At 62.0% G+C, this 115,343-nt stretch carries 96 protein-coding genes, 1 tRNA gene, 2 pseudogenes and 1 riboswitch (2 of these 100 running past the window's edge); of the genes and pseudogenes, 61 read left to right on the top strand and 38 right to left on the bottom strand.

The annotated features are described in order from the left end of the window. From AC3CBN_RS18070 to AC3CBN_RS18045, 6 genes and pseudogenes are all read left to right on the top strand, one after another. Positions 1–737: the 3' portion of a helix-turn-helix transcriptional regulator gene (locus tag AC3CBN_RS18070; RefSeq protein WP_488634371.1), read on the top strand. The gene continues 58 nt to the left of window position 1, outside the view; the window shows 737 of its 795 coding nt (coding positions 59–795); its start codon lies off the left edge, out of view; it ends in the stop codon at positions 735–737. Between the two features lie 233 nt (positions 738–970). Continuing rightward, positions 971–1,525: a DUF4386 domain-containing protein gene (locus AC3CBN_RS18065; protein WP_488634370.1), complete on the top strand. Its 555-nt coding sequence runs from the start codon at positions 971–973 to the stop codon at positions 1,523–1,525. Between the two features lie 77 nt (positions 1,526–1,602). After that, positions 1,603–1,876, top strand: a pseudogene (locus AC3CBN_RS18060) (transposase); the annotation flags it as partial. Positions 1,877–2,655: 779 nt separating this feature from the next. Beyond that, positions 2,656–3,921, top strand: coding sequence for a hypothetical protein (locus AC3CBN_RS18055; protein ID WP_488634369.1), 1,266 nt, complete (start codon positions 2,656–2,658; stop codon positions 3,919–3,921). Next, positions 3,918–5,414, top strand: coding sequence for a hypothetical protein (locus AC3CBN_RS18050; RefSeq protein ID WP_488634368.1), 1,497 nt, complete (start codon positions 3,918–3,920; stop codon positions 5,412–5,414). Before AC3CBN_RS18055 ends, AC3CBN_RS18050 begins: the two co-directional genes overlap by 4 nt. Before the next feature lie 51 nt (positions 5,415–5,465). Next, complete coding sequence (locus AC3CBN_RS18045; protein ID WP_488634367.1) at positions 5,466–6,377, top strand: hypothetical protein; 912 nt, start codon at positions 5,466–5,468, stop codon at positions 6,375–6,377. A 140-nt stretch (positions 6,378–6,517) separates the two neighbouring features. On the opposite strand, the gene AC3CBN_RS18040 is transcribed toward AC3CBN_RS18045, so the two are convergent. Together AC3CBN_RS18040 and AC3CBN_RS18035 are read right to left on the bottom strand one after the other, a co-directional pair. Further along, complete coding sequence (locus AC3CBN_RS18040; RefSeq protein WP_488634366.1) at positions 6,518–8,002, bottom strand: DUF1254 domain-containing protein; 1,485 nt, start codon at positions 8,000–8,002, stop codon at positions 6,518–6,520. Positions 8,003–8,211: 209 nt separating this feature from the next. Continuing rightward, the gene (locus AC3CBN_RS18035) at positions 8,212–9,393 is read right to left on the bottom strand and encodes a DUF1214 domain-containing protein (protein WP_488634365.1); all 1,182 of its coding nucleotides are present in this window, start codon (positions 9,391–9,393) and stop codon (positions 8,212–8,214) included. A gap of 169 nt (positions 9,394–9,562) precedes the next feature. Between AC3CBN_RS18035 and AC3CBN_RS18030 the strand changes: the two genes are divergently transcribed. After that, on the top strand, positions 9,563–9,766 hold the full coding sequence (locus AC3CBN_RS18030; RefSeq protein WP_488634364.1) for a hypothetical protein: 204 nt from the start codon (positions 9,563–9,565) through the stop codon (positions 9,764–9,766). Between the two features lie 206 nt (positions 9,767–9,972). Here the strand turns inward: AC3CBN_RS18030 and AC3CBN_RS18025 are convergent, their stop codons facing one another. Together AC3CBN_RS18025 and AC3CBN_RS18020 are read right to left on the bottom strand one after the other, a co-directional pair. After that, positions 9,973–10,341, bottom strand: coding sequence for a hypothetical protein (locus AC3CBN_RS18025; protein WP_488634363.1), 369 nt, complete (start codon positions 10,339–10,341; stop codon positions 9,973–9,975). 469 nt (positions 10,342–10,810) lie between these two features. Further along, the gene (locus AC3CBN_RS18020; protein WP_488634362.1) at positions 10,811–12,292 is read right to left on the bottom strand and encodes a DUF2252 domain-containing protein; all 1,482 of its coding nucleotides are present in this window, start codon (positions 12,290–12,292) and stop codon (positions 10,811–10,813) included. Between the two features lie 617 nt (positions 12,293–12,909). On the opposite strand from AC3CBN_RS18020, the gene AC3CBN_RS18015 reads away from it, so the two are divergent. The 5 genes from AC3CBN_RS18015 (at position 12,910) to AC3CBN_RS17995 (ending at position 17,552) form a co-directional block, all read left to right on the top strand. Further along, entirely contained in the window at positions 12,910–14,145 is a 1,236-nt protein-coding gene (locus AC3CBN_RS18015) for a cation:proton antiporter (protein ID WP_488634361.1), read from the top strand. Positions 14,146–14,239: 94 nt separating this feature from the next. After that, positions 14,240–15,454 (top strand): hypothetical protein, encoded by a 1,215-nt coding sequence (locus tag AC3CBN_RS18010; RefSeq protein ID WP_488634360.1) that lies wholly within the window; start codon positions 14,240–14,242, stop codon positions 15,452–15,454. Between the two features lie 368 nt (positions 15,455–15,822). Then, on the top strand, positions 15,823–16,185 hold the full coding sequence (locus tag AC3CBN_RS18005; RefSeq protein WP_488634359.1) for a PadR family transcriptional regulator: 363 nt from the start codon (positions 15,823–15,825) through the stop codon (positions 16,183–16,185). Then, entirely contained in the window at positions 16,185–17,102 is a 918-nt protein-coding gene (locus AC3CBN_RS18000) for a sensor domain-containing protein (RefSeq protein ID WP_488634358.1), read from the top strand. Before AC3CBN_RS18005 ends, AC3CBN_RS18000 begins: the two co-directional genes overlap by 1 nt. 3 nt (positions 17,103–17,105) lie before the next feature. Further along, positions 17,106–17,552 (top strand): DUF1579 family protein, encoded by a 447-nt coding sequence (locus tag AC3CBN_RS17995; protein ID WP_488634357.1) that lies wholly within the window; start codon positions 17,106–17,108, stop codon positions 17,550–17,552. Positions 17,553–17,606: 54 nt separating this feature from the next. Here AC3CBN_RS17995 and AC3CBN_RS17990 read toward each other — a convergent pair whose 3' ends face one another. From AC3CBN_RS17990 to AC3CBN_RS17980, 3 genes are all read right to left on the bottom strand, one after another. After that, positions 17,607–18,809 (bottom strand): DUF1501 domain-containing protein, encoded by a 1,203-nt coding sequence (locus AC3CBN_RS17990; RefSeq protein ID WP_488634356.1) that lies wholly within the window; start codon positions 18,807–18,809, stop codon positions 17,607–17,609. 9 nt (positions 18,810–18,818) lie between these two features. Next, positions 18,819–20,372 (bottom strand): DUF1800 domain-containing protein, encoded by a 1,554-nt coding sequence (locus AC3CBN_RS17985; RefSeq protein WP_488634355.1) that lies wholly within the window; start codon positions 20,370–20,372, stop codon positions 18,819–18,821. A gap of 299 nt (positions 20,373–20,671) precedes the next feature. Further along, positions 20,672–20,959, bottom strand: coding sequence for a hypothetical protein (locus tag AC3CBN_RS17980; RefSeq protein WP_488634354.1), 288 nt, complete (start codon positions 20,957–20,959; stop codon positions 20,672–20,674). A gap of 106 nt (positions 20,960–21,065) precedes the next feature. Between AC3CBN_RS17980 and AC3CBN_RS17975 the strand changes: the two genes are divergently transcribed. Continuing rightward, a complete protein-coding gene (locus AC3CBN_RS17975; RefSeq protein WP_488634353.1) occupies positions 21,066–21,674 on the top strand; it encodes a class I SAM-dependent DNA methyltransferase in 609 nt (202 codons plus the stop codon). A gap of 6 nt (positions 21,675–21,680) precedes the next feature. Here the strand turns inward: AC3CBN_RS17975 and AC3CBN_RS17970 are convergent, their stop codons facing one another. Together AC3CBN_RS17970 and typA are read right to left on the bottom strand one after the other, a co-directional pair. After that, positions 21,681–23,006 (bottom strand): carbohydrate porin, encoded by a 1,326-nt coding sequence (locus AC3CBN_RS17970; protein ID WP_488634352.1) that lies wholly within the window; start codon positions 23,004–23,006, stop codon positions 21,681–21,683. Between the two features lie 307 nt (positions 23,007–23,313). Beyond that, entirely contained in the window at positions 23,314–25,158 is a 1,845-nt protein-coding gene (typA, locus tag AC3CBN_RS17965) for a translational GTPase TypA (protein WP_488636766.1), read from the bottom strand. Positions 25,159–25,403: 245 nt separating this feature from the next. Here typA and AC3CBN_RS17960 point away from each other — a divergent pair, with 245 nt between their 5' ends. The 3 genes from AC3CBN_RS17960 (at position 25,404) to AC3CBN_RS17950 (ending at position 28,459) form a co-directional block, all read left to right on the top strand. Then, positions 25,404–27,275 (top strand): 3-hydroxybutyrate oligomer hydrolase family protein, encoded by a 1,872-nt coding sequence (locus tag AC3CBN_RS17960; protein WP_488634351.1) that lies wholly within the window; start codon positions 25,404–25,406, stop codon positions 27,273–27,275. Between the two features lie 87 nt (positions 27,276–27,362). Beyond that, positions 27,363–27,872, top strand: a complete 510-nt coding sequence (locus AC3CBN_RS17955; RefSeq protein WP_488634350.1) for a peptidylprolyl isomerase — start codon at positions 27,363–27,365, stop codon at positions 27,870–27,872. Between the two features lie 158 nt (positions 27,873–28,030). Next, positions 28,031–28,459, top strand: a complete 429-nt coding sequence (locus tag AC3CBN_RS17950) for a YidB family protein (protein WP_488634349.1) — start codon at positions 28,031–28,033, stop codon at positions 28,457–28,459. A 58-nt stretch (positions 28,460–28,517) separates the two neighbouring features. Here the strand turns inward: AC3CBN_RS17950 and AC3CBN_RS17945 are convergent, their stop codons facing one another. Further along, a complete protein-coding gene (locus AC3CBN_RS17945; protein ID WP_488634348.1) occupies positions 28,518–28,775 on the bottom strand; it encodes a GlsB/YeaQ/YmgE family stress response membrane protein in 258 nt (85 codons plus the stop codon). Between the two features lie 258 nt (positions 28,776–29,033). Here AC3CBN_RS17945 and AC3CBN_RS17940 point away from each other — a divergent pair, with 258 nt between their 5' ends. Both AC3CBN_RS17940 and AC3CBN_RS17935 read left to right on the top strand, forming a co-directional pair. Further along, positions 29,034–30,233 carry a pyridoxal phosphate-dependent aminotransferase gene (locus AC3CBN_RS17940; RefSeq protein ID WP_488634347.1) on the top strand — a complete coding sequence of 400 codons (1,200 nt, stop codon included), beginning with the start codon at positions 29,034–29,036 and terminating at the stop codon, positions 30,231–30,233. Positions 30,234–30,308: 75 nt separating this feature from the next. Further along, positions 30,309–31,295, top strand: a complete 987-nt coding sequence (locus AC3CBN_RS17935) for a malate dehydrogenase (RefSeq protein WP_488634346.1) — start codon at positions 30,309–30,311, stop codon at positions 31,293–31,295. A gap of 205 nt (positions 31,296–31,500) precedes the next feature. Here the strand turns inward: AC3CBN_RS17935 and AC3CBN_RS17930 are convergent, their stop codons facing one another. Then, entirely contained in the window at positions 31,501–32,031 is a 531-nt protein-coding gene (locus tag AC3CBN_RS17930) for a YybH family protein (RefSeq protein ID WP_488634345.1), read from the bottom strand. A gap of 51 nt (positions 32,032–32,082) precedes the next feature. Here AC3CBN_RS17930 and AC3CBN_RS17925 point away from each other — a divergent pair, with 51 nt between their 5' ends. The 9 genes from AC3CBN_RS17925 to AC3CBN_RS17885 all read left to right on the top strand — a co-directional run bounded on the left by AC3CBN_RS17925 (position 32,083) and on the right by AC3CBN_RS17885 (position 41,630). After that, entirely contained in the window at positions 32,083–32,424 is a 342-nt protein-coding gene (locus AC3CBN_RS17925; protein ID WP_488634344.1) for a hypothetical protein, read from the top strand. Positions 32,425–32,551: 127 nt separating this feature from the next. Further along, a complete protein-coding gene (gene prpE, locus AC3CBN_RS17920; RefSeq protein ID WP_488634343.1) occupies positions 32,552–34,447 on the top strand; it encodes a propionate--CoA ligase in 1,896 nt (631 codons plus the stop codon). A gap of 228 nt (positions 34,448–34,675) precedes the next feature. Further along, positions 34,676–35,563, top strand: coding sequence for a methylisocitrate lyase (gene prpB, locus AC3CBN_RS17915; protein WP_488634342.1), 888 nt, complete (start codon positions 34,676–34,678; stop codon positions 35,561–35,563). Between the two features lie 80 nt (positions 35,564–35,643). Continuing rightward, positions 35,644–36,789: a bifunctional 2-methylcitrate synthase/citrate synthase gene (gene prpC, locus AC3CBN_RS17910; RefSeq protein WP_488634341.1), complete on the top strand. Its 1,146-nt coding sequence runs from the start codon at positions 35,644–35,646 to the stop codon at positions 36,787–36,789. 447 nt (positions 36,790–37,236) lie between these two features. Further along, positions 37,237–38,205, top strand: coding sequence for a hypothetical protein (locus tag AC3CBN_RS17905; protein WP_488634340.1), 969 nt, complete (start codon positions 37,237–37,239; stop codon positions 38,203–38,205). Positions 38,206–38,341: 136 nt separating this feature from the next. Then, entirely contained in the window at positions 38,342–38,761 is a 420-nt protein-coding gene (locus tag AC3CBN_RS17900) for a hypothetical protein (protein WP_488634339.1), read from the top strand. After that, positions 38,758–39,444: a C39 family peptidase gene (locus AC3CBN_RS17895; protein ID WP_488634338.1), complete on the top strand. Its 687-nt coding sequence runs from the start codon at positions 38,758–38,760 to the stop codon at positions 39,442–39,444. Before AC3CBN_RS17900 ends, AC3CBN_RS17895 begins: the two co-directional genes overlap by 4 nt. 10 nt (positions 39,445–39,454) lie before the next feature. Then, entirely contained in the window at positions 39,455–40,042 is a 588-nt protein-coding gene (locus tag AC3CBN_RS17890; protein ID WP_488634337.1) for a hypothetical protein, read from the top strand. A gap of 106 nt (positions 40,043–40,148) precedes the next feature. Then, the gene (locus tag AC3CBN_RS17885) at positions 40,149–41,630 is read left to right on the top strand and encodes an acetate kinase (RefSeq protein ID WP_488634336.1); all 1,482 of its coding nucleotides are present in this window, start codon (positions 40,149–40,151) and stop codon (positions 41,628–41,630) included. Positions 41,631–41,669: 39 nt separating this feature from the next. On the opposite strand, the gene AC3CBN_RS17880 is transcribed toward AC3CBN_RS17885, so the two are convergent. The 3 genes from AC3CBN_RS17880 to acnD form a co-directional block, all read right to left on the bottom strand. Then, positions 41,670–42,356, bottom strand: coding sequence for a TerC family protein (locus AC3CBN_RS17880; protein WP_488634335.1), 687 nt, complete (start codon positions 42,354–42,356; stop codon positions 41,670–41,672). A gap of 405 nt (positions 42,357–42,761) precedes the next feature. Further along, positions 42,762–43,949, bottom strand: coding sequence for a 2-methylaconitate cis-trans isomerase PrpF (gene prpF / locus AC3CBN_RS17875; RefSeq protein WP_488634334.1), 1,188 nt, complete (start codon positions 43,947–43,949; stop codon positions 42,762–42,764). A gap of 167 nt (positions 43,950–44,116) precedes the next feature. Then, positions 44,117–46,711: a Fe/S-dependent 2-methylisocitrate dehydratase AcnD gene (gene acnD, locus AC3CBN_RS17870; protein ID WP_488634333.1), complete on the bottom strand. Its 2,595-nt coding sequence runs from the start codon at positions 46,709–46,711 to the stop codon at positions 44,117–44,119. A 665-nt stretch (positions 46,712–47,376) separates the two neighbouring features. Here acnD and AC3CBN_RS17865 point away from each other — a divergent pair. The 4 genes from AC3CBN_RS17865 to AC3CBN_RS17850 all read left to right on the top strand — a co-directional run bounded on the left by AC3CBN_RS17865 (position 47,377) and on the right by AC3CBN_RS17850 (position 52,582). After that, on the top strand, positions 47,377–48,828 hold the full coding sequence (locus AC3CBN_RS17865; protein WP_488634332.1) for a bifunctional 2-methylcitrate dehydratase/aconitate hydratase: 1,452 nt from the start codon (positions 47,377–47,379) through the stop codon (positions 48,826–48,828). Positions 48,829–49,038: 210 nt separating this feature from the next. Next, positions 49,039–50,163, top strand: coding sequence for an OmpA family protein (locus AC3CBN_RS17860; protein WP_488634331.1), 1,125 nt, complete (start codon positions 49,039–49,041; stop codon positions 50,161–50,163). Between the two features lie 350 nt (positions 50,164–50,513). Beyond that, positions 50,514–51,620: an OmpA family protein gene (locus AC3CBN_RS17855; protein WP_488634330.1), complete on the top strand. Its 1,107-nt coding sequence runs from the start codon at positions 50,514–50,516 to the stop codon at positions 51,618–51,620. A gap of 182 nt (positions 51,621–51,802) precedes the next feature. Beyond that, entirely contained in the window at positions 51,803–52,582 is a 780-nt protein-coding gene (locus AC3CBN_RS17850) for a pseudouridine synthase (RefSeq protein ID WP_488636765.1), read from the top strand. 142 nt (positions 52,583–52,724) lie between these two features. Here the strand turns inward: AC3CBN_RS17850 and kbl are convergent, their stop codons facing one another. The 3 genes from kbl to tdh form a co-directional block, all read right to left on the bottom strand. Further along, positions 52,725–53,918: a glycine C-acetyltransferase gene (gene kbl, locus AC3CBN_RS17845; RefSeq protein ID WP_488634329.1), complete on the bottom strand. Its 1,194-nt coding sequence runs from the start codon at positions 53,916–53,918 to the stop codon at positions 52,725–52,727. A gap of 217 nt (positions 53,919–54,135) precedes the next feature. Further along, positions 54,136–57,807: a DUF748 domain-containing protein gene (locus AC3CBN_RS17840; protein ID WP_488634328.1), complete on the bottom strand. Its 3,672-nt coding sequence runs from the start codon at positions 57,805–57,807 to the stop codon at positions 54,136–54,138. Positions 57,808–57,992: 185 nt separating this feature from the next. Continuing rightward, on the bottom strand, positions 57,993–59,027 hold the full coding sequence (gene tdh / locus AC3CBN_RS17835) for an L-threonine 3-dehydrogenase (protein ID WP_488634327.1): 1,035 nt from the start codon (positions 59,025–59,027) through the stop codon (positions 57,993–57,995). A gap of 140 nt (positions 59,028–59,167) precedes the next feature. Here tdh and AC3CBN_RS17830 point away from each other — a divergent pair, with 140 nt between their 5' ends. The 12 genes from AC3CBN_RS17830 (at position 59,168) to AC3CBN_RS17775 (ending at position 73,920) form a co-directional block, all read left to right on the top strand. Beyond that, positions 59,168–61,339: a S46 family peptidase gene (locus tag AC3CBN_RS17830; RefSeq protein WP_488634326.1), complete on the top strand. Its 2,172-nt coding sequence runs from the start codon at positions 59,168–59,170 to the stop codon at positions 61,337–61,339. Positions 61,340–61,507: 168 nt separating this feature from the next. Continuing rightward, positions 61,508–62,263: a carbonic anhydrase gene (locus AC3CBN_RS17825; protein WP_488634325.1), complete on the top strand. Its 756-nt coding sequence runs from the start codon at positions 61,508–61,510 to the stop codon at positions 62,261–62,263. A gap of 130 nt (positions 62,264–62,393) precedes the next feature. Further along, positions 62,394–63,350 carry a tRNA (adenosine(37)-N6)-dimethylallyltransferase MiaA gene (gene miaA, locus AC3CBN_RS17820; RefSeq protein ID WP_488634324.1) on the top strand — a complete coding sequence of 319 codons (957 nt, stop codon included), beginning with the start codon at positions 62,394–62,396 and terminating at the stop codon, positions 63,348–63,350. Between the two features lie 155 nt (positions 63,351–63,505). Beyond that, the gene (hfq, locus tag AC3CBN_RS17815; RefSeq protein ID WP_488634323.1) at positions 63,506–63,775 is read left to right on the top strand and encodes an RNA chaperone Hfq; all 270 of its coding nucleotides are present in this window, start codon (positions 63,506–63,508) and stop codon (positions 63,773–63,775) included. Positions 63,776–63,931: 156 nt separating this feature from the next. Continuing rightward, complete coding sequence (gene hflX / locus AC3CBN_RS17810) at positions 63,932–65,242, top strand: ribosome rescue GTPase HflX (protein ID WP_488634322.1); 1,311 nt, start codon at positions 63,932–63,934, stop codon at positions 65,240–65,242. 252 nt (positions 65,243–65,494) lie between these two features. Beyond that, the gene (hflK, locus tag AC3CBN_RS17805) at positions 65,495–66,640 is read left to right on the top strand and encodes an FtsH protease activity modulator HflK (RefSeq protein WP_488634321.1); all 1,146 of its coding nucleotides are present in this window, start codon (positions 65,495–65,497) and stop codon (positions 66,638–66,640) included. Next, the gene (gene hflC, locus AC3CBN_RS17800; RefSeq protein WP_488634320.1) at positions 66,637–67,506 is read left to right on the top strand and encodes a protease modulator HflC; all 870 of its coding nucleotides are present in this window, start codon (positions 66,637–66,639) and stop codon (positions 67,504–67,506) included. The genes hflK and hflC overlap by 4 nt, the downstream gene beginning before the upstream one ends. 13 nt (positions 67,507–67,519) lie before the next feature. Beyond that, positions 67,520–67,705, top strand: a complete 186-nt coding sequence (locus AC3CBN_RS17795; RefSeq protein ID WP_488634319.1) for a DUF2065 domain-containing protein — start codon at positions 67,520–67,522, stop codon at positions 67,703–67,705. A 240-nt stretch (positions 67,706–67,945) separates the two neighbouring features. After that, positions 67,946–69,238: an adenylosuccinate synthase gene (locus AC3CBN_RS17790; protein WP_488634318.1), complete on the top strand. Its 1,293-nt coding sequence runs from the start codon at positions 67,946–67,948 to the stop codon at positions 69,236–69,238. Positions 69,239–69,450: 212 nt separating this feature from the next. After that, on the top strand, positions 69,451–72,099 hold the full coding sequence (locus AC3CBN_RS17785) for a M1 family metallopeptidase (RefSeq protein WP_488634317.1): 2,649 nt from the start codon (positions 69,451–69,453) through the stop codon (positions 72,097–72,099). Positions 72,100–72,312: 213 nt separating this feature from the next. Next, on the top strand, positions 72,313–72,570 hold the full coding sequence (locus tag AC3CBN_RS17780; RefSeq protein WP_488634316.1) for a helix-turn-helix domain-containing protein: 258 nt from the start codon (positions 72,313–72,315) through the stop codon (positions 72,568–72,570). Positions 72,571–72,606: 36 nt separating this feature from the next. Then, positions 72,607–73,920: a type II toxin-antitoxin system HipA family toxin gene (locus AC3CBN_RS17775; RefSeq protein ID WP_488634315.1), complete on the top strand. Its 1,314-nt coding sequence runs from the start codon at positions 72,607–72,609 to the stop codon at positions 73,918–73,920. 134 nt (positions 73,921–74,054) lie between these two features. Here the strand turns inward: AC3CBN_RS17775 and AC3CBN_RS17770 are convergent, their stop codons facing one another. From AC3CBN_RS17770 to gcvP, 4 genes are all read right to left on the bottom strand, one after another. Next, positions 74,055–75,608, bottom strand: a complete 1,554-nt coding sequence (locus tag AC3CBN_RS17770; protein WP_488634314.1) for a carbohydrate-binding protein — start codon at positions 75,606–75,608, stop codon at positions 74,055–74,057. A 706-nt stretch (positions 75,609–76,314) separates the two neighbouring features. Next, entirely contained in the window at positions 76,315–77,346 is a 1,032-nt protein-coding gene (locus tag AC3CBN_RS17765) for a DUF2931 family protein (RefSeq protein WP_488634313.1), read from the bottom strand. Next, a complete protein-coding gene (locus AC3CBN_RS17760; protein ID WP_488634312.1) occupies positions 77,346–79,379 on the bottom strand; it encodes a type VI secretion system family protein in 2,034 nt (677 codons plus the stop codon). Before AC3CBN_RS17760 ends, AC3CBN_RS17765 begins: the two co-directional genes overlap by 1 nt. A 235-nt stretch (positions 79,380–79,614) precedes the next feature. Next, positions 79,615–82,506, bottom strand: coding sequence for an aminomethyl-transferring glycine dehydrogenase (gcvP, locus tag AC3CBN_RS17755; RefSeq protein WP_488634311.1), 2,892 nt, complete (start codon positions 82,504–82,506; stop codon positions 79,615–79,617). A 68-nt stretch (positions 82,507–82,574) separates the two neighbouring features. Then, positions 82,575–82,668: riboswitch (glycine riboswitch) on the bottom strand. A gap of 201 nt (positions 82,669–82,869) precedes the next feature. Here gcvP and AC3CBN_RS17750 point away from each other — a divergent pair. Then, positions 82,870–83,298 carry a VOC family protein gene (locus tag AC3CBN_RS17750; protein WP_488634310.1) on the top strand — a complete coding sequence of 143 codons (429 nt, stop codon included), beginning with the start codon at positions 82,870–82,872 and terminating at the stop codon, positions 83,296–83,298. Positions 83,299–83,510: 212 nt separating this feature from the next. On the opposite strand, the gene AC3CBN_RS17745 is transcribed toward AC3CBN_RS17750, so the two are convergent. The 5 genes from AC3CBN_RS17745 to napE form a co-directional block, all read right to left on the bottom strand. Then, positions 83,511–84,110, bottom strand: coding sequence for a cytochrome c3 family protein (locus AC3CBN_RS17745; protein ID WP_488634309.1), 600 nt, complete (start codon positions 84,108–84,110; stop codon positions 83,511–83,513). Positions 84,111–84,112: 2 nt separating this feature from the next. After that, positions 84,113–84,679, bottom strand: a complete 567-nt coding sequence (locus AC3CBN_RS17740; protein WP_488634308.1) for a nitrate reductase cytochrome c-type subunit — start codon at positions 84,677–84,679, stop codon at positions 84,113–84,115. An 11-nt stretch (positions 84,680–84,690) separates the two neighbouring features. Next, on the bottom strand, positions 84,691–87,186 hold the full coding sequence (gene napA / locus AC3CBN_RS17735) for a periplasmic nitrate reductase subunit alpha (protein ID WP_488634307.1): 2,496 nt from the start codon (positions 87,184–87,186) through the stop codon (positions 84,691–84,693). Further along, positions 87,183–87,479 carry a chaperone NapD gene (locus AC3CBN_RS17730; RefSeq protein ID WP_488634306.1) on the bottom strand — a complete coding sequence of 99 codons (297 nt, stop codon included), beginning with the start codon at positions 87,477–87,479 and terminating at the stop codon, positions 87,183–87,185. Before AC3CBN_RS17730 ends, napA begins: the two co-directional genes overlap by 4 nt. Positions 87,480–87,543: 64 nt before the next feature. Further along, positions 87,544–87,702, bottom strand: a complete 159-nt coding sequence (gene napE / locus AC3CBN_RS17725) for a periplasmic nitrate reductase, NapE protein (protein ID WP_488634305.1) — start codon at positions 87,700–87,702, stop codon at positions 87,544–87,546. A gap of 225 nt (positions 87,703–87,927) precedes the next feature. Here napE and AC3CBN_RS17720 point away from each other — a divergent pair, with 225 nt between their 5' ends. After that, on the top strand, positions 87,928–88,455 hold the full coding sequence (locus AC3CBN_RS17720) for a molybdopterin-dependent oxidoreductase (RefSeq protein WP_488634304.1): 528 nt from the start codon (positions 87,928–87,930) through the stop codon (positions 88,453–88,455). A gap of 14 nt (positions 88,456–88,469) precedes the next feature. Here AC3CBN_RS17720 and AC3CBN_RS17715 read toward each other — a convergent pair whose 3' ends face one another. The 6 genes from AC3CBN_RS17715 to AC3CBN_RS17690 are packed head-to-tail and all read right to left on the bottom strand — an operon-like array spanning position 88,470 to position 96,177. Beyond that, positions 88,470–88,700: a formate dehydrogenase subunit delta gene (locus AC3CBN_RS17715; RefSeq protein ID WP_488634303.1), complete on the bottom strand. Its 231-nt coding sequence runs from the start codon at positions 88,698–88,700 to the stop codon at positions 88,470–88,472. A gap of 9 nt (positions 88,701–88,709) precedes the next feature. Further along, on the bottom strand, positions 88,710–89,546 hold the full coding sequence (fdhD, locus tag AC3CBN_RS17710; RefSeq protein ID WP_488634302.1) for a formate dehydrogenase accessory sulfurtransferase FdhD: 837 nt from the start codon (positions 89,544–89,546) through the stop codon (positions 88,710–88,712). Continuing rightward, entirely contained in the window at positions 89,543–92,425 is a 2,883-nt protein-coding gene (fdhF, locus tag AC3CBN_RS17705) for a formate dehydrogenase subunit alpha (protein WP_488634301.1), read from the bottom strand. The genes fdhD and fdhF overlap by 4 nt, the downstream gene beginning before the upstream one ends. Positions 92,426–92,439: 14 nt before the next feature. Next, the gene (locus AC3CBN_RS17700; RefSeq protein ID WP_488634300.1) at positions 92,440–93,999 is read right to left on the bottom strand and encodes a formate dehydrogenase beta subunit; all 1,560 of its coding nucleotides are present in this window, start codon (positions 93,997–93,999) and stop codon (positions 92,440–92,442) included. Continuing rightward, positions 93,996–94,496, bottom strand: coding sequence for a formate dehydrogenase subunit gamma (locus tag AC3CBN_RS17695; RefSeq protein WP_488634299.1), 501 nt, complete (start codon positions 94,494–94,496; stop codon positions 93,996–93,998). The genes AC3CBN_RS17700 and AC3CBN_RS17695 overlap by 4 nt, the downstream gene beginning before the upstream one ends. A gap of 22 nt (positions 94,497–94,518) precedes the next feature. After that, positions 94,519–96,177, bottom strand: coding sequence for an OFA family MFS transporter (locus AC3CBN_RS17690; RefSeq protein ID WP_488634298.1), 1,659 nt, complete (start codon positions 96,175–96,177; stop codon positions 94,519–94,521). A gap of 277 nt (positions 96,178–96,454) precedes the next feature. Between AC3CBN_RS17690 and AC3CBN_RS17685 the strand changes: the two genes are divergently transcribed. From AC3CBN_RS17685 to AC3CBN_RS17630, 12 genes and pseudogenes are all read left to right on the top strand, one after another. After that, positions 96,455–97,714: a molybdopterin molybdotransferase MoeA gene (locus AC3CBN_RS17685; protein ID WP_488634297.1), complete on the top strand. Its 1,260-nt coding sequence runs from the start codon at positions 96,455–96,457 to the stop codon at positions 97,712–97,714. Beyond that, positions 97,711–98,055: a DUF7009 family protein gene (locus AC3CBN_RS17680; protein WP_488634296.1), complete on the top strand. Its 345-nt coding sequence runs from the start codon at positions 97,711–97,713 to the stop codon at positions 98,053–98,055. The genes AC3CBN_RS17685 and AC3CBN_RS17680 overlap by 4 nt, the downstream gene beginning before the upstream one ends. Before the next feature lie 75 nt (positions 98,056–98,130). Next, positions 98,131–98,907 carry a molybdate ABC transporter substrate-binding protein gene (gene modA / locus AC3CBN_RS17675; RefSeq protein WP_488634295.1) on the top strand — a complete coding sequence of 259 codons (777 nt, stop codon included), beginning with the start codon at positions 98,131–98,133 and terminating at the stop codon, positions 98,905–98,907. A gap of 5 nt (positions 98,908–98,912) precedes the next feature. After that, on the top strand, positions 98,913–99,596 hold the full coding sequence (gene modB, locus AC3CBN_RS17670) for a molybdate ABC transporter permease subunit (protein WP_488634294.1): 684 nt from the start codon (positions 98,913–98,915) through the stop codon (positions 99,594–99,596). Next, complete coding sequence (gene modC / locus AC3CBN_RS17665) at positions 99,589–100,677, top strand: molybdenum ABC transporter ATP-binding protein (protein ID WP_488634293.1); 1,089 nt, start codon at positions 99,589–99,591, stop codon at positions 100,675–100,677. Before modB ends, modC begins: the two co-directional genes overlap by 8 nt. Before the next feature lie 103 nt (positions 100,678–100,780). Beyond that, the gene (locus tag AC3CBN_RS17660; protein WP_488634292.1) at positions 100,781–101,983 is read left to right on the top strand and encodes a molybdopterin molybdotransferase MoeA; all 1,203 of its coding nucleotides are present in this window, start codon (positions 100,781–100,783) and stop codon (positions 101,981–101,983) included. Position 101,984: 1 nt separating this feature from the next. After that, the gene (gene moaA, locus AC3CBN_RS17655; RefSeq protein WP_488634291.1) at positions 101,985–103,034 is read left to right on the top strand and encodes a GTP 3',8-cyclase MoaA; all 1,050 of its coding nucleotides are present in this window, start codon (positions 101,985–101,987) and stop codon (positions 103,032–103,034) included. A gap of 179 nt (positions 103,035–103,213) precedes the next feature. Next, entirely contained in the window at positions 103,214–103,654 is a 441-nt protein-coding gene (gene moaC, locus AC3CBN_RS17650) for a cyclic pyranopterin monophosphate synthase MoaC (protein WP_488636764.1), read from the top strand. Beyond that, entirely contained in the window at positions 103,651–104,250 is a 600-nt protein-coding gene (locus AC3CBN_RS17645; protein WP_488634290.1) for an NTP transferase domain-containing protein, read from the top strand. Before moaC ends, AC3CBN_RS17645 begins: the two co-directional genes overlap by 4 nt. Beyond that, the gene (locus AC3CBN_RS17640; RefSeq protein ID WP_488634289.1) at positions 104,247–104,489 is read left to right on the top strand and encodes a MoaD/ThiS family protein; all 243 of its coding nucleotides are present in this window, start codon (positions 104,247–104,249) and stop codon (positions 104,487–104,489) included. The genes AC3CBN_RS17645 and AC3CBN_RS17640 overlap by 4 nt, the downstream gene beginning before the upstream one ends. Then, positions 104,489–104,890: pseudogene (locus AC3CBN_RS17635) on the top strand (molybdenum cofactor biosynthesis protein MoaE); the annotation flags it as partial. The gene AC3CBN_RS17640 and the pseudogene AC3CBN_RS17635, both read left to right, overlap by 1 nt. Beyond that, positions 104,888–106,039 carry a ThiF family adenylyltransferase gene (locus tag AC3CBN_RS17630; protein WP_488636763.1) on the top strand — a complete coding sequence of 384 codons (1,152 nt, stop codon included), beginning with the start codon at positions 104,888–104,890 and terminating at the stop codon, positions 106,037–106,039. The pseudogene AC3CBN_RS17635 and the gene AC3CBN_RS17630, both read left to right, overlap by 3 nt. An 82-nt stretch (positions 106,040–106,121) precedes the next feature. On the opposite strand, the gene AC3CBN_RS17625 is transcribed toward AC3CBN_RS17630, so the two are convergent. Beyond that, a tRNA-Leu gene (locus tag AC3CBN_RS17625) sits at positions 106,122–106,206 on the bottom strand. A 135-nt stretch (positions 106,207–106,341) separates the two neighbouring features. Between AC3CBN_RS17625 and rnr the strand changes: the two genes are divergently transcribed. From rnr to sugE, 4 genes are all read left to right on the top strand, one after another. After that, the gene (gene rnr, locus AC3CBN_RS17620) at positions 106,342–108,963 is read left to right on the top strand and encodes a ribonuclease R (protein WP_488634288.1); all 2,622 of its coding nucleotides are present in this window, start codon (positions 106,342–106,344) and stop codon (positions 108,961–108,963) included. Next, positions 108,960–109,706, top strand: coding sequence for a 23S rRNA (guanosine(2251)-2'-O)-methyltransferase RlmB (gene rlmB / locus AC3CBN_RS17615; RefSeq protein ID WP_488634287.1), 747 nt, complete (start codon positions 108,960–108,962; stop codon positions 109,704–109,706). Before rnr ends, rlmB begins: the two co-directional genes overlap by 4 nt. Next, complete coding sequence (locus tag AC3CBN_RS17610; protein WP_488634286.1) at positions 109,703–109,993, top strand: CBU_0592 family membrane protein; 291 nt, start codon at positions 109,703–109,705, stop codon at positions 109,991–109,993. The genes rlmB and AC3CBN_RS17610 overlap by 4 nt, the downstream gene beginning before the upstream one ends. 129 nt (positions 109,994–110,122) lie before the next feature. Beyond that, positions 110,123–110,446 carry a quaternary ammonium compound efflux SMR transporter SugE gene (gene sugE / locus AC3CBN_RS17605; protein WP_488634285.1) on the top strand — a complete coding sequence of 108 codons (324 nt, stop codon included), beginning with the start codon at positions 110,123–110,125 and terminating at the stop codon, positions 110,444–110,446. A gap of 220 nt (positions 110,447–110,666) precedes the next feature. On the opposite strand, the gene phoU is transcribed toward sugE, so the two are convergent. The 5 genes from phoU to pstS form a co-directional block, all read right to left on the bottom strand. Then, positions 110,667–111,401 (bottom strand): phosphate signaling complex protein PhoU, encoded by a 735-nt coding sequence (gene phoU, locus AC3CBN_RS17600; RefSeq protein ID WP_488634284.1) that lies wholly within the window; start codon positions 111,399–111,401, stop codon positions 110,667–110,669. A gap of 91 nt (positions 111,402–111,492) precedes the next feature. Further along, positions 111,493–112,308: a phosphate ABC transporter ATP-binding protein PstB gene (gene pstB / locus AC3CBN_RS17595; protein WP_488634283.1), complete on the bottom strand. Its 816-nt coding sequence runs from the start codon at positions 112,306–112,308 to the stop codon at positions 111,493–111,495. Next, entirely contained in the window at positions 112,301–113,179 is an 879-nt protein-coding gene (gene pstA / locus AC3CBN_RS17590; RefSeq protein ID WP_488634282.1) for a phosphate ABC transporter permease PstA, read from the bottom strand. Before pstA ends, pstB begins: the two co-directional genes overlap by 8 nt. Further along, a complete protein-coding gene (gene pstC / locus AC3CBN_RS17585) occupies positions 113,179–114,198 on the bottom strand; it encodes a phosphate ABC transporter permease subunit PstC (protein WP_488634281.1) in 1,020 nt (339 codons plus the stop codon). Before pstC ends, pstA begins: the two co-directional genes overlap by 1 nt. Positions 114,199–114,390: 192 nt before the next feature. Further along, positions 114,391–115,343: the 3' portion of a phosphate ABC transporter substrate-binding protein PstS gene (gene pstS / locus AC3CBN_RS17580; RefSeq protein ID WP_488636762.1), read on the bottom strand. It continues 61 nt past the right edge of the window; 953 of the gene's 1,014 nt are visible here — the last part of the coding sequence; the start codon falls outside the window, past its right edge — the gene reads right to left on this strand; its stop codon occupies positions 114,391–114,393.

Raw genomic sequence — 115,343 nt, 5'->3', positions numbered from 1 at the left:
TCCCGGCGAACCTGGACGCTGAACGCGAGGCCCTGTTCGCGATGCTTCGTCCCATCGTTGATGTCGTGGGCAGCTTCGTCGGTGAGAACGTGGAAATCGTGCTGCACGACCTCACACGTCCGGAGAGTTCGATCGTCAAGATCCTCAACGGCCACGTGTCCGGACGCTCGATCGGCGATTCAATCCTCAGTGGCCCGAATGGCGACAAGGGCTTCGTCGAACTGCTGCGTTCGCTGGAAGAAGGCTCGCCGGACGCGCATTCGGTGATCAGCGACTACCAGACTGTCACCCGCAGCGGCAAGAAACTGCATTCTTCCACGGTGATCTTTCGCGACAGCGGGGGCACCAACGTTGCAAGCCTTTGCGTTAACGCCGACATGTCGGTGGTGGTTCAGGCGCATGCATTACTGCAGAGCATGCTCGCGCGGCCAACGGAATCCACGCCGGCGCGCGACGCACCCGCTGGCATCGATGCCCTGATGACGGAGATCATTGCTGAGGCCGTGCAACGCTTCGGCAAGCCCGTGTCGGCTATGGACAAGGACGAAAAAATCCATGCCGTCGAGACCATGATGCAGCGCGGACTTTTCATCGTGAAAGGAGGCGTGGAGCGCGCAGCGACCGCACTCGGTGTTACCCGATTCAGTATCTACAACTACCTTGATGCACTTCGCCAACGAAGCGCGGATCCATCACTACTACCGGAGCGCGTCCAGCGGAAGGCCCCGCGCAGGTAGTGAAATCACTCCGGTGGTTGCCGAGTCGGTGGTGAGCCACGAATGGCGTCGTCAAGATCCACTGCAGGCAGTACATCCTGAGCTGCAGAAGCGATCAAGAATATGCCGAAAACTTGCTTCTTATCATGCGTCCGCTTTCGACCCGGAGCGGACATCCGAAGCGAGGGCTCAACGTCCGTAAAATAAGGAGTTGGGCGGTGCTCAGGCGGCACTCTAAGATTAAGGTGGCCGAAATGTCCGAACGGATCGCAGAAGCTTCTCCGCGGCTCAGAGCCAGGGTTACCGGCGTTGTTTATTTGCTTTACTTCCTTACTGCAATATCCGCCGAGGTCTTCGTTGGTCGGGGCCGGCTTGTTGCATATGATGCCGTCACCCTCCTGGCCTACGTGTTTTACATCGCCGTAACGCTGCTCTTCTACTACATGTTTAAGCCAGTGAACATGCGCCTCTCTTTGCTCGCGGCGTTTTTCAGCCTCGTGGGATGCGCCATTAGTGTTATGGACGTCTTTCATCTCGCTCCGTACGACGTTAGCTCCCTTGTATTTTTTGGGCCCTATTGCTTGCTGATCGGCTACCTCATTTTCAAGTCAACCTTCCTACCTCGAATTCTGGGCGTTCTGATGATGCTTGCCGGTTTGGGTTGGCTGATTCTTCTGTCACCGCTCGGAAGCAATCTGTCCACTTACCTCAAGGTCCTCGGCTTTCTCGCAGAGCTATCACTTTGCCTGTGGCTCATCGTGATCGGCGTAAATGTCCCTAAATGGCAAGAAAAGACAAACGTTTGGTGAGTTGACGACGCGTGGCAGCGTGGTACGCCCCCGATTCCGTAGACACCTGATAGTGTCTTTTGAGGATCGGAGGATCTATGACCAAGAAGCGATTTACGGATGAGTTCAAAGCCGAGGCGGTGAAGCAGGTCAGCGAGCGCGGCTACCCGAAGCCGAGGTTGCCGAGCGGCTCGGCGTTTCGTCGCACAGTCTCTATGCATGGCTTCGTGAGCGCGGCGTCAGCCGCGATGCGCGCAAGGCGCGGAAGGAAGTCGACCTGGTGCAGGAGAACGCTCGGCTTCGTGCCGAGCTGCGTCGTGCCGAAGAGGAGCTCGACATTTTAAAAAAGGCCGCCGCGTATTTTGCCGGGGCGACGTCCCCCCGCTTTCAGTAGCGACCGTCTTTGGCGGTGGTTCCAGGGTTTGATGGGCTGGTTGTTATAAAACCCCATTGTTCAATGGTGTACGGACTTTTTTGGCGCCATTGTTTGTACATGTCGCTGGACACCAATGTTTGTACAACAGGTACAAACATTGGTGTCCAGCGCACAGGCTAGGCCTGAAACCAAAGTATGTGCAGGTCTGATAAGCAAAGTCTGTGCGGCGGCGGCGCGTTATGTACGTACTTAGCTTGTTGCCAAACAGCAAAGCTTGTGTACCGAGCAATAAATCAGGCACTTGGCTAGCAGGGTTTACCGGCGATAAGCGCACTTTGACAAGCAAAGTGTGTGTACTGAGAGAGGCGTACCAGGGGGCGGCTCACGAGGAACACAGGAGCACGCACTTAGCTCTCAAGGGCCGCGATAGCCATACATCGAGTGCCCTAGCTACTAAGTCCAGTAGCGACGGAGCCTAAGCGGCGTACCGTGTGGGCCTTTGCTGCCCAGGGGATGGCTGCATGGAACGCAATAAGTTGCAGGCGCAGCCAACGCTATCGACGATCCTCTTGCCACCCGGTTCAGCGCGATCGCTGGAGCGCGCGATAGAGCGACGGCGATGTTGTGTCCTGGGCTCCAGCGGTGACCCTTTCGATCTTGGGTCTTTGCAGCCGCTACGTGAGACCCGTTGAGGCAGGCCCTGTCGCTCGCCCATAGCGTTTGGACGTCCGTTAACGCCCCACCTTCTACTCATCATCCCATCGGGAGCCGACCCATGTCATCGCTGCGAGAAACCCGCCCCATAAGTGAAGAACTCCGCAACCTCGCCGAGAACCTGCACCTGGATATCGAAAGACTGGAGCGGGGCGAGACCATCCAGACGCATGTCCTCATTGCGACGCCTCAAGACTTCAAGAAGCTCCTCGCCGTTCCCGTGCGAGAGGAAGCGTTTGACGTGATTCGCACGGCACTAGACCCCACGGGCCTACGTGACGATGCCTACCACAGAGGACTTAGGCATTTCGCGGCGAACGTCGCGGGCCTTACTGAGCTAGGTGTGCATGTTGGAAAGGAATTCTTTGATAAGCGGTTTCCGATGCGCGTCATGGTTGTTGCGGCTACCGAAGTGACCGTCACGGAGGACATCAGTTATAACCCGGAGAGCTCTCCGGTCTATATCGCGTGCGACGTGCTCACATTCGACGGAGGGAGCTACACCGTCATGAACACGTCCTTCACCCTATATGTCAACGACCAACTAAGGATCCTTCCGGCTAAGCCCGGGAGGCCCTACCACATCGCCATCCTGGGTGCGCCCGGAGGTGCCGGTGCAGCCGCCCCTAACGAGGAAGCCCAGGACAAGGCTCCCAATGGCAAGGATGCGCCTGTGCCCACCCCCGGTATTTGTACCGGCGCGGGTAGTGGAGGAGACGGAGTAGACGGCAAACAGGGTTACGACGGAACGCGGGGCAACGACGGAGAACCGGGCGTCGAAAGCTCGGTGGCCAGTCTCAATATCGCGCACTTTGCTGCAGGCCAGGGACCGTTGATTATTCACGGCATGTCGGGTGAGGGTGGAGATGGCGGAAAAGGAGGTAATGGGGGCCAGGGCCAAGACGGTGGCGATGGCGGGGATGGCTGCAGCACCGGATGCGAGGGAACGGACGGCGGCGATGGTGGCGACGGTGGTCGCGGCGGCAATGGCGGCAATGGCGGAGATGGTCAGCGTGGTGTTAACGGTTGGCCGATCTACCTCAACATCGATCCTACCCAGAAAGGCCCGAACTTCTTCGTGTATTCCGGGTTCAGCGCGTCAGGCGGGCATGGCGGTCGCCCTGGTGATCTCGGGCTACCTGGCACTGGCGGTGAGGGTGGTAAAGGGGGCCATGGAAGCGCCAGCGGCAAAGATGGCAATAGCGGCGGGAAGGGCTCACCTGGCGTCGCTGGGAGTGACAGCGTAGACGGCGCAGCACCGCCTCTGATTGAGGGGCGCTATGTGCCACCCGGTCGCATGAAGCTTCATGTGAGGATGGCCCCATGACGTCCGCCATCCATGCCGCCGAATGGCAGTACTCCCTCGACGGGGCCGGTTACATCCGGCTCAAGGTTTTCGTCGCGAAAAAGATCTCGCCGATGAACCTGAAGTCCAAACCGGTGTTCGTGATTCGCACAGAGTTGCGTGTCTCGATCTACAACACCAATGACTTCTACATCAGCCCTTCAGTCGTGACGGCCTACAAGAACTATCCCGCGCTCTTTCAGTTCTCAAAGTCAATTCAGTGCCTCGACGGGAATGAGGAAGGTAACTTCGGGCTGCTTTCCTACACACCGATCACAGTCAATTCCTCGATCAATACGTCGCGCAGTGACACAACTGATAATCAGCTCACCAACTCATCGCAGCAATCGGTGGGGTCCTCGTCGTCGCAAACGAATTCTTTCGGGGTCAGCGTCCAGGCCGGGGAAATGATGGAAATGCCCATGTGGTCCGTGGGCTTCAGTTACGAGCACGCTTTCACCGCCGCGGAAAGCAAGGAGCGTTCCACGGGCGCCTCCAATACGGCCGGCCAACAACTGAGCTATGGCGATTCGTACAGCATCAAAGACTGGGGCCTGTACGCCTTTGTCAACCGCGAGAACCTTCAAACGAGCTGGATCTGCGCGCAAGAATACCCATGGGACATCCTGCAGTTTCGCAGTGCAGAGGGTGATGGAACCATCGAGCTACCCAAGGCCATCATTGATCGGATGCTCGTTGGCGACTGTGTCTTGCCACCCTCGCAACTATCGCAGTTTGGAACGGAATTCACCTTCGCGGCCGAATGGCGCTTTACTCCCTCTCAGGAGAACGTCGACGTCGATACGGCGTTGCTGTCGGTCGACATCAATACCGCGTTCGTGCACGCCTCGCATGAACGAAAGCTACTGCCCACTGGGAAGTACACGTTGGCCGCCCGAATCGGCCCGGTCGTGTCCGATCCTCGGTCCATGCAACTCACCTGGTGGGACCTGGAATGCTTGGCGCTCAACCCTGTGGTGCCTGGGCGCAACGATGCGAGTCTGAATCTCGAAAAGCTTCCGTCGCGTCGCTTTCCAACGGACAGTACGACCCCTCTTACCGTCACATCCCCTACCAATACGCTGCTCTGCGTGGCCGCGGGATTCTCCGAGGGAATGATTGCGGACGTCGCCGCGGCGTCCGCAACGTTTTCCCTCGCCTTCAAAGTGACGTCCACGGTGGGCGAGATCAATCTCTATCTCAAGCACTGGAAAGTTGATGAAACCGGTATTGAGGTGTTGATCGAGGTCAACGACAGAAAGCTCCCCGTGCAACTCGTGGACGCCAAGCAAGGCGGCGGCGGCATGGGTAATCGGATGGACATCGCACTGAGAACGACGGATTACATGGCCGAGGACTTCTGCGACTACCTGGTAGTTGGCTTGAATGTCATCAAGGTGACCGTGTCCGCAGCTGATGCATCTTCACCCCCGGCCTCGGCGCGGTATTGCCTTGCGGCCATCGTGGTTTCCTAGCGCAGCCTGATCTGAATAAACGAATCGCATCACGTTAGGCAGAAGACCCTTATGCCGTCTCACACGCAAAAGAATCTCTCCGTCAAGCAGCCCATGGGTTCGATCACATTCACCCAGCAAGGAGCGCGGGTCAAGAATGTTGCCGGCGCACTTAGCATCAAGCTCAAGAAGAAGACCAAGGGCGAAGTGATCGAGAAGAAGCGAGTGCTAAAGTTTCACGATCCTACAAAACGCATCGATAAGCTGCCCTCAACACTCGCCTCCTACACGAAGAAAAAGCTCAAGGACTTCTATCGAGACATCTGGGCAGAACAGGACGAACTCGTCCGAACGTCACTCGTGGCGGATATCTTGCTGGAGTTGGCGAAGCACAACGTGCATCAGGTCGTACCTGATCGGCTCGCCGAAATCGTGCGTGCATTCTCAAGCATTCGCTTTCCAACGCGGTGGTCAGGCTTCAAGTTAAAGGATGGGTACAAGATTGCTGGCCAAGTCCAGATGCAGCATCCCACGGGCGCTTCGGGAGGCATGTGGATTCCTAAGCAAAATAAAGGCGACGGGACGCACGCCATTCACACGAAACTTGACGAAGCTCGGGCGGCGGTGGCCATCGAAGCTTTGGAGAAAGCGCTTGCCGATCCGAAAAACAAAACGGTGGAAGCCGTGGTGAAGGTAGTTCTGGTGAAAGCTGGCGCATTCACGATGAGCTACTTCACTGCGCCGGCACTTGCCAAAAACGTGGACGCGACAGCGTCGGACGCCGAAAAGACACGTCAGACGCTGGCGAGAGAATTCGTCAAGGATCAGCTGGTGAGCTTGGGCGCGACAAGGGCGAATGTGCCAGCGCTTAATCTGCAGAGTCTCAGCCGCGAATTTAGGCCAGACCTTCTCAATCCGGGAGAAATAAGTCCCCGCCGCGCGGCGCCGCTGCTCGCCGTCAACATGGAATCGAAGTGGCTTTGAACGCCGACATCCACGTCTGAGCTCGATGGCATTCCCCTTTGCTAACCAAAGTCTGTACGCATAGACGCGTATCGGTTTACGGTAAGTTCCGATTCCGACCCGATATAGGAATTCCATCCCGTTCTCAGTGAAGCGGACATTTAGCTCGCCGCCACTTTCTCCACATCTGGCAGCGTCCAAGCCTTATCGAAAAGCACCTTGGTCGGCCCGTAGAGGCGGAACATCAACTCAAACTCGCGTTTTGGGTCGGTTGGAATCCAATTTGATTCCCGGCCCTTGGGCGCCTTGGGTCCGAGAAAAATATCTACGGAGCCGTCGGCGTTCTTCATCAATTCGGGCACGTTGGAGGCGCGGCTGGCGTGGTCAACGCCTTTGATGAGCGCGTGGGTCTGGCGATCGTAGGCCGTGACAGACCAATATTGCTCGACCGGCACCTTTGGTGGCACATGCAGGCGATACGTCTTGCTGCCGTCGTAGCTCTTGCCGTCCTTGTCCTTGATGTTGATCAGGTAAAACTGGCCAACGCCCAGGCGTTTGATGCCGATGTAGGCATAGGTATAGGCAACGCCTCGGGCGTCTACTGCGTAGCTATCCGGATCGGCATAGTTGGTCGACTGCGCTTTAACTGCCTCTGGCAGAGACGGCATTGTCCAGTGTGTGCCAGCAAAGAACGGAGGAAAGCCCGCATCGTATTTGGCCTTAAGCCAAGCTTGAGCATCGGCGATACCCTGTTTGAGTGCTTTCTTGGTCGTGTCATCCGGATTGAACGGCTTGCCTTTCTCGATGCCGATTAACTGCAGTTGATCGATCATCGCGCGATCGCGATCGATCCATGGTTCACGCTGGACGACTTCATTGAGCAGGGTGAAGAAGCTGAGGTCGTATTTGATGGTCGAGTCGAACTCTGCGTCCTTAACGTCGGTGAAGACGGTAGCCGGCGGATTGACTAGCTGCGACAGTGGATAGAATTTCACCTTCTTGCCGTAAGCGAGCGACTTTTGGACATCCGCGTCGCTATGGCTCGTAAGGTTCGAGCGCACCAGGAAGTAACCAGTGAAGGTGTCGGATTGAAGCGGCTCAAAGCCTTTGGGCACATTGCCCTTGTAGCCGGGCGGAAGAATCACGAACTTCACTCCGGCACCCTTGTCGATGCCTAGCAGGCCGGCATCTTCGAGCGCCGCCTGCCATTCCGTGACAAAATTTCCATTGAGCGATCCGTCATCGCCTGCGGGAGGTATCTCGACAACCATTGGCCCGGCTGCCTTGGTGTCGTAGAAGCCCATGAAGTAGAGCGTGTCCGGATTGGGCGTCAACGTCTGGTTGTGCCAGTCGAGTGGGCGCCCCCAATAGACCATCTGGTTGACCTTGCCGCCGGCTTTGAGCATCTCCTCTCGCATCAATTCGGTGTTGACTGCGGGCATGCCCCAGATGGCCGCTTCGGTAGCGCGACTCTGGATGATTCGACTGCTCAAGGCGTTGATGCCGCCCGAATTGCTGGCTGGCATGGCGGCCCCGCGAGTAAGAGTCGCGGGCTTGACGGGGCTTGGCTTATCGGACTGGGCTAGAGCCTGGCAGCTAATAGCCGAGACGAGGGCGATCGCGAAAATGCTTGTCGCTGTGCGCATGACGGAGTCCCCGGAACCAACTATGGCAGTGACGAAAGCCTGTGCGCCCACCGTCCGGCTCACAAGCGTAAATCCACGCGGACTCACTAGGTAGAACTACCAGGCGCGTAAGCGACATCCGCTCACTGGACTTCAGGCCAGGGCGACGCGCCAGAAAACTGGAGTGTTGGCTTCCGATCCATAGCGAACATTTCGGAATCAAGGCTTACTCATTCCATCGCCTTGACCGCAGGCGGGCTCCATTGTCCGTTGAGGATCGACTCATCGGGCCAATAGGCGCGGATAAACAGCGAGAAGTCGGCTTGCTTCGGCGCTGGTAGCCAGTTCGCACGTTGATTCGGATCGGAAGGCGCCTCTGCCTGGACATAGATGGTCACCGATCCATCCGCATTGGACCGGAGGTCTTTGTTCTTGGTGCCAACAGAGAAGCGCTTGATCTCGTTAGGCACGAAGAAATGCTGTCCGTCGTACATAGTCAATGACCAGAAGCCTTTCACCGGGGGCTCGCCCTTGGGGAAGGTCACGGTGTACCGCTTCCTACCGTTAAGGCGCGCACCTGAGTCGTCGAGATCCTGGTAGAAGTAGGATGCTTCATTAGGCTTGTTGACGAAGATGTTGGAGCGGGCTACGGCCGTGCGACTGTAATAGTCCGTGCCGAACTGGGCGCCGTTCCTGACCATAGTCCAGTTGTGCGGTAGCGGCAGGCCGTAGTTACGGAACTCCAGCAGCGGCGCGATGACCTCTTTCTCAGTCCTGGCGGCTTCGTCGTCGATGGCCGCCTTGATCTTTGGGTCATCCTTAGCGGCTGCGACAAGCGCCTGAGCTTGTGCGTAAATCGCCTCTTCACCTGGCAGGGGCTTGGCATCTTTCAGTACGGCGGACAGTTCATCGAAGAACTTGCTTGGATCGACCTTCGGTGCCTCACCGCCACCGGGTGTCGGTGGTGGTGCCGGGAACGATGGTGTCTTGCTCCAATCGGTCCGTTTCATCGTGCCGTCGAACTGCGACAGCGGATAGACATCAATCTGGTTGACCAGCGCCTGGATCGCTGCGCGGTCTGCGTCGGTGTCGTCCATGAATACGCGCGGCACGATAAAACCAGTATTGGTCCCGGCGTGGAAGACCTTAGTAATTCCCTTCGGTACCTCGCCCTTCCAGTCGGGGCCGACCAGTAGGTAGAAGCCTGGCTTGGTGTCGTACATCTTACCGAGCCCGGCGAAACTGTCGGTCCTAAGATCGACAACCTGGTACACCCAGAAGCGATCACCGAAGTCAGGCACTTGGACCACCACGGGCTCGATGTCGAGCGCCAATGGGCCGCCCCCATAGACCACATCTTGATTTGGACAAGCCACATCGCGCTCGGTGGGCTCAATGTAGTTGGTCAGCATGCTCAGCCGATTCGGTGGCGCTGCCGGGAGTGCGCCACCTAGTCGCCCTGGTTCCTTTAAGTTGGTAAAGCCGAGCCGTCGGTTGTAGACGTTGACCATAGGCCAAGCCCAGAAGTAGACATTGCGGGCGACCTCCCGCGCATAAGCCTCGGTCAGGCGAGTTCCAGGCATGGGGCCTGGCACAGACATGGCGGTGGATTCGGGTAATGCGGACGTAGAAGCCGCGGCGAGCGGGGTCGCGTTGGCCGTCGTGGGTGGCGTGGGTGAGGTGGGCGATTTGTTGTCGCTGCATCCTGCGAGCGCGGCAACGATGGCTGCGATCAGCATCAAGGGCGCCGAGTGGGCTGCATGCATGGCGAAACTCCAAGGCTGAGGCTATCGCGGTGTCACGAGCCTGGGCCCCCTAAGCCCTCGCCACAACCGAAAATCCACTCAGTCCCTTTCAGTAGAACTACCGATCGGAATTGCGACATGCACTTATCGACGGCGATCTTCGCTTTTGGCTGCTAGCGGTCCCTAGCGAAGGAGCCCTGCTGATGCAGTTGCATGTCATCTACGCGAAGGAAGGCGTCTAACCGCCTACGAAAGCGGCGGCGTACCACAGCCGGCCCTGAAGTTCAGTACCAGTAGGGCCACGCGCCAAGTAATGAAGGCGTAGGAAAGGCACAGCATGAATTGGAACAGCAGATGGGCGCGGGACCGGCTGAGCCGCCACAAGCCATCAAGCAGGTTGAGCAGCAGTAGTGTCAGCCCGATGCCGGCGACGAGATAGCCGGCGAACGTGGGATGGACGAAGTCGCTGCCCGACGGGCCCACGCGAATCCCGCCAAGGCCTGCGGCTGTGATTAGCGACGCGATGCTCAAGTTGCGGGCATGCACAAAGATCCGTGTAACAACGCCTTGCTCGAACAGAACGACGGCGATTTTACGGAACATGTCGGGAAGCACGGCACTCGCTCCTGGTGGCACTCGTGGATGATCTTACGAGACGGTGGAAACATTGCAGTCGCGATGCGCGACGGGCTCTGACGACAATTTAGGCCGGCCCGTGATGGCCTGGCGGCGCTAAGGCGACTTTCCAGCTTGCCAGCCTGTAGCGAGAGTGAAGCCAGCTAATGATGAAGTTGTTGCATTCATCTTGGTCGGTAGGCAGACGCATCCCGGATCATTGGCCGTCTACAGACACAGAAGGACTGCCCGCATCAAGTGGCCAACGTGGCGCCAGCCTTCAAATGGATTCGCATCTCGCAACCTGCATTGTTGTTGACAGTCCCGCACACTCTAGAGTTTGCATCGATGCATTGAGGCCCCGCGACGGATGGGCTTGCCCTCATCTCACGCAGCTGAAGTTGCAACCCAAAGCAGACAGTTCAGTGGGGGAGAACATGGCCGCCCTCCAGCAACCTAATCGTCCGCCCTAGGGGCTCGACGCGGGAACGGCCTGCAGAGAACGCTTTCTTGATGACGGGGCCCGAAGGCGCTGTTTGATCGACATCGAATCGACGAGGCGTTCGTGGTCCTGAGTGGCTTGGTTCGCATAACTGATACTGAACTTTCCAATGGCATCATCCAGTGCCTCGCTGTTTCCACAGTATCCGGCGATCTTCGCCGGATGTCCCGACTTGGCATGGGCGAGGGCGAGCGCCCATCCGCAGAGGCGGCAGTAATCAGAAAAACCTGGCAATCCGCTCTTGTCATTTTCCCTGAACTCGATGCCGCCTTTCATGTCAGCCAGTTGGCGAACATAAAGGTCCTTGTTGTTCGCGTGACCCCATCCCAGAAAGATATCGGGCGACCCTTGGATCATGCGTTGTCCTACAACCACCCGCCGCCCTTCGTTCTTCATATCGTGTCGCAGATTCACATACGGCGACAGGACCGATGGCATCGCCTCTTTGACCTGGAGAAACAGCGGGTCATCCGTTTTTGCACCTTCCAGCATCAGGACCCAGCATGCTGTGCCGACGCTGCCCACGCCAACCACTTTGCGCGCGACATCCACGAGCCGATAGCGACACAGGATGCGCTGACGATCTTGCGACAACGAGCCGAAATAGGCCTGCAGCATGCTATCCACTATTTCCATCATAGGGGTGCCGTCATCCGAAGTGGTCTCTCGCACAATGAGCGGGGCATCTTCCACGATCCGGTGCTCTCCTGCCACGACCTCCGTGAGTCTATCCAGTGTGCGTTGATGGCCTTTGGCACGAGCCTTCAGCATCACGCGTTCGATGCGACTGCGCAGTCTCTTTGGTGCAGCGTCCAGAATCGCTTGTTCGCTGATCTGGTCGTACCAGACCTCGAGATAGCCCATACCGGCGTAGCGCCGAATGTTTCTTCGGTAGGCGAAGACCGCGGCGCGTGCAGCCTCTTCGCCGCAAACATCGTCGCCTCCCATGTAGCGAGCAGCGAGGGCGGCACTGGCCGCCAAGCGCTTCACGTCCCATTCCCAAGGCCCCGGGTGAACTTCATCGAAATCATTGATGGCAAAGATCAGGTTGCGCTCGGCCGACGCAAAGACCCCCATGTTGGCCACATGCATGTCGCCGCACGCGACCACGTTCAGCCCTGTAACTGGCGTATGCGTCAGATCGGATGCCATCACGGCGGCGGATCCACGGTAAAAGCTGAAGGCTGATGCACTCATGCGAGTCATGCGGACTGGAACGAGTTTCTGAACCCGGGTTCGGTTCTGCTCTTCGATGATCGAGATCGGATCGCGGCGATTTATTGGTGGCGCGTAGATCGCGTGTTCTTTGCGTGGCACCTGCTTACGCAGACTTCTTCCGATGGCAAGTTGCTCTTTGGGGTTAGGCCTGTACGCTGCGAAGGCCGCCAGTGAGCCCTGTTCGCCTTCCTGCGTGAGGTAGTTGTAGAAACTCCGCGTCTGACTAGTCATCGCCATTCTCCGTGCTACGCAAAGACATGGTTCAATGGTTACATCCAACCACCCATTCCGGTCCTCGTGAGACGTCGCCCGCGCCATCGAGTCGGTGAACATGACCTGGCTAGGTTGGAGGCCGTGGCGCGGGAGATGGATTCGACCGGCCGGAACGTTGCGGAGCCTTTCCGTGCTATCGCACATCCGGCGGCCCGTCGGGTGCCTGTCGATCCAGCTAGGCAGCGCTTCGGTCGCTTGGATACTCAAGCCTGCATCGCACGAGGTTAGCTCGCAGTGAACGCATCTCCCATCGTGCCCGGATGGGGTGGCGCCGCGTTCTTTGTCCAAAAAATGATTGGGTAATGCTGCAGTTTGGACATGCGTGATCGTTCCGCCCGTCAAGCGGATGTCGGCCCGCGCGCGCTCCGCTTGAGGGTTACAATCGGCGCCGTCCGCCTAAGCTTCCGCGGCATTCGAAGACCAAGGCCGCGCACTATTTGGGGTTCGTTTTCAGGTAATGCTCCAAGCCAGTGTCTGCTTATTGCAGTACAGGCTCTTCGATGCCTTACATGCCGCACGCTTGATTCCGAGATAGTGAAAAGCAAGCTCACGCTGCACAGACGGAGGCTTCACTGATGATCCTCGTCGCCGTGTTCATCGCGCTAGTCTTTCTCTATAGCTTGGTATCCCGAAAGCTGGAGCAGACAGTTTTCACGCCACCCATGCTGTTCACAGCAGCCGGCGCGCTCATGGCGCTCTCGCCGGCTGCACTGAACGAGCTGACGCTCGAACGACATGAGCTGCTAATGCTCGCCGAGCTAGGGCTGGTCATGACCCTCTTCACCGATGCCTCCCGTGTCAGTCCAAGCATGTTAAAAGGCCACGCGAACGTGCCGGTTCGCCTGCTGATCACGGGTATGCTGTTGACCATCGTGCTTGGAGCGCTTGGCGCCAAAGTCGTTCTAGGGACACTCACTTGGTGGGATGCCGGCATTCTTGCCGCAGTTCTGGCTCCGACGGACGCCGGGCTTGGACAGGTGATCGTAACCAGCTCTCGTGTGCCACTTCGCATTCGCGAGGCGTTGAATGTCGAGGCAGGGCTCAACGACGGGCTCTCAGTGCCTTTTCTGCTGTTCTTCATCGCCATGGCCGTGGCGATAGAGGAGCATGCAGGCTACGGAGTGCTCTTCCGCTTTCTCGGCGAGCAGCTTGGCTACGGAGCGCTGATCGGCGCCAGCGTCGGGCTTGCAGGCGGTTGGCTGTTGAGCCTTGCCCGACGCAACGGATGGATGGCTGAATCGCAGACGCAACTTGGTGTGGTGGTGATACCGCTGGCTTGTGTGCTCGCTTCGAAGGCCTCCAATGCAAGCATGTTCATTGCAGCATTCGTCGCTGGGCTATGTGCCCAATCAAGCTTCACCGATATCGGCAAACATAGCGTCGAATTCGCTGAGGAGTGGGGGCAGATTTTCAACTTTTTCGTTTTCTTCCTCTTTGGACTGCTCGCATTTCCGGTCTGTAAACAAATCAGCGTTGCCGTCTGGGCCTATGCCGCGCTGAGTTTGACCTTGATTCGCATGATTCCGGTCGCCATTGCATTGCGCGGTACAGGCCTCAGCCGGCAGACCGTGCTGTTCATGGGCTGGTTCGGTCCGAGGGGGCTAGCGTCCATCGTTCTCGGCCTCATGTATCTGGAGCACGAGGCAAGCCTACCGGGCGACTCCACGATCAAGCTCGCCGTCATGGCGACGGTATTGCTCAGCATTTTCTCCCACGGGCTTACCGCGCATCCCGGTATCGAGCGTTATGCAAGGGCGGTGGGACGAATGGACGTCACTGCACCGGAGCGTGAGTCAAGCGGCTCTGAGTGACTGCGCTATTTGCGATAGATGTTCCGGACGTCACCTTCGCACGGCCGTGGTCGGGAACGCTCTGAATGTTCGCTATGAAACGAGGAGACTCGCCATGTCGAAAGGCCTCACTCAAGACCAGGTCAACGCCGCGGCCGATGCGTGGGTGGCGAACGGTGACAACCCGGCGATTGAGAAGACTCGCGTGGCGCGCGGCACAGGCTTACCGAATAGTGGCCGATGGGACCTCGTCGGCCTGATCACCCAAAAGCTTCTCATATGGCTCGCGCTGTGTGTGCTGCTTTCTGGATGCACATCGCTCGGCCCCAAGACCATTGTTACCGATCGCTTCGACTACAGTGCGGCGATTGCCGATTCCTGGAAGCAGCAGACGCTGATGAACATCGTCAAGCTACGCTACCTTGATACGCCGGTTTTCGTGGACGTGGCGTCGGTGGTCAGCGGCTATTCGCTGCAAACCAGTGTGTCGGTGAACGGTACCCTCTCGTCGGAACATACGGTGGAGGCCAATTCTCTTGGGGCAGGGATCCAAGGCGTCTATACGGACCGGCCCACCATCACCTATACGCCGGCTACCGGGCAGAAATTCTTGCGCGGGTTGCTGCAGCCGATCGATCCAAAGAACATCTTCTACATGCTCCAGAGCGGCTACGCTGCGGACTTTCTGTTAGGCATGACGGTGGAGTCGCTCAATGGCGTGCGCAATCGCTCGACGGCCGCGGGGATAATGCGGGAGGCGGACCCGGAGTTCCTGCGGGCCGTCGCACTGCTGCGCGACGTGCAGGCCGCTGGCGCGCTTGCGATGCGCGTGGAGGATGACAAGGTCAAAGGTTCGACCGCCGTAGTGTTCTTCCGCCGTGAAGACATGCCTGCCGACGTCGTTGAGAAGGTCGCCGAGATCCGCCGCTTGCTCAAGCTGACGGCCGGGAGGCAGGAGTTCACCCTGAGGTATTCCCCGGCGCGCGGCGCGGATGACGAACTGACGGTGAACAGCCGCTCGATGCTGCAAATCATGCTCGCCTTTTCCAGCTATATCGACGTCCCTGAGGAACACCTGAGAGAACACAGCGCGCTTCCCGCCGTCGTTCAGACCGCAGCGGAGATGCAGCAGAACGCCATACGGATTCACAGTGGCAAGGAAAGGCCGAAGGAGCCATACGCCGCCGTGCACTACCGCGACTACTGGTTCTGGATTGATCAGGGCGACCTACGAACCAAGCGTGCTCTCAATGCAGTGATCCTCTTCTTCACGCTGGCTGATACCGGCAGCACGGAGCCGTTGCCGTTGATCACGATCCCGGCGCAATAGCCGGACGAGGCAAACCGGGCTCCCCCAGACTGAATGGACCAGGCTTCCCTAGACACTTGCGTGGCGACGGTTCCAAGGCCTTTGGGCAGGCCTCACCGTGAGGCGGGCGACTCTCTATCCCAGCGGCGGTCCAGCTCCTGCGGCGCAGCTCTCTGCAAGCTCTCTGCCGCGCAGGCCGGTAATCCATTCTTCGGGAATGTTGGTGGCACCGTAGCGTAAGCCGGCCATTGCACCGGTCAGTGGCATGGCGATGCGTAGTTCTGGTCGTGGCCCCATATCCACGTCACCGGCCATGACTTCAGGCCCATGTACTACTGTTAACTAAATACTATGGTGTACTCCATGGTAAGTAGCAGTGCGGGTGGGATGTGGACGACAACACGGGCCATCTGAAGAAATTCCAGAAGGAGCTGTCGGCGGGTACCGTATCGCTGGTGCTACTGGCGGTGCTTGGGCAGTCGCGGCAGCCGATGTACGGCTATCAGATCGCCAAGCGTCTGGAAGAGGTGGGGGAGGGTGTGCTGGCGGGCAAGCAGAGTGCGCTCTATCCCGTGCTGCGCAACCTCGAAGCGGCGGGGCTGCTCGCCAGTGAGGTCGAGCCGTCCATCAGTGGGCCGCCGCGACGCTATTACCGCATTACGAAACTGGGGCGCGAGGTGTTGCGTGATTGGGTGGAAGCCTGGAATGCCACACGCGACTCCGTGGATAACGTTTTGCAAGGAGGGGTGTAATGAACGCACCACGTACGATTGCCGAGTATCTGAAGCAACTGCGTGCCGCTTTGCGCGGCGCGGACCCGGCTTTGATCCAGGACGCACTTTACGACGCCGAAGAACACCTGCGAGCTGAGCTGGCCGAGAACCCGCAACGCAGCGAAGCGGAGATGCTCGCTCATGTGGTGAGTACCTACGGTGCGCCAGAGGAAGTGGCGGACATCTATCGCGATCAGGAGATCAAGATTCAACGCGCCTTGCGTCCGCCGCCGGTGCCCAAGCGCCGCTCGGCACTCGGCCGTTTCTTTGGCGTGGCGGCTGATTCACGCACCTGGGGCGCGATGTTCTACATGGTGCTGGCGCTCGCCACCGGCATTTTCTATTTCGTGTGGGCGGTAACCGGCATTTCGATGTCGATGGGCTTTTCCGTGTTGATCATCGGCATTCCGTTTGTCGTGCTGTTCCTCAGCACGGTGCGCGCGCTGTCGTTGCTCGAAGGGCGCATCGTGGAAACCATGCTGGGCGTTCGCATGCCGCGCAGGCCGCCTTATCCTTCGCGCGCAGGGCTCACGATCTGGCAGCGTATCGGCGCCATCTTTGCGGATGGTCGCACCTGGACCACGCTGTTCTACATGATCCTGATGCTGCCATTGGGCATCTTCTACTTCGTGATCACGGTAACGCTGCTGGCAGTCTCGCTCTCCTTCATTGGGTCGCCTGTCCTCAAGATACTCAGCGACGCGGATGTGGTGTATTGGAGCTGCGGCATTCCCGATTGGCTTTGCCCGCAGACGAGCTGGTGGGGCGTGGGTCTGCTGTGTGTAGTGGGCATCGTGTTGTTGTTCTCCACCTTGCATCTGGTGCGCGGCCTGGGCGGCATGCACGGCGCCATTGCCAAGGGCCTGCTGGTGCCTTCGGCGGAACGGAGCGCGTAGACCATGTCGGTAGCAATGCTTTCCCGTCTGGCAGGTGAGTGGAGTGGCGACGAAGAAATCGCCACCACTCGTTGGGGGCAGGGTGGTTCTGCGGTAGGGCACATCAAGGCGAGGCTCGAATTGGGTGGCCGTGCGTTGGTGCAGGACTATCGTGAGGAGCGCGACGGCAAGATCGCGTTGCAGGTGCACGCGGTTTTTGTGGCCGGGCCCGAGCATGACCAGTTCAACCTGTTCTGGTTCGACAGCTACGGTTTCGTACCCGGTTCGCCGGCGCCTGGCCTGTGGAACGGTGAATGTTTCAGCTTCGTGCGCAGTTCGCCGCGTGGACAGACGCGGCACGTCTACGCGCTTCAGGGCGATGACGGCTTCACCCTGAAGCTGGAGAGTTCGTTTGATGGCGGCGTGATTTGGGAAACGGTGATGACAGGAAGTTATAAGCGCATCGTCTGAGGCCAGATGAGCGCTTCGTGGCTCTTGGAGCGTGCCCAGCGCGCGACCGCAAATTCACACCAGTTGCAGATCCCGCGGGTGTGCCCCGGGAAAGACTGTCTGCAGCTGGCTTCCCGACAATCCCCACATTCGGCCCAGCAACCCACCCAACATGTCGCGGTAGTTGGTTAGAACAGGATAGTCGCGGTTCTGCAGCAGGCTCTGCGCGTTGACCGCGACCTGCGGCCCGGCGATGCGCTCACCGTTGACCTTGCCGCCCAGCACCCAATGCACCGTGCCGTGGCCGTGGTCGGTGCCTTTGTTGCCGTTCTCGCGGAAGGTGCGGCCGAACTCCGACATCACCACCACGACGGTGTTGTTCCACTCGTCGCCCAACGCATCGGCATAGGCGGCCAAGCCCTTGCCGAGATTGCTGAGGTTGTTGGCGAGTTGCCCGGCGGTGCTGCCCTGATTGACGTGCGTGTCCCAGCCGCCGATATCCACGAAACCGAGCCGATATTGGTCGCGCATCATGGTGGCCATGCGTTGCGTTTCGTCGGCAAAGTTCTTTGCGTTGGGCGCGCCGCGATTGGCCTTCATCATTTCGTCCTGCAACTCTTTGGAGACGGTCTGGCGAAGTTCCAGCCCATCCGCGGCGGCAGAGGCAAGCGAGGTGTCGCGGTACATGCCAGCAAGGATGCCCGCCTGTCGCTCGTCGAACACGGGCTTGGTATTGCCGCGCAGCGAAATGTTTGGAATATCGTGGCTGCCGCCCTGAAAGCTCAGTGGCAACGCCTCAGTGAATGCGATGGATGGCACGTTGGTCATCTGACTGGACAGGCGGGCCATGAAGCCGGAGCGATAGTCGTTGCGCTGGCTGCCCGCTTCGCCCGACTCGATATTGTCCTGCGTCTCGAAGTGGCTGCGCGAAAGATCGTCAGTACCGGCGAATGGTACGAAGGCAATCTGGCGCTTTTGCCACAGCGGATAGATCGAATCGCGCAGCACCGGATTGAGTCCCCATTCGCTGTTGAGGCCAATGGCGCTGCTGGTGTTGTATGGATCAGGCTTGGCGATGGAAAGCGTGGGGCGCGATTCGTAGTAGAAGTCACTGGCGTACGGCACCAAGAGGTTGTTGCAGTCGTAGCCGCCGCGCAGGAATACCAGCAGGAAACGTGGGCTATTGGCCGGCGCGGCGAAGAGCTTTCCGGAAAAGGAAAGAGCAGGGGCTGCGACGGCAGCGGTGGCGGCAGCAAGCAGGAATTCACGCCTATTCATGCATTGGCCTCAGCGATAGTTGAAGTCGGGCGAGGAGAGCAGGAAGGTGTTCCATTCCTGCTGCGAGGTGGCCTTGGCGAGTGCATCGCGCGTCGGCGTGCCCAGGTGCGGGTCGAAGGTGTCGTAGTAAAGCCGCGTGGTAAGCATGGGAAAGTCACCGCCGGTCTTTGGCAAGCCCTCGGGCGTCAGCAGACGGTTGTTGCCGGTGCCGATGGAGCCGGCGATCTCAAAGCGTTTGGCCATCTGTCCGGAGCTGGACCACCCTGCGGCATCCAGCGGCCAGCCGTCGGGCGTGAGACGGCCAAACACCGGTTCGCCGAGCTGGTTGAGCCAGTTGAGCAACGGCTTGGCATTGGCGATGGGTTTGCCGTCATAGGCCATGCGCACCGAAGAGACCACGAACTGCATCGGGTCCTTGAATTTCTTGCCGTAGTTGCTGGCCAGTTCATTCGACTCGAACATCGTGCGCAGTACTTCGGCGATATCGCCGTCTGAACGTTGGAAGGTTCTGGCCATCTTTGCCACCAGCGACGGCGGCGGTTGGTCGGCCACGAAGTATTCGGCGAGTTTTTTCGAGATGAATTCGGCACAGGCGGGCTGGCGGGTGATCAAGTCAACGGCCTGTGTGACCTCATCGAAACCGCTGCCTTTGATTTTCTGCCCCAGCAACATTTTGTCGCTGTAATCGTGGCGCATCGGGTTGAACTCGAACATGCCGTTGCGCAGGAACATGGCCGCAAAACGCGGATGCGCGCGCAGCACAGGCCGGTCGCGCAGCGGCGCCACGCCAGCGCCGGTGAGGATCAATGCCAACTGCTGCACGTCCTGTTGGGTGTAGCCCGAACCTACGCCGAGCGTGTGCAACTCCATCAGCTCGCGTGCGTAGTTTTCGTTGACGTGACCCTTCGCGTTTTGCGCGTTGTCGAGGAACTCCAACATCGCGGGACTTTCAAGCGTCGCCATGACCAGGTCGCGGAACTTGCCCAGCGCATGCGGACGGATGGTGTTCTGCGCGTAGTCGGCAGCCACCCAGCGCACGCGGCCCTTGGCACCGTAGACACTGAAATGATTGAGCCAGAACCACACCATCTGCTCCTTGAGCTGGTTCTGGCCGTAGACGGCATGCAGTAGCTCGATTTGCTGCGCCTGCTGCAACAGTTCGTTGGCGTGCTGTTGCTGGGCTTTCTTCGCCGCGGCCTTGTCGTCGCCCTCGGGCATATTCTTGATCTTCTCCTGCTCGTCGCGCAGGCCGATCAAAAGCTGCTCAGTGGGCGTGTGCGCCGCCTCGTAACTGTTGACCAGCGCGGCAATCTGCGGCGGCAGTGGGTCGCCGTTACGATCATCCAGTTGCTGATCGAGGAAACGCGAGCGGCCCAGGTCGCGGTAGCGAGCCAAGGTGGTGCTGTCCAGTTCGAAACTGTCGCGACGCAACCAGTCGATGTCTTGCTGCGATAAAGGGCGTTCCTTGGCCATAACGCCCATTGGGCCGGTTGCCAGGAACAGGCCGAGAGAGATCAGGATGGGGCGGATACCCGGCAAGCGGGCTTTCTGGGCAGGGCGCATGCGTCGAGGTTCCTGGTGGCAAGGGCAAACGACAGCGTCGGCAGTGTCAACGCGGTAGTTGTCGTTCCGCTTACCGATCCGCGTCACGGGGGCGCAGATTTGTTCGGCGCAGATTCATGCGATGAGCTTTGCTTCCTTCCCGCTGTGGGCGACCCCGGGATACTCCCTGTAGGAGAGGGGACTGAGGCGAGGGAAGGGTGGCGCTGGGGAGCCTCAATTGAAGCCGGCTGACGAACGGATTTGTCGCAAGATTCACCCTTCACCCCAGCCCTCTCCCCCGACGGTAGAGGGGGCAAGAGCTAGAACTCGTCGACAAACTCCACCACCGCGCCCAACATCGAAGCCTCGACTTCGGTGACGGCGCGCACGGCGCTTGCGTGGAGATTGTCGGCGGCTTGCACCTCGACTAGGAACAGTTCGCTGCCGTTGTCGTCGATCAGCTCACTGGAGCTGGAGTCGTCGCGAAGATACGCCGACTGGTCGTCGAGTTCCTCGACACGTTCAATGCCGTCGATGCCGTGCAAGGTCGAGAGCAGCGTCTCCGCGTCGTCGCGGCTGCCGGTTATGCGCATGCGGATCGTGGGCATCGTACGTTACTCCCAGGTCCCACCGGCTATATGCTGGGCCAAGGCATGTTCACGTCAGGTGATTACCTTCTCTGGGCTACCATTTACGTCTTGCTGGAGAGCCCTTGTGCCCAAGATCTACGACCGTGCTTACTTCGACAAATGGTATCGCCAGGCCGACCACGCGGTCGGTTCACCCGCCGAGCTGAAACGCAAAATAACGATGGCGCTGGCGCAGGCGGAGTATTACCTCGGACGTCCGGTGCGCAGCGTGCTGGACGTTGGCTGCGGCGAAGGTGTGTGGCGTGCACCGTTGCGCGCGCTGCGGCCGGGTATCCATTACCAGGGACTGGACGCCAGCGAATACGCAGTGGCGCGCTATGGACGCCGTCGTAACATTGGACTGGCTCGCTTCGGTCAGCTGGAACACCTGCGCTTCGATCATCGCTTCGATCTGATCGTGTGTACCGATGTGCTGCATTACCTCAAGCCCGCCGAGATTCGCGCGGGGCTTGGCGGCATCAGCGACATGCTCGAAGGCGTGGCCTTCCTGGAAGTGTTCACCAGCAAGGATGGCGTGGACGGCGACATGGATGGCTTCCATTCGCGTGCGCCGTCCTGGTATCTGCGCGCGTTCGGCGAGGCGGGCTTGTTGCCGTGCGGATCGCACTGCTATCTGGGGCCGCGCCTTGAGCGCCGGATCGCTGCGCTCGAGCGAGCGCAGCTGCCTAGCTGATCAGTCTCAGATTTCCAGATGCGCACGCAGACCTGCGAAGCGCGCGGGACCGCGGTCGCGGTTGTAACCTGGATTGCGCACGTACTGGAAATCGGGGCTTAGCGTGAGGTGCTTGATCGGCATGAAGCTGTAGTACGCCTCCAGTATCTGCTCGCGACCATAGCGAAGCGCGCCATCGCCCAATACAAAACCATCGCCACCCAGGGCGAGATAGTCGCGATGAGCGGACGATAGGCCGTCGATCGCCAAGGCCACCGAGAAATGGTCGTCCGGGCGTCCCCAATGTGCACCCGATAGCTGGAAGCCGCCGCTCAGTGCGCGGTCGACCTCGGTGAACGCGAAGGATTCGGTACGACCGTCGTTCCAACCGGCGCGCATGAACAGTCCGGTCTCGCCCTGGTCGGCCAGTGGCAACTCTCCATTCACGGCAAAACCATACTTGTGTCGGCCGGGGGCGTCGTCCGCGTGGATGTCCGGCTGCTCGCCGCTGGCTAGTGCGGCAGCGGTGGCGTCGCGGTAAATGCCCATGTGCGCATCGTTGCGGTATGCCAGCAAACGCAATGCCCAGCCATCGGCATACGGCTGCAACGTCAGTTCAATCTGTTGACCGTTGGAGTTGCCAAGCGACGACACCAGCTTCTGGCCATTGGCCTCGTAAGGCATGCGATAGATGCCATAGCGCAATGTCCAGGTGGGATTGACCCACGCGATCATCACGCCGTCGGTGTAGCCGCGCGTATCGGCCGCGAAGTCCCAGGCGGTGTTGTTGAACAACGACCAGTCCATGAACTGCGTACGCGTGCCGCCGGCGTAGCGGTTCTTGTCGAAGTCATCGCTCACGGCCATCTTGCCGATCTTCACGTCGAGGTGTTGCGCGGCTTCCTTGCCGGGCAGCTGATCCTGCCCACGTTCCACATCTTCTGTCTCACCTTCCAGCGGTAGTGACCAGCGCAGGTAGCGACGCGCGACATAGGGTTTCTTCGGCAGCCCCGCGCTGCCCGAGCGAATCACGTCACCGTTGGTGAGTCCGCCAAGACCCGTGGCGCCGGAGACGCCTTCGCCCTTGAACATCTCCACGTCGAAATAGAACTGCAGATGCAGCGGCAGGTTGACGCCAAAGTACGCGCCGAAGGTATGCGAGCGCTCGGTATCGCCCTGCGGATGCAGACTCAGGTCGCCGGCATAGGGCGAGTGCAGCGAATACTGGTGCTGGTCAACGAAGGTGTACTGCGCGCCCAGCCATTGGGGGATGAAGAGCTTCTCTTCATCGGCGCAGGCGAGGGCAGGGGCGAGCATCAGCCATGCGGCTGCAAGAATACGTGCGAATTTCATCGTTCATTCCGTGCAAAGGCGCGGAATGAGTTTCTCTAGAGATGACCTGACGGCCTTATCTCTGGATTCAACTCACGGCCGCGCCGTGATCGATGGGTTGATGTGCCGCGGCCCGCGCATGCGGGACATGCGGACACGACTGGCAGGGTCGCTGTCCATGGTGGTGATGTGGTCTCTGGAGGACCCCTGAGGCGGGGCGCGCGCATGGTGACTATGCGCCGTGGTCGTGTCAATGGTTTGTCAGTGATGCGTGCAAACAAGAAGGCCACCTTGCGGTGGCCTTCTTGGTATTACCGATACGAAGCAATTAGCCGCGCGAGGCGCGCTTGCGATCGTTCTCGGTGAGGCCCTTTTTGCGCATGCGGATTTCCTTCGGGGTGACTTCGACCAGTTCGTCGTCGTCGATGAAGTCCAGCGCCTGCTCCAGCGAGAACTTGGTCGCCGGAGTGAGCTGAATCGCATCGTCCTTGCCGGAGGCGCGCATATTGGTCAGCGGCTTCGGCTTGATGGCATTGACGGTAAGGTCGTTGTCCTTGGCGTGGATGCCGATCAGCTGGCCTTCGTACACCGAGTCACCCTCGGCGGCGAACAGCTTGCCGCGCTCCTGCAGCGGCCCAAGCGAGTACGCCGGGGTGGTGCCGCCCGCATTGGCGATCATGACGCCGTTGAGGCGCTTGGCGATCGCGCCGACTTCCATCGGGCCGTAATGGTCGAACACGTGGAACAGCAGGCCCGAACCCTGGGTCAGGGTCTTGAACTGGTTCTGGAAGCCGATAAGGCCACGCGCCGGAATCATGTACTCAAGGCGCACGCGGCCCTTGCCGTCCGGCTCCATGTTCTTGAGCTGGCCCTTGCGGATGCCCAGGCGCTCCATCACAGGACCCTGGTGGGTTTCCTCGAGGTCGACCACCAGCTGTTCGATCGGCTCCATCTTCTGGCCTTCGATTTCCTTGACGATCACTTCCGGACGCGACACGGCCAGCTCGTAGCCTTCGCGACGCATGTTTTCGATCAGCACCGACAGATGCAGTTCGCCACGGCCCGACACCAGGAACTTGTCGGCGTCGGAGCCGTCTTCCACGCGCAGGGCAACGTTGTGCACCGTCTCGCGCTCGAGGCGCTCGCGCAGCTGGCGGCTGGTGAGGAACTTGCCACCCGACAGATCTTTGTTGCCGACGAACGGCGAGTTGTTGACCTGGAAGGTCATGCTGATCATCGGCTCGTCAACGGTCAGCGGCGGCAGCGCTTCCGGAGTGTCAAGCGAGGTGATGGTGTCCGAAATGGTCAGCTCGGAGATGCCCGAGATAGCGATGATGTCGCCGGCTTCTGCGGTTTCCTGCTCGATACGCTCGAGGCCGAGGAAGCCGAGCACCTGAGCGACCTTGCCCTGGCGCTTCTTGCCGTGGCGGTCGATCACCGCGACCGGCATGCCCCTCTTCAACGTGCCGCGCTGGATGCGACCAATGCCGATGATGCCGACGAAATTGTTGTAGTCGAGCTGGCTGATGCGCATCTGGAACGGACCTTCCGGATCGACGTCCGGCTTCGGCGCGTGCTGCATGATCGCTTCGTACAGCGGGGTCATGTCGCCTTCGCGCACGTTCTCGTCGAGCCCGGCGTAGCCGTTGAGTGCCGAGGCGTAGACGATCGGGAAGTCCATCTGCTCGTCGGTGGCGCCGAGGCGCTCGAACAGATCCCATACCTGCTCAACGACCCACTCCGGGCGGGCGCCCGGGCGGTCGACCTTGTTGACCACGACCACCGGCTTGAAGCCCATCGCGAACGCTTTCTGCGTTACGAAGCGGGTCTGCGGCATCGGGCCGTCCATCGCGTCGACCAGGATCAGCACGGTGTCCACCATCGACAGCACGCGCTCGACCTCGCCGCCGAAGTCGGCATGGCCTGGGGTGTCGACGATGTTGATGCGGTTCTTCGCACCCGTCTTCTTGTCTTCCCAGGTGATGGCCGTGTTCTTGGCCAGGATCGTGATGCCACGCTCCTTTTCCTGGTCGTTGCTGTCCATCACGCGCTCGGCCAGAACGGTGCGCTCGGAGAGCGTGCCGGACTGCTTGAGCAGCTGGTCGACGAGCGTGGTCTTGCCGTGGTCGACGTGGGCGACGATGGCGATATTGCGCAGATTTTCGATGGACATGAGGTCGGCTCGGGCGGCGCTGAGGCCGTCACGTGAGGTTTCTGAAGGGCGAATCGGACGATTATACGGACTTATGTGACAGCTTGCTTGAAAGTTCTTAACAAATGCGTTCAGCCAGGCAAAGCGGCTCGCACAGTGACTTCCTATCGGGTTGAAGAGGCGCATGCCGTCACCTCGCGGCCACTGCCGCTGTGCTGGACTTTCTTGCGATGGTGAGCACGCTCCCGCTTTTTAAGGTGGACGGCATGACCAATCGCCTCCCCCGATGGATACTTCTGCTCGCGCCGGTGCTGGCGTCGTGCGCGGGCACGCCTACGCCCGAGACCAAGGAGGCTGGCATGCAGAGCCCTGATTTCGTGCGTGGCGAGGTGCGCGTCACCGAACATCGTGGAGGCGACGACCTGCTAAGCGCGGGGCTTGGCCTGTCCGGTCTTGCCGATTCGCCCCCAGTGTTTACGCACACGCTGAAGCCGACTGCCGCGGAATTGCGTCGACGTGCGATCCAGACCAGCTGGAAAGGCATCGCCGATCTCGGTCCGCTGGGTGGTTTCGGCAAGGTGTATGGCGCGGTGCCTAACGTGCCGGGGCGCGAGTATCAGGCATTCGCATGGATACCGGGCGCTCAGTCGCCGCATCGCGTGCTGCTGCAGGTGCCGGATGGCTTCGACCGTGCACGCCGTTGCCTGGTGGTGACGGCGTCCTCGGGTTCGCGCGGCATTTACGGTGCCATTGCGCTCGCCGGTGCGTGGGGGCTGCCACGCGGTTGCGCGGTCGCCTATACGGACAAAGGTGCCGGCCCCGGCTACTTCGACCCGGCCGATGACACCGGCGTGGCGTTGGACGGTGGTCGCGCCAAACGCGGCACCACGACGCTGGAGTTCGCGCCGTCCACCGGTGTGCGCCACACCCTTGTCGCGGTGAAGCATGCTCACTCGGGCGACAACCCTGAAGCCGATTGGGGTCGCCATGTGTTGCAGGCCGCGCAGTTTGGTCTGGCGATGCTGGACCGTGCCTTCCCCGACCAGGGGCCCTTCACTGCGCAGAACACCCGCATCATCGCCACTGGCCTTTCCAATGGCGGCGGTGCCGTGCTGCAGGCCGCCGGGCTGGATGACGGCCATTTGCTGGCGGGCGTGGTCGCGCTCGCGCCCAATGTGCGCGTGCCGGATGCCGGGCGTGCGTTGTTCGACTACGCCACCGAGGCATCGATCTGGCTGCCCTGCGCACTGGCCGATGAGCGCTTCGAAACAGCACCGCTGGCGCGAACGCCCAGGGGAGAAGTACCAACAGCTTCAGCGCAGCGCTGCCATCAACTGCACGAGCGCAATTTGATTAGCGGAACGCGCGTAAGCGCGCAGGCGGCCCAGGCCTATGAGCACCTGCGAGCGGCCGGCTGGACCGACGATGCGATGGCGACGGCTGCTTCCACCACATCCTTCGACTTGTGGCGCGCCATCACCGCTGCTTACGCCTCCGCTTATATGCGTCGTGGCCCGAGCGATATGCCATGCGGATTCAGCTATTCGGCCACGGGAGCGAAGGGTGCGGCGGGCGCCGCCGATCCCGCAGCGCGTGCCAGCTGGTGGGCCGATGCTTCGGGCATCCCCCCGGGCAATGGCGTGGGCCTGAATGGCGGCACCGATCACTCGCATGACCCCACCCTGCCTGGCGCACTGTGCTTGCGTGCGCTTTGGGAGGACACCGACGCCAGCACCCAGGCTCTCCGTGATGGCGTGGCCGCTACGGCGGTGAAGCCGCCACGGGCCAGCTTGCCGTTGTGGGTGGTGCATGGCGCTTCCGATGGTTTGCTGCCTACGGCGTTTACTTCCGAACCCTATGTTGCCTGGCTGCGCACCGAGGGCGGGCATCCGCTGTTCTGGAAAGTGCCTTATGCGCAGCATTTCGACGCCTTCCTCGCGTTGCCGGGTTTTGGCGACAAGCACGTGCCACTGCTGCCTTATGGCTATGCCGCGCTGGACCGGTTGTGGGCCCATCTCTACGACGGCGCCCCATGGCCGGTGGTGGTGCCGGCGCCCACACCGCGACCGCGTGGAAGTGAAGCGCTTTCTCCGGAAGCGCTCGGGATGCCGGCCGCGTGGACGCTGGGACCCAAATAAGACCTGCCGGCGACCTCAGCTGGGGTATCCTTACCGGTCCGCTGGGCGCGTGTGGTTGCGCCCTGTCTTTGAAAACAAGGATTTCCGATGACCATCAACGTCACCTTCAACACCAACCGCGGTCCGATCCACCTGCGCTTGCATGATGACAAGACCCCGGTGACCGTGGCCAGCTTCGTCAACCTGGCCCGCCGTGGCTACTACGATGGCCTGTCGTTCCACCGCGTGATTGCCGACTTCATGGTCCAGGGTGGTTGCCCGGAAGGCAGCGGCCGCGGCGGCCCGGGCTATCGTTTCGAGGACGAGTTCAACCCCTCGCTGCGCCATGACAAGCCGGGCGTACTGTCGATGGCCAACGCCGGCCCGCGTACCAATGGCAGCCAGTTTTTCATCACCCATGGCGCCACGCCGTGGCTGGATGGCAAGCACAGCGTGTTTGGCGAAGTCGTGGGTCCGGAAGACCAGGCTGTGGTCGATGCCATCAACCAGGGCGATGTCATTGAGAAGGTGATTGTCGAGGGCGACGTCGACGCGCTGCTGGCCGCCCAGGCCGACCGCGTGAAGGAATGGAACGCGGTGCTCGACCAGCACGGCTGAGCGCATTCGTTTTGTTCGTGTGAAAAAGCCGCCGTTCCCGCGAACGGCGGCTTTTTTCATGCGTGCGATTTCATGGCGATGTGCAGTTCAGAAGCCTAGAATCGAAAGGTTCCACATGGCACACGATGTGCGTCATCCCAACCCAAGGAGATGTAGTCATGTCATTTTTGAACGATCTGCTCGGTGGCGGCCAGGGCAATCAGGCCGGCGGTTCTTCGCTCGTTTCCATCGCGGGCGCGCTGATTGAAAAGGCAGGGGGAGTGCAGGGTTTGGTGGCCATGCTGCAGCAGCATGGTTTGGGCGACGCGGCACAATCCTGGGTTGGCACCGGTGCCAACCAGGCTGTGTCCGGTGATCAGCTGGGCCAGGTCTTGCAGAACGGCGGAATGGGTTCGCTGCTGCAGGATGCGGCGGGCAAGCTCGGCGTCGATCAGGGCCAGTTGCTGGGCCAGCTCTCGCAGGTGCTGCCGCATGCCGTGGACCACCTGACACCGGATGGTCAGATGCCGGCGCAATCGTCCGGCGGTTTCGACCTTGGTTCGCTGGCCTCGCTGGCTGGCAAGCTGTTTGGCAACAACGCAGCCTGAGTCTCCGTGGCTGCAGAAGCATCGGCGACGCGCAACGCGTCGCCGATGTGCTGGTGCTTCAAGTGGTGGAATTGCGCTTGAACACGAAGTGATAGATCGCCAGCAGTATCACTGCGCCGCCGATCGACCCCAGGAAATGCACCATGCCGGTTTCGCCCCACAGCCCGAGCTTCTCACCGAGGTAGGTGGAGATGAACGAGCCGCAGATACCCAGAATGGCGGTGATGATGAAACCGCCCGGGTCCCTGCCCGGTGTCAGCGCCTTGGCGATAAGACCCACAACCAGACCGACAATGAATACCCATAACCAATGCATATTCGGGTGTCCTTGGTGAGAGTTCGTAAGGTTTCCTGATGCTGTACGGCCAGGCCGCCTCCCGCGTGCCTGCTGCCTCTCGTCTTCCCCCGTAGGCCGGGCCACGACAGGCGTACGCATCATGCGCCCCTCTCGGCGGGCGCGCACCTCTTGGCTCATCGCTAGACCATCCGATCATGGCGGACCGGCGGATGGCGCGCCGCCGCATGCTAAAATCGCCGGGTTTGCTGTCTTCGTCCCCCCATACACGAGGAAGTCATGCCCCAACTCGCCCAGCGTGTCGGTCGCGCCAAGCCCAGTGCGATCATGCTCATCGCCGAAAAGGCCAAGCAGCTCAAGGCTGCCGGCCGCGACATCATCAGCTTCTCCATCGGCGTTCCAAATTTTCTTCCTGGCGAGCACGTGTATGCCGCCGCACGCGAAGCGCTTCAGCACGACTCCGGCCAATACGGCAGCAACCGCGGTGCAGACGCACTGCTCGATGCGTTCCTCGCGCATATCGAAAAGCTGGGTTTTACCGGTTACGGGCGTACCAACCTTTCCATCGGCATCGGTGCCAAGCAGGTGCTGTACAACCTGGGCGAGGCGCTGTTGAACGAAGGCGACGAAATCGTCTTTGCCGCGCCGTACTGGACCACCTACCGCGATATCGCGGACATCCTCGGTGCCAAGGCCAACGTGCTGCATTGCGGACCGGAGCAAAACTACAAGCTCACGCCCGCGCAGCTCGAAGCCGCGTTGGCGCGCAAGCCGAAGGTGTTCCTGTTCAACAACCCGTCCAACCCCACCGGCATGGTCTACACGCGCGACGAAATCGCTGCGCTGGCTGAGGTGCTAGTGAAGTATCCGGACACCTGGATCGTCACCGACGACATCTACAACTCGATGGTGTTCGACGGTATCGGCTATCACAACTTCGTGCACGCGAAGCCGGAGCTGAAGGATCGCCTGATCTTCGTTGACTCCATTTCCAAGACGTACGGCATGCCGGGCTGGCGCGTGGGCCTCATCGCGGGCCCCGAGAACGTGGCCAAGGCCATCACAACGCTCAACTCCAACCACATCACCAGCCTGCCCGAAGTGATCACTGCCGCTGCGGTGGCCGCGTTTGGCGGTCCGCAGGACGTGCCGCAGGCCAAGTGCGAGGAATTCGCGGGCAAGCGCGATGTGGTGGTGAATGCATTGCGCGCGATTCCCGGCGTGGTGTGCCCGCGTCCGCAGGGTGCGTTTTATGCCTTCCCCGATATTTCCGTGGCGTTCGGCAACAGCCACCATGGCATGCGCATCGACAGCGATGTCGATTTCTGCGCTGCGCTGCTCGAAGCCAAGGGTGTGGCCTGCGTGCCGGGCTCGGCCTTCGGCGAGCCGCGCGCCATGCGCATTTCCTACACCTGCCCCACGGCACAATTGCAGCCTGGGTTGGAACGCATCCAGGCGTTCTTTGCAGAACTGACCTGACGGTCTTGAGGCCCGCACCACTTTGTGCGGGCCCTGTCTTTTGTAAGTCCTAGCCAAGTTGAAGGAGTTTCCCCGATGAAAGCCCCCGTTCGTGTTGCCGTTACCGGCGCTGCCGGCCAGATCGGTTACGCCCTGCTGTTCCGTATCGCTGCGGGCGACATGCTGGGTCCGGACCAGCCGGTGATCCTGCACCTGCTCGAGATCACTCCGGCACTGCCCGCCCTGCAGGGCGTGGTGATGGAGCTCAACGATTGCGCGTTCCCGACGCTGGCCGGCGTGGTTGCCACCGACGACCTCAAACTTGCCTTCAAGGACGTCGACTACGCGCTGCTGGTTGGTGCTCGTCCGCGCGGCCCGGGCATGGAGCGCAAGGATCTGCTGGAAGCCAACGGCGCCATCTTCGGCCCGCAGGGCAAGGCGCTGAACGATCACGCCAAGCGTGACGTGCGCGTACTCGTCGTAGGCAACCCGGCCAACACTAATGCGCTGATCGCCCAGCAGAACGCTCCTGACCTGGATCCGAAGTGCTTCACCGCGATGGTCCGCCTCGACCACAACCGCGCGCTGTCGCAGCTGGCCGAGAAGACCGGCAAGCACAACACCGACATCAAAAAGATGACCATCTGGGGCAACCACAGCTCCACCCAGTATCCGGACCTGTACCACGCCACCGTGGGTGGCAAGCCGGCGCTGTCGCTGGTCGACCAGGCCTGGTACGAGAGCGACTTCATCCCGACCGTGCAGCAACGCGGCGCCGCTATCATCAAGGCTCGTGGTGCGTCGTCGGCCGCCTCGGCTGCGTCGGCCGCTGTTGACCACATGCGCACCTGGGCGCAGGGCACGGCGGAAGGCGACTGGGCCTCGATGGGTATCCCGTCCGACGGTTCGTACGGCATCGCCCCGGGCGTGATCTACGGCTACCCGGTGACCGTGAAGAACGGCAAGTACGAGATCGTGCAGGGCCTGGACGTGAACGCGTTCTCGCGCGCCCGCATGGACGCCACCGACAAGGAACTGCGCGAAGAGCGCGCCGGCGTCGAGCACCTGTTCGCCAAGAAGTAAGCTGCTTCGGTCCCACCAACAAAAAGGGCGGCTTTGGCCGCCCTTTTTGTTGGTGGGACCGCGCTAGCGAGCCATTGGCCTCATGCCGGCCGCAGCTCAGCACATGGTCGCCATGCTTCGTGCGGAACCCGTCAGTTTGGTGCTGACATCACGATCCGTTCCAGGCGAGGCGAAGGGTGCGCAGTCGAAGCCGCACTGCATTGGCTCAACTGCTGTGATCGAGGACGATCTTCCATCCGTCCGGGGTCCGTTCCCACAGCAGGGAATAGACACCATCATCCTTGCTCGCGTCCCCATGTGCAGTTCGGTCCAGGTGGAATCGGCCTGTCACCATGGCATATTGCGCCTGGCCCTCGGCACAGGGCAACAAACGGACGTCTATGTCCGAGTACGAAAGCGTGCCCATCTGTTCCTTGGACGCGTAATTCTTCTGGTAGTTTTCGAGAATGGGGCGATAGCCCTTGCGGATCTTCGATCCGATGAATGTCGTATCCGGCGCATCCTTGTAGGGCTGCATGAAGGCCACGATATCGCCGCGATTCCAGGCAGTTTGCTGGTCGGCCATGATCTTGCGGATCGTCGTCGCCTCGTTGGTCGCACCGCGTGCCATGGGCGCCAAGACTGCAAGCGCCACCACCATCATCAGCCACCTGGCCAACCGGGAAAGTCCCCTCTGACGCATGTTCTGCCCCTGCTTGAATGGAAACGTCGGCAACTTATCACGGACCTCTGCCATGCCTGCAGCGCTTCATGGTTAAATCAGCCGATCCTCGACTGGAATTTCGCTATGAAGCAACTCCTTGCGATCGCCACCTGCTGCGCCCTGCTCACCGCCTGTGGTGGCACTCACGGCTTGCACGACAGCACGCCCAAGCTAAGCAGCCGTACCAACAAGGACATTCCGACCTATCTCGAATGCGTGCGCGCGAAGTGGGCGGAGACGGCGGAAGTCAGTGCGTCGAACAAGAAAGAAGAGGGCACGCTCTCTGGTAATGACAAGACTGGTGCGCACGAGCTGATCAACGTGACGGCGGATGGCACCGGCGCGCAAGTGATGATGTACGAAAGCCAGAACGCCAAGAAGGAATACAATTCCGCGTATCGCGACGCGGCGGTGTCCTGTCTCTGATGCATCCGGATGGGTGATCGCCACGTGGCGATCACCCATCACAACGTCTCGAGCAAGGTCGCAAGGCCTGTTTTGCGCTGCTGATCCAGGCTAAGCCGAAGCGGCGGACTGAACCGAGGTGGGAGCAATGCGCTACGAGGATTTCTACCGCATGTCGGTCGAGCAGCCGGAGCTGTTCTGGACCGAGCAGGCGCGGTTGATTCATTGGGAAACGCCGCCGCAGAAAATCCTCGACCAGTCGAATCCGCCATTCCGCCGCTGGTTCGTCGGCGGCACCACCAATCTCTGCTACAACGCCATCGACCGACATCTGGCAGAGCGTGGCGGTCAACTGGCACTGGTGGCTATTTCCACGGAAACCGGCGTCACGCGCGAGCTCACCTATCGCGACCTGTACCGCGAGGTAAACACCTTCGCCGCCGTGCTTGTGTCGCTGGGCGTAGGGAAGGGTGATCGCGTAGTCATCTACATGCCCAATATCGCCGAGGCGGTGTTTGCCATGCTGGCGTGCGCGCGTATCGGTGCGATCCACTCCGTGGTGTTCGGTGGATTCGCGGCGCACAACCTGGCTCTGCGCATCGATGACGCGCAGCCGAAATTGCTGATTGCCGCGGATGCAGGTATGCGTGGCGGCAAAGTCATTCCGTACAAACCGCTGGTTGACGCGGCATTGGAAGAAGCGCAACACGGGTCAGCACAAGTGCTGATCGTCGATCGCGGCCTCGATCCGCAGATGACGCGCGTGGCCGGTCGCGATCTCGACTATGCGAGCCTGCGCGCCTCCTACGAAGGCGCTGAGGTGCCGGTGACGTGGCTGGAATCGAACGAACCCAGCTATCTGCTCTACACCTCGGGCACCACCGGCAAACCCAAGGGTATCCAGCGCGACGTGGGTGGATACGCCGTGGCGATGGCGCTGTCGATCACCACGGTGTTTGATATCGCACCGGGACAAGTGATGTTTTCAACGTCTGACGTGGGTTGGGCGGTGGGGCATTCGTACAACGTGTACGCTCCGCTGATCGGCGGCGCGACCTCGCTGCTGTACGACGGGCTACTGACCAACCCCGACCCGGGCATCTGGTGGCGGTTGTGCGAACGTTACGGCGTGCGCACCATGTTTTCATCTCCCACGGCCATCCGCATGTTGAAGAAACAGGATGCGAGTTGGCTGAGAAAATACGACCTGTCCAAACTGAAATGGCTGTTCCTTGCCGGCGAGCCGTTGGACGAACCCACCGCACACTGGATCACCAATGGCCTTGGCGTGCCGGTGATCGATAACTACTGGCAAACCGAAACCGGCTGGCCCGCCATCACCTTGATGCCCGGCCTTGATCTGAAACCCGTGAAGTTCGGCTCGCCGGGTTTGCCCAGCCCTGGCTATCGCATGAAGGTGATCGACGAGGGAACTGGCCAGGAGCTGCCGCCCCATCAGAAGGGCGTGCTGGTGTTCGAGCCGCCGTTGCCACCCGGTTGCCTCACTACCGTGTGGGGCGACGACGAGCGCTACATCAGTAGCTACTTCAGCCACTTCAACGAGTTGCTGTATAGCTCGCTGGACTGGGCTATCCGCGACGAGAACGGCTACACCACCATCCTTGGGCGCGTCGACGACGTGATCAACGTCGCCGGTCATCGCCTGGGTACGCGTGAGATCGAGGAATCGGTGTCGACACATCCTGCCTGCGCCGAAGTCGCCGTGGTGGGAATGCATGACGAACTGAAGGGGCAGGTTCCGGTCGTATTCGCCACGCTCAAGCAAGGCGTTACGGAACGTGCGGCGGATGTGGCGAAGGCGATGCAGCAGTGTGTCGTCGAGCAGCTTGGAGGCGTGGCCAGGCCAGCGCGCGTGTACTTGGTCAGCGCCTTGCCCAAGACACGGTCAGGCAAGCTGCTGCGACGTTCATTGCAGGCACTGGTGCAGCACACTGATCCGGGCGACCTGTCCACGCTGGACGATCCGAACGCGCTGGAAGAAGTACGACGGGCACTGGAACGCGGGCCAGACCAGGGCGGGTGAGTGACGATTCCCCCTCTCTTTGGGGGGGATCTTGCGGGCCTGTTGGAGCTGAACTGGTTCTTCTGCCCGTTATCGCGAGCAGCCACTTCAATCCTCTCCCGCAGGGAGAAGGGAGCGCACGCCAGGCGTCGCGATTGGTTGCACGCAGCATGCGAAATTTTTCATGCTGCCGCGCAACAGGTCATAAACACCCGCTGCGCTAAAATCCGGCCTTTACGCGGAGGTACCATGGCCCAGATCGCATCCCCCGGCGCGAAGTTCCGCGCTGCTCTCGCAGCCGAGCACCCCTTGCAGGTGATCGGCGCCATCAACGCGAACCATGCCTTGCTCGCCAAGCGTGCAGGGTATCGCGCGATCTATCTCTCGGGTGGCGGTGTCGCTGCTGGCTCGCTGGGCCTGCCTGATCTGGGCATCAACACGCTGGACGATGTGCTGACTGACGTCCGTCGCATCACCGACGTGTGCGATCTGCCGCTGATGGTGGACATCGACACTGGCTTCGGTCCAAGCGCCTTCAACATCGCGCGTACCGTCAAGAGCCTGATCAAGTTCGGCGCGGCCGCTTGCCATATCGAGGACCAGGTCGGTGCCAAGCGCTGCGGTCATCGTCCTGGCAAAGAGATCGTGCCGGTGAGCGAGATGGCCGATCGTGTGAAGGCGGCCGCTGATGCCAAGACCGACTCCGACTTCTTCCTGATCGCACGCACCGACGCCATCGCCGTTGACGGCGTGGATGCGGCGATCGAGCGCGCCATTGCCTGCGTCGAAGCGGGTGCCGACGGCATCTTCGCCGAGGCGGCCTATGACCTGCCGACCTACCGCCGTTTCGTCGATGCGGTGAAAGTGCCGGTGCTGGCCAACATCACCGAATTCGGCCAGACGCCGCTGTTCAGCGTGGAGGAGCTTGCCTCCGCCGGCGTAGGCATCGTGCTCTATCCGCTTTCCGCGTTCCGTGCCATGAACAAGGCTGCCGAGAACGTCTACACCGCGGTCCGTCGCGATGGCCACCAGCGCAATGTCATCGACACGATGCAGACCCGCGAGGAGCTCTACGACCGTATCGGCTATCACGACTTCGAGCGTCGACTGGACGAGCTCTTCGCCAGGAAGAGCTAACCGTCCGGCCACCGATTTCAGGCGGCAGCGCGACTGCCGCGCATATTTTGATGATGCAGCGTCTTCAGGAGATGTAGCGAATGACTGAGCAAACCCTTCCCAAGCCTAAGAAATCCGTCGCCCTGTCCGGCGTGGCCGCCGGCAACACCGCGCTTTGCACCGTGGGTCGCAGCGGCAACGACCTGCATTACCGCGGTTACGACATCCATGACCTGGCGGCCAAGGGTTGCTTCGAGGAAGTGGCGTACCTGCTGGTGCACGGTGTGCTGCCGAACTGGGCGGAACTGAATGCCTACCGCGCCAAGCTCAAGCGCTTGCGCGGCCTGCCGGCGCCTGTGAAGAGCGCGCTGGAACTGCTGCCGGCCGCCACCCATCCGATGGATGTGATGCGCACTGGCGCCTCGGTACTCGGCACCGTGCTGCCGGAGAAGGACGACCACAACGTCATCGGTGCGCGTGACATCGCCGACCGCCTGATGGCCAGTTTCGGCTCGATGCTGCTGTACTGGTTCCACTTCAGCCACAACGGCAAGCGCGTGGAGACGGAGACCGAGGACGAGTCGATCGCTGCGCACTTCCTGCATGTGCTGCACGGCAAGAAGCCGAGCGAGCTGCACGCGCATGCGCTGGACAAATCGCTGATCCTTTACGCCGAGCACGAGTTCAATGCCTCCACCTTCACCGCGCGCGTCATCGCCGGCACCGGGTCGGACATGTACTCGGCGATCACCGGCGCCATTGGTGCATTGCGTGGTCCCAAGCACGGCGGCGCCAACGAAGTGGCGATGGAGATCATCTCGCGCTATCGCAATGCGGCCGAAGCGGAAGCCGACATCCGCGCACGCGTCGAGCGCAAGGAAATCATCATCGGCTTCGGTCACCCGGTCTACACCGTGTCTGATCCGCGCAACGAGATCATCAAGGAAGTCTCTCGCAAGCTGTGCACGGAAGGCGGCAACCCGTCGCTGTTCGACGTGTCCGAGAAGATCGAAAAGCTGATGTGGGAGCAGAAGAAGATGTTCCCCAACCTCGACTGGTTCTCGGCCAGCGCGTATCACATGATGGGCGTGCCGACGGCCATGTTCACCCCTCTGTTCGTCATCGCCCGCACCTCCGGCTGGAGCGCGCATGTGATCGAGCAGCGCGAGGACGGCAAGATCATTCGCCCCAGTGCCAACTACATCGGTCCCGAAGATCAGGCGTACGTTCCGATCGAAAAACGCTGAAGCTGCTGCGCGTGAGTAAAAAAGAGGGAGCCTTCATGGCTCCCTCTTTTTTTCTTAACTTTCGTTACGGTTCAGGACCCTGTACGACATTGCTATCGTTTTGTGTGCACGGGTGTAAAGCAATTGATACAGCCGTTCCACAGCAAAACGTTTGGTGAGCAGTGCACGGCAACGCACTGATTCCCGGTCTCATGTCCGGGCGTTTATGAAGGGTTCTTCGCATTAGGTCGATGGGGTGTGTAACAGAGATGAATCACTTCGGACTTTGGCCTGCCTGACCAAAGCCAGACTCAGTGGTCATGAGTCTCCCCAAGCGGCTGATTTCGTAGAGATCGTGCTGGCGAACATACGGATCGGCGTCATGGCACGCATGTTGCGATCATTACGTGCTGGATCGGCAACACCAGCAACACGGGGGGTCACCGCATCGTTCCAGGAGTAATGACTATGCGTAAGACTCTGATAGCAACTGCGATTGTGCTGGGATTGGGATTGGCATTACCGGCATTCGCGGACGACAACGAATCTCATGGCAGCAGCACTCTCACTGACTCGAGGACTAACACCAACTCGAGCACTCACACCAAGACCGTAACCAAGACCTCAACCAAGACCTTCACGGACGCCTTCAACTCGGGCGACGCGAAGTCATGGGGAATGGGCACCGCGGCAGCCAATAATGGTGGCACGGCGACCTCGACGTTCTCAGATGCGTTCAACACCAACATCGCCGTAGCCAACAGCGAACTCAGCGGTGAAGTCTCCCATGTCCGTGTAAGCGACATCGGCAACGTCGCCAAGAACTACGGCGATGCCAATGGCGGTCGCGGTGGTAGCGGCGGCAAGGGCGAAGGCGGCAAGGCGATCGGCGGCAACGGTGGTCGCGGCGGGTCGGGCGGCGACGCCGACGCGCGTAGCGGCAAGGCCGGTGGCAGCGGTGCGTCCAGCGGTGATGCCGAGGGTTACGCCGGTGGTTGGGGTGGCAAGAGCAATGGCGACAACGAAGGCAATGCTCATGCCAAGGCTCGTGGCGCCGGTACCAACACCAGCACGGCGACGGGTGGTGCAGGCAGTTGGGCAGCTGGTGCTGGTACGGGTGGCACCAACACCAATACCAGTGGCGCAGCGACCTCAACCGGTGGCACGAGCGGCGCAGCTGATGCGACCGCAGGTACTGGCGGCGCTGGTGGCTCAGGCACTGGTGGCACCGGTGGCGCGGGCTCGGGCGGTGCAGGCGGTGCGGGCGGCGCAGGCGGCACGGCATATGCCGATGCTGGCACGTTCGACATGTCGAACCAGATGAACGGTTCAGCCATGGCGGCAGCAGGCGTGTCGATCCTCGCGCAGAACAGCGGCGCAGCTTCGCTGGTACAGCAGAGTGTGAATGTTCAGGCCAACCTGAACCTCGGTCACTAAGTAGTAGGGAACCCGGCACGATGGAGCGGATGCGCTCCATCGTGCTTGGTACTGCCAAAAGTTATCCGAGATGACGGCTGAAGTAGCAGTCCGCTCTGACCAGTAGGGGTGCTTGCGCACCCTGGGAGACAGTGCCGTGCAATCCTTCAAGTGGACGCTTGGTGTTACTGCTTTTTGCGTAGCAACCATACCTGCAATTCTTTGCGCGGAAGACGCGCATATTCCGTCCGCATATCTCGCCGACGGTACCGACTCACCCATTGCCGTCTATACCGCCGCAGCCAGGTTCGAAGGCGAAAGCTTGACGGGTGACATAGGGCAGGGTGTGGACAACTCCACGCTGGCCGGCATGAGCGGAGGCACCCTGGTCATACAGAACACTACGCTCACAGGCACCGTCACCAATGACAGTGCGGATCACGTGATTTCCGGCGACAACGTGATCATGGGCGGCTCATTCAGCGGCGCGACCGGTATTCCGACCGTGATCCAGAATTCCGGTAGCAACGTGCTCATCCAGAACGCTACCGTGCTCAACGTCCAGTTCAAGCCATGAACAAGCTGGCGGCGCTGCTTATTGTAATGGCGGCGCTGCCGCTGGAAAGCCATGCCTCGACACCGATGGGCGTGGTGGGTGGCCAGGGCGGCACGTATACGGTGCATCTTACGAGCCTCAAGGAGGCTCGCTACAAGAACACCATCCATCAGAAATACGATTTCAGCTGCGGCTCGGCCGCGGTGGCCACGTTGCTGACCTATCAGTATGGCTACCCCATGAACGAACAGGTGGCGTTCGAGCAGATGTACACACACGGGGATCAGGCCAAGATCAACAGGGAAGGCTTTTCCCTGCTGGATATCAAGCGATTCCTGGATGCGAACGGTTTCGACGCCGATGGCTTCAAGGTGCCGCTGGACAAGCTCGTAGAAGAACAGCTGCCTGCCATCGTACTGATCGATGAGAAGGGCTATCACCACTTCGTCGTCATCAAAGGCGTGCGCAACGACCGCGTGCTCATCGGAGACCCTGCGCGCGGCACGCGCGTGATCGCGGTCAACCGATTCATGACCATGTGGAAGAACGGACTTGTCTTCGTGATTCACAACCGCCGGAACCTGGCGGTATTCAACAGCCCAAACGACTGGAAAGTGGCGCCGCAGTCACCGCTCGGCACTGCCGTCGATCGCAACGGCCTCTACAACATGGTGATGCCCAAGAAAGGGCCGGGCGATATCTGAGGAGATGACGATGAAATCGGTCACGCACGTCGTTTGTCTTGGCACGATCCTGCTGGCGGGCGGGCCATGGACGGTGGGCGCGCAAGCGCAGGAAGCAGCGGCGTCGATGGCAATACCTGCCGGTACGCCAGCTCCAGTTCTTGCCGACGCGGCCGCCAGCAAGCTGATGACTGATGATCTGGCTGGCTGGGCGCCAGTCAGCCAGGAGACGCTGGATGAGACTCGCGGAGGCTATGACGTGGGCAACGGTCTGCTCGCGTCATTCGGTATCGACCGCGCGGTTTACGTCAACGGCAACCTTGTCACTTCCACCAGCTTCAATGTACCCGACATCGCACACATAACGGCCCCGCAGGCCCAGGCGATGGCGACGGCACTCAATTCAGTGTCCTTGACTCAGATCGGGCCCAACAACATCTTCGAGCCTTCGGCGCTTCCCCAGACGACGGCCGCGACGGTGATACAGAACACGCTCAACAATCAGAACGTCCAGAGCATTACCACGCTCAACACCACGGTCAATACGCTCAACGCATTCCGCCAGACGAATTTTCAGGATGCGATGCAGCAGGCACAGTTGCAGTCCCTGGGGCATTGAGATGGGACGAGCACCGCCACGAGTCGTTTTCCACCGCGAATGCGCCGCGGCCGATACCCGCGGCGCATTCGTCTGTACGACTTCGAACCATGAGTCATGAGGAAGCATGATGCGACACTCAGCGTGGCGATACCTTTGGTCGGCAGGATGTGCAGGGCTGGTGACGCTCGGCCTGCCTGTCGCGGCCCAACAAGCGCCGGTAGGGCAGGACGGAGCAGCGGCCACACAGCCTGCAGCGATACCTGCGAACACCACCAGTACGCCTGGTTCACCGGCGGCTCCTGCGGCGGTGGCGTCGGACGACATCCGCAAGAAGGTCTCTGAGCAAGGCGAGCGCATCGATGCGATGCGCAGCCAGATCAGCGCGCAGATCGAACAGCTCGATGCGATGAAGCGCGCGCTGGCGAAGCAGGAGAGCGACTACCAGCAGCTTCGACAAGCCGTGGGCATGGAGGTGCTAGACAAGCAACGCGCCGGCAACATCGCTGCCGGTGGAGCGGGAGCCTCGGCGTTGCCCATGCCGGCTGCGCAGGTGGTGGCGTCCAACGCGCCGTCGCCTGACCCGCAGCAGACGCAACCGGTCGGCGAGGCACCCAGGCCTGACACTCGACCACCGGAAGTGGCGCCGATCTTCCAGCAGCCCGGTGTGCTCACGCCCAAGGGCAGCATCATCCTCGAACCGGCATACCAGTATGGCTATTCATCGGTCGATCGCGTGGCACTGGTCGGCTATACGGTGATTCCCGCCATCCTCATTGGCCTGATTGATGCGCGTCAGGTCAAGACCACCACGCAGATCGGCTGGCTGACCGGTCGCTATGGCATCACCAATCGGCTGGAGGTGGAAATACGCGTGCCGTATGTCTACCAGCATACCGACACAGTCAGCCGCGAGATCTTCACCGGCTCAGCCACTGACAGGGCATTCGGTTCCAGCGGCAATGGCCTGGGTGACGTCGAGGCAACGGCTCGTTACCAGCTCAATGTTGGCGGTCCGGACAAGGCGTACTACGTAGGCTGGCTGCGCGTGAAGTCGAACACCGGCAAGGATCCGTTCGAAGTCACCACCGACTGCGTGCAGCGTTGCGTGGAGAGCGCGATCGACACAGCGACCCTTGAGGCCACCGGCACAGGTCTGCCGTTGCATCAGCCCAGCGGCACGGGCTTCTGGGCGATCCAGCCGGGCGTAACCTGGCTCTATCCCAGTGACCCGGTCGTGTTCTTCGGTAACTTCAGCTACCTCTACAACGTGCCGCGCGACAACGTGACCCGCCATCTCCTGGCGGGTGGTACGGAGGATCTGGGCAAGATCAAACCGGGCAATATCGTCGATGTCAGCGTGGGCATGGGTCTTTCGCTCAATGAAAAAGCATCGATCAGCATTGGCTACGACCAGAGCTTCATCGGTGCCACCAAACAGAACAACCACAACGTGGCCGGTTCGACCAAGACCGTACTCGGCACGCTCCTGATTGGTGGCTCATGGCGTTTCAACGAGAAGCGGACGCTCAACTTCACGTTGGGCGTAGGCGTTACCCGCGACACGCCTGACGCGACGGTGACCGTGCGTGTTCCGATGATGTACTAACGCATCGTCCGGTCGCTTTGGAAAAAGATGCCTTTGCGATCAGAGACCCTCGCGTAGTAGCAGCCGTCGGCGCTGCGCCAGCCAGCCGCCCATGCATACGCCGACCACCAGCAGCGCATCGAGGGCATAAGTCGCCCACGCATGTGCCTCGAACCACCGCACCAGCCAGAGGTCGTGCGCGATCATGCGTGCCGAGGTCCACGCGATGGCTGCTGCACCAATGTAGATAATGATCGGGAAGCGCTCGATCAGTCGCAGGAGCAGCGTCGAACCCCACACCACCAACGGCACGCTGATCGCCAGCCCAATGATTACCAGCAGCATGTGGCCTTTCGCAGCGCCTGCGACGGCAAGCACGTTGTCCAGCCCCATCAGAGCATCGGCCACAACGATGGTGCGCATGGCGGGCCAGAAGCCGCTGGCGGCATCGACGTCATGGGCGGGCTTGGATTCGGACTGCAGCAGTTTCCAGGCAATCGGCAGCAGCAGCAGGCCGCCAATCAGCATGAGGCCCGGCAGCTTGAGCAGATAGATCACGATGGCTGTCAGAAGGACTCGCACCGCGACGGCGCCCACGGTGCCCCACAGCACGGCTTTCTTCTGGATGCTACGGGGAAGGTTGCGCGCAGCCATGGCGATCACGATGGCGTTGTCGCCAGCGAGCACCAGGTCAAGCAGCACAATGGCCAGCAGGCCAGAAAGGAAATCGGTACCGGTAAATTCCATGCGGATGTCTCTGCGCGTTGGACAATTGCGGTAACGACGGACACGCGCGGCCCGCCATCACCGCAAAAGTCTCGTTCGCGGCAAGGCCGCTGCGGTGACCGGGGCAGAGTGCTGCCCGTGATGACGACCACCGCAAGGACACGAAAGAGTTCGTGCCCGGAACTACTCCCTTTTGGGATCAGTATTTATCTATTGTCGATGTCGGTACGCGCACCAGTCAAGCCGCGCCTCTTAAGCAAGTCGCGTATGTCATCGGCACCCAGATCCGTTGGCGGGACTTCAACGACACCTGGCTGGCCGCCGAGTGGTGTCGGGATGGTTTAATTCGGTCGTTTGGCGCAAACGATTGTCGAAGTTGCCTAACCATGTCGCTGTGGCGCAAGCGAGCCAGTCATCCTTGCGGGTTCACCCCGCAGGCACACGCACCCAGCCTTCCATCAGCACGCGCGCGCTTCGGCTCATGACTGCCTTGGTGACGGTCCACGTACCGTCAATCAGCACCGCTTCAGCTCCCACCCGCAACGTGCCCGACGGATGGCCAAAGCGTACCGCCAGGCGCTCACCACCGCCGGCCGCCATATTCACCAGCGTGCCTGGAATGGCCGCGGCGGTGCCGATGGCCACCGCCGCCGTACCCATCATGGCGTGATGCAGCTTGCCCATCGACATCGCGCGCACGAGCAGGTCGATGTCGCTCGCCTTCACCGGCTTGCCACTCGACGCGATGTAATCGGCCGGGCTGGCGACGAAGGCCACCTTGGGTGTGTGCTGGCGCGTGGTGATCTCCTCGAGCGAGCCGATCAGGCCCATGCGCAGCGCGCCGTGCGCGCGAATAGCCTCGAACATCGCCAGCGCCTTGGCATCGCTATTGATGGCGTCCTGCAGCTCCGTGCCGGTGTAATCGATCGCGGAGGCTTCGACGAAGATGGTGGGAATGCCGGCGTTGATCATGGTCGCCTTGAGCGTGCCGACGCCCGGCACCTCCAGGTCGTCGACGAGGTGCCCGGTGGGGAACATTGCGCCGCCCGAGCCATCTTCTTCCTCGGCGGCTGGGTCCATGAACTCCAGTCGTACTTCGGCGGCAGGGAAAGTCACGCCGTCCAGCTCGAAATCACCAGTTTCCTGCACCGCGCCGTCGGTCATCGGCACATGGGCAATGATCGTCTTGCCGATGTTGGCCTGCCAGATGCGCACGATGGCGATGCCGTCGCGCGGCAAGCGCGTGGGATCGACTAGGCCACCCGCGATGGCGAACGGGCCAACTGCCGCCGACAGGTTGCCGCAGTTGCCGCTCCAGTCGACGAAGGCCTTGTCGATGGCGACCTGGCCGAACAGGTAGTCCACGTCATGGTCTGGGCGGCTGCTCCTGGACACGATCACCGTCTTGCTGGTGCTGGAGGTGGCGCCGCCCATGCCGTCGATCTGCTTGCCGTAGGGATCGGGACTGCCGATCACGCGTTGCAGCAGCGCATCGCGCGCGGCCCCCGGCACCTGCGCCACTTCGGGCAGGTCCTCGAGGCGGAAGAACACGCCCTTGCTGGTGCCGCCGCGCAGGTAAGTGGCGGGAATGCGGATCTGGGGAAGCGATTCCATGGGTATGTTTTCCTGTGGTGACTGGTCCGCGCCTGCGCATATGCGCAGTGGAGTCACGAATGCGAGTTGATGCTACTCGGGTGCCTCACCTACTCGTCATTCCTGCTTTCGCAGGAATGACGGGCAAGAACGAAGGTCGCCAAGGCCTTTCATATCGCAGCCAGCGGTCAGGCCGCTTGCGAAGCCTCGAGGAAGTCCTGCGCGAAGCGCTGCAGCACGCCGCCAGCTTCGTAGATCGACACTTCCTCGGCGGTATCCAGGCGGCAGGTTACCGACACGTCGACGCGCTCGCCGTTTTTGCGGTGGATGACCAGCGTGAGGTCCGCACGCGGCGTGCGCTCGCCGGCCACATCGAAGGTCTCGGTGCCGTCGATGCCCAGCGTCGTGCGGTTGGTGCCTGGCTTGAACTCCAGCGGCAGCACGCCCATGCCGATCAGGTTGGTGCGGTGGATGCGCTCGAAGCCTTCAGCCGCGATCGCTTCAACGCCCGCCAGGCGAACGCCCTTTGCGGCCCAGTCACGCGACGAGCCCTGGCCATAGTCGGCACCGGCGATGATGATCAGCGGCTGCTTGCGCTCCATGTAGGTTTCGATTGCTTCCCACATGCGCATGACTTTGCCTTCCGGCTCCACGCGGGCAAGCGAACCCTTCTTCGCTTCGCCATCGACCACCGCCATCTCGTTGAGCAAGGTGGGGTTGGCGAAGGTGGCGCGCTGCGCGGTGAGGTGATCGCCGCGATGGGTCGCGTACGAATTGAAGTCCTCTTCCGGCAAGCCCATCTTGGCGAGGTACTCGCCCGCTGCGCTGTCGAGCATGATTGCGTTCGACGGCGACAAGTGGTCGGTGGTGATGTTGTCGCCGAGCACTGCCAACGGACGCATGCCCTTGAGCGTGCGCTCGCCTGCGAGGGCGCCCTCCCAGTATGGCGGACGACGGATATAGGTGCTCTGTGCACGCCAGTCGTACAGGGGCGCGGCGCTGGTGCCGACGTGGCCGGTACGAGCGAACATCGGCTCGTAGACTTTGCGGAACTGCTCGGGCTTCACGCTGGAGGAAACGATCGCGTCGATTTCCTCGTCGCTGGGCCAGATGTCCTTGAGCATCACCGCTTGACCGTTGGCGTCAACGCCAAGCACGTCCTGCTCGATGTCGAAGCGGATGGTGCCGGCGATGGCGTAAGCCACCACCAGCGGCGGCGAAGCCAGGAAGGCCTGCTTGGCATACGGGTGAATGCGACCGTCGAAGTTGCGATTGCCGGACAGCACGGCGGTGGCGTAAAGATCGCGCTCGATAATCTCCTGCTGGATCACCGGATCGAGCGCGCCAGACATGCCGTTGCAGGTGGTGCATGCGAACGCGACGATGCCGAAGCCGAGCTGCTCCAGTTCTGGCAGCAGGTTCGCCTCCTTCAGATACAGCTCCACCGCCTTGGACCCTGGCGCGAGCGAGCTCTTCACCCACGGCTTGCGCGTGAGGCCGCGCGCATTGGCGTTGCGCGCCAGCAGCGCCGCCGCGATCACGTTGCGTGGGTTGCTGGTGTTAGTGCAACTGGTGATGGCGGCGATGATCACCGCGCCATCGGGCATCTGGCCCGGCTTTTCTTCCCACTGGCCGGCGATGCCGCGCGCAGCGAGATCGGAGGTGGGCAGGCGCTTGTGCGGGTTGGACGGGCCAGCCATGTTGCGCACCACGGAGGACAGGTCGAACGTCAGCGTGCGCTCGTACTGCGCAGCGATGAGCGTGTCGGCCCACAGGCCCGCGGCCTTGGCGTAGGTCTCCACCAGCTTGACTTGTTCGTCGCTGCGGCCAGTGAGGCGCAGGTAGTCGATGGTCTGGCCGTCGATGAAGAACATCGCGGCGGTGGCACCGTATTCGGGTGCCATGTTGGAGATGGTGGCGCGATCGCCCAGCGTGAGGCTGGCCGCACCTTCGCCGCGGAACTCCAGGTACGCGCCGACCACCTTCTGCTTGCGCAGGAATTCGGTGAGCTCAAGCACGATGTCGGTGGCGGTGATGCCGGGCTGTCGCTTGCCGGTGAGCTCCACGCCGATGATGTCGGGCAGGCGCATCCACGAGGCACGGCCGAGCATCACGTTCTCTGCCTCCAGTCCGCCCACGCCGATGGCGATGACGCCGAGCGCATCCACGTGCGGCGTATGGCTGTCAGTGCCCACACAGGTATCGGGATAGGCCACACCGTTCTGCACCTGGATCACCGGCGACATCTTCTCCAGATTGATCTGGTGCATGATGCCGTTGCCCGGAGGGATCACGTCGACGTTCTCGAACGCCTTCTTGGTCCAGTTGATGAAGTGGAAACGGTCCTCGTTGCGGCGATCCTCGATGGCGCGGTTCTTCGCGAACGCATTCGGGTCGAAGCCACCGCACTCCACCGCCAGCGAGTGATCGACGATCAACTGCACCGGCACCACTGGGTTCACCTTGGCCGGGTCGCCACCACGCTCGGCGATTGCGTCGCGCAGGCCGGCAAGGTCGACCAATGCCGTCTGGCCGAGAATGTCATGGCATACCACGCGTGCAGGGAACCAGGGGAAATCGCGCTCGCGCTTGCGCTCGATGAGCTGCTTGAGCGACTCGGTGAGGATCGCCGGATCACAGCGGCGCACCAGATTCTCGGCGAGCACGCGCGAGGTATAGGGCAGCGCGTTATAGGCGCCTGGCTGGATCGCCTCCACGGCGGCACGTGCATCGAAATAATCCAGCGACGTGCCAGGGAGAGTTTGGCGGTAGACGGTATGCATAAATATCAAGAACCCCTAGAGATAAACGCCCGGCTGACCGCAGGCTGATACTCGGCGCGCGCCCGCCGCTGCTCGATCGGCACTTATGGCCAGTCTCGTGGACCATGGCCGCACACGCCCCCCCCGGATGGAAGTGGCACCCTGCGCGTGTCCCAACAGCTGAAGTGCCCGTGCCGGCGACCAAGGCGAAACCACACCCGTGACAAAGGCACGATCGAGAAATCGCACTATTAGCTCGTTATTGTAACGCACCCTCCCAGGCGCGACCCAACCAAGGCCTGCGTTCGCGCAGTGATTCGCGCATCTTCTCTGTTCCGTCGGTCGTCCTCAAAAGCTCGCTCAGGCCGTACCGCAGGAACATGGCGCCAAGCTCGCGGCGCGGCAATAGAACAGCGTGGCGGCGTGGTAACGGAACGGAACTGAGGCAAGGGGGCACTCATGTTTCGTCGGGTGACGTGGCCATCGAGTGGCTTAACCGCGTTGCGGAGGCGCAAGATGGCGCAAACGCCGTTGCGGCCGGCGCGCGTTCACCACTACCTGGCTGTCGCTAATTTCGTTGCAAAACCGGCAGTTGAGGAAAGCGACAGAGTTACGTGTTCCCGACAAGTGGGGTCACCTGTCCATACAATCTGGGCAGCATCTTCCCGTAGCCGCGAGATATCCCCATGAGTGCGCATGACATCCGCTCCGCCAAGCGTCCCGATCCCGACCAGCCGATGGTCGATATCGCCAACTATGTAGTCGACTACAAGATCGACTCCACCGAGGCGTACGACACTGCGCGCTACATGCTGCTCGACTCGCTGGGCACGGCCATGCTGGCGATGAAGTTCCCCGAGTGCGTCAAGCATCTGGGCCCGGTCGTGCCGGGCGCCAATCTGCCTGGCGGCGCGCGCGTGCCGGGCACCAGCCATGAGCTCGACCCGGTGCAGGCGGCGTTCGCCATCGGCACGCAGATCCGCTGGCTGGACTTCAACGACACCTGGCTGGCCGCCGAGTGGGGTCATCCGTCCGACAACCTTGGCAGCATTCTCGCCGTGGCCGACTACCTCAGCCGCAAGGCTGAGCGTGAGAGCGGCAAGCCGATGACAGTGCGCGATGTGCTCACCTATGCCATCAAGGCTCATGAAATTCAGGGCTGCTACGCGCTCAAGAACAGTTTCAATCGCGTCGGCCAGGACCACGTGATCCTGGTGCGCCTGGCCTCCACGGCGGTCGCCACGGCGATGCTGGGTGGCAACAAGGAACAGATCACCACCGCTGTCTCCCATAGCTGGATCGACAACGGTGCACTGCGCACCTATCGCCACGCGCCGAACACCGGTCCCCGCAAGAGCTGGGCCGCCGGTGATGCGTGTCGTCGCGCCGTCACCCATGCCATCAACGCGGTGTATCGCGGCGTGGTGGGCTACCCGTCGGCACTCAGCGCGAAGACCTGGGGCTATTACGACGTCGCCTTCAAGGGCAAAGCGTTCGAGTTTGAGCGTCCGTTTGGCAGCTACGTGATGGAGAACGTGCTGTTCAAGATCAGCTTCCCGGCCGAATTCCATGCCCAGACCGCGGTCGAGTGCGCCATGAAGCTGCACAGTCAGCTCGCCGGCAAGATCGACCAGATCGAGAAGGTGGTGATGGAGACCCAGGAAGCGGGCGTGCGCATCATCGACAAGACCGGTCCGTTGGCCAATTACGCCGACCGCGACCATTGCATCCAGTACATGGTGGCTGTGCCGCTGATCTTTGGCCGTCTCACCGCCGATGATTACAACGATGAGGTGGCCGCCGACCCGCGCATCGACGCGCTGCGCGACAAGATGGTGGTCAGCGAGAATCCGCAGTTCACCAAGGACTATTTCGATCCGGAAAAGCGTTACATCGGCAATTCGGTTCAGGTGTTCTTTAAGGACGGCACCAGTACCGAAAAGGTCTCCATCGACTACCCGATCGGCCACCGCAAGCGCCGCGCCGAGGGTATTCCGGTGCTGCTGAAGAAGTTCGAGGCGGCCATACGCGGCCACTTGCCAGCCCACCGGGTGAAGGCCATTCTGGGCGCCACGGCGGACCCAGCCAAGCTGGACGCCATGCCGGTTCAGGATTTCCTGGCTCTCTTCACGTTGTAAATACGGCGTGACGTGAAAATGAACGGGCGTTTGGGGTCGATTTGCAATTGTTTAACTTTTGCTAAACTACTCCGCGCCCGTTTCGGGTAAAAACAAGCTTCATAGGTTCGAAGTCAAGTTCGTGGATTCGATAGGAATTGAATTTCACGATTGATGCTTTTCCCGTCTGGGGTGAACGGACGCGTACACCAATAAACGAGGAGACACCTGATGAAACGTAAGGGCCTGTACCTACTGATTGCCCTCGCCCTGGGCGGCGCCGGCGCCGTTCACGCGCAGGACAACACTTCCAGTTCCGCTCCGACCACAACGCCAAGCTATGACGGCCGCTGGTATATCGCCCCGACCGTCGGTGGCTACTACAACGACACCGACCGCAACACCAACAGCCGCCAGTTCTACTACGGCCTTGGCGTTGGTCGGTTCTTCTCCCCCAACTTCTCGCTCGACCTGTTCTTCGATCGCACCAAACGCGACAGGGACGCTTTCCTGAATGGCACACGCGTCAACGGCGACAAGTGGGCTAATAACAACTGGGGCGTCGCTGCCCGTTATTACTTCCGCGACTGGACCGATTGGCGTCCGTACCTGCTCGGTGCCGTGATCGGCAGCTACCACCAGAACAGTGTCGACAATGGGTGGGATCCGGCCGCTGAACTTGGCGTCGGTGTGTCCAAGACCATCACCGACAGTTCTGATTTTCGCGTCGAAGGTGGCTACCGCTACGACTGGGACGACAAGACCCAGAACAAGAGTGGCTACGGCGACTGGTTCTTGGGCGTCAGCATCGTGTCTCGCTTCGGCGAACCCGCTGCTGCTCCGGTAGTTGCACCGCCGCCGCCGCCGCCGGATTGCTCGAAGCTCGACAGCGATGGCGATGGCGTCAACGATTGCGACGACAAGTGCCCGAACACGCCGGCCGGTACCATCGTCGGTCCGGATGGTTGCCCGCAGAAGGTCGTGATCGATCTGCGCGGTGTGAACTTCAAGTTCGACCGTCCGAAGAAGGGCGAGAAGGACATCGCCAAGGCGTTGGCAGAACCGAGCAAGGACTCGATCGCTGTTCTCGACCAGGCTGTCGACACTCTGCAGCGTTACCCGCAGGTGCACGTCACCGTGGCCGGCTACACCGACTCGGTGGGCAAGGATGCGTACAACCAGGATCTGTCCGAGCGTCGTGCGAAGATCGTGTACGACTACCTGGTCGGTCACGGTATCGACGCCAGCCGTCTGGAAGGCCCAACCGGCCACGGCAAGAACGATCCGATCGACAGCAACGACACGGATGCTGGCCGCGCCCGCAACCGCCGTACGGAGCTGCAAGTGCAGCAGTAATCGAACTTGTCATGCAGTACCGAAAAGCCCGGCGCAAGCCGGGCTTTTCTTTTCTCGGCCGCGTGCAAGTGAATAGCGTGCATCGCCTGCGTGGCATGTTGTCGCATCCAGCACGCTAGCGCACAACGCAAACAGTACTTGCCTGAACCTTGGCTCACCAACACCGTCTCGCTATGTGTGCGATGCACTTAACGGTTTTGCTACACTTCGCCGCCATTGCGATCTTGTGACACTTTGATCAGGCGCAATGCGAGGGACATTTACGTCCTTGGAAGTAGAAGTCAGTTTTGACGCGCGCTTCCGTCTGGGGTGGGAACGGACGCTAATACCAATAAACTAGGAGACACCTGATGAATCGTAAGGGCTTGTATTTCCTGATTGCCCTGGCCCTGGGCGGCGTAGGTGCCGTTCACGCGCAAGACAACACTGCCGGTGCGACCACGCCGAGCTATGACGGCCGTTGGTACATCGCTCCGACCGTGGGCGGCTACTACAACGATAGCGATCGCGACACCAACAGCCGCCAGGTCTATTACGGCCTCGGTGTGGGTCGCTTTATTGCCCCGAACACCTCGATTGATCTGTTCTTTGACCGCACCAAGCGTGACCGTGACAACGCCGCTGGCGGCGGTCGTTGGGCGAACAACAACGTCGGCGTTGCCGCTCGCTTCTACTACGGCGACTGGAACGCATGGCGTCCGTACGCTCTCGTGGGCGTGATGGGCAGCTACCACCAGAATAGTGTCGACAATGGCTGGGCACCGGCCGCCGAGATCGGCGCTGGCGTGTCCAAGACCATCACCGACAGCTCAGACATCCGCATCGAAGCCGGCTACCGCTACGACTGGGACGACAAGACCCAGCCGAGCAAGAACGGCTACGGCGATTGGTTCCTGGGCTTCAGCCTGGTTTCTCGCTTCGGCGAGCCGGCCGCTGCTCCGGTGGCTGCCACTCCGCCGCCGGCTGCTCCGGATTGCTCGAAGCTCGACAGCGATGGCGATGGCGTCAACGATTGCGACGACAAGTGCCCGAACACGCCGGCCGGTACCATCGTCGGTCCGGATGGTTGCCCGCAGAAGGTCGTGATCGACCTGCGTGGTGTGAACTTCAAGTTCGACCGTCCGAAGAAGGGCGAGAAGGACATCGCCAAGGCGCTGGCCGAGCCGACCGCTGACTCGATCGCTGTTCTGGATCAGGCTGTCGACACCCTGCAGCGTTACCCGCAGGTGCACGTCACCGTGGCCGGCTACTCCGACTCGGTGGGCAAGGACGCGTACAACCAGGATCTTTCCGAGCGTCGCGCGAAGATCGTGTACGACTACCTGACCGGCCATGGCATCGCTGCCAACCGTCTGGAAGGCCCGATCGGCCACGGCAAGAACGATCCGATCGACAGCAACGACACGGATTCCGGCCGCGCCCGTAACCGTCGTACGGAGCTGCAGGTCCAGCAGTAATCGGACTTGTCTTGTAGTACCGAAAAGCCCGGCGCAAGCCGGGCTTTTCTTTTTGCGCATGGCGCGACTCTGATCGATGAGAGTCGCCCGCCGGCCCCGCCCGCTTCACTTGAGCATCGATTGCACCGATCGCCTACCATGACGCTGGCGCCATTATCGATGTCTTCGCTCACCTCGTGCCTATGCGTCCTTTTCGATCGAACACAACTCCACGCTCGACGGCAACGCCACGCCACGGGCTGGCGCGCGTGCTCAGCAAGCTTGGCGTGTGCTCACGCAGTCAGGCGGAAAAGGCGGTGCGCGAAGGCAGGGTAAGCGTTGACGGCAAGGTGGTGCTCGATCCCGAGCGGCCGACTGATCCTGACCGTCAACGCCTCAGTCTCGATGGCGAACTGGTCGGTGCCGCGACTCGAATCTATTTGGCTCTCAACAAGCCGCGCGGCATTGTGGTGAGTGCGGCGGACGAACGTGGCCGCGACACCGTCTATGACCTGATGAAAGAAGCAGGCTTGCCATGGCTAGGCCCGGTCGGGCGACTGGACAAGGCCAGCGAGGGCTTGCTGCTTTTAAGCAATGACAGCGTGTGGGCAGCGAAGCTCACCGAGCCCAGGCATCACGTGGACAAGACCTATCACGTGCAGATCGACAGCATTCCCGATCAGGCATTGCTGGATCGACTGGTGGCGGGCGTGGTGGAGCAGGGCGAGCGTCTGACCGCCAAGCGTGCGGTATTGCTCCGCAGCGGGGAGAAGAATGCATGGCTGGAGATTGTGCTGGACGAAGGACGCAACCGGCATATTCGTCGGTTGTTGGCGGCGTATGACATCAGCGTGCTGCGGTTGATTCGCGTAGCGATCGGGCCGTTGGTGCTGGGCGAGCTGGCGAAAGGCCAGTGGCGTCATCTGGAACCCAGTGAAGTGCAGGCTCTGTCCGCTTCCTCTCCCCTCCGGGGAGAGGATTGAGGTGAGGGGCGGGTGCTCGCGGCAAGGCTCGCCGATAGAGCCCGCTCTGCTCGCGCGCTATCGCAAGATTGGCCCCTCACCCTAGCCCTCTCTCCCACAGGGACTACCTTCGGGTCGCCCGGAGGGGAGAGGGCATACGGGATCAGATCACGCCTAGCTTCTTGCCTACCTTGGTAAACGCTGCAATCGCCTGGTCGAGATGTTCACGCGTGTGTGCCGCGCTCATCTGCGTACGGATGCGTGCCTGGCCTTGCGGCACCACGGGATAGAAGAAGCCGGTGACGTAGATACCTTCTTCCAACAGTTCGGACGCCATCGCTTGTGCCTTCTTGGCGTCATACATCATCACCGGGACGATCGGGTGCACGCCCGGCTTGATGTCGAAGCCGGCGTTGATCATCTGCTCGCGGAAGTAACGCGTGTTTTCCTTCACCCGATCACGCAGATCGCCAGCGGCTGACATCATGTCGAACACCTTGATCCCCGCAGCCACCACATGCGGCGGCAGTGAGTTGGAGAACAGGTACGGGCGCGAACGCTGACGCAGCATCTCGATCACTTCGCGATGACCGGTGGTGAAGCCGCCCAGCGCGCCGCCGAGCGCCTTGCCCAGCGTGCCAGTGATGATGTCGATCTTGTTCAACACACCGCTGACTTCGGCCGAACCGCGGCCCGTGTCGCCGAGGAAGCCGGTGCAGTGGCACTCATCGATATGCACCAGCGCGTTGTATTTCTGCGCGAGTGCAGTGATCTGGTCGAGCGGAGCGATGAAGCCGTCCATCGAGAACGCGCCATCGGTGGTAATCAGCTTGGTGCGCGCCCCGGCGGCATCGGCGGCCTGCAGCTGCTTTTCCAGATCGGCCATGTCGCAGTTGGCGTAACGGAAGCGCTTTGCCTTGCACAAACGGATGCCGTCGATGATCGAGGCGTGGTTGAGCGCGTCGGAAATGATCGCGTCCTCTTCGCCCAGCAACGGTTCGAACAGACCGCCGTTGGCGTCGAAGCAAGCGGCGTAGAGGATGGTGTCCTCGGTGCCGAAGAACTCGGCGATCTTCTTTTCCAGCTGCTTGTGCAGATCCTGCGTGCCGCAGATGAAGCGCACCGAAGCCATGCCGAAGCCGTGGCTATCCAGCGCATCCTTCGCGGCCTGAATCACCTCGGGGTGATCGGCCAGGCCCAGATAATTGTTGGCGCAGAAGTTGAGCACTTCCTTGCCGCTGTCCAGGCGGATCTTCGCCGACTGCGGCGAGGTGATAATGCGCTCGGCCTTGAACAGGCCCTGCTCACGGATCGATTCGAGTTCGCTGACGAAGCGCGACTGGCCGGGGTAGCTCATGGGGGAAATTCCAACGGGACAAAGGTCTATTTTGATCCAGCAGGGCCGGGCTGTGAAGGAAAAGGGGAAAAGTTTGGCGTGAAGGTCTGCAGTCCGCGCCAGCTCAATGTGCACGCGACGGTTTGGCTTAGCGGTATCAGCCAGATGTTGCGGTCGCGCACAGGGCGCGCTCCTACCGGGGGCGTCGCGGGGCGGAGATGGCACTCATCTCCGCCCATTACTGATGGAGGCCGAACTCCACTCGCGTTGTCTTGCCGTTGTCGTCGATGCCCTTGGTATCCAGCACGGGTTCCTTCATCGAGACGCGCTTATCGTCGAGCTTGCCCTTTATCCACGCCTGTACCGAGGCAGCGCGCCGCTCGGCCAGGTCATGCATGGCCTTGGGGTCCACCGACACGTTGGTTTCCATCAGGCTGCGCATCTCGTCGGGTTCGAGTGACTTCTTCAGGCCGATGATGTTCTTCGGCTTGTTCGGGAAGTCGTCGTTCTTGTAGGCACGCTTGAGGTACTTCTCGTACTCGTCCGGAGTGACGTTGACGGCCGACAGCGCAGCATTGGACGTGTCGGCGTTCTTGCCCGACTGGTCTTCGACTTTCGCGCGGCGGACCAGGTAGTCCACCGTGAACTTGCGCAGCCCGTCCTGATCCTTGGACGGATCCACGCGGCCGATGATGTCCAGGTTCAGTGCCGTCTTCTGGTTGAGCATGGCCACGACTTTGCCGAGCCTTTCTTGCGCTTTGCTGTCCAGCACGTCCGAACCGGGGTCGAACTCCACATATCCCAGATCCTCGTGACTACCGCCAGCGAACGCCGCACCCAACAAACGGAATGGTGCGGTGACGGCCTTCGCGATGAGGTTGCCGATGGCGCGCCAAATCAGGCCGCCCATGCTGAACTGCGGGTCGTCCAGCGAGCCGGACACCGGCACATCCACGTCGATATTGCCGTTGAGATCCTTGAGCAGCGCTACGGCAAGCTTCACCGGCAGATGCTGGATGCCAGGGCTTTCGTCGCGATCTCCAAAGGTCAGCTGGGTGATGAAAATGTGGTTGTCGGCGTTGAGCTTGCGCTGGTCCAGCATGTAGTGGACATCCATCGTCAGCTTGCCGCCAGTGATCGGATATCCGGTGTATTTGGTGGAATAGGCGGTGAGTCTGGTCAACTCGACGTCGTTGGCCTTGCCCTTGATATCCAGGAAGGCCACCGGCTGCAGCGGGTTGATGGTGCCGTCGATGTCCACCGGCGAGTCGTCATCCAGCGCCGCTTGCACCGATAGCTCGGCGGGCGGTTCGCCAGGCGTGCTGCTGATGGCGCCGATCTTGCCCGTGAGTTTGGTGAGATTGGCGGTGTAGTTGGGCTTGATGAAGTTGTCGGTGTAGTTGAGCTGGCCATTGATCAGTGTGATGCCGCCGATGCGCATATCAGCCGCCGGTCCCGCTGGCGTCGAGGGCGCAGCGGTGGCAGCCGCAGTCGTCGCGGTGGCTGGCGCCTTTGCTGGTGGCGGCGTTGGTGTCTGTGATTTGGGTGCGGTGGCCGTCGTGCTCTCGGCTCGGGTAACCGACACCGGCGCCTCTTCAGGTTTAGCCACCACATCAGACAGGTTCAGCTTGCCGTTCGCGTTGATGATCATGCGGGCGTAGAACGAACTGAGCACCAGCCCGCCCATGTGCATGCGCGGGACGCCTTCACCGTAGACCACGTCGAGGTTGGAGGCGCTGAGCGTCCGCCATCGCAGAAAATCGTCGCCGGTGAGTTTGTCCTGGACGCGTACCTGCTCCAGCGCTGCGTTGCCGCGATAGGTGAACTTCGGTTCGGTGCCGCGACCGTCGTAGTGCAGCTTGCCGCTGCTGCTGATGCGTGCGCTGGAGATGGTGACGTTCAGCGGTACGCTGATGTAGGGCTCGAAGTTGGAGATGTCCAGCCGCTTTGTCTCTAGCTGGATATCGGCCAGCGTGGGTAGAGGCTGCAGCTTGCCGTTCGCAGTGAATGTGCCCTTGTCGATCGTGCCCGACAACTTCATCTCGCGCGGCTCGTCGAGCCGGTCGCTCAGGTTGTCCATGCCGCCGCTGACCGAGTCGATCTTGATCTTCACCGGCTTGTCGCCGGACGCCATGTCGGTCACGGCAATGGCAGCTTTATCGAAAGCGAGATGCGCTATGTTCCAGTGCCACGGCGGCCCGCTGGCCACCGGCTTTTTGGGTGCGTTCTTGGCGGCAAACAGATCCACCACGCTGATGTGCTTGTTGCTGTCGCGCTGCACGTCGAGGCTGAGGCCGCTGGCCTTGACCGTGCCCAGTTGGGCCTGTTGTGTGGCCAGGTCGACCTGGGTGATCTCCGCCTCCAGGGTGCTCCATGCCACCGGCGATGCATGGCCCTTGAACTGCGGCTCCATCGCAAAGTCGGTCGCCGTCGCGTGCGCGTCGGCAAGATGCACGTTGAACGGCGTGCCCCAGCCCACCTGCAGCTTGCCATTGGCGTCGAGCTTGCCCTTGGTCACGCGTGCGGCCACGCCCTGATAGGTAGCGGCCTGCATGGGCGCCATGTCGACCTGCTTGACGTTTAATGCGGCGGCCAGCTTGCTCTTGGCAAGATCCACCGTGCCCTTCAGCGAAACATCGCCGCCGAAAAACTGCGCCGTCACGTCCAGATTCGCCGCGGGGGCTGCCTGCATGCTCAGCCCATGCATGTTTCCTCGCAGGTTGCCCAGGTCGATCTTGCTTCCGGCGGCGTCGGTGTAATGGATGGCGCTGTTGGTGAGCGTCATCGAAGCGATGCGCAAATCTGTCGGCTCCGCTTTCTTGTCGGCATCTGGCTTGGCCGGGGCTGCCGTCAACGTATCGAAATTGCTGTGGCCTTCGGGGCCCGCAGAGTAATAGAGCTGTGCGTGATCCAGCGCTAGCGTGCCCAGCACGTAGCGCGACTGCAGCGGTTGCACATCGGAAAAGTCGACCGTGCCCTTGCCAAGGCTGAGGATGGCCTGGCCGTTGCTGCTGTTGAGTACGAATTCGTCCAGTTGCAGGCGGCCGGTGAGCTGCAGTTGCGTCGTAGGCTTGGCCTGTACGAAATGAAGATCCAGCTTGCCGCTGAGCAGACCTTTCGGGATGGCGATGGGCAACGGCGTCGGCACATAGCCGATGTATCGCGACAGGTCGAGCTTGTCGAGCTGGAAGTTGACAGTGGACTCGCGGTTGTCCGCGAACGGCTTGGCGTGGCCTTCGATATGCAGCGGGCTGCCGTCCACGTGCATGGCCAATAGCGGTTGCACGAACACGTCGGTATCGCTGGGCAGGTTGGCAATGAAGGGAATGCCGAGCTCCAGCTGCTCGACATGATGATCGGCCTTCAGCATCTGGTCGTCGAACGCAATGTCGCCGTTATGCACACTGATATTGGATAGCGCAAAGCGCGTGGGCGGCGCCTTGGGATCGGACGGCTGCGCGGCGAAGCGGTCGATGATGTCGCTGAAGTTGAAACGCTGGTCTGCCGTGCGCACGATGTGGAGTCGCGGATGTTGCAGGGCGAGTTCGTCCAGCACTGGCGCCATGCGGAATATGGAAGTCCACGAGGCATTGATCACCGTCTGGTCAATATCCACGAAGGCCGATTTACCGTCGCGGTCGGCGATGTGGAGTTGATCCAGTTGCACGCGTAGCGTGTACGGATTGAGATGGACGGCCCCTAGCGTTACCTGCCGTTGCAGCGCAGCGCTGGCGCGCTTTTCGATCTGGCCGCGGATGATGGATGGCGCGGCGAGGAAGCCGAGCAGCCCGAAGATCACCAGCACAATGGCCAGGATCAGCAGCGTCTTGCGCACGCGATGCGATCGATAGACGGTCAGGGCGCGGTCGCGTCCCGCTGCCAAACGGGGGTTGCTGAAGAGGTCAGCCATACCGACGATGCTCCCATGACATCGCGTGCCGACCGTGTGTGGCCTTCTGGCCCTACACCTTCACAATCCCGGCGATTCTGTCGGCCGCACTGACGGCCAGTGTACTAGGGCGATCCTGACCGAAGAACGTCTACTCCACCGGCAAACCGGTGGAGTAGGGCGTTATGTGATGGCTTCGTGGAAACTCAGTTCCAGGAACAGACGACCTTGCCGCATTTGCCGGCATCCATCAGGTCAAAGCCCTTCTGGAAGTCGTCGATGGCGATCTGGTGGGTGAGCACCTTCTGCAGCGGGAAGCCGGTGAGCACCATCTGGGTCATCTTGTACCAGGTCTCATACATGCGGCGGCCGTAGATGCCCTGCATGGTGAGGCCCTTGAAGATCACCTTGTCCCAGTCGATGCCCGCGCCCTTGGGCAGGATGCCGAGCAGGGCGATTTTGCCGCCGTGGTACATGCAGTCGAGCATGTCGTTGAAGGCGCGCGGGTTGCCGCTCATTTCCAGACCCACGTCGAAGCCTTCCATGTGAAGGTCCTTCATCACGTCCTTCAGCGACTGGTTGGCCACGTTCACCACGCGGGTGGCGCCCATGTCGGCCGCGAGCTTCAGGCGATAGTCGTTGATGTCGGTGACCACCACGTTGCGTGCGCCCACGTGCTTGGCGATGCCCGCGGCGATGATGCCGATCGGGCCGGCGCCGGTGATCAGCACGTCTTCGCCGATCAGGTCGAACTCCAGCGCGCAATGCGCGGCGTTGCCGTAGGGGTCGAAGAACGCGGCCAGCTCGGAGGGGATCTGGTCCGGGATCGGCCACAGGTTCGAGGCTGGCATGGTCATGTACTCGGCGAACGCGCCATTGCGGTTCACGCCGATACCCACGGTGTTGGGGCACAGGTGCTGGCGGCCGGCGCGGCAGTTGCGGCAATGGCCGCACACGATGTGGCCTTCGGCCGAAACGCGGTCGCCGATCTTGTAGCCGGTGACGCCGGGGCCGATCTCCACGACGCGGCCGACGAACTCATGGCCGATGGTGAGGCCGGGCTTGATGGTGCGCTGGGACCAGTCGTCCCACTTGTAGATGTGCAGGTCGGTGCCGCAGATCGCGGTCTTTTCCATCTTGATCAGCACCTCGTTGGGGCCGACCTCGGGAACGGGCACTTCTTCCATCCAGATGCCCTGCTCGGGCTTGCGCTTGACCAGGGCTTTCATCATCTGAGGCATGGGATTTCCGTGGGGGAAGGGCGGGAAAACCATCATTATAGAAGGCGGGGCGCGCGACCGCCTTCGTGCAGTGCAGCGTTGCCCCTGGGATCCTCAGGGGCTAGTGTCGTAATTTTTTGCGATTACCCGTTGGGGGATGGATGAAGCGACCGACGTTTCAGCTGCTGGGCGCAGCGATGGGGCTGGCCATGGCGACTGCCGCACAAGCCGACGAAGGCATGTGGATGCCCTCGCAACTGCCTTCCATCGGCAAGCAGTTGCGTGCTGCCGGCTATCAGGGCAACCCGGCCGACTTGGCCGACCTCACCAAGGCGCCATTGAATGCGGTGGTGAAGGTCGGCGGCGCCACCGGCTCCTTCGTCAGCAGCGACGGCCTGGTACTTACCAACCATCACGTGGCTTTCGGCGTTATCCAGTACAACAGCAACGCGCAGCGGGACCTGATCCAGAACGGTTTCGTATCTCACGGTCGCGCTGAAGAACTGCCAGCCAATCCAGACTTTCGCCTGCGCGTCACCACCGGATTCGACAAAGTCACCGATAGAGTGCTGGCGGGTGCCAGGGGCAAGACGGGGCGCGCCTATTTCGACGCGGTCGACGCCAGCAGCAAGGCGCTGGTGGCCGAGTGCGAGCGTGAGCCGGGCATGCGCTGCAGCGTCGTCAACATGTTCTACGGTCGCGACTTCTATCTGGTGAAGCAGTTGGAGCTGCGCGACGTGCGCCTGGTCTATGCGCCGCCGCGCGCCATTGGCAACTACGGCGACGAGGTGGACAACTTCGTGTGGCCACGTCATGCAGGCGATTTCACGGTGCTCCGCGCCTATGTCGGCCCGGATGGCAAGCCGGCCGACTACGCCAAGGAGAACGTGCCTTATCACCCGCCGGCGCATTTGCAGATTGCCAGGCAGGGCGTACGTGCAGGTGATTTCGTCATGCTTGCGGGATATCCCGGCATTACTTATCGCCATCGCACGGCAGCCGAGTTTGTCGACCAGGTGCAATGGCGTCTGCCGACCACGGTGGAGGTGATGCGACAGCTGCAGGAGGTAATCGAGGATACCGACCGCTCCGATCGCCAGGCCGCGATTCGCTACGCTTCCCAGCTGCAGTCGTTGAAGAACAACATCAAGCGCTTCAGTGGCGAGCTGGATGGCCTCAAGCGCAGCGACGCGGTGACGATCCGGCGTAAGGACGAGGATGCGATGCTGAGCTGGCTCGATCAGCAGCCCACCGCGAAAACGTTGCGTCCGCAGATCGATCAGGTGAATCAGCTGATTGCTGCAGGCAACGCCACCCGTGAACGGGAATTGCTGCTTGGCCTGATGCAGTCGCAGACGCAGCTGCTGCGTTCTGCCTTGATGCTGCAGCGCCTGGCGTATGAGCGTGGCAAGCCGGACACTCAACGCGAAGCCGGCTACCAGCAGCGCGACGAGGACCTGATCGCTGGCACGCTACGTCAGGTGCAGCGGCGTTTCGACCCCGCGGTGGAGAAGCGTCTGCTGGCCGCACTGCTTGGTCGCTATCAGAAGCTGCCCGATGCGCAGCGTCTGCCGGAATTCGATGAAGCCTTCGGACATTCGCCTGTCGAGTTGGCGGCCAAGCTGGACAAGCTCTATGCGACAACAACTCTTGGCGATGAAGCACAGCGACTGCGTTGGTTGAAGGCTGACCCAGGCGAGTTGGCCAAATCCAACGATGCGCTGCTCGTGCTTGCGGCCAAGCTGCTGCCAGCGCTGCTGCGCGGCGAAGACGAGCGCAAGATGCGCGAAGGCGACCTGTTGCGGCTGCGTCCGGCCTATATGGAAGCCTTGATTGCGTACCGCGAAAAGCAGGGGCGCGCAGTTTATCCGGATGCGAATGCCACCTTGCGTGTGAGCTACGGCAAAGTCACGCCGCTGCAGGTACGCGATGCGGTGACCTACGAGCCGCTCACCACCACAGCGGGTATCGTCGAAAAGAACACCGGCACCGAACCTTTCGACGCACCCAAGCCGCTGCTCGATGCCATCGCCAAGGGTGATTACGAAGGTTATTCGGATGCGAAGACCGGTGCCATGCCCGTGGACTTCCTCAGCAACCTCGATACCACGGGCGGCAACTCCGGTTCGCCGGTGCTCAATGCGAAGGGAGAGCTGGTCGGCCTCAACTTCGACAGCAACTGGGAGGCTGTGAGCGCGAGCTGGATGTTCGATCCGCGCTACAAGCGAGCCATCCATGTGGATCTGCGTTACATGCGCTGGTTGATGGACAAGGTGTACCCGGCGCCGCAGCTGCTGAAGGAGCTGGGCGTGCCCGGGCAGGCCACGCCGTAGGCACGTATCGCAGCAGCTCACCCACTGAGCGGCATGCCGGTATCACCGTTCCGCCGGCCTGTCGCGCACTGGGTGAACCACCGCAGAAAGCGCGGCCCTTTCTGCTTCACACGGGTTTCATTGCGGCAAGCGTGCAGTACGCCTCTTATTCCGAGATTTGGGGGCGTCATGAATCACTCTAACGAAGACTGCTGTGGCGCAGTAGACGATGCCGGACGCCGCACGGTATTGAAGTCTGCGCTGAGTCTGGCCGCTTTTGGCGCGCTAGGTGGGGCGTCGTGGATGCTGCCCGGTTTTGCGCAGGCTGCCGCCCTTACCAAGGCGCAGCGCGACGCCATGACGCCGGATGAAGTCATCGCCATGGCCAAGCAAGGCAACGAGCGCTTTCGTGCCGGCAAGATGGAGACGCACGACTATCTCGCGCAAAAGCGTGCCAGCGCCAGCGGTCAATACCCGGCCGCGGTGATCCTTAGTTGCATTGATTCGCGTGCACCCGCCGAGATCATCCTCGACGCAGGCATTGGCGACACCTTCAATGCGAGAGTTGCAGGGAACATCGTCAATGACGATCTGCTCGGCAGCCTTGAGTTCGCTTGTGCGCTGGCCGGCTCCAAGGTCGTGCTGGTGATGGGGCACACGGGCTGCGGGGCCATCAAGGGCGCTATCGACAACGCCAAGCTCGGCAACCTCACCGGATTGCTCGACAAGATCAGGCCGGCCGTCGATGCCACTCAGTTCAGCGGCGAACGTAGCAGCAAGAACGATGCATTTGTGGATGCCGTTGCGGCGACGAATGTGCGCCATACGATCGATGAGATCCGCCGTCGCAGCGAAGTGCTGGCAGGGCTGGAGAAAGACGGCAAGATCAAGATCGTCGGCTCGATGTATCACCTGGTGGGCGGCAAGGTCGAGTTTTACGAATAGGCAACTCCTGCTCTGGAAGAGTGCCCTGCGCGCGACAGGACGATGACCCGGTGATGCCGGGACTCTCCGGGCGCGCGCCCGGTTCGCCCATGCAAGGGGAAGCGAGCTTGCTTGCCTTTAGAATGGCGGGATGCCGATCGACCAGCGCCCGCTCGCCGTTTTCCTGATGGGCCCGACCGCATCGGGCAAGACGGCGCTTGCCTGCGCGCTGAGCGAACAATTTTCGGTGGAACTGATCAGCGTCGATTCGGCCCTGGTCTATCGTGGGATGGATATCGGTACGGCCAAGCCTGATGCCGCGATGTTGGCGCGTTACCCGCATCGGTTGATCGATATTCGCGATCCTGCTGAGCCTTACTCGGCGGCTGACTTTCGCGTTGATGCCGGAGCAGCGATGCAGGACATCACGGCGCGGGGTAGGGTGCCGCTGCTGGTGGGTGGTACGGGTCTTTATTTCCGCGCATTGCAGCAAGGTCTTTCGCAGCTGCCCGAGGCGGATGCGACGATCCGTGAACGCCTTGCAGCCGAGGCTGCCCGTGCGGGCTGGCCCGCGTTGCACGAGCGGCTGCGGCAACGCGACCCGATAGCAGCCACCCGTATCGGCCCCAACGATGCGCAGCGCATCCAGCGTGCGCTTGAGGTCATCGAACTTACCGGACGCCCGCTGTCCGAACAGCAGCAGGGAGGGAGTGGACAGCGCTTTCCCTGGCGCGTGTTGAAGCTTGCCCTGTTGCCGGCTGATCGTGCGCCGCTGCATGCCCGCATCGCCCAGCGCTTCGATGCCATGCTCGCGACTGGATTGCTCGACGAGGTGCGTGCGCTGCGCGATCGCAGCGACCTGCATGCCGATCTACCGGCGATACGTGCCGTGGGCTATCGCCAGGCCTGGGAGCACCTGGACGGCCAGATGGACGCCGCCGAGTTCCGCGATCGCGGCATTTTCGCTACCCGCCAGCTGGCCAAGCGGCAGATCACCTGGCTGCGTAGCGAGCTCGACGCGCGGGTGTTCGATCCTGATCGAGTTGGGGTGCAGGAACGTGCTGGGGACGCTTTGCAGCTCTTTCTGGGTGATCACGAGCGGGCCTGAAGACGTGGTTTCTAAACGTCTTCTTCACACATCTTCAAAGCGTGCATTTTCTCTTTCATCAATGATTTAAAAGTGGTTAATATTCCTCAATCTTGGGCCGGGCGCCGCGTGCGTCTTTTATCCGGCCCGTCCGTTTTGCGAGGGGAGAACAAGAAATGTCCAAAGGGCAATCATTGCAAGATCCGTTTTTGAACGCTTTGCGCCGGGAGCGCGTTCCGGTCGCCATCTATCTGGTCAACGGCATCAAATTGCAGGGCACGATCGAGTCCTTCGATCAGTTTGTCGTGTTGCTGCGCAATCAGGTCAGCCAGATGGTCTACAAGCACGCGATCTCCACCGTGGTGCCCAGCCGCAACGTGCGCGTCAGCAACGGTCCTGAAGGTCATGGTGACGCTTCCATCGCGGCGGGCGACGCCGAGGGTTGATTCGACGGGCCTGTCGACCCATCTGAGTAGGGAAGGAGCCTGACCGGGAAGAACGCCATGGTCGGGCCGGGTATCAACGTACACTTCCCTCTCCAGCCAAGCGCCGCGGGCCTGTTGCTCGCGGCGCGGCATCTCTATACAGGTCTTCCCACCCTAGTGTTTGATCGTCAAAAGAAAGGCGAGCGCGCCGTCCTTGTCCTCCCCCATTCACGTGGCGAGGGCGATGCGGCGCGGCGCACAGAAGAGTTCGCCGAGCTGGCCAAGTCGGCTGGTGCCGAGGTGCTCGGCAGCATTCCCGCCCGGATCGACGCACCCAATCCGCGTTACTACATCGGTACCGGCAAGGCCGACGAGGTCGCCGAGGCCGCGCGGGCGCTTGATGCGGACCTGGTGCTGATCGACCACATTCTCTCGCCGGTCCAGGAGCGCAACCTCGAAAAGCTGCTCAATATCCGTGTGGTTGATCGTGCAGGCTTGATCCTGGACATCTTCGCGCAGCGCGCTCGCTCGCACGAAGGCAAGCTCGAGGTGGAGCTGGCCCAGCTCAAGCATCTGGCCACGCGCCTGGTGCGCGGCTGGACCCATCTGGATACCCAGCGCGGCGGTGCCATCGGCAACCGCGGCCCGGGCGAAACCCAGCTGGAAACCGACCGCCGCCTGCTCGCCGAACGGGTGAAGATGCTTACCAAGCGGCTGGAAAAGGTGCAAACCCAGCGCGGGCAGCAGCGTCGTGCGCGCCTGCGCAATACAGTGCCGCGCGTGGCGCTGGTGGGCTACACCAACGTGGGCAAGTCCACCCTGTTCAATGTACTGACCGAAGGCGAGGTATTCGCCGCCGACCTTCTGTTCGCCACGCTCGACCCCACCGTGCGCAAGCTCGACGGACTGTCCTGCGGGCCAGCGGTGCTGGCTGACACGGTGGGCTTCATCCGCGAGTTGCCGCATGACCTGGTAGCCGCCTTCCGCGGCACCCTGGCCGAGGCACGCGACGCGGACCTGCTGCTGCACGTGAGCGATGCTGCCGACGATGAGCGCGAACGTCTGGCGCGGGTGGTCGACGTCGTGTTGGAGGAAATCGACGCGGGCGATCTGCCGCAGCTTCGCGTCATGAACAAGATTGACCTGGCCGGCATTGGGCCGCGCATCGATCGCGATGCCGACGGCCGTCCGACCACCGTGTGGCTATCGGCCGCCACCGGGCAAGGTTTGGAGCTGCTGCGACAGGCCTTGGGCGAACTGCTGGGTGGTGAGCGCGTGCAGTCGGAGCTGCGTCTGCCGCACTCCGCGGGCCGCCTGCATGCCCGCCTCAAAGCTGCTGGCGCTATTGCCGGTGAAGAGGTGGACGAGGATGGCTGGCGCCTGAGCATCGATGCCCCGCGGAGTGTCATCGCCCCCTTGAGTGGTGGCAGTGCCACCGAAGCGGCCTTGCTGCGTGAGCTGCTGGGCGCCGCAGAGGAACCCCTGTAGGGGCCAGCCAGTGCGCGAAAAGCCTACGGAGAGGGCACGTTGCGGTCACGCACTGGACGCGCTCCCGCAGCAGGCAGGCAGCACATGGGAGGAATCCCCGTCCGGCTCTGATAGAATCCGCAGTGTTTGTGCGGCCATCCGGGCCTGGGCGGCACACTTGCCACAACAAGCACCCAACACCATGTCCAAACCCGTTCAATGCGTTTTCCGGCCAATGTTGCCGGCCTCCCAGCGGCCTCAAGGAGACTGACCATGGCCTGGAACGAACCCGGTAACGGGCAGCGCGATCCTTGGGGCAAGAACCGCCCGTCCGGCAACAAGCCGGGGCTGGAGGACATCCTCAAGCAGGTGCGCGACCGCTTTGGCAAGTTGGGCGGCGGTGCCGGCGGCATCCTCGTCATCCTGCTGGCCTTCGTCATCGTCTGGGTGGCGATGAGCAGCTTTACCATCGTGGATGCGCGCCAGGCCGGCGTGGTGCTGCGCTTTGGCAAGTACTCGCGTACATTGCCGCCGGGCTTCCACCTCAAGCTTCCTGGCCCGATCGAGACGGTGACCAAGGTCGGCACGACCGAAATCCGTTCGGTCTCCGACAAGGTGCGCATGCTCACCAGCGACGAGAACATCATCTCAGTCGATTTCAACGTGCAGTACCAGGTGTCGGACGCCCGCAAGTACCTCTTCTCGCTTAGCGGCCCACCGGAAGACACGCTGCGCCAGGCCGCCGAGGCGGCCGTGCGCACCGTGGTCGGCGCCAATGTGATGGACAACATCCTCACCAGCCAGGGCAGCGACGCGACGGTTGCGCCGGCAGCGGCAAGCTCCACGGCCGCAGCTCCGGCCACGACAGTGGTCAACCCGCAGACGCGCGACACGCTGCAGCAGCAGACGCGTGAAATCCTGCAGGCCACATTGAACGAATACGATGCGGGCCTGATGGTTACCGATGTGAGCTTCCAGAACGTCGCGCCGCCGCAGGAAGTGAAGGACGCCTTCGACGACGTCAATGCGGCTCGCGAAGACAAGCAGGGCACCGAGAACAACGCGCGCGCCTACTCCAGCCAGGTGGTGCCGGTGGCCCGTGGCGATGCCTCGCGCATTGCTGCCGAAGCGCAGGGCTATGCCGCCCAGCGCGTGGCCATCGCCACTGGCGATGCTGCACGCTTCAACCTGATCCTCAAGGAATACAAGGCCGCGCCGGAAGTGACCCGCCGCCGCCTGTGGCTGGAAACGGTCGAGGATGTGATGTCCAACAATCCGAAGGTGTTGGACGGTTCTGGCGGCCGCAACATGATCTATCTGCCGCTTGACCGCGCAGCCAGCAAAGAAGTGCCGGGCGTAGGTGCGGTCATGCAGTCCGCTGGCAACGACAGCCTGGCCGGCAAGGAGAAGCAGCCATGAAGTTTCTTACCGGCATTGTCGTTGTGCTGCTTTTGCTTATCGGCTTCAACAGCCTGTTCGTTGTGCACGAGGGCCAAACCGCCCTGGTGCTGCAGTTTGGCCGCATCGTGCGTACCGGTGACACGCCGGGGCTGCATGCCAAGCTGCCACTCATTCAGCAGGTGATGACGTTCGACAACCGCATCCTCACCCTGGAAGCGCAGCCAGAGCGTTATTTCACTTCCGAGAAAAAGAGCGTCAACGTCGACTTCTATGTGAAGTGGCGCATCGCCGATAACGCGGCCTACTACCGTGCCACCGCCGGCGACGAGCTGCAGGCCGCGAATCGCCTGACGCCCATCGTCAAGGATGCGCTGCGCTTCGAGTTCAATGGCCGCACCTTGCAGGAACTGGTCGCCGCCGGTCGCAAGGACGTCACCGAGCGCGTGCGCAAGCAGACTGATATCGCTTCGCGCAAGAACCTCGGTGTTGCCGTGGTTGACGTGCGCATCAAACGCATCGACCTGCCGGACGAAGTAAGCGAATCGGTTTACAAGCGCATGCGAGCCGAGCGCACCCAGCTCGCCAACGAGCTGCGCTTCACCGGCCAGCAGGCTGGCGAAACGATCAAGGCAGATGCCGACCGCCAATCACAGGTGATCAAGGCCGAAGCCGAGCGTGACGCGGCCAAGGTACGCGGCGAAGGCGACGCCCAGGCGGCGGCGATCTATGCACAAGCTTATGGCCAGGATCCGGAATTCTTCGCGTTTTATCGAAGCCTGGCCGCGTACCGTAAGTCGTTCCAGGACGGCAAGGGCGTGCTCGTGCTCAGGCCGGATTCGGAGTTCCTGAAGTATTTCAGCGACGGCGCGTCGTCCAAACACTGAGCGGCGGTGGGCGATGTCTCGTGAACTGGTGGCTGCGTTGTGCCTCGTGCTGGTGATCGAAGGGCTGGTGCTGTTTGCCGCGCCGCGCAGCTGGCAAGCCACCATGCGCGAGGCGGTGAAACTGAGGCCGCGCACGCTGCGCCTGTTCGGTGCCGCGGCCATCGGCATCGGGTTGGTCGCGCTGCAGTTGATGCATTGAATTAATGCGGTGGATGGGCCGCTCAAAATCATCGGGACTACCAACAAAACCTGCCGTCATCCCTGCGAAAGCAGGACAAGCGCGAAGCGCGCAGAACGCCCGAAAGGGGCGAGCGTTAGCGAGTAACCCAGTGACTTGAATGGCGCTGGATTCCCGCTTCCGCGGGAATGACGAGAAAGTCTTCAACCTGTTTGTGGCCCCTTGGGGCACTTCATTCTTCAAATTAGCGAGAGCAACGTCATGGGCAAGTCAGTAGTCATCCTTGGTGCGCAGTGGGGCGACGAAGGCAAGGGCAAGATCGTCGACCTGCTGACCGAACGGGTCAAAGCCGTGGCGCGTTTCCAGGGCGGCCACAACGCCGGCCACACGCTGGTGATCAAGGGCAAGAAGACCGTGCTGCACCTGATCCCCTCGGGCATCCTGCGCGATGACGCGCTGTGCCTGATCGGCAATGGCGTGGTGCTGTCGCCGCAGGCGCTCAAGCAGGAAATCGAAGAGCTGGAAGCGCAGGGCGTGGAAGTGCGTTCGCGCCTGAAGATCAGCCCGGCTACGCCGCTGATCATGCCGTACCACATTGCCGTGGATAAGGCGCGCGAAATCGCCGCCGGCAAGTCGGCCATCGGCACCACCGGTCGCGGCATTGGCCCGGCGTATGAAGACAAGGTCGCCCGTCGCAGCGTGCGCGTTGCCGATCTGATGTACCCGCATGAGCTGCCGGAGAAGGTCAAGGCTGCCGTCGAGTACCACAACTTCATCCTCACCCAGTGGCTGAAGGCCGAACCGGTCGACTTCCAGACCGTGCTGGACGATGCACTGGCCTATGGCGAGTTCATCCGTCCGATGGTCGACGACGTCGCCACCATCCTGCACGACGTGCGCAAGGAAGGCGGTCACATCCTGTATGAAGGCGCGCAGGGCGCGCTGCTCGACATCGACCACGGCACCTATCCGTACGTCACCTCGTCCAACACCACGGTCGGCGGTGCGCTTGCCGGTACCGGCGTGGGCGCTGGCGACATCGACTACGTGCTTGGCATCTGCAAGGCGTACGCCACGCGCGTCGGCGGCGGTCCTTTCCCGACCGAACTTAACGACGAGATGGGTGAACGCCTGCGCAAGGTTGGCAACGAGTTCGGTGCCAGCACCGGCCGTCCGCGTCGTTGCGGCTGGATCGACCTCGTCGCACTCAAGCGTGCCGTGCAGATCAACGGTATCAATGGTCTGGCCATCACCAAGCTCGACGTGCTCGACGGCCTGCCGAGCATCAAGGTCTGTATCGCCTACGAATACCGCGGCAAGCGCCGTGAACTGGCTCCGCTCGATGCGGACGGCTGGGACGAGTGCAAGCCGGTGTACCTGGAGTTCCCGGGCTGGGACGAATCCACCGCCGGCATCCGCGAGTGGGACAAGCTGCCGGCAGCGGCTCGCGCTTACCTGCGTGCCGTCGAAGAGCTCTCTGGCTGCAAGCTCTCGCTTGTGGCCACGGGTGCAGACCGCGATGACACCATCGTGCTGGACGATCCGTTCGCCTGATTGGGCGTTGGTACATCCAGGCGCAAGAGAGCCCCGCATAGCGGGGCTTTTTTGTGCTCGGTCGGACATGCTTCCGACCGCGTTTCCAGCGACTTTCCCCCATCCACCCATGACTTCCGGCCATATCGGCCGCCGCACCCATACCCCACCATCGATCCGTTTTGCGTCAATTCGGGGCCGTGCCTTTGGCCCTACCAAAGAGGGGATACAACATGCGTACTCATCTGGTTTCCGCCATAGCGCTGGCCCTGGCTGGCGTGGTTTTCACCGGAACCGCACTGGCTGCCGACACTGCAGCGACAGCGCAGACCACCACCCAGCTTCCGCGCGCGGTACGGCCCTCGCACTACTCCGTATCGATCACGCCGCATGCGTCGACGCTGACTTTCGACGGCAAGGTGACGATTGACGTGGAGGTGCTTGCGCCCACCAACAGCATCACGCTCAACGCCATCGACATGGGCTTCAGCAACGTCCAGCTGACGGGCGGGAAGGTCGCACCGGCACTGCTGCCGAAGGTCAGCGTGGACAACGACGCGCAGACGGCCACTTTCACCTTCGACAAGCCCATCGGCAAAGGCAAATACCAGCTGTCGATGAACTACACCGGCAAGATCGGCACGCAGGCCAATGGCCTGTTCGCCATCGATTACGACACCAAGGCTGGCAAGAAGCGCGCGCTGTATACGCAATTCGAGAACTCCGATGCACGCCGCTTCATTCCCTCGTGGGATGAACCGGCCTACAAGGCCACATTCGATCTCGACGTGACCATTCCCGCGGGCGACATGGCAGTGAGCAACATGCCGGTGGCCTCGAAGACCGACGCTGGCAACGGCCTCTCGCACATCACGTTCAAGACCTCGCCGAAGATGTCGACGTACCTGCTGTTCTTCGGCACGGGTGAATTCGATCGCATCACCACGAACTCCGAAGGCGTGGAGATCGGCGTGGTCACGCAGAAGGGCCTGACCTCGCAGGCTGCGTTCACGCTTGAATCGGGCAAGGCGGTGCTGAAGGAATACAACGACTACTTCGGCGTGCCGTATCCGTTGCCCAAGCTCGACAACGTCGCGTCGCCCGGCAGCAGTCAGTTCTTCTCCGCGATGGAGAACTGGGGCGCCATTTACACCTTCGAATACGCGCTACTGCTCGATCCATCCATTTCCACGCAGTCGGATAAGCAGGAAGTGTTCAACACCGCCGCGCATGAGATGGCACACCAGTGGTTCGGCGATCTGGTGACCATGCGCTGGTGGGACGACCTGTGGCTCAACGAAGGCTTCGCCTCGTGGATGGCCTCGCGCACCACAGATCGCCTGCATCCGGAATGGAACACCAAGCTCGATGCCGTCGGCATTCGCGAAGGCGCCATGTCGCGCGACGCCGTTGTCACCACGCACCCGATCGTGCAGCACATCGACACGGTGGAGCAGGCGAGCCAGGCGTTCGACTCGATCACCTATTCCAAGGGCGAGTCGGTGATCCGCATGCTGGAAGGCTATGTGGGCGCCGATAACTGGCGCACCGGCGTGCGCAGCTACATCAAGGCGCACGCTTACGGCAACACTGTGTCCGACGACCTGTGGCATGCCATGGACGCCGTGGCATCGGGCACGCAGGTGACCACCATCGCGCATGACTTCACGCTGCAGCCCGGCATCCCGCTGATCCGCGTGGAAGCGGGCGAATGCGCCAACAACACCGTGACGCTCAAGCTCACCCAGGGCGAATTCACCAAGGACCGCCCGGAGAAGAAGCCGCTGCGCTGGCACGTTCCGGTGATCGCGCAGAGCATCGGCGGCACGTCCGTGCGCACGCTGGTCGATGGCGAAGCCACGCTGGCAGTGCCCGGTTGCGGCCCGGTGCTGGTCAACGCGGGGCAGGGCGGGTACTACCGCACGCTCTACGCAACCTCGCAGGTCGCGGCCATCAGGAGCAGCTTCACTAGGCTGGAACCGATCGACCAGCTTGGCGTGATGAGCGATACATGGGCACTCGGCATGGCGGGCCTGCAGCCAGTGTCGGATTTCATGGACCTCGCCAAGGCCACGCCGGTCGATGCCGATCCGCAGATATGGGACGAAGTCGCTGGCAGCTTCGCCTCGCTCAACGACTACTACCGTGGCGATGCCAAGCGACAGTCAACGTTCCGTGCGTTCGCCATCAAACGCCTGTCGCCGGTGTTTGCGCGCGTAGGCTGGGAAGCCAAGCCGAACGAAAGCGTGCCGACCACCATCCTGCGCAGTCACCTGATCAGCGTGCTATCAAACCTTGGCGACACCACCGTGATCGCCGAGGCGCGTCGCCGCTATGCGGCGCAGACGACTGACCCCAAGGCCGTGCCCGCCGAGCTGCGCAAGACCATTCTCGCGGTCGTGGCCAGCCACGCTGATGCCGCTACCTGGGATCAGATGCACACCGCCGCCAAGGCCGAGAAGACTCCGTTGGTGAAGGATCGTCTGTACGCACAGCTTGCGTCGACCGAGGACGAAGCACTGGCCAAGCGCGCACTGGAGCTGGCACTGACCGATGAGCCTGGCGCCACCAACAGCGCCGGCATGATCCGCATCGTGTCGCGCCTGCATCCGGAATTGGCCTTCGATTTTGCGATGGCGCATCGTGAGCAGGTCGACAAGGTGGTCGATGGCAGCTCGCGCAGTCGCTACTACCCGACGCTAGGCGCCAGCTCGTTCAATCCGGCGACGATCGACAAGATCGACACCTACGCCACCAAGTATCTGGCTGCCAGTGCGCGGCGCGATGCCGAGACGGCCGTAGCCAACATCAAATACCGCATGATGGTGCGCAACGAGCGGCTGTCGGCGGTGGATGCGTGGTTGGCGAAGAACGGCGGTTGATCGTCGTATGTGGTGGTGACGTTTAGCTATTCTCGATCCGCCCACAGAAAAGGCCCCGCTTGCCGGGGCCTTTTCTGCTTCGTTAGAGGATTGGGCTGAGGGCTGAATAAGTCTTCGTCCCTTACCTGTTTGATGAATTCAACTCCAGGGTTGATTTTTTCGATATCAACCTGTAAGTTGATTTCACTATTTTCAACCTATAGGTTGAATGACGTGGACATTATCCGCATCCCCGATCAGCTAGGTGCCATGCTGCGCGCCGCGCGACTGCAGCGTGGATTGACGCAAGCTGACGTGGCTCGCCAGCTGGGTGTTTCGGTACAGGCGATCTCCAAACTGGAGAGCAATGCAGGGCGGGCGTCGTTCGACCGTATCCATCGGCTGTGCCTGCTGCTGGGTCTTGAGATTGCTTTGCTCCCCAAAGCGGACATCAAGTCCAAGACCGGCTCTGCGCACTCACCGGAGTGGTAAGCGGTGGCCGCGCACATATCGGCACTCGATATTTGGATGAACGGCCTCTACGTGGGCCGTTGGGAACGTGCACGGTCGGGTTCGGAGCGTCTGACCTACGACCCAGCGTGGATGGATGCACCTGAGGGACGCCCACTGTCGCTCTCCTTGCCGTTCACCCGTTCGCACGGCGCAGGGCAGGGTGTGCCATTGCGATCAGGCGCGGTAGGGGCTTATTTCGAAAACCTCATCCCCGACAACGAGCGGATATTGCGCCGCTTGCGCGATCGTTATCACGCCAGGTCCCTGTCAGCATTTGACCTACTCGCGACCATAGGCCGTGACTGCGCCGGCGCGGTGCAGTTGGTGCCGGCCGATGAATCACCCGGCGATGCGCATCGCATCGAGGCCGAGTCACTCGATGACGCTGGCATCGCCCAGCTGTTGCGCGACACCACCATTGGCGGCCCATTGAATGCTGCGGAATCCGATGCTTTCCGATTGTCGATTGCCGGTGCGCAAGAGAAGACGGCGCTGCTGAAGCATCGTGGGCGTTGGTGCATTCCCCACGGGGCGACACCCAGCACGCATATCTTCAAGCTACCTCTTGGGCTGGTGGGCAACCTTCGTGCCGACCTGCGCGACTCGGTGGAGATCGAGTGGCTATGCATGGAGATCGCGCGCGAATTCGGGCTGCCTGTAGCCAATGTCGAGATAGGCATCTTCGAAGATCAGAAGGCGCTCATCGTCGAGCGTTTTGACCGCGCCCTGTCACGCAACGGCAAGTGGTGGCAGCGTATCCCGCAAGAAGATTTCTGCCAGGCCCTGGGCTTGCCGCCATCGCTCAAATACGAAGCGGATGGTGGCCCAGGTATCCGCCAGATCATGGAAGTACTGCGTGGTTCGGACGCAGCCGCCGAAGACCGCACGATGTTCTTCCAGGCGCAACTGGTGTTCTGGCTGATGGCTGCCACTGACGGTCACGCCAAGAACTTCAGCCTACGCGTGCTACCCGGTGGCGCCTATCGCATGACGCCGTTGTACGACATCCTGTCGAGCTACCCGGTCATGGGCAGAGGTGCCAGCAAGCTGGATCCACGCAAGGCAAAACTCGCCATGGCCGTCGAAGGGAAGAATCGACACTACGCACTTCATGACATCCACCGCTGGCATTGGGTCGCCATGGCAGAGGCCTTGGGTCTGTCTACCGCGTCGATGTTGATTGAGCAGATCATCCAGCGGACACCAGAGACCATTCAGCGCGTTGCCGATCGTTTGCCCAAGGATTTTCCAGCGACAATTTTCGCTGCCGTCAGTGATGGCATCGGCCTTGCAGTCAAGCGCCTCGCTGCCGAGCCGGACCGACGATGATGCTGCCCAAAGAAATCCTGGGTATGTAAACGTGCCGTCATGCGAGCGACTCGGGAGGATGCAGCGCGACGAACTAGCAAGTGGGTGGCGAGCCGGCGAAGGCGCCGGCTCGCCACCCCGCTTTCTTCGGACAGTTACCTCCCAAGATCACTCAGGAACCGCTTCGTGAACTGCAGCCGGGTGCTCGAAGGCACCGAATTGCAGGTGGGCGAGGCGGTGGTCTGGTTGCACGGGTTGTCGCGATCCAGCGACCAGAAGTGCAGGCCGGCGAGGCCGTTGCTGACGGCGTAGCTGGTGATGGTGTCGACATTGGCTACCGAGAAGTTCTCGCTCGACACATCGTTGACGCCAATCATCGGGGTCAGCTCGATCTTACTGGCCGGGATGCCATAGGTGTGCTGCAGGTTGGTCACGGCCTGGATGGCCGACTGGCCCATGTCGCACACGCCACCGGACACCACACACACGCCGCTGCTCGGGCCGCCGAAGTCCATCACCATCAGGTTGATGGTGTAGTTGGTAAGCGAGGAGGCCTTGATGGCCTTCACCACCTGGTCACCCACACTGTTGAGGCCGCCATAACTGCCGTCCGATGCACCCAGCGTCGCCAGCGTGAAGGAGAAGCGCAGGTTCGGATACAGGCTCTGGCCATAGACCGCAGCAGCCACCAGTGCGTTGATCTGCGCCTGCGACTGACCGCCCTCGATATCGAAGTCCACGCCCACCATCTGCGGCGACATGTAGCGCGAGAGGAAGGTGGCGAAGTTCGCAGTGCTGCCGCAGGTGAACGCGCCGGCCTGGCCACCCGTGGAGACGACGTAGGGCAAGCCTGCGCTAGAGAGTGCGGAAATGTTGGCGCTGACAAAGCTCGCAGCCGGCACACCGCCCCAGTTCTCGCTGCCGCATTCGCCGGTGGCGAAGGCGAGCGTGATCGCGCTTAGATTGGTGACGTAGTTCGACTTGAGGCTTCCGCTGCCGACGACTGGAATCGACGAGCCCGTTGCAGTCGCCGTCTGCATCACGTTGGTGTTCCAGTTGAGGTTCACCGTGATGTCCTTGTAGGGACTGAACAACAGGTTCGCGCCCGTACCAGGCGGATTGGTTGTGCCGCCACCGCCGCCCGTGCCACCGCCGCCGGTACCGCCACCACCTGTGCCACCGCCACTACCGGTACAGCTCCCCTGCGAGGTCCAGGGCTGGGCCGAGCCGGTGGGGCCATTGCTGGTGGCGGGGTCGTTGCCCTGAGTCCACCAGTTGGCTACGTAGTTGGTGCCGTTTTCGCTGGCGACGTTGCCGCCGGTATACACCTGAGTGGAGACCCAGGCCGATGCGCATGTGCCGGACGAACCGCCGCCACTCCCACCGCCGCCCGTGCCGCTGCCGCTGCCGCCGCAGGCGCCTTGAGAGGTCCACGGTTGGCCCGAACCAGTGGCGCCATTGTTGGTGGCAGGGTCGTTGCCCTGAGTCCACCAGTTCGCCACGTAGTTGGTGCCGTTTTCGCTGGCCACGGCACCACCGCTATAGGCGGTGCTGGCGCTCCAGGTCGCCGCGCAGGCAGGTGTGCTCTGCGCATGCACGACCTGGACCGGGGCCATCGTCATCAAACTCATAGCCATGGCGCCACCCGCCGTGCTGGCGAGTGCATGAAGCGCCGTGCGTACCCACATCACCGATTGCTTTACACGCATAGGAATTTCTCCTTGTGGCATTGCAGCGTTTGGGTGGATGTTTCTTGGCGACTGGCCGTTTCCCGTCGGCCATCAGGGCGTGTCGTTCCGATGTATTCCTGCGTGCCGCGGCGAATGCTGCGGCTGGAGCGGTGTCGTCTTGAGTCCCTAATGACAACGTTGTCTCCAATGACTCGGGAGAACTGTGACGCCGGCCGTGAAAATGACAGTCGATTGTCGTGCTCATGACGAAGTGGTTATGTCCCGCGGTGCAGCAAATATTTTCTGCGTTGCAGCGCTTAAGGTGGTTCTATGGCGTATATAAAGCGGTATTGGCGTGATGCGGTGCGATGGGGCCGGGCTGGCTGCGAAATGCAGGAACCAGCCGGACGAAGACAAGTCTGACAACGTTGTCTGCATGCGTCACGGTGCGAGGATGGCCTTTCTGTAGGAGCGCACCCTGTGCGCGACGAGCCTGCGGCGCGGTGACGACGAACCGCTGCGGTCGCGCACAGGGTGCGCTCCTACAAAAAAGCAAAGCGGCAACAAAAAAGGGCTCCGCGAACGGAGCCCTTTACATGCACGACTGATGAGCGATGCGTTACGCCACGTTCGGCTCGCTGAAGGCTTCGATCTCGCCCTTGAACGCTTCTACCGGCACGCAGCTGCGTTGCTGTAATAGGACGCATCGCCGTGACATCCCAATATGTGTTGCGGTCTCCGTCATCTATTGGCGCAAGTAGCAGGCATTCGTGCCGATGAGCCCGGTGCGCAGACAGGAACCGTCGATGGTCAACTGCATGTGATCGAACATGCTCGCGAGATCGCGTGCGCCTGAGGTGCGGCGGGTGCTCAAGGTGATGGTGTTGCCTTTGAGCGTCCAGCGGCCGGAAGCTTTGCCATAGGCAGAGCCGATTTCTATCGCGCCCTGAAACGTGCCATCGGCTTGCAGTTGCAGGGTGGAGCCCACTTCCATCACGTCGTTCAACACGTACGTGCCATCCGGATGGGCGGCGATGTCGATAGGCGGCGGCGCAGGCATATCGTCCACGGAGACGGTGGGCTTATAGCCAGGTGGCAGCGCCCAGGAGGCGTAGGGGATGCCGTGGGTTTCGACGTATGCCTTGGCGTCCTCGGAGATACGTACGTAACGCCCTTCGTGCTGGCCTCGATCGGGACCCAACGGTTCGATCTCCGCTTTTCCTCGCAGCATCTCGGTCGTGTGTGTGCCATTGCCACCGATCCACACTGCGGTAAAGCCGCCGGGCGCGACGCCGAGGATGATGTTGCTGCGGCAGCCCATGCTGGACTTGCCCAGCCATTCCACTGGCTCCTCCTTCGCCATGGCCTGGCGCATGGACTCAGGCACGACGAAATGCCACGTATAGGTCTGCGGTTCGGCCAGCGATTGCCAGGTAATGGAGACTTCCATGGGCGCGCCGACGCTGCCGAACTGGGGGCCCGTGCTGTTACCGAAGCGGTTCAGGGGTGGCCAACCTTCGGTTTGGGCCATGTCGCCGGCCATGCCGTTAAAAACGCCGGCCCAGCGTCCGCGATCATCCTTTACCGAGGCATCCTCCACCCAGGCCTCCATAGAGCCGGGTGCGATCACTCCCATGGCCCAATGCGGGCAGGCGTCATCCAGCAAACGATCAATGCGCGCTTCACTGCGGCTTTGCTCGCTGGCGCAGGCGGGCAGTGCCAACATCAGCGAGAGCAAGGGCAGGAAACGCCACGACTTGCAGCGTGCTCGATTCATCAGTGTCCCTTCTTTTGGTCGAAGATCAGCCGACGGCGCTTGTCCGCGGGTCGCATGGGAAACACCAGTTTCAGATCCGCGCCCCACAACGCGGGCAGTGTGGCGTGTGCGGCGCCGTTGGGGCGTTCCTCAAAGTCGGGTTTCCACTCGCCCGGATTCCAGTGGGCGGACTGGTGTAGGTAGCGGCGACTCAGCTGCTGCTGTTCGTCAAGTGTTAGCGGAAGCTCGCCCTTGCCGCCCGCTTGTGCGTAGGCCAGCAGTTTGCTGTGGATGGTTAGCAAGTCAGCGGGCAACGACAGGGTGGGAACCTTGTCCGGTGATTTCGCAAATTGGACACCCGCCGCTTGTGACACCGCATGCATGATGCGCAACGTCACCAGTTGATACTCACCGCGCACCTGCCGCAGCGCTACCAGTGCCGCCATCACCTGAAGCACTACGTCGGTTATCGCGCCACGGAAGCGTTGCTGTGGATCACCCGTCAGTTTGGGCCAGAGCTGGATCTTGTAGTTGTCGCCGTTGGGCTCCGGGTTGAGCGCAGGGTCGATCAGCCAGTCCTTGCCCAGGTTGGGGGCCTCGTGGTACTGACGCCAGGTGCGCTGCATGGCAGCGCTCTGGCTAGCCACCTTGTCGAGATAGGAATCCAGCGACTGACGATTGCCGTAACGCTGGGCAAAATAGGTCAACTCGGTATAGAGCGCCTGATCGAGCCTTTCCACGCTCACCTCTGGCCCGGTCAGAATGACCTCTTCCATGACGCTCATGTGGTAGCCGCCACCGATGTCGGAGTGCACCCCGGGCACTGCCACTTCGACATGCCGGTACGGCATGACGCGATTGAGGGCAAAGTTCTCCCGGCACTCGTCGCGCGCCACCAGATGAAACACATCATCGGCACAGTCGTCGTCGAGATAGAGTTTCACCGGGTCGTTGTTGTTGTCGTTGGGTATGCCGATGGCGGCTACGGATTCGTACAGGCCGATAAAGCGGATGCGCAGATCGCTCTTGTTGCCGCCGTTCCAGTCGGGCTTGAGCGGCAGCTGGCGCTCGCGCAGCTTGCGGGCCATGACGCCGTCGTCGCCTGCGTGGCGGATCAACGAGGCGACATGGCGTGACGCGGTGGCGCCGCGGCTGAAGCCATACAAATCGAACTCCACTGCATCGATGACGATAGGCGTGCTGGGGTTGTCTTCGACGAACTTGGCGATCTGTTGGACGCCGGCTGTGACAGCCTCTTCGGCACGGGCGATGACGCCGGAAGGCCCCCAGCCCAGCGCTGAGGCGTACAGGCTATCGGGGTGTTCCTCTTGGGTGCCGATGCCGTGGATATAGGCATGGCGATAGATATAGCGACGGCCGTCTTTGCCAGTTTTTACTTTTTCCCATTGCTCGGTTTCCTCGTACAAGTCATACAGTCGATGCACGTTGGTTTCACCGCCCGCATAGCTGATGCCATCCACGCCGTTCTCCTTACGGCAGGTCGCCATGAGTTGTTCGAGCACGCCTGGGTGTTTGTCCAAATCAACCGCTTGCGGCGTGCAGCGCTCCATGGCCGCTTGGCTGTTGGGGTAGTTGTTGCCGGTGCCGTCGTTGAACAGGCCGATGCGAAACACCACGTGCACGGCATTGGTCGCCGCGTTATCCGTCGATGCGGGATCGGCAGCGATGGTGGTCCCGTCGCCATCACGCCGTGGCGGGTCTCTAACTGGCGCTGCGGTGTCCACGTTCTCGGCGCTCTTGGCGGCGGCTCGACTTTCTTCCAGCTGAGGGTCTTCGTCGAACCACAGGTCATCGCGCGAGGCGATTAACCGGGCCCCACATCCCGTACGCATGCCTTCGAGTGCAGGGGCGTAACCAAGGAACGAAGCGGTGGATTCGACGATGGGGAAAACGCCGTGACATTTGGGGCAAAACACTTTGTGCCCTTTGCCGGCGACTCGGTGCCCCTTGTGGCGCATGGTGGCGTAGCCTTCGAGTACGCGGCCACCATGATCGGTAGTGTCGCAGCAGGTGATTCCTTTCCGTTGTGCCATGGGAACTCCATAAGATCAGGCAGGCTACGTCGCCCCGCCAGTTGCAGAACGCTCTGGTGTAGCTGCTGACCTTGGATGCACTCAATCGGACTCGTCCCAATTACGTGAAGGCGGTTGCTCTGTCTTGCGATGGTTGTGCGTAGGTTCTCCACTTGCCGGGTTAGGCTGTTCGTCACGAAGGCAAAAAAAAGGCCCCTTACGGGGCCCTTTTTCTATGGCGCGATGTACAGCCTGATCAGGCGACGTTCGGCTCGCTGAAGGCTTCGATTTCGCCCTTGAACGCTTCCACCGGCACGCAGCTGCAGAACACGTTCTTGTCGCCGTAGACATTGTCCACGCGTGCCACCGGCGACCAGTACTTCTGCAGCTTGAGGCTGGGCAGCGGGAAGGCCGCCAGTTCGCGTGGGTAGGCGTGGGTCCATTCGGAAGCCGACACCATCACGGCAGTGTGCGGTGCGTGCTTGAGCGGGTTGTCTTCGCGATCGAGCTTGCCTTCCTCGACGGCACGGATTTCGTCGCGGATCTGGATCATCGCGTCGACGAAGCGATCCAGCTCGTACTGGCTTTCGCTTTCGGTCGGCTCGACCATCAGCGTGCCGGCCACCGGGAAGCTCAGCGTTGGTGCGTGGAAGCCGAAGTCGATCAGGCGCTTGGCCACGTCCTCAGCACCGATGCCGGTGGCATCCTTGAGCGGACGCAGGTCGAGAATGCACTCATGCGCCACCAAGCCGTTGCGGCCGGTGTAGAGCGTCTCGTAGTGCGGGGCCAAGCGCTTGGCGACGTAGTTGGCATTGAGCAGCGCCACCTGGGTAGCGCGACGCAGGCCGCCGTTGCCCATCATGGTGATGTACATCCAGCTGATCGGCAGGATCGAAGCCGAGCCGAAGCTGGCCGCGCTAACCATGCCCACTTCGCCTTCGCCACCGAACGTGCGCGGGAGGAAGGGAGCCAGATGCGACTTCACCGCGCACGGGCCCACGCCCGGGCCGCCGCCGCCGTGCGGAATGCAGAAGGTCTTGTGCAGGTTGAGGTGCGAGACGTCCGAACCCCACTTGCCGGGCTTGGCCACGCCCACCAGCGCGTTCATGTTGGCGCCGTCGGTGTACACCTGGCCGCCGTGCTCATGCACGATCTCGCAGATCTTGACGATGTCTTCCTCGAACACGCCGTGCGTGGACGGGTAGGTGATCATCAGTGCAGCAAGGCGTTCGCTGAACTTCTCGGCGGCGCGCTTGATGTCGTCGACATCGACGTTGCCGTTGGCGTCGCACTTGGTCACCACCACCTGCATGCCGCACATCTGCGCGGAAGCCGGGTTGGTGCCGTGGGCCGATTCCGGGATCAAGCAGATGTCGCGATGGCTTTCGCCGCGCGAGCGGTGATAGGCGCGAATGGCTAGCAGGCCCGCGTATTCACCTTGCGCGCCGGAGTTCGGCTGCAGGCTCACCGCATCGTAGCCGGTGCATTCCACAAGCATCGCTTCCAGCTCGTCGATCAACTGCTTGTAGCCAGTCGCCTGCTCGGCGGGGGCCAGCGGATGGATGTTGCCGAACTCAGGCCACGTCACCGGGATCATCTCGGCGGTGGCGTTGAGCTTCATGGTGCAGCTGCCCAGCGGGATCATCGTGCGATCCATCGCCAGGTCCTTGTCGGCCAGCGAACGCATGTAGCGCAGCAACTCGTGCTCGCTGTGATGCGTGTTGAAGGCCGGGTGGGTGAGGAACTTGCTCTTGCGCAGCAGGTTGGCAGGCAGGCCGTCGTGCGTGTTGGCATCGAGTGCATCGATGTCGGCGATGGTGCCGCCGAACACGGTAGCCAGCGCGACAACGTCGGCTCGCGTGGTGGTTTCGTCAAGGCTGATGCTGACGCTGTTGGCGTCGATGGCGCGCAGGTTGATACCAGCCGCACGCGCCTTGGCGTGCAGTGCAGCAGCATCCACGCCGGTGACGTGCAGCGTGTCGAAGAAGTCAGTGCCGACGGTCACGCCAGCCTGGCGTAGTGCCACGAACAGGATCGCGGCGAGGCGATGCACGCGGCGCGCGATGCGGGTGAGGCCTTCCGGACCGTGGTACACGGCGTACATGCTGGCCATCACCGCCAGCAGCACCTGCGCGGTACAGATGTTGGAGGTGGCCTTCTCACGGCGGATGTGCTGTTCGCGCGTCTGCAAGGTGAGGCGGTAGGCCGGCTTGCCTTCGGCATCGATGGAGACACCGATCAGGCGGCCCGGCATCGAGCGCTTGTAGGAGTCACGGCAGGCCATGAATGCGGCATGCGGGCCGCCGAAGCCGAACGGCACGCCAAAGCGCTGGGTGTTGCCCACCACGATATCGGCGCCCCATTCGCCCGGCGAGGCGATCAGGGTCAGCGCGAGCAGGTCAGTAGCGACGCAGACCACGCCGTGGCGTGCGTGCACGGTATCGGCCAATGCCTTGTAATCGCGCACCTGGCCAAAGGTGTTGGGATACTGCAGCAGCACGCCATAGCTTTCGACGTGGGTCGCTTCGCTGTCATCGGCGATGTGCAGGTCGATGCCCATCGCCTCGGCGCGGGTCTTGATCACTTCCAGCGTCTGCGGGTGCACGGCGTTGGAAACGAAGAACGTATTGGACTTGGACTTGGCCGAACGCTTGGCCAGTGTCATCGCCTCGGCAGCGGCGGTGCCTTCATCGAGCAGGGACGCGTTGGCGATTTCCATGCCGGTGAGGTCGGCGCACATGGTCTGGAAGTTGATCAGCGCTTCCATGCGGCCCTGCGAGATCTCCGCCTGGTACGGCGTATAGGCCGTGTACCACGCGGGGTTCTCGAGGATGTTGCGCAGGATGACGTTCGGGGTCAGCGTGCCGTAGTAGCCCTGGCCGATGAAGCTGCGAAACACCTGGTTCTTGTCGGCGATGGCGCGGATCTTGGCCAGCGCTTCCACTTCGGTGATCGCGGCGGGCAGGGCCAGCGGGGCGGGCGACTTGATCTTGCCCGGCACGATGGCGTCGGTCATCGCTTCCAGCGAGTCGTAGCCCAGCAGGCGCAGCATCGTGGCTACTTCTGCGTCATTGGGGCCGATATGGCGCTCGATGAAAGCGTCGTGGTGCTCAAGGTCGCGCAGGGAAGGATTGGCAGACATACTCATAGAGGCAGGACTCATGACAGGGGCGTCCGGAAATGGCCGATCAAGGCCGGACGTGCAAGCCGCACGTGTAGCGCCCCTCTGTCCTTTTGCCTGAGAGTTTGGAAGCTTGCGCTTCGTGCCCCTTCGGCGCCGGATTTAACCGGTCTCTCCAGAGTGTTGGTGCGGGTGATGGTATGGGGCCTGAGCGATTACGGGCGTTGCGCCTTCGGCAGCGGTTCGCACCGCTTCTCCCACCACACGCTAAACGACGATTATAAGGCCCCGAGAGCAGGTTTGCCTCCCCGCGGGCGGCGCTCTTCAGCGGTCGTGCGGCCCGCGTCTCATCCGGCTTAAGATGAAAGCCCCCCAACCCCCGAACTTCCCATGACACAGCCCCCGTTCCAATTGGCCCAGATCGACCATGTCGTGCTGCGCGTGCTCGATGTCGTCGCCATGCAGCGTTTCTATTGCGAAGTACTCGGCTGCCGTGAGGAACGCCGGCAGGACGAGATCGGTCTGGTGCAGTTGCGGGCCGGCGATTCGCTGATCGACCTGGTGTCGCTGGACGGCAAGTTGGGGCGTCTGGGCGGCGCGGCGCCGGGTGCGGAAGGGCACAACATGGATCATCTGTGCCTGCGCGTGGAGAACTACGACGAAGCGGCCATCGTGGCGCATCTCAAGGCCCACGGTGTGCGCATGGGGGAGATCGGCTCACGCTATGGGGCGAAGGGCGAGGGCCCGTCGATCTACCTGTACGACCCGCAAGGCAACATGGTCGAGCTGAAGGGGCCACCCATCAGGGCGGTGGGTTGAGGTTCCGATAGGCGGTGCTGTCTGCCCTTGCAGGGCATCGGTGTGTGTTCTTTCGCTGGACGTAAGGCACTGGATTCCGGCTTTCGCCGGAATGACGAGAGGACAATGGACCGTTCGTCATCCAGGAGTCTCTCCTGCTCATCATTCCGGCGAAAGCCGGGATCTAGCACCTTGCCCTGTTCACCGCCGCGAGCGAGGCAGCTTCTACCAAGTCACCCCTGCGGGATACCTGCCATATCCGGCAAGTGATGCGCGATGCCCTTGTGGCAGTCGATACAGGTCTTTTCCCCTGAACCCAGCCAGCGCTTGTGGATTTGCGCGGCGCGGGTCGATTGCCGTGTCAGGTCCATCGAGGCGTAGTTGTGGCAGTTGCGACATTCCAGCGAGTCGTTGGCCTTCAGGCGGGTCCACTCATGCTCGGCCAGCTCCAGTCGATGATCGAGGAATTTTTCGCGCGTATCGATCGTGCCGAATACTTTGCCCCAAACCTCCTTGGAGGCCTGCATCTTGCGCGCGATCTTGTCGGTCCATTGGTGGGGCACATGGCAATCAGGGCAAGTGGCGCGCACGCCAGAGCGGTTGCTGTAGTGGATGGTGGTCTTCAGTTCCTGGAAGACGTTGTCGCGCATCTCATGGCAGCCGGTGCAGAAGGCTTCCGTGTTGGTGGCTTCCAGCCCGGTATTGAAGGCACCCCAGAAAATGACGCCGGCGATGAATCCGCCCAGCGTGAGGAAGCCCAGGCTGTAGTGGACGCTGGGCCGGCGCATCGTTCGCCAGAGCGTCAGGGCGCCTTGCATGATCCGCTGCCACATCGTCATTTCTCCTTGGCTTCGGAGAGCACGGTATCGATGTCCTTGAACGTACTGGCCACCAGTGGCTTGGCATCGGTCTGTACAACATGACACTGGTTGCAGAAATAACGTCGCGGCGAAATCGTGGCGAGGAATTGATCGTCACGATCCATGTAGTGCGTCACGCTGACTGGCGGTGCCTGGAACTTGTCCGCGTTGGCACGCGCATGGCAGAGCAGGCAGCGGTTGGAGTTCTTGTCGATTTGATAGTTTTCGATGGTGTGCGGGATGGTTGGCGGCTGCATCGGGTAGGCGCGGTTGCGCTTGATGTCGGCGTTCTCCACGCGCGCCATCAGCGGTGGCGCGCCTTCCTTGTCCACTGGAATGCCCCGACGCAAGGCATCGATCTGTTCGCCGGCAGGTGCCCTCTCGACTTGCGCCTGGAGTGGTGCCACTGGATGCGTACTTGCGGCAGCAGCAGGTTGGGAAGAGGGGCGAGTGGCCGTCGTTTTTTGACCTGCGACGAAGGCAACGGCCGCCACAACCAGCAACACCAGGCCGCCAATGGCGATAAGTGGTTTGTCACGCATGGGATGTCCTCCTAGACGGCCACGACCTTCACGGCGCATTTCTTGTAGTCGGTCTGTTTGGAGATCGGGTCGGTCGCGTCGAGCGTGACCTTGTTGATTAGCTGGCCGGCATCGAACCACGGCACGAATACCACGCCAGGAGGCATGCGGTTGCGGCCGCGCGTTTCGATGCGTGAGCGCATTTCGCCACGACGGGAAACCACGCGAACCTCATCGCCGCGCTTGAATCCGCGAGATTTTGCATCGTCCGGATTCATGAAGACGACAGCTTGAGGGAAACTCCGATAGAGCTCGGGTACGCGCATGGTCATGGAGCCGGAATGCCAGTGCTCGAGCACGCGGCCGGTGGACAGCCACAGGTCGTATTCGGTATCAGGCACTTCTGCCGGCGGTTCGTAAGGCAGCGCCCAGATCACCGCACGACCGTCCGCGTTGCCATAGAACTGGAAGCCGGTGCCTGCTTTCACATAAGGGTCGGTACCTTCGCGATAGCGCCAGAGCGTTTCCTTGCCATTGACCACCGGCCAGCGCAATCCCCGCGCCTGGTGATAGGCATCGAAGTCGGCCAGGTCATGGCCGTGGCCGCGACCGAACTCTGCGTACTCCTCGAACAGACCTTTCTGCACGTAGAAACCGAAGGCGGTCGATTCGTGGTTGTCGTATCCGGCCTCCATTTGAGACGTAGGAAAACGATCCACCTTGCCGTTGCGGAACAACACATCGAACAACGTCTTGCCTTTGAACTGCGGATTGGCTGCGAGGATGTCCGCCGGCCAGCATTCGTCGGTGGTGAAGCGCCTGGAAAATTCCATCAGTTGCCACAGGTCCGAGCGTGCCTCGCCTGGTGCATTCACCAGTTGGTGCCAGAATTGAGTGCGACGTTCGGCGTTGCCGTAGGCGCCTTCCTTCTCCACCCACATCGCAGCAGGGAGGATGAGGTCGGCAGCCTGAGCAGTGACGGTCGGATAGGCGTCCGAGACAACGATGAAGTTCCGCGGATCGCGATAACCGGGATAGGTCTCCTGCATCAGGTTCGCACCGGCTTGCATGTTGTTGTTCACCTGCACCCAGTAGGCGTTGAGTACGCCATCGCGAAGCTTGCGGTTCTGCTCCACCGCGTGGAATCCGGGCTTGGGCTGGATGATGCCGTGCGGGATATTCCAGATATCCTCGGCATGCTTTCGATGCTCGGGATTGGCTACCAGCATGTCGGCCGGCAGGCGATGGCTGAAGGTGCCCACTTCGCGTGCGGTGCCGCAGGCCGAGGGTTGCCCGGTGAGCGAGAAGGGGCTGTTGCCCGGCGTGGCGATCTTGCCGGTCAGCAAGTGCAGGTTGTAGACCATGTTGTTGGCCCATACGCCACGCGTGTGCTGGTTGAAGCCCATGGTCCAGAACGACACCACCTTGGTCTTGGGGTCGGCATAGAGTTCGGCCAGCTGTTCCAGCCAGCCTTTCTCCACGCCGGTCATCTCCACGGCCTTTTCCAAGGTATAGGGCGCCACGAAGGCGGCGAACTGCTCGAAGTCGATCCCTTCGCCGGCACCTGGATCCTTGGCGTTCTTTGCCTTCATCTCCAGCGGATTGTCCGGCCGCAGGCCGTAGCCAATATCAGTGACGCCCCGCTTGAACGTGGTGTGCTGGTTGACGAAGTCCTTGTTGACGCGGCCGGTCTTGATGATGTGGTTGGCGATGTAGTTGAGGATCACCAGGTCGGTCTGCGGCGTGAATACGATGGGGATGTCGGCCAGTTCGAAGCTGCGATGTTCGAAGGTGGACAGCACGGCCACCTTGACATGGGGATTGGACAACCGACGGTCGGTCACGCGCGTCCACAAGATGGGATGCATCTCTGCCATGTTCGAGCCCCACAGCACAAACGCGTCGGAGGCTTCGATGTCGTCGTAGCAGCCCATCGGCTCATCCATGCCGAAAGTGCGCATGAAACCCATCACTGCCGAGGCCATGCAATGGCGTGCATTCGGATCGAGGTTGTTGCTGCGGAAGCCGGCCTTGAATAGCTTGTTGGCGGCATAGCCTTCCCAGATCGTCCATTGGCCTGAGCCGAACATGCCGACTGCCGTGGGTCCTTTCTCTTTCAGCACGCGCTTGAACTGCGCGGCCATCACATCAAAGGCTTCGTCCCACGATACCGGCGTGAACTCACCGTCCTTGGCGTAGGCGCCATTCTTCTTGCGCAACAGCGGCTGGGTGAGCCGGTCGGCGCCGTACATGATCTTGGAGAGGAAATAGCCTTTCACGCAGTTGAGACCGCGATTGACTTCGGCAAGCTGATCGCCGTGCGTGGCCACCACGCGACCGTTCTTCACTGCCACGTTGACGCCACACCCGGTGCCACAGAAGCGACAGGGTGCCTTGCTCCACTTCAGCTGGGCGAGGTCACCTTCAAGCAACACATTGGTGGCGCCTGCTGGCAAGGCGATACCCGCTACGTTGGCAGCGATGGCCACAGCGGTGTCACGTATGAACTCGCGTCGTGTCATGGTCATACGTCATTTCCTCGGGTCGAGATATCGGGCCCGACCTGTTCATCCAGTTCGGCTCGGGGCTCCGCGTGGTGATAGATCAGGGATACATTCACGATGCCAGGCAAGGTCTCCAGCGCGTCGATGTGATCCATCAGCGCGCGCTGGTCATCGGTCTCGCACAGCAGTACACAGCGACAGTCGCCACGCGCGGCGATGTTCAGCGCGGCATGCGTGTCGACAAATGCATCGAGTACCGACACGGCATCATGTCGGTGCATAACCAGCAGGCTGGAAATGTGTTGCTCGTCGCTCATGCGGCGGCCTCGCCAGCATTGCTGGACGGGCACGAGTGGAATGACATGATGTCGGCCATCGCGGTCAACTCCCCGGAGGACCGTTGAACATCTGCCAGATCCAGACGGCAAAGCCGAAGGACGCGACGATCGCTATAGCCAATATGGGAAACAGGGCGACGGCCAACAAAAGAAATGCTGTCCGCTCCTGGCGTTTGAGGCCCATCTCCGATGAGGTTTCCATAGGTACCTCGGTGAGGCAGCAACGCTGTGCCTAATTTCTGACTTTCAAGTTAGCACCGCCGAAACAGCGACCCTCTGACTCAGGTCAGACGGTCGACGTTAGCGGATGGCATCCCCATCTCCGCCCAGCGGCTTTCGACTAAAGTGTTTGCAAGTGCTCACTGCGCAGTCTTGACTTGCGCGGTGAAGACCATGTGAATGGGGCTATAGGGAAGGACTCATGCCGATGAATGCACGCACCCGGTATCGATATCTGGGCTTCCTCCTTACAGGCTGCCTGATATTCGCGGCACACGGCACGGAAAATGCCACAGGGACTTCCGACGTTGTTCGGATAGAGGTGCAGGGGAAGTCGGCGTTGACGCTCGACGCCACGACGCTGGCTGGCATGCCGCACATCAGCGTCACCGCTGCGGCACACGAGGAAAAGCCCAGCGAGTGGCGAGGCGTCGCTTTGAGGGAGATTCTGTCGCACGCGGGCGCGCCCATCGACAAGCCGCTACGAGGCAAGGCACTGGCGAGCTTTGTCAGGGTGACGGCAGCCGATCACTACCAGGTTGTGTTCGGTCTGGCCGATCTGGATCCGACGCTCGGCAATACCCAGGTCATGCTCGCCGATCAGCGTGATGGGAAGCCGTTATCCGCGGAAGGTCCCTATCGGTTGTTGGTGACGGGCGATCAACGGCCTGCGCGATGGGTCCGCAATGTCATCAGCATTGAAGTGGTCGATGCGTCGAGCGGGGACTCTCGTTGACGCGGAGCGACCATTCAGGCGGCGTCGCCGCGCGGTACTTCAAGCCCGGCGACCGCTTCCTTGGCGAGTGGCAGCAGACCTTCGCCACCGTGATTTAGATGATCTTTCAGCTGGCGTCGCATCACCGGATCCCAGAACCGCTGGAGGTGATCGTGCACACCCTTCACCGCGGCAGTGTGGTCCGGCTCGACCTCGAAGAAGGTCGCGATGTCGTTGGCCATGGTGACGAGTCGTTCGATTCTCATGACGGGTTCTTATCGTGCCGGAGGCAGCAGGCGATCAGGGTGAGTGTAGACGTTGTGGCTTCCCGGGCGGGTGAAGCCGACCAAGGTAAGCCCGGCACTACGCGCCAGCTCTATCGCCAGCGCAGTAGGCGCGGAAATGGCAGCAAGCAGAGTGATGCCGGCACTGGCGGCCTTGGTCACCATCTCGTAGCTGGCTCGGCTGGTGACCAGCGCCATGCCATCGCCGGTATCGATGCCGGCTCGGCGCATGGCGCCAATCAGCTTGTCCAATGCGTTGTGGCGACCGACGTCTTCCCGCACAACGATGATCCGGCCACTTCGGTCGGCCCATGCGGCAGCGTGCACGGCGCCGGTGGCCGCGTTCATGGGTTGGTTTGACTGGAGCTCGTGCAGCGCCTGTTCCAGCGCGTCGCTCGTGATGGTGTGGCCTGCGCCGACGGGATCATTGTGGCGGATCGCATGCTCAAGGTCACGCGTGCCGCATATGCCACAGCCACTGCGCCCCGGCAGTAAACGCTCCTGCTCGCGGCCAATGCGCGCACCAGCCGCGTTGTCGGTCACCCGCATGGCCAGCTCGATGCCTTCGATCAGCGCGTGACTTTCCATTTCCAGCAGTTGCGACGGATCGCTGATCAAGCCTTCGCTGAGCGAAAAGCCCAGGGCAAAATCCTCCAGATCATGCGGCGTGGCCATCATCACTGCGAAGGTCGTACCGTTGTAGACCATCGCTACAGGCACTTCCTCGGCGATGCAGTCGTCTTCATGACTGGACTCGCCGTGACGCCAGCGATCAACCGGGCGCAGCACGTAGCCGCGTGATGTCTCGTCGTGGTTGGGCGGGCTCAAGCGGGTTTCGCCGACTGTCCCAGCAGGGTCTCCTGCACTTCAGAGAACGCACGATGTCGCTTCTGCCATTCCGAGGGCTGCGTGACGCGCGTAACTTGCACGGCAGTGACCTTGTACTCCGGGCAATTGGTCGCCCAATCCGAATTCTCGGTGGTGATAACGTTGGCGCCGGAGCCGGGGAAATGGAAGGTGGTGTACACCACGCCCGGCTGCATGCGCTCGGAGATCATCGCGCGCAGCACGGTGTCACCGGAGCGGCTACGGATGCCGACCCAGTCGCCTTCGACGATGCCACGTTCCTCCGCGTCGTGCGGGTGAATCTCAAGCCGGTCCTCGTCATGCCACATGATGTTGGCGGTGCGTCGCGTCTGCGCGCCCACGTTGTACTGGCTCAGGATGCGACCGGTCGTGAGGATCAGCGGATGCTCGGCGTTGACCTTCTCCGACGTCGGCACGTATTCGGTGAGCATGAAGCGGCCCTTGCCACGTACGAACTCATCGACGTGCATCACCGGCGTGCCGAACGGATGTTCTTCGTTGCATGGCCACTGGATCGAGCCGAGCTGGTCGATCTTGTCGAAGCTCACCCCGTGGAAGGTCGGCGTAAGGCGCGCAATCTCATCCATGATCTGCGAGGCGTGCGTGTAGTTCATCGGGTAGCCCATGGCTTGCGCCAGCAGCTGGGTGATCTCCCAGTCGGCGTAGCCGCCCGTGGGTTCCATCACCTTGCGCACGCGCGAAATGCGACGTTCGGCATTGGTGAAGGTGCCATCCTTTTCCAGGAACGAACTGCCCGGCAGAAAGACGTGTGCGTATTTGGCCGTCTCGTTGAGGAACAGATCCTGCACCACGATGCATTCCATCGCGCTGAGCGCCGCGGTGACGTGCTGCGTGTCAGGGTCGGATTGGCCGATGTCCTCGCCCTCGATGTACAGCCCCTTGAAACTGCCGTCCAGCGCCGCCTCGAACATGTTGGGGATGCGCAGGCCTGGTTCGCTGAGCAAAGGTACGCCCCAGGCTTCCTCGAACGAATGGCGCACGGTGTCGTCGCTCACATGGCGATAGCCGGGGAATTCGTGCGGGAACGAGCCCATGTCGCACGAACCCTGCACGTTGTTCTGTCCGCGCAGAGGATTCACGCCCACGCCCTCGCGGCCGATATTGCCGGTGGCCATGGCAAGGTTGGCAATCGCCATGACGGCGGTCGAACCCTGTGCATGCTCGGTCACACCCAGGCCGTAGTAGATGGCGCCATTGCCACCGGTGGCATAAAGCCGTGCGGCGCCACGCGCCATGGCAGCGGGCACGCCGGTGATTTCTTCCATCGCTTCCGGGCTGTATTTTTCCTGCGCCACGAAGGCTCGCCATTTGGCGAATGCCTCGGGTTCGCAGCGCTTGGCGACAAAGTCCTCATCGACCAGCCCTTCGGTGACGATCACGTGTGCCAGCGTGTCGAGCATCGCCACGTTGGTGCCGGGCCGCAGCTTGAGGTGATAGTCCGCCTGAATGTGCGGCGTGCGCACCAGGTCGATGCGGCGCGGGTCGATCACGATCAGCTTCGCGCCTGCGCGCAACCGCTGCTTCATCTGCGAGCCGAACACTGGATGGGCGTCAGTCGGGTTCGCACCGATCACCAGCACGACATCGGTCGATTCGATCGAATCGAAATCCTGTGTGCCAGCGGATTCACCCAGCGTGGCCTTGAGGCCGTAGCCCGTCGGTGAATGGCAGACGCGGGCACACGTGTCGACGTTGTTGTTGCCGAAGCCGGCACGTACCAGCTTCTGCACAAGGTAGGTTTCCTCGTTGGTGCAACGCGAAGAGGTGATGCCACCGATGGAGTGCTTGCCGTAAGTGGCCTGCAAGCGCCTGAACTCGCTGGCAACGTGCGTGACAGCCTCGTCCCAGCTGACCACGCGCCACGGATCGGAGATCTTCGCGCGGATCATGGGCGTGGTGATGCGATCCGGATGCGTGGCATAGCCGATGGCGAAGCGACCCTTCACGCAGGAATGGCCGTGATTCGCATGACCGTCCTTGTTGGGCACCATGCGCACGACTTCCTGCCCTTTCATCTCGGCGCGGAAACTGCAGCCCACGCCGCAATAGGCGCAGGTTGTGATCACGCTGTGCTCGGCCTGGCCTTTGTCGATCAGTGATTTTTCCGACAGCGTTGCGGTGGGGCAGGCCTGCACGCAGGCGCCGCACGAGACGCATTCGGAATCGAGGAAACGGTTGTCCTGGCTGGCCGCCACCTTGGACTCGAAGCCGCGTCCCTCAATGGTCAGTGCGAATGTGCCTTGCACTTCATCGCAGGCGCGCACGCAACGCGAGCAGGCGATGCACTTGGACGGGTCGAAGGTGAAGTAAGGATTGGATTCGTCCTTGGCAGCGAACAGTGGGTTGGCCGTGCCGTCCTGCTGCTTGGCGTAAACGTGGTTGGCGCCGTCGTAGCCGTAGCGCACTTCGCGCAGGCCGACCACGCCGGCCATGTCCTGCAGTTCGCAATGGCCGTTGGCGGGGCAGGTGAGGCAGTCCAGCGGATGGTCGGAGATATACAGCTCCATCACGCCGCGACGAATCTCGGCAAGCTTTGGCGTCTGCGTAGACACCTTCATGCCAGGGCTGACGGGCGTGGTACAGGAAGCGGGATAGCCCTTGCGGCCTTGGATCTCTACCAGGCAGAGGCGGCATGAGCCGAACGCTTCGAGCATGTCGGTCGCACACAGCTTGGGAATGGCGATGCCGGCCTGCGCGGCGGCGCGCAATACCGACGTGCCCTCGGGCACCCGGACGTTGCGTCCATCGATATCCAGCTCGACCATCGTCTCCGATGTAGATTTCGGGGTGCCATAGTCGATCTCAACGATGGATAACATAAGCCTCTACCTCCTCAGGCCGCGGTCTTGTCTGCGGCGCCTGCGAAATCTTCGTGGAAATGGTCGAGTGCACTGAGTACCGGGAACGGCGCCATGCCGCCCAGCGCACACAGCGAGCCGGCAATCATGGTCTGGCACAGATCGCGCAGAAGGGTCTCGTTGCGTTCTTGCTCGATGGCATTGCCGGCAATGATGCGATCGATCACCTCGACGCCGCGCGTGGACCCGATGCGGCAGGGCGTGCACTTGCCGCAGGATTCGATCGCACAGAATTCCATCGCGTAGCGCGCCTGTGCCGCCATGTCGACCGTGTCATCAAAGACCACTACGCCACCATGGCCGAGCATGCCGCCAATGGCGGCGAACGCTTCATAGTCCACCGGCGTATCGAGCTGAGACGCAGGTATATACGCACCCAGCGGACCGCCAACCTGCACCGCGCGCACCGGCCGACCGCTGGCCGTGCCGCCGCCATAGTCTTCGACCAGTTCGCGCAAGGTAAGGCCGAAGGCGCGCTCGACCAGGCCCGGCCGTTTCAGGTTGCCGGCAAGTTGGATAGGCAGCGTGCCGCGCGACTTGCCTGAACCATAGTCGCGGTAATACGCGGCACCTTGATCAAGGATGATCGGCACCGAGGCGAGAGTGACCACGTTGTTGATCACCGTGGGTTTGCCGAACAACCCTTCTATGGCAGGCAGCGGTGGCTTGAAGCGCACCTGGCCGCGCTTGCCTTCCAGCGATTCGAGCAGCGAAGTTTCCTCGCCGCAGATATAGGCGCCGGCCGCCATCCGTACTTCCAGATGGAAAGCCTTGCCGCTGCCGCACACGTCGTCGCCGAGATAACCGGCGTTCTTGGCGCAGTCGATGGCAGCTTCCAGCGCCCGCTGTGCATGCGGGTATTCCACCCGCAAGTAGATATAGCCGCGCGTAGCGCCCACGGCGAGGCCGGCGATGGTCATGCCTTCGATCAGCACGAACGGATCGCCCTCCATGATCATGCGGTCGGAAAAAGTGCCGGAGTCGCCTTCGTCGGCATTGCACACCACGTACTTCTGATTGGCCGGCGCATCCAGGCAGGTCTTCCACTTGATGCCAGTGGGAAACGCCGCGCCACCGCGGCCACGCAGTCCGGAGTCGAGCACCGTCTGCACGATGTCTGCGCCGCTCATGCCCAGCGCTGCCGTCAGGCCGCGATAGCCGCCGTGCGCACGGTAATCGTCCAGGCTACGTGGATCGACGAGGCCGACGCGGGCAAAGGTGAGGCGTTGCTGGTTCTTCAAGTAGCCGATTGATTCGGTCGGCCCATGGGCCAGCGGGTGTGTACCGCCATGCAGGAAATCCGCATCGAACAGACTCGGAACATCCGCTGCCTGCACGGGTCCGTAGGCGACCCGATCGCCGTTGGTTTCAACCTCCACGAGCGGTTCCAACCAATACAGCCCGCGCGAACCGTTGCGTACAAGACGCACGTCGACACCGTGCCGCGTGGCTTCCGTGGCGATAGCGGTGGCTACCGCTTCGGCCCCCAGCGAAAGCGCGCTGGCGTCGCGCGGTACGTAGACGGTGACACTCATGTTGCCTCCGCCTCGAACCAGGCATCGAACCGTTCGGGCGTCATGCGGCCTTTCAGTTCACCGTCGATCATCAGCGCCGGCGAGCATGCGCAATTGCCGAGACAATAGACCGGCTCCAGCGTGCAGGCGCCGTCGGCCGTGGTCTGATGGAAGTCTATGTCCAGCCGCTGCTTGATATGTTTTTCCAGCGTGACCGCGCCCATCGCCTGGCAGGATTCGGCGCGGCAAAGGTAGATGAGGTGCCTTCCGGCGGGCTTCTGTCGAAAGAAGTGATAGAAGCTGATGACGCCATGCACATCGGCGCGAGAGAGGTTCATCTCGCGGGCGATGAGCGGCACCGCGTCCTCAGGCACATAACCCAGCGCGCCCTGCACCCCGTGCAACACGGGGAGCAGGGCGCCGGGCATCTCTTTCAGCCGGGCGGTGACTTCGAGTACGGCGGCGCGGATGTCTTCCGGGATCTCCGGCAACAAGGCGATGTTTATGGCGCGTTTCATGTTTCCACCGTCAGGACACCTTTCAGAACAGAGCTGCAGCCTTGGTAAGCGCTATCCATACACCGATAAGAAAAGGAACGCCAACCAGCGCCCAGGCGATGACACCCACCAAGCCGAAGCCACCTCGTGCGGCGTCCTGGGCGCGTGCGGAAATGGCCGCAGTTTCATGTTGTAGTGCGCGTTCGTGCTCCAGTTCCTCGTCGGTCATCAGGCGACTTTCCTTGACCGGCTTGACCAGGAAATTACAGACCATGCCGATCAGCAGCAGCGCCGCCAGGATGTAGAGCGTGCGGTCATAAACGAGGTTCTTCGCCACACCCGCATCGAGCTGGGCCTGTCGCACGGCCGCGATCAGGAACGGACCGGCGATGCCAGCCACCGACCAGGCCGTGAGCAGGCGGCCATGGATCGCGCCCACCATCTGGGTGCCAAAGATGTCCGACAGATAGGCCGGCACGGTGGCGAAGCCGCCGCCGTACATCGACATGATGATGCAGGTCGCCACCACGAACACGGCTGCAAGGCCCATGTGTCCCAAGGTCGGCAGGCTGCAATAGAGCAGGATGCCGAGCGCGAAGAACACGAAGTAGGTGGTCTTGCGACCGATGTAATCCGACGTCGACGCCCAGAAGATGCGGCCCAGGCTGTTGAACAGGCTGATCAGGCCGACCAGGCCTGCAGCAGAAGCCGCGATCGCCGCCTTCTGCGTGGTGCTCAGCGTGGTGGCGGCATCCAGCCCCAATAGCTTGCCGCCGAACACGTCCTGGAACATCGGGCTGGCCATCGAAAGCACGCCGATGCCGGCTGTCACATTCACGCACAGCACCACCCAGATCATCCAGAACTGCGGCGTCTTCCATGCGTTGTTCAAATGCACGTGGCGCTGCGTGATGAGCTTGTTGGAAGATTCCGCTGGCGGCGTCCAGCCGAGCGGCCGCCAGCCGCGTGGAGGCACGCGGAAACCGAATGCGCCGGCAGACATCGCGATGAAATAGATCGCGCCCATGCACATCAGCGTGGAGGCCACGCCAGGTACGCCGCCAACAGAGAACTTCTGCATCAGTGCCACCGCGATCGGTGCACCGATCATCGCGCCGCCGCCGAAGCCCATGATGGCGAAGCCGGTAGCCAAGCCACGTCGGTCGGGAAACCACTTGATCAGCGTGGACACCGGCGTGATGTATCCCAGGCCCTGGCCTATACCGCCCAGCACACCGCAGCCGAGGTAGGCCAGCCACAGCTGGTGCATCGACACCCCGATGCCGCCAAGCACCAAGCCGCCGCCCCAGCAAATCGCGGCTATGAATCCTGCCTTGCGCGGACCGGCATGCTCCAACCAGCCGCCCCAGATCGCAGCAGAAATGCCGAGCATCGCAATGAAGGTTTCGAAGATGTGATTGACCGCGGGTACCGTCCAGTTGCATCCCGTGGTGAACAACTGGGCCAGGAAACCCAGCTTGGCGCATGCGGCCGGATCGGCTTCGGTGACCAGCTTGGTCATCGGCAACCAGAACACGGAGAAGCCATAGGCCATGCCGATGCTCAAATGGATGGCCAGCGCCGCAGGCGGTACCAGCCATCGATTGAATCGAGGGCCGGCGATGGTGTGCTCCCTGGACAGTATTTCCGGCGAGTCTCCACTCGCCGCCTTCAGGACATCTGCTTCAGGTACGCTTGCCATGAGCATCTCCCCCCGTTGTTACCAGGCCACCAGGCCAAGCATCAGGCGCGATCTTTGAGCGGACCCGCTCGCCGCGCCACCCGACAAAAGTCGAACGCGGAAGGTAGCGCAAGAGCCTGCGCCGTGGGCGATCAGAATGATCGCCATTTGTTGCACCGCAGCGTCTGGCGGGCGAGGGCGTCAAAGCGCCTCTTGCGCAGCCGTTCGCTCGCGCCGAGCATTGGAACCACCCCGCATCCCAAACAGGCATCACAGGCATGACAGGCAGTCTCGCCCGATGATCAGTTACACCCTGGCACTGGAACGACTTCTCGCCGTCGCCCGCCCGCTGGCAACGGAGGGCTGTGCGACAGCCGACTCCGTTGGGCGTGTCCTGGCGCGCGACGTCATCAGCCCGATGGCGCTGCCATCGTTCGATCACGCGGCGATGGACGGCTACGCCCTGCGCGCCCGCGAACCGCTCGAGGCGGGATCGGAGCATGACGTGCTGGGTTCCCAGGCGGCGGGCGATGCCGCCCGTGCGTCGGCGGGCATGGCTTGGGAGATCATGACGGGAGCGCCATTGCCTGATGGCCTCGATGCCGTCGTGGCGGTGGAGCGCACACAGCTGCTGGCAACTCGCGACAACGGCACGCCAGCACGCATACGACTGCTCGATTCACTCACGGCCGGATACAACGTGCGTTATGCCGGCAGCGATGTCGCCAAGGGTGCTATCGCCGTTGGCGTGGGTACCCGCATCGGGCCCGCCCACATCATGTTGTTCGCTGCGCTTGGCGTGACGCGCGTCGAAGTGGTGCGCCGGCCACGGGTGGCGATCATCTGTACCGGCAAGGAATTGCTGGCCGATCCAGGTCGGCCGCTCGGCGTCGAGCAGATTCACAATTCCAATGGTCCCTATCTCGTCGCCGCACTTGCCGGCGCCGGTGCGCGAGTACTGTTCTGTGACACCGTGGATGACACGGCGACGACTTATGCCGAGTCGCTGCAACGTGCACGCGATGCGAGCGCCGACCTGATCATCAGTACCGGCGCGGTTTCCATGGGGCGCTACGACTTCGTCCCCGATACGTTGCGCGATTCCGGTGCCGAGCTGCTGTTCCACAAGGTAGCGATCCGGCCGGGCAAACCGATGCTGGCGGCGAAAATCGCCGAGGCTACCGTTATCGCGCTGCCAGGCACGCCGATGGCGGTCGCCGTCGGCTTTCGCTTCTTTATCGCTCCTGTGCTGCGTGCACTGGCCGGGCAGGGCGGCGAACCGGTCTTTCAGGCCGTGCTCGACACACCACAGCAACCCAAACCGGGCCTTCGCCATTTCCTGCGTGCCAAGGTCAGTCAGAACGCGGACGGGCGATTCCATACCCAGGTACTCAGCCAGCCGCAGCCATTTCGCATCCAACCTTTCGCGCAGGCCGACGCATGGGTCGTGTTGCCGGAGGACGCCGATGAGTGTCCAGCAGGCATGCAGGTCGACGTCGCCAGCCTGCAACCCGATTTTTCGACCAGTGTGACGGATCATCACGGAACACCATCATGAAACTGCAGATCGAAGGCCAGAAGCTTCGGGTGCGCATTGGGGAAGATGAACTCGCCCGGCTGCTGGCCGGCGAGGCCCTCGCCTTGCGCACCTGCTTTGCGCAGGCGTTTGCCATGACCTACACGCTACGGCTGGTATCCGGTGATACGGCGCGTTTCGATGGACGCGCCGATGACTGGCAGATCGGGATTCCCGAAACGGCCGTTCGCGAACATGTACAGCGTCTGCCCGCGCGGGACGGGTTGGCTTTCAGCCTGCCTGGCGGAGGCGACGGCGAAGCGTTGGAGCTGTTGTTCGATGTGGATGTGCGCGACAGCGTGCGGCAGCGCAAGCGGCCCTGAAGTCTTCAGTTGCTTCCGGGTTGGGCTACCCTCGCCATCGTCGGTACGGCAGCACGATCAAAGGAGAAGGACGGTATGAAGCACCACCTTGTTCGTTGGCTGCTTGGCCTGGGCATGATGCTGGCGCCATGGTTATCGGTGACGGCTGCGGACAACCACATCACGGTCGCGGCGGCGGCGGATCTGCACGGCGCCATGGACAAACTCGTCGAGTCCTATCGGCATGACCATCCCGACAGCAAGATCGACGTGGTCTATGGCTCCTCCGGCAACCTGCTGACCCAGATCGAGCAAGGTGCGCCGTTCGAGCTGTTCTTCTCCGCCGACAGCAACTACCCGCAGCAACTGATCGACCACGGCAAGGCGGGCGGGGCATTGGTGCCGTATGCCCTGGGGCACCTCGTGCTGTGGAGTGCCAGCATCGACATGACCCATGTGCAGGTGGCTGATCTCGTGCAGCCACGTTTTTCCCGTATTGCCATCGCCAATCCGCAACACGCGCCGTATGGCAAGCGTGCCGAACAGGCGCTGCGCGCTGCGGGCGTGTGGGATGCGCTGCAATCGAGGTTGGTGTTCGGCGAGAACATCGCGCAGACCGCGCAATTTGCGCAGAGTGGCAACGTCCAGGTGGGTATCGTCGCCGAATCGCTGGCACTGGCTTCACCGGGAAAGGGCAGCTATGCGCCTGTGCCGCCGTCGCTGTATGAGCCCCTGAAGCAAAGCTTCGTGCTGACCCAGCGCGGCGCCGGCAACGCGCTGGCGCAGGATTTTTCGCGTTACGTGCAAAGCCCGCAGGCACGCGCCGTTCTCGCGCGGTACGGTTTTGCCCTGCCTGGCACCGAGGAGCACTGAGCGTCGTGTCGCTATTGTCCGAACAGGACCTGCAGGCGTTTTGGCTGACCTTGCGTCTGGCGGCCACGGTGACCGTGCTCCTGCTGGTGCTGGGCGCGCCACTCGCATGGTGGCTCACGCAAACGCGTTCACGCTGGCAGCGACCGGTGGCCGCGGTGGCGGCGCTGCCGCTGGTTTTGCCGCCGACGGTACTGGGCTTTTATCTGCTGATGTTGCTTGGGCCGGATGGCGCGGTGGGACGCCTGATTGCCGCGCTGGGTTTGTCGGCGTTGCCGTTCACTTTCCAGGGACTGGTGGTGGCGTCGATGCTGTATTCGTTGCCGTTCGTGGTGCAGCCCCTGCACAACGCCTTCGAAGCCATCGGTGCGAAACCTCTGGAAGCTGCATCGTGTCTTGGCGCGGGTCCGCTCGACCGCTTCTTCTCGGTGGCGCTGCCCATGGCGCTGCCCGGCGTAGCGACCGCGACAGTGCTGGGTTTCGCACACACCGTGGGTGAGTTCGGAGTGGTGTTGATGATCGGCGGCAATATTCCGGGGCAGACGCGTGTGCTGTCGATGCGCATCTACGATCACGTCCAGGCCGGCGAATTTCACCAGGCGCACGTGCTGTCGCTCTGCCTGTTGCTGGTGTCGTTCGTGGCTTTGCTCACCATGTCGCTGTTGCGACCCGGCAGGCGGGCTCATGGCTGAGCCGCGGCACGGGCTGGACGCCAGACTGGCTTGGCGCCGCGGCAATCTGGCGCTGGATATCGATATCGCCCTGCCACCGCGGGGCATCACTGCGCTGTTCGGTCCCTCGGGTGCGGGCAAAACCAGTTGCCTGCGCGCCATCGCCGGACTGGAGCGCGGCAGCGAGGGTCGGGTGACGTTTGGCGATACGGTGTGGCAGGACAACGCGCGTCGTGTCTTCGTGCCACCGCACCGGCGACGGCTAGGCTACGTGACCCAGGAATCGAATCTGTTCGTGCACCGTTCGGTAGCGGGCAACCTCGACTACGGTTTTCGTCGTGCCGGACGGCCAGCCCACCTCGATCGCGATGGCTTGATCGAGCGGTTCGGCCTGAGGTCGTTGCTGGACAGGCGCGTGGGCGCGCTATCGGGCGGCGAGCGACAGCGCGTGTCGATGGCGCGCGCCTTGCTGTCCGATCCGGCCTTGCTGCTGTTCGACGAGCCGTTATCGGCACTGGATGTCTTTGCACGATCCGAATTGCTGGGTTACCTGGAAAGCCTGCATGCCACGCTCGACGTGCCGATGATCTATGTGAGCCACAACATCGACGAAGTGGCACGCCTCGCTGACCATCTCGTGTTGCTGGATGCAGGCCACGTCGTGGCACAAGGCGCGTTGCAGGCAACGCTGACCCGGCTGGACTTGCCGCCGACCCTGGCTGAGGCCGTGGGGTCCGTGATCGAAGGGCAGGTCGTTGGCTACGACGCGCACGATCAGCTTATCGAACTCGATTTTCCCGGCGGAAGCCTTTGGCTGCCCCATCGCCATGAAGCCGTGGGACAGATTCTGCGTTGTCGTATCGGTGCGCGCGATGTGGTGTTGACCCGTACATCGCAAACCGGAACCAGTGTGCTGAATCAGGTTCGCTGCAGGGTCATTGCCAAGGCCGATGCGGATCATCCTTCGCAGTGCCTGGTGCAATTGGACGCCGGTGGCAGCATCCTGCTTGCGCGCATCACGCGTCGGTCGTGGCACGCGCTCGAACTGGAGCCGGGTAGCGAAGCCTGGGCTCAGGTCAAGGCAACGGCGCTCGGGCCATGAAGACTCCGCGAATCACGGTTGTTCAACGCAATCGCGGTCACCATAATTCTCGTCAGCATCGTCTTGTGGCGATCGCCGGCAACAGCCACACAGCGCCATGTCCATGAGAGAATTTATCAGCGTCGCCGAGGCCGAGGCCCTGATTGCGCAGCACATGCCGACTTTCGGCAGCGAGCGCGTTTCGCTGGACCAGGCCGCCGGATGCATTCTGCGACAGCCCGCTTATGCGGAACACGACCACCCTCCGTTCGATCGGGTGATGATGGATGGCATCGCGATTCGCTGGCAGGAGTCGCTCCCTTCCAGCTTCGACATCGCAGGCGCGCAAATGGCTGGCATGGCGATGCAGGCATTGTCCGCCGGCGATGCCTGCATGGAAGTCACCACCGGTGCCATGCTGCCCGCAGGTTGCGACAGCGTTATTCCGGTGGAACAACTGCGCCGCGAAGGTGACCGCTACGCGCTCGTGGGCGATTACCAGCCGAAGCATCGACAGTTTGTGCATGCGCGGGGTTCGGACTGTGTCGCGGGAACCTTGCTGCTCGATGCGGGTACACGCATTGGTCCTCCCGAGATGGCACTGCTAGCCGCCAACGGCTTCGCCAGCGTGACGGTAGGAGCCGTACCTTCGATCGCCATCGTCTCGACGGGCGATGAGCTGGTGGATGTGAGCTCGCCGCTGGCCGAGGGGCAGATCCGCCGCTCCAACGACATCGCCATGGCGACCGCGCTTCGCCTGCACGGCTTTGGCCGCGTGTCGCTGGAACATGTCGTCGACGATGCCATGCTCACCCGGCGCACACTGGCCCGGTTGCTGGAAGCGCACGACGTGCTGATCCTCTCTGGCGGTGTGTCGATGGGGCAGCGCGACTACGTGCCGGCCGCGCTGGAGGCGCTCGGCGTACGATGCGTGTTCCACCGCATTGCCCAGCGGCCTGGCAAACCCATGTGGTTTGGCGTGGGGTCCAGGCAGCAGGCGGTGTTTGCGTTGCCTGGCAATCCGGTATCGGCGCTGGTCTGTGCCATCCGGTATGTGCGGCCGGCGCTGCTTGCAGCGCTGGGCATGGGGTCAGCGGCGGTAGAGTATGTCTGTCTGGACGCTGCCGTGGATGCCAACGCCGTGTTGACCTGTTTCGTACCTGCACATGTGCAAACCGATCCGCAAGGGCGGCTCATGGCGCATCCGGTGCCCTCGCGCACTTCGGGCGATTTTTCCTCGCTCCCGCGCACGCACGGTGTGGTGCAGCTGCCGCCCACGGACGGTGTTGTGCCGGCGGGTACGGCGGCCGTGTTCTATCGGTGGTGACGTGAACGTTTTCCAGGCTACCGGCGAAGCTTCCGCGACACTTCCGCTCGATCAGCGCGGTCGTCCGCTGCATGACCTGCGTATCTCGGTGATGGATCGGTGCAACTTCCGTTGCCCCTATTGCATGCCCGAGTCGACGTATGGAGAGCATTTCACCTTTCTTCGCAACGACGAGCGGTTGAGTTTTGACGAGATCGAGCGGCTGTGCCGGCTCGCCGCTACGCTTGGTGTAAGCAAGCTGCGTCTTACGGGGGGCGAACCCTTGCTGCGCCCGCGGTTGGCCGAACTGGTGGCGCGGCTGCGTCGCCTAGATGGCATCACCGACCTGGCCATGACAACCAATGGCGTGCTGCTGGCTCGTCACGCCAGCGAGCTGCGCAACGCTGGGCTGGATCGCATCACGGTCAGCCTGGATACGCTCGACCCTGCCTTGTTCCATCGCATGAGCGGCAGTCGTGGTGCGCTGGAGGATGTGCTGGCTGGCATCGAGGCAGCGCAGGCTGCCGGCTTCCCGCACGGCGTGAAGCTCAACACCGTCGTGCAGCGTGGCGTCAACGAGCACACCGTGCCCGAACTGGTCGAGCGTTTTCGTGGCACGGGCATCGTGGTGCGCTTCATCGAATACATGGACGTGGGCAACCACAACCACTGGAGTGCCGATGATGTGGTGCCCTCGCGGGAACTGATCGAGCGCATCAGTGCACGCTGGCCATTGCAGGCTGTGCCGCCGAAGTATCCCGGCGAGGTGGCGACACGCTACCGCTTTGTGGATGGTGCCGGCGAAATCGGCATGATCTCCTCGATCAGCCAACCTTTCTGCGGCGGTTGCATGCGGGCGCGGCTGTCCTCCGAAGGCAGGCTTTACACCTGCCTGTTTGCCACCCAGGGAACCGACCTGCGCGAACCTATGCGCGACGGCGCCAGCGACGAGGCACTCACGCAATTGTTGCGCGATGTCTGGGTGAACCGCCGCGACCGCTATAGCGAGGAGCGCGCGGAGCGCCACGGCAACAGGAAGCACAAGATCGAGATGCACTACATCGGTGGCTAACGAGCCCATGAAGGTTCGTGATATGGGCCACTGAATTCAGCCTGTGTGTAGACGGTTTCTTAATGCCGTCACCATGACAGAAGCCGATAATCAATGATGACGCCGTTACCCATCCGGAGCGCTCCGTGACCAGCACACCCGCCAAGCTTTCCCATGTCGACGAAGCGCAACAGCCGCGCATGGTCGATGTCGGTGCCAAGCCGATCACTCATCGCACGGCGCAGGCGAGGGCGCGAGTGACGTTTCCGGCGGAGGTAGCGCAGACCCTGTACGCGGCGGGCCATGTTACGCGGAAGGGTGCTGTGATCACCGTGGCGCAAATCGCTGGCGTCATGGGCGCCAAGGCCACGCCGCAGCTGATTCCTTTGTGCCATCCGCTGAGCATTGATCGTTGCGACGTCGTCATCCGCATGGAAGGCAATGATGCGTTGATCGATTGCACGGTGTCCTGTCGAGGCAGCACCGGCGTGGAGATGGAAGCACTGACCGGTGCCAGCATTGCGGCGCTGACCATCTACGACATGTGCAAGGCGTTGTCGCACGACATCGTCATCGGTGAGATTCGCCTGGTGAGCAAGACCGGTGGCAAGCACGACATTGGTGCGCAGGAGTTGGCATGAACGAATCACGTGCTCCCCTTTACGGTTTGCTGCTCAGCGGTGGCGCGAGCCAGCGCATGCGGCAGGACAAGGCCGCGCTCGCTTATCTCGGCGAGCCGCAGCTGCTGCGCGCATGGCGATTGCTGCAAGAGGTGACCGAACGCGCCTTTGTTTCGGTGCGCGACAACCAGCGCGATGACCCATTGCGCGCAGGGTTGCCGCAGATCGTGGATAGCTACGATGCGATAGGTCCTGCGGCGGGCATTCTGTCTGCGCAGGATCTCTATCCCGAAGCGGCGTGGCTGGTACTGGCTTGCGACCTGCCGCTACTCGACCGCGCCACCTTGCAGCAGTTGATTGCCTCTCGGGATTCCTCCGCCGACGCCACGGCCTTTATCAGCCGTCACGATGGTCTGCCCGAACCGCTGTGTGCGATCTGGGAGCCATCCAGCCATGCATTGCTGAAACAGCGTTACGAAGCCGGCAGTTATTGCCCGCGCAAGGCGCTGATCCAGTCGCGCACGGTGCTGTTGTCCGCGCCCGGTGAAGCGCTGGACAACGTCAACACGCCCGAGGAAAGGAATGACATGCAACATCGCCTGGAGTCGCTGGCATGACCGTGGTGAACCTGCAATATTACGCGCAGCTGCGCGAACAGGCCGGCTCATCAGGCGAGCAGTTCACCACCACCGCCACGTCGCTGCATGAGCTGTACGAGGAGTTGCGCGTGCGGCACGGATTCTCGCTGGCGGCCGATGCGCTCAAGGTGGCGGTGAACGCGCAGTTCAGTGCGTGGGATCGTCCAGTGCGCGATGGCGACACCATCGTCTTCATTCCACCGGTGGCAGGCGGCTGATGCGCTTCACACTTTCCAGCAAGTCCGTCGACACGGCACCGTTGCACGACGTGTTGCAACACCCCGGCAGTGGCGGCTTCTGTGCCTTCGAGGGCTGGGTGCGCAACAGCAACGAAGGACGCGATGTTGACGGTCTGGAATACGAGGCCTATGTCGAACTTGCCGGGGCCGAGGGTGAGCGCATCCTCGACGAAGCAGTGGCTCGCTACGGCGTCACCGATGCGCGCTGCATGCACCGCACCGGCGATCTCAAAGTGGGTGACCTGGCAGTGTGGGTTGGCGTATCTGCTGCGCACCGTGACGAGGCGTTTCGTGCCTGTCGCTACATCATCGATGAGATCAAGCACCGTCTGCCGATCTGGAAGAAAGAGCATTACCTTAGCGGCGAATCCGATTGGGTGGCATGCACCCATGTGTATCGCGAGCATGAACACGAGCCGCACCCGCACCATGCCCATCACCTTCCGGTGGCGCCGTTTGCGCCGGACTACTCGCGACAGATTCGCCTGCGCGAAGTGGGCGAAGCGGGGCAGGCGAAGCTGGCCGCTTCGCGCGTGCTGGTGATTGGCGCGGGTGGCCTTGGCTGCCCGGTCATCAGCTATTTGGCGGGTGCCGGTGTGGGCGCGTTGGGCATCGTGGATGGTGATCGCCTGGATGCCAGCAATCTGCATCGACAGACGATGTATGACGCCCAGGACATCGGCGAGCGCAAGGTGGATCTGGCGGCGCGGCGCGTTGCCGCCCTGAATCCCGCGGTGACAGTGCGCACCTGGCTTGAGCCGCTGCATGCAGGCAACGCGGTCGACGTGTTCCGCCAGTTCGACCTGGTGATTGAATGCACCGACGACATGCGTAGCCGCTATCTGAGCAGTGATGCGGCGGTGCTCAGTGGCACGCCACTGGTTCTCGCCAGCGTGTATCAGTACGAAGGTCAGCTGCAGGTCGTATCGGCTCGGTCAGGAGAGCCGTGTCTGCGCTGCCTATGGCCTCACGTACCCGCGCCCGATGCCGTCGGCAGCTGCGTGCAATCGGGCGTGCTCGGTCCGGTGCCTGGCGTACTCGGATCGATGCAGGCGGTGGAGGCGTTGAAGATATTGCTCGATCTGCCGCGTCTCCGGGTGCCCGCATTGCTGCTGATCAATCTGCTCGATCACACGCTGCAGCGACTGCCCATTGATGCTGAGCAGGGTTGCGCGTTGCACGGTGGTTGCGTTGCTGTGGCGGAGCGGGCTTTGGCGCAGGCGGGCGAGGAGCGCGAGATCGATCTCGTTTTCTCGCGCCTGGAAGACGCCGTGGTCGCGGGCTACAACCTGATCGATCTGCGTGAAGCGGATGAAGTTGCCGCCGAACCGCTGATCGACGTGCCATCACGCTGCATTTCTTCGAGCCAGATCGTCGCGCATGCAAACGAGTTGGTGCAGGGGAATCTCTTGCTGATTTGCGCCAGTGGCCGGCGTAGCGCCCATGCGGCGCGGCTGCTGCGTGCCGAGGGCCTGCACAACGTGCATTCGCTGGCCGGCGGCCTGAGTGCACTGCGCGTGATGGGTTGAGTCGTCAGTGCGTTGAAAACCGCGCGCGAATCGAACCTTCAGAAACGACAAAGCCCGCATCGCTGCGGGCTTCGTCTACAATTGGTGCCCAGGAGAGGACTCGAACCTCCACGGTTTTACCCGCTAGTACCTGAAACTAGTGCGTCTACCAATTCCGCCACCTGGGCAGGTGTCACGCAGTACTTTGTGGCCTGCGTGAGCCGCGTAGATTAGGCATGTGCCGGTAGGTTGTCAACTATTCTTTCACTGATTTTTCATCGAATCGCGGTGCTCGCGGTTCGAGACCGACAAAAGGCAAGGATGTGACCAGGAAAAAAGAATCACGTAGCGGCAAGCAGGGAGCCGAAACTGGCCCGACAGCGCCGAAAAAGGGCGCACCGCGCACTCGGCGCTCGGCCGTCGACCCGTCGCGTGGACAAGTGGGCCAGGTGAGCGACCCGCATGCCGAGCGCGAGGCGCAGCGCTATGAGCGCCCCATCCCCAGCCGCGAGTCGATCCTCGAACTGCTGGAGTCACGGGGCGAGCTGTTGACCGAGGCACGCATCGCCGAGGCGCTGTCGCTCACCGACGAATACGATCTCAACGCACTGCGCAAGCGCCTTGGCGCGATGGTGCGCGACGGCCAACTGTTGCTCGGTCGCCGCGGCGGCTACGCGCCAGCCCAGAAGCTCGACCTGATTCCCGGTGTGGTGCTGGCCAACGCGGAAGGCTACGGCTTCCTGCGTCCGGATGGCGGTGGCGATGATCTGTACCTCTCGCCGCAACAAATGCGCACCGTGCTGCATGGCGACCGTGTGCTGGCCAGCGTGGTGGGTATCGATCGGCGAGGCCGCAAGCAGGGGGCCATCGTCGAAGTGCTGCAGCGCCGGTCGCCGCGCCTGGTAGGGCGCGTAGTGATCGAGAACGGCGTAACGATGGTGGCGCCGGATGACCGCCGTCTGCATCAGGACGTCATGGTTCTGCCGGGCCAGGACATGGGTGCCCGTTCCGGCCAGATCGTGGTGGCCGAGATCACCGAGCCGCCGACGCCTCATCGCGGTCCGCTGGGTGCGATCCGTGCCGTGCTAGGCGAGCGCCTGCAGCCGTCGCTGCTGGTCGAGATGGCGATTGCCAGCCACGACTTGCCGCACGATTGGCCGGACGCGGTACTGCGCGATGCGGCGCAGGTGGAGCCGCAAGTCACGGCGGCGGAGCGCGAGGGCCGAACAGACCTGCGTTCGCTGCCGTTGGTGACGATCGATGGCGCCGACGCACGCGACTTCGATGATGCGGTGTTCGCCGAACCGCGGCGTGGCGGTGGCTACCGACTGGTGGTCGCTATTGCCGACGTATCGCACTACGTGAAAGTAGGTAGCGCGCTGGATCGCGAAGCGTATGAGCGCAGTACCTCCACGTATTTCCCGGGCTTCGTGGTGCCGATGCTGCCCGAGACGCTGTCCAACGGCATCTGCTCGCTCAATCCCAAGGTCGAGCGCCTGTGCATGGTCTGCGACATGCAGATCGATGCCGAGGGTGTGGTCACCCGTTCGAAGTTCTACGACGCGGTCATGCGCTCGCATGCGCGCCTCACCTACGACCGCGTGTGGCAGGCCATCGGCCTCAATGACGCCGATGCGCGCCACGAGCTGGCCGATGTGATGCCGCAGCTGGAGCACCTGCACGGGCTTTACAAACTGATGGCGGCACAGCGCAAGCGCCGTGGTGCGATCGACTTCGAAACGCCGGAGGTGAAGTTCCGCCTCGACCAGCGTGGCGAAGTGGAAGCCATGGGTGCGACCGAGCGCAACGACGCGCACAAGCTGATCGAGGAATGCATGATCGCCGCCAACGTGCAGGCGGCGTTGTTCCTCGAAAAGAAGAAGATTCCCGCGCTGTTCCGCGCACACGAACCGCCGCCGGCGGAGAAGTACGAAGACCTGCAGCAGTTCCTGCGCGAGTTCAAGTTGCGCATGCCGTCGGTGGAGGAGGTGACTCCTGCGGATTTTTCCGATGTGCTGCGCCTGGTGAAGGATCGCCCCGAGCGCGAATTGATACAGTCGGTGCTGCTGCGCGCGCAGAGCATGGCGGCCTACCAGCCGGACAATCGTGGTCACTTTGGTCTGGCGCTGGAGGCGTACGCGCACTTCACCTCGCCCATTCGCCGTTATCCGGATTTGCTGGTGCATCGCGCGATCCGTTACGCGATTACTGGTGCCAAGCCCACCGGTTACAGCTATACACCGACCGAGATGGCGGCCATGGCCGTGCATTGTTCGCAGCGCGAACGTCGTGCCGAGGAAGCCGAGCGGGACGTGGACGAGCGCTTCAAGTGCGCCTGGATGTCCAAGCACGTGGGCAGCGAATTCGAGGGGACTGTCACCGGCGTCACCTCGTTCGGTTTGTTCGTAGAGCTGGACGAATCGAAAGTGTCGGGGCTGGTGCATATCAGCCAGCTGTCCAACGACTACTACCACTTCGACCCGGTTCGTCATCTGCTCAAGGGTGAGCGTACCGGTGCCCAGTTCCGGCTGGGTGATCACGTGCGTATCCAGGTGCTGCGTGCGTCGCTGGAAGATCGCAAGATCGACTTCCGCCTGGTGGCGCCTCGCAAGGAGAAAGAGGCCGCGCCGCCGCGCAGCGAACGCCGCTACGACTATGCCGCATCGGGTGACCGTTACTCGCTGCCTGCAGGACGCAAGGCGACGGGCCGCCACGGTGCGCGCGATAATGCCGACGCTGTTGCGCCGCGAGCGGCTACGACAGGAAGGAAGGACGCACCAGCGACCGACAAGAAGCCGGCCGCAGACAAGGGCCAGACTGTCGGCAAAAGCATGTTCGCCAAGGCCAAGTCGGCGGCCAAGGGCCGATTCAAGGCGATCAAGGATGCTGCGTCCAAAGCAACCACCAAGGCCCGTGGGGCCGGCAAGAAGAAAGGCAAGCAATGAGTGAGAGCTGGATCGTCGGGATCAACCCGGTTGAAGGCGCGCTGAGCAACGACGCTTCGCGTGTGCGTGAAGTGCTGGTGGAACAGGGCCAGCGCAATGCACGCGTGCAGGAGTTGGCCACGCGCGCCAAGGCGTTGAACATCCCGGTGCACCATCGTCCACGCGAGCAGTTGGACAAGCTCGCTGGCGAAGCGCGGCATCAGGGTATCGTGGCGCTTTACGAAGCGCCGCCCCTGGGTAGCGAGAACGATATCCCCGAGTTGCTGCAGGCGGCCGGACAGGATGCGCTGGTGCTGGTGCTCGACGGCATCACCGATCCGCACAACCTAGGCGCTTGCCTGCGCAGCGCCGCGGCGGCCCGGGTCACTGCGGTGATCGTGCCCAAGGACCGCGCCGTGGGCCTCACCCCGGTAGTGCGTCGCGCCTCTGCTGGCGGTGCGGATCGCGTGCCGTTGATTGCGGCGACAAACCTCGCGCGCGCATTGCGTACGCTGAAGGATGCAGGCGTGTGGATCACCGGCCTGGCCGGCGACACGGACACCAGCATCTACAGCATCGACATGAAGGGGCCGGTGGCGCTGGTACTGGGCAGCGAAGGCGAGGGCATGCGTCGCCTCACTCGCGAGACCTGCGACTTCGTGGCGAAGATCCCGATGCCAGGCACGATGGAGAGCCTCAATGTCTCCGTGGCGACCGGCGTTGTCCTGTTCGAAGCATTGCGCCAAAGGAGTGAAAAGCGATGACGTTCTTGTGGCACGACTGGGCAGGCTATATCGGCGTAGTGCTTGTGCTGCTGGCGTTCCTGCTGTTGCAGGCACACAAGCTGCACGGCAACGGGCTCCTGTTTCAGCTGATGAACGTACTGGGCGCCTTGGGCGTGGCGCTTTCGCTGGTGTTCGGCCTGGCAACGATGAACTGGCCGGCCTTCCTGATGCAGGTGGCGTGGATCGTCATTGGCATCTACGGCATCGCGCATTCGGCCCGCGCGCGTCGCGAAGCGCGCGAGTTGGGAAGCAAGATCGCCCCCTGACGGAGCGTTCAGCCTGCCCTGGTAAAATGGTGTGACTGGTCCTGCAACGGGACCAGTCTGCGGGGACGACTCCGCACGCCTATGTTTTTCGCGGGGACGACCCTGCTCTTCATCCAGAGGAGTCGCGTCATGCCCTGGGTTTATCTGCTGCTGGCCGGCCTGTTCGAAGTGGTCTGGGCTGTGGGCCTCAAATACACCGAAGGTTTCACACGCCCGTGGCCGAGCGTAGTCACGGCGTCGGCGATGGTCGTCAGTATTGTGCTGCTGGCCATGGCAGTGAAGACGTTGCCGATCGGTACTGCCTACGCAATCTGGACTGGCATTGGCGCAGTGGGTGCCGTCATTCTCGGCATGGTGTTGTTTGGCGATTCGGCGTCGCCGTTGCGTTTGGCCTGCGTCGGCCTGGTACTGGTCGGCATCGTGGGGCTGAAGCTCACCGGTGGAGCGCATTGATCCACCGGAGCTTGGCTAGATCGCCAAACGTACAAGCCCTTCTGCCTTCGGGAGCACGCGGGGAGGCGCTATGGATGGCGCCGGCTCTGAGGAGCGAGGAAGGTGCCGGCAGGCGGATGAGAGTTCGTGCGGAGCGCGTGATTGAAGATTGCGCACGCCCCGGACCCTCACCCCAACCCATCTCCTCCGGGGAGAGGGGCTTCTTCGGCATCGGTCGGGCTCAGTCCGGCTTGTTGCCGAGCTTGGTCAATTCCGGGTTGGAGGTGAAGTCGCGTTTGGCGCGTTGCGCCGTGAGCGGCTCGCCGTTGACCTGATACCAGATGCTTTCGGCGATGTTGGTGGCGTGATCGCCGATGCGCTCGATGTTCTTGGCCATGAACAGCAGGTGCGTGCACGGCGTGATGTTGCGCGGGTCTTCCATCATGTACGTGAGCAGCTGGCGGAAGTAGCCGGTATAGGCTTCGTCCAGTTCCGCATCGTTCTTCCACACCTGGTAGGCACGCTCGGCATCGCGGTCGCGATAGGAGATCAGCACGTCACGCACTTCCTGTGCGGCCAGTTCGGCCAGATAGCCCAGGCCGTTGGTGGGAGCGATCGGTGCCACCATCGACAGCGGAATCGAGCGCTTGGCCACGTTGGCGGCGTAGTCGCCGATGCGTTCGATGTCGGCGGCGATACGCAGCGCGGCAAACACATTGCGCAGGTCGCCGGCAATGGGGGCGCGCAGCGCGAGCAGGCGCACCACGTCGTGGCTGATTTCCTGCTCGAGCAGGTCGATGGCGTCGTCGTTGTTGACCACGTGCTGAGCGGCGCGCTCGTCACGGCGGTCGATCACGTCGATGGCCGCTTCCAGCTGGCTCACCGCGAGCTCGCCCATGCGAACGATTTCGCCGGTGAGGCGGGTCAGCTCGTCGTCGTAGCTCTTGATGATGTGTTCTTTGTTGCTGCCGCTCATGTGAGGTCTCTTGTGCGTTCAGTAGGGAAAGGTGAGGCAGCGTGGCCTCTCACCCTAACCCTCTCCCCGCGGGGGAGAGGGGACCTATCGTTTAGCCAAAGCGACCGGTGATGTAATCCTCGGTCTGCTTTTTGCTCGGCTTGGTGAAGATCTGCTCGGTGCGGTCGAACTCGATCAGCTCACCCAGGTACATGAACGCGGTGAGGTCAGAACAACGGGCCGCCTGCTGCATGTTGTGGGTGACGATAACGATGGTGTACTCGCTCTTGAGCTCTTCCACCAGCTGTTCGATGCGGCTGGTGGCGATGGGGTCGAGCGCCGAGGTCGGCTCGTCGAGCAGCAGCACCTCCGGCTTCAGCGCAATGCCGCGCGCGATGCACAGGCGCTGCTGCTGGCCGCCTGAGAGGCTAAGCGCGCTCTGCTTGAGCTTGTCTTTCACTTCATCCCACAGCGCGGCGCTGCGCAGCGCCTGCTCGACGCGAACGTCCATGTCGGCGCGCGACAGCTTCTCGTGGTGACGGATGCCGTAGGCCACGTTCTCGAAGATGGTCATCGGGAACGGCACCGGCTTCTGGAACACCATGCCCACCTTGCTGCGCAGGCGGTTCATCGAGTAGCTGGGGTCGAGGATGTTCTCTTCGTCCAGCACGATCTCGCCCTTGGCTTCCAGCTTCGGGTAGATCGCATAGATGCGATTGAAGATGCGCAGCAGCGTTGACTTGCCGCAGCCGGAGGGGCCGATGATGGCGGTGACCTTCTTCTCCGGAATGTCCATGCTGATGCCTTTCAGCGCATGGAAGCCGTTGTAGTAGAAATGCAGGTCGCGCACCTTGATCTTGGTCGGTGCGATCGGCGCGTGCGCGGCCGCGGACTGCGGGTGGATGCCGGCGGCGGCGGACTCAGTCATGGGACACCTTGTTGCGTGAAAGGACCAGACGGGAAGCAAGGCTCAGCAGCAGCACGAACATGGTCAGCACGAACGCACCAGCCCAGGCAATGGCGTGCAGCCCCTCACCCGGATCGTTGGCGTACTGGTAGATCATCTGCGGCAGGCTGGACATCTTGTCCATCGGGTTGACGGTCATGTAGTTGTTGCCGAATGCCGTGAACAGCAGCGGTGCCGTTTCGCCGCTGATGCGCGCCAGCGCCAGCAGCACGCCCGTGATGATGCCCGAGCGTGCCGCGCGCATCAGGATCTGCGTGGTCAGCTTCCACTGTGGAATGCCCAGCGACAGCGAGGCTTCGCGCAGCGTGGAGGGCACCAGGCGCAGCATTTCGTCAGTGGTGCGCACGATCACCGGCAGCGCAATAAGCGCCAGCGCCACACCGCCAGCCAGGCCGGAGAACGTGGTGTTGCCGCTGGTGAGCGCGGTGGTCGGCAGCACGATGATGGTGTAGACAAACAGGCCCAGCACGATCGACGGCGCCGACAGCAGAATGTCGTTGAGGAAGCGGATCGTCTCGCCCAGCCGGGTGCGATTGGCGTATTCGGCCAGCCACGCGCCGGCGAGCACGCCGACCGGCGTGGCGATGGCGATGCCGATGAAGTTGATGATCAGGCTGCCGACCATGGCGTTGAGCAGGCCGCCTTCCTCGCCATACGCGGTGATCTTGGTGAACAGCTTTAGGTTGAGTGCGCCGATGCCCTGGCGCAGTGTTTCCCACAGGATCCAGGCCAGAAAGATCAGGCCGAGCACCGTCGCCAACATGCTCAGCGTAAGCGCCAGCGCGTTGGTGAAACGACGACGCAGATAGAGATTTGAATGGTTGCTGCTCATCAGCGGCCCTCCTTGTGAGCCAGCTGGCGCAGCATGAAGCGCGCGATCAGCAGCACGATGAAGGTCACCACGAACAACAGGAAGGCCAAGGCCATCAGCGTGGATTTCTGCAGACCCGCGGCTTCGCTGAACTGGTTGGCGATGGTGGAGGCGATCGATGCGCCCGGATCGAGGATGGACGGCGACAACTTCATCGCGTTGCCCAGCACGAAGGTCACCGCCATGGTCTCGCCCAGCGCGCGACCCAGGCCCAGGAAGATGCCGCCGATCACCGCCGAGCGGGTATAGGGCAGCACGATGTCCCAGGACACTTCCCAGGTGCTGGAGCCCAGCGCATAGGCCGATTCCTTCAGGCGCGTGGGCACCGTCTGGAACACTTCGCGCATCACCGAGGAAATGAACGGGATGATCATTACCGCCAGCACCATGCCGGCGGTGAGCACGCTGGCACCGAACGGATAGTCGCTGCCGAACAGGCTGCCGACGAAGGGAACGTGTTGCGCCACCCACGACAGCTTGCCGTCGTCGGGCTTGTTGCCCAGGTAGTTTGTGAGCCAGGGCTTGATGTGGTCGGCAAAGAAGGGCGCGAAGATGAAAAGGCCCCACATGCCGTAGATGATCGAAGGGATGCCAGCCAGCAGTTCGATAGCCGAGGCCACCGGCGTGCGCAGCCACGGCGGCGCCACTTCGGAGAGATAGAGCGCGATGCCGAAGCTCACCGGTACGGCGATCAGCAGGGCAATCAGCGAGGTGGCGATGGTGCCGTAGACGGGAACGAGTGCGCCGTAGGTGTCGCTGCTCGGATCCCATTCGGAACTGATCAGGAAATGCCAGCCGAAGGTGCCGAACGCGTGGCGGCCGCCCCAAAGCGTGGCGCCTGCGGCACCGAGCAAACAGGCCAGCACGAGCAGGGCGCAGCCCTTGAGCAGCCAGCCGAACAGGCGGTCGTGCCGGGCGTCGCGATGCGCGCGCTCCTCTTGGACCATGGTCGACGCTGCGGCGCCTACATTCGCTTGCATGTGATCCCGATCCCGCTGATGACTTTTCAAACCCGGCCGGTGAGGGCCTGGCCGGTCTGTGGACGATGCGCCGGCTTGCGGCGCCTTTCAACAACAGGCCGCCCGAGGTGAGTCGGGCGGCCCATGCCGTGCGATCAAGCGTTCAGGGTAGGCCTCGACGGTTGCCGTAGCGTGACTGTCGAGACGCGAGCCTTAGTGCTTGTATTCGGTGCTCCAGTACGCCTCGATCTTCTTGACCAAGGTGTCCGGCAGCGCGACATAGTCGAGCGAGGCGGCGTCTTTCTGGCCGTTCTCCAGCGCCCACTTGAAGAAGTCGAACGCCACCTTGGTGTGCTCGGCGTTCTTCGCCTTCTTGTACATCACCACCCAGGTGGTGGCCGTGATCGGCCAAGCCTGCGCACCCGGGGCATTGGTCATGATCAGGTTGAAGTCCTTGGCGCTGCTCCAGTCGGCGGTAGCGGCGGCGGCGGCGAAGGCTTCGGCGCTCGGTGCAACGACCTGGCCAGCGGCATTCTTCAGGTTCACCCAGCTGATCTTGTTCTTCACTGCATAGGCGTATTCGACGTAGCCGATCGAACCCTTGATCTGCTTGACGTACTGCGAGACGCCCTCGTTACCCTTGCCACCCACACCGGTCGGCCAATCAACGGCGGTGCCGAACTTCACCTTGCTCGCCCACTCCGGATTCACCTTGGACAGGTAGTTGGTGAAGTTGAACGAGGTGCCCGAACCATCCGAACGATGCACAACGGTGATCTTGCCGGCCGGCAGGTTCACGCCGGCATTCATCGCGGCGATCTTCGGGTCGTTCCAGTTGGTGATCTTGCCGAGGAAGATGTCGGCGAGCGTGGCGCCGTCCAGCTTGATCTGGCCGGCTTCGATGCCGTTGATGTTGACTACCGGCACGATGCCACCCACCACGACCGGGAACTGGCCCAGGCCGAACTGTGCGAGGTCTTCGGCCTTCACCGGGGCGTCAGTGGCGCCAAAATCGATGGTGCCTTCCTTGATCTGCGCCACGCCGGCGCCCGAGCCGACGGATTGGTAGTTGAGCTTGTTGCCGGTTTTCTCGGCGTAGCCCGCGGACCATTTCGAGAGCACCGGATAGACGAAGCTCGAACCGGCGCCGGTGATGTCGGTGGCAT

This window comes from Dyella sp. OK584, assembly GCF_057787755.1.
The sequence above is the reverse complement of the archived record's forward strand: the minus strand, read 5'-3'. Positions and strand labels throughout refer to the sequence as shown.

Coding starts and splice junctions, on each gene's coding strand:
- AC3CBN_RS17970 (WP_488634352.1), bottom strand. CDS start 23,006: ATGAAATTCGCACGTATTCTTGCAGCCGCATGGCTGATGCTCGCCCCT.
- AC3CBN_RS17730 (WP_488634306.1), bottom strand. CDS start 87,479: ATGAGCGACGAGCAACACATTTCCAGCCTGCTGGTTATGCACCGACAT.
- AC3CBN_RS18045 (WP_488634367.1), top strand. CDS start 5,466: ATGCCGTCTCACACGCAAAAGAATCTCTCCGTCAAGCAGCCCATGGGT.
- pstB (WP_488634283.1), bottom strand. CDS start 112,308: ATGACTGAGTCCGCCGCCGCCGGCATCCACCCGCAGTCCGCGGCCGCG.
- AC3CBN_RS17770 (WP_488634314.1), bottom strand. CDS start 75,608: ATGCGTGTAAAGCAATCGGTGATGTGGGTACGCACGGCGCTTCATGCA.
- AC3CBN_RS17940 (WP_488634347.1), top strand. CDS start 29,034: ATGCCCCAACTCGCCCAGCGTGTCGGTCGCGCCAAGCCCAGTGCGATC.
- AC3CBN_RS17885 (WP_488634336.1), top strand. CDS start 40,149: ATGATGCGACACTCAGCGTGGCGATACCTTTGGTCGGCAGGATGTGCA.
- AC3CBN_RS17715 (WP_488634303.1), bottom strand. CDS start 88,700: ATGAGAATCGAACGACTCGTCACCATGGCCAACGACATCGCGACCTTC.
- AC3CBN_RS17960 (WP_488634351.1), top strand. CDS start 25,404: ATGACCAATCGCCTCCCCCGATGGATACTTCTGCTCGCGCCGGTGCTG.
- AC3CBN_RS18015 (WP_488634361.1), top strand. CDS start 12,910: ATGATCCTCGTCGCCGTGTTCATCGCGCTAGTCTTTCTCTATAGCTTG.
- AC3CBN_RS17995 (WP_488634357.1), top strand. CDS start 17,106: ATGTCGGTAGCAATGCTTTCCCGTCTGGCAGGTGAGTGGAGTGGCGAC.
- AC3CBN_RS17685 (WP_488634297.1), top strand. CDS start 96,455: ATGATCAGTTACACCCTGGCACTGGAACGACTTCTCGCCGTCGCCCGC.
- AC3CBN_RS18040 (WP_488634366.1), bottom strand. CDS start 8,002: ATGCGCACAGCGACAAGCATTTTCGCGATCGCCCTCGTCTCGGCTATT.
- AC3CBN_RS17850 (WP_488636765.1), top strand. CDS start 51,803: ATGCGTCCTTTTCGATCGAACACAACTCCACGCTCGACGGCAACGCCA.
- AC3CBN_RS18055 (WP_488634369.1), top strand. CDS start 2,656: ATGTCATCGCTGCGAGAAACCCGCCCCATAAGTGAAGAACTCCGCAAC.
- typA (WP_488636766.1), bottom strand. CDS start 25,158: ATGTCCATCGAAAATCTGCGCAATATCGCCATCGTCGCCCACGTCGAC.
- pstC (WP_488634281.1), bottom strand. CDS start 114,198: ATGCAAGCGAATGTAGGCGCCGCAGCGTCGACCATGGTCCAAGAGGAG.
- modA (WP_488634295.1), top strand. CDS start 98,131: ATGAAGCACCACCTTGTTCGTTGGCTGCTTGGCCTGGGCATGATGCTG.
- napE (WP_488634305.1), bottom strand. CDS start 87,702: ATGGAAACCTCATCGGAGATGGGCCTCAAACGCCAGGAGCGGACAGCA.
- AC3CBN_RS17945 (WP_488634348.1), bottom strand. CDS start 28,775: ATGCATTGGTTATGGGTATTCATTGTCGGTCTGGTTGTGGGTCTTATC.
- AC3CBN_RS17660 (WP_488634292.1), top strand. CDS start 100,781: ATGAGAGAATTTATCAGCGTCGCCGAGGCCGAGGCCCTGATTGCGCAG.
- hflC (WP_488634320.1), top strand. CDS start 66,637: ATGAAGTTTCTTACCGGCATTGTCGTTGTGCTGCTTTTGCTTATCGGC.
- gcvP (WP_488634311.1), bottom strand. CDS start 82,506: ATGAGTATGTCTGCCAATCCTTCCCTGCGCGACCTTGAGCACCACGAC.
- AC3CBN_RS17830 (WP_488634326.1), top strand. CDS start 59,168: ATGAAGCGACCGACGTTTCAGCTGCTGGGCGCAGCGATGGGGCTGGCC.
- AC3CBN_RS17690 (WP_488634298.1), bottom strand. CDS start 96,177: ATGGCAAGCGTACCTGAAGCAGATGTCCTGAAGGCGGCGAGTGGAGAC.
- AC3CBN_RS17825 (WP_488634325.1), top strand. CDS start 61,508: ATGAATCACTCTAACGAAGACTGCTGTGGCGCAGTAGACGATGCCGGA.
- pstA (WP_488634282.1), bottom strand. CDS start 113,179: ATGAGCAGCAACCATTCAAATCTCTATCTGCGTCGTCGTTTCACCAAC.
- AC3CBN_RS17680 (WP_488634296.1), top strand. CDS start 97,711: ATGAAACTGCAGATCGAAGGCCAGAAGCTTCGGGTGCGCATTGGGGAA.
- miaA (WP_488634324.1), top strand. CDS start 62,394: ATGCCGATCGACCAGCGCCCGCTCGCCGTTTTCCTGATGGGCCCGACC.
- sugE (WP_488634285.1), top strand. CDS start 110,123: ATGCCCTGGGTTTATCTGCTGCTGGCCGGCCTGTTCGAAGTGGTCTGG.
- AC3CBN_RS18010 (WP_488634360.1), top strand. CDS start 14,240: ATGTCGAAAGGCCTCACTCAAGACCAGGTCAACGCCGCGGCCGATGCG.
- AC3CBN_RS17955 (WP_488634350.1), top strand. CDS start 27,363: ATGACCATCAACGTCACCTTCAACACCAACCGCGGTCCGATCCACCTG.
- AC3CBN_RS18030 (WP_488634364.1), top strand. CDS start 9,563: ATGGGGCCTGGCACAGACATGGCGGTGGATTCGGGTAATGCGGACGTA.
- AC3CBN_RS17925 (WP_488634344.1), top strand. CDS start 32,083: ATGAAGCAACTCCTTGCGATCGCCACCTGCTGCGCCCTGCTCACCGCC.
- AC3CBN_RS17890 (WP_488634337.1), top strand. CDS start 39,455: ATGAAATCGGTCACGCACGTCGTTTGTCTTGGCACGATCCTGCTGGCG.
- moaC (WP_488636764.1), top strand. CDS start 103,214: ATGGTCGATGTCGGTGCCAAGCCGATCACTCATCGCACGGCGCAGGCG.
- AC3CBN_RS17720 (WP_488634304.1), top strand. CDS start 87,928: ATGAATGCACGCACCCGGTATCGATATCTGGGCTTCCTCCTTACAGGC.
- AC3CBN_RS17750 (WP_488634310.1), top strand. CDS start 82,870: ATGACACAGCCCCCGTTCCAATTGGCCCAGATCGACCATGTCGTGCTG.
- AC3CBN_RS17745 (WP_488634309.1), bottom strand. CDS start 84,110: ATGTGGCAGCGGATCATGCAAGGCGCCCTGACGCTCTGGCGAACGATG.
- AC3CBN_RS17640 (WP_488634289.1), top strand. CDS start 104,247: ATGACCGTGGTGAACCTGCAATATTACGCGCAGCTGCGCGAACAGGCC.
- AC3CBN_RS17930 (WP_488634345.1), bottom strand. CDS start 32,031: ATGGCAGAGGTCCGTGATAAGTTGCCGACGTTTCCATTCAAGCAGGGG.
- AC3CBN_RS17880 (WP_488634335.1), bottom strand. CDS start 42,356: ATGGAATTTACCGGTACCGATTTCCTTTCTGGCCTGCTGGCCATTGTG.
- AC3CBN_RS17790 (WP_488634318.1), top strand. CDS start 67,946: ATGGGCAAGTCAGTAGTCATCCTTGGTGCGCAGTGGGGCGACGAAGGC.
- AC3CBN_RS17700 (WP_488634300.1), bottom strand. CDS start 93,999: ATGAGTGTCACCGTCTACGTACCGCGCGACGCCAGCGCGCTTTCGCTG.
- prpB (WP_488634342.1), top strand. CDS start 34,676: ATGGCCCAGATCGCATCCCCCGGCGCGAAGTTCCGCGCTGCTCTCGCA.
- AC3CBN_RS17865 (WP_488634332.1), top strand. CDS start 47,377: ATGAGTGCGCATGACATCCGCTCCGCCAAGCGTCCCGATCCCGACCAG.
- AC3CBN_RS17765 (WP_488634313.1), bottom strand. CDS start 77,346: ATGAATCGAGCACGCTGCAAGTCGTGGCGTTTCCTGCCCTTGCTCTCG.
- AC3CBN_RS17980 (WP_488634354.1), bottom strand. CDS start 20,959: ATGCCCACGATCCGCATGCGCATAACCGGCAGCCGCGACGACGCGGAG.
- kbl (WP_488634329.1), bottom strand. CDS start 53,918: ATGAGCTACCCCGGCCAGTCGCGCTTCGTCAGCGAACTCGAATCGATC.
- AC3CBN_RS17785 (WP_488634317.1), top strand. CDS start 69,451: ATGCGTACTCATCTGGTTTCCGCCATAGCGCTGGCCCTGGCTGGCGTG.
- modC (WP_488634293.1), top strand. CDS start 99,589: ATGGCTGAGCCGCGGCACGGGCTGGACGCCAGACTGGCTTGGCGCCGC.
- AC3CBN_RS18020 (WP_488634362.1), bottom strand. CDS start 12,292: ATGACTAGTCAGACGCGGAGTTTCTACAACTACCTCACGCAGGAAGGC.
- AC3CBN_RS17775 (WP_488634315.1), top strand. CDS start 72,607: ATGAACGGCCTCTACGTGGGCCGTTGGGAACGTGCACGGTCGGGTTCG.
- AC3CBN_RS17695 (WP_488634299.1), bottom strand. CDS start 94,496: ATGAAACGCGCCATAAACATCGCCTTGTTGCCGGAGATCCCGGAAGAC.
- AC3CBN_RS17935 (WP_488634346.1), top strand. CDS start 30,309: ATGAAAGCCCCCGTTCGTGTTGCCGTTACCGGCGCTGCCGGCCAGATC.
- napA (WP_488634307.1), bottom strand. CDS start 87,186: ATGACCATGACACGACGCGAGTTCATACGTGACACCGCTGTGGCCATC.
- prpF (WP_488634334.1), bottom strand. CDS start 43,949: ATGGAATCGCTTCCCCAGATCCGCATTCCCGCCACTTACCTGCGCGGC.
- fdhF (WP_488634301.1), bottom strand. CDS start 92,425: ATGTTATCCATCGTTGAGATCGACTATGGCACCCCGAAATCTACATCG.
- tdh (WP_488634327.1), bottom strand. CDS start 59,027: ATGCCTCAGATGATGAAAGCCCTGGTCAAGCGCAAGCCCGAGCAGGGC.
- AC3CBN_RS18050 (WP_488634368.1), top strand. CDS start 3,918: ATGACGTCCGCCATCCATGCCGCCGAATGGCAGTACTCCCTCGACGGG.
- AC3CBN_RS17740 (WP_488634308.1), bottom strand. CDS start 84,679: ATGCGTGACAAACCACTTATCGCCATTGGCGGCCTGGTGTTGCTGGTT.
- AC3CBN_RS17760 (WP_488634312.1), bottom strand. CDS start 79,379: ATGGCACAACGGAAAGGAATCACCTGCTGCGACACTACCGATCATGGT.
- AC3CBN_RS17645 (WP_488634290.1), top strand. CDS start 103,651: ATGAACGAATCACGTGCTCCCCTTTACGGTTTGCTGCTCAGCGGTGGC.
- AC3CBN_RS17985 (WP_488634355.1), bottom strand. CDS start 20,372: ATGCGCCCTGCCCAGAAAGCCCGCTTGCCGGGTATCCGCCCCATCCTG.
- hflK (WP_488634321.1), top strand. CDS start 65,495: ATGGCCTGGAACGAACCCGGTAACGGGCAGCGCGATCCTTGGGGCAAG.
- AC3CBN_RS17950 (WP_488634349.1), top strand. CDS start 28,031: ATGTCATTTTTGAACGATCTGCTCGGTGGCGGCCAGGGCAATCAGGCC.
- AC3CBN_RS17905 (WP_488634340.1), top strand. CDS start 37,237: ATGCGTAAGACTCTGATAGCAACTGCGATTGTGCTGGGATTGGGATTG.
- AC3CBN_RS18000 (WP_488634358.1), top strand. CDS start 16,185: ATGAACGCACCACGTACGATTGCCGAGTATCTGAAGCAACTGCGTGCC.
- hfq (WP_488634323.1), top strand. CDS start 63,506: ATGTCCAAAGGGCAATCATTGCAAGATCCGTTTTTGAACGCTTTGCGC.
- prpC (WP_488634341.1), top strand. CDS start 35,644: ATGACTGAGCAAACCCTTCCCAAGCCTAAGAAATCCGTCGCCCTGTCC.
- acnD (WP_488634333.1), bottom strand. CDS start 46,711: ATGCATACCGTCTACCGCCAAACTCTCCCTGGCACGTCGCTGGATTAT.
- AC3CBN_RS18035 (WP_488634365.1), bottom strand. CDS start 9,393: ATGCTGACCAACTACATTGAGCCCACCGAGCGCGATGTGGCTTGTCCA.
- AC3CBN_RS18065 (WP_488634370.1), top strand. CDS start 971: ATGTCCGAACGGATCGCAGAAGCTTCTCCGCGGCTCAGAGCCAGGGTT.
- AC3CBN_RS17610 (WP_488634286.1), top strand. CDS start 109,703: ATGACGTTCTTGTGGCACGACTGGGCAGGCTATATCGGCGTAGTGCTT.
- AC3CBN_RS17990 (WP_488634356.1), bottom strand. CDS start 18,809: ATGAATAGGCGTGAATTCCTGCTTGCTGCCGCCACCGCTGCCGTCGCA.
- phoU (WP_488634284.1), bottom strand. CDS start 111,401: ATGAGCGGCAGCAACAAAGAACACATCATCAAGAGCTACGACGACGAG.
- prpE (WP_488634343.1), top strand. CDS start 32,552: ATGCGCTACGAGGATTTCTACCGCATGTCGGTCGAGCAGCCGGAGCTG.
- rlmB (WP_488634287.1), top strand. CDS start 108,960: ATGAGTGAGAGCTGGATCGTCGGGATCAACCCGGTTGAAGGCGCGCTG.
- AC3CBN_RS17840 (WP_488634328.1), bottom strand. CDS start 57,807: ATGGCTGACCTCTTCAGCAACCCCCGTTTGGCAGCGGGACGCGACCGC.
- AC3CBN_RS17855 (WP_488634330.1), top strand. CDS start 50,514: ATGAATCGTAAGGGCTTGTATTTCCTGATTGCCCTGGCCCTGGGCGGC.
- AC3CBN_RS17860 (WP_488634331.1), top strand. CDS start 49,039: ATGAAACGTAAGGGCCTGTACCTACTGATTGCCCTCGCCCTGGGCGGC.
- AC3CBN_RS17895 (WP_488634338.1), top strand. CDS start 38,758: ATGAACAAGCTGGCGGCGCTGCTTATTGTAATGGCGGCGCTGCCGCTG.
- AC3CBN_RS17795 (WP_488634319.1), top strand. CDS start 67,520: ATGTCTCGTGAACTGGTGGCTGCGTTGTGCCTCGTGCTGGTGATCGAA.